This window comes from Megasphaera coli (assembly GCF_900095855.1).
Taxonomy (GTDB): Bacteria; Bacillota; Negativicutes; order Veillonellales; family Megasphaeraceae; genus Megasphaera; species Megasphaera massiliensis_A.
On record NZ_FMIY01000002.1, the window covers coordinates 576,715 to 692,057 of the forward strand.

Consider the following 115,343-nt stretch of genomic DNA (forward strand, 5'->3'; position numbering starts at 1 on the left):
GCACGGGTTATCGGCAAGGCCGGCCGCATCGAAATTTTCCGTAAGCGCGCTGATTCGCCGGGCTACCGTATTGGCCTTGGCGTTGTCGGCCAAGTCGTTTATGTAATTGACGATTGTCTCCGGCGCGGCAGGGAAATATGATACCTCGTGCTGCGTACACCAGTCACAAAAATCCTTCCAATCCGACGCATAGGCGGCGACCGTATTATCCGCATGAGCCACATAAATACTTTGGCGCGCCTTGTCCGTAAGGTTCTTGTTGTTTTCGACGGCCGCCGTTCGGCCGATATAAAAATCCTTTAAACTATCGTAATTCATAGAAAACTCCTATATAGCAAGCAACTGTAACATTCTAAAAACACGGATTTTATCACATTGACCGGTCTCTCGCCGTATATTAAAGTAGATTTAAGAAATAAAAAAGTGTCTCTAGGAGGTATTATGAAGTCATGAATATTCGAAAAATTACGAACGGCTTGCGCATAATTAACCTGATCCTCAGTGTGGTTGCATTATTCGTGACGGTCAAAGCACTGAAAGAAACCAAGTACGATTACGATGATGAGTATGAAGAAGATGAAGAGAATGAAGCATCGTAATTCGGCTTGGAATCGAGCCAAGGATTTTTCCTAAACTTTCATCATTAACTTCCGATAACGTTAAATTATCGGAAGTTATAGGCCGTACACATCATAGCACACCTTCAGAGTGTTTGTAAAGCGCTAATCTTCACCAATTATGAACGAATTAAAGTATCTCTCATAACTGCACGAAACATGCTGAAACCCTACAAAAGTTTTATATTTTTTTGGAAAATCGCGCGTCATGAATTATATATTATTTTTCCTATATCCACCTTTATGGTCCCATATATAGCTTGTCTTCTATATTTGGGCGCAAATACGATATGGTATTTGCATCTCCATTTACTGTGTGATAAGCTTTGTACGTCATTCATTGACAGTGAACCTCCTATCCGTTATGTGATGTGGTTGCCAGACCATCATCATTCTAACACAGGAGGTTCCTTCTTTTTCTATAAGTATTTTTTGCTCCCCCAGTAAACTGGGGGTTTAGTCATGCCTGTTCGGCGCCAATAAAAAAACTGGCTGATAGTCGTATCAGTCAGTTTTTTTATTATAGGGCTTGAATCTCCTGATTAGACATAACTACAAATCGATATCGTGGATTGGGCGATCGTTGTCAGTCGAATCATCAAAGCTCTCTACATGACGGCCATCTGCAAGCTTAATTGTATACTGGCACGATTCGTCATCATGTCTTTGCCAGACGTTCGCTTTGAACCCCGCCTGGCAGCTCAACTGTCCAATTCCAGTAGTTTCGCCCCCAATCGCCGAGGTGCCAATCTGTAGATTGATGCATGAGCCGGTTAAACCACGAAAAACCGGCATAATAGTTTATTTTCAGTGCTTTCATTTTTGTTTTCTCTTTTTTTATTTATTTTGACTTCGGGCCGAATACACGATCCATCCCTGCGGCAGTTACCAGCCAGATCCGCCCTGCTCGCCGCGCCTCATCAGCCGTAAACCGCGGCGCGAAATTTTTACCGCCCGTACAAGCACGCTGCACATTGCGCGGTAACGTGTCCCAGATGACCGCCGCTTCGGCAGCGGTCATGACCTCATGTAATGCGTTGTTGTGTACCACGTCTACAGCTCCTTTACATAAATCCGATCTCTTGCAGAGTTCTCCCTGATCGAAAAACTTTTTCAAGAGAGTACAGTCCCATTTTTCTTTTAAAAGTTGCGTCCTGAAACAAATGTATTCCCCGCCGGGCAGTAATCTATTTGCGGTCTGAATTTTCCTTCAATCAATGCCGATACGTCAACGACATACCCGTATTGCCGGCGGTAAGGCAAATATCGAATATTTAAACTCTTGTAACTCCGAATCAAATCTGTGCGAAGAGTTTATTTTTTGTCCGTTCCGCTTCGGATTTTATTTTTTCAATGTCCAAGGTGACAAATTCCTTGTTGTGCAGCAGGAGCTTTCCGTCTACAAAAACTGTATCCACGTCAAAGCTGTTTGCCGAGTAAGCCATTAAGGAAAGCGCGTCGTTTTTCGGATACCAATGAAGTCCCGAGCGGTCAATGCAGGTAATATCGGCTTTATAGCCTATTTCCAGCTTGCCTGCATCCGTATACCCCAAAGCCCTGGCACCGCATTCCGTCAGCATGTTGACGGCCGTTTCCGCCGGGATGGCCGTCGGTTCCAACGTATTTGCCTTGTGTACAAGTGCAGCTAAGCGCATTTCTTCAAAAATATCGAGATTATTATTGCTCGACGCTCCGTCTGTTCCCAAGGAAACGACAATGCCCTTTTCCAGCATCTTTTGTATAGGTGCAAAGCCGCTGGCCAGCTTCAGGTTGCTGCCCGGATTGTGGGCGACGCGCACCTTTTTCTTTGCCATTATCTCCATATCCGCCTCATCAATCCAGACACAGTGTGCCGCCAGGCAGCCGCCGTCAAAGACGCCGATGTCGTCGGCCCAGGCAATGGGTGACTTGCCGCATTGAGAGCGAATATTTTCCACTTCACCCTCGGTCTCGCTGAGATGCATATGTATTTCCGCCCCTACAGAGCGGGCCGTTTCCACGACTTTGCGCAGATACGGCTCCGGGCACGTATAAGGCGCATGGGGGCCGAACATGACTGTAATGCGGCCGTCACAGCTGCCATGCCAGTTGTTATAAAATTCCCTGTTTTCCTGAAGCGCTTCCTCCGCATTGGGCGTTATCCCCGTAAGGCCGCGGCACAGGCAGGCGCGGATACCGGCATCGCAGACCGCCTCGGCAACATGATCCATGAGGAAATACATATCCGCAAAGCTCGTCGTGCCGCAGCGCAGCATTTCGGCAATACCGAGCATGGTCTGAGCGTAGACAATATCACCGTCCAGCTTTGCCTCGGCAGGCCAAATCTTTTTCTCAAGCCAGTCCATGAGCTGCATGTCATCGGCATAGCTGCGAAAAACCGTCATCGCAATATGGTTGTGCGTATTGACAAAACCCGGCGTCGCGAGCATGCCCTTGCCGTCAATGCAGGTATCATATACGGATGTATCCGTTACTTCTACGGGAAAGCCCGTAATCCGGTCGTTCGTAATTTCAATATTTCGGGCTTCTTCTACAATATGATTGCGATAGACGGCAACATTTTTAAGTAAGGTTTTCATAAAACGTTTTACTCCTCTAGTCCAAGTTCAAATACTTGCGCTGCTCTTCCGTCAACGTATCGATGGCATATCCCATAGAGTGAAGCTTAATTGCAGCTACATTCGTATCTACTTCATGAGGCAAAACGTATACGCGATTTTCCAAGTTTTTCGCATTGTTTAAGATATACTTGGCGGCCAACGCCTGTACAGCAAAGGATAAATCCATGATTTCAGCGGGATGACCGTCACCGGCGGCGAGATTCACGAGTCGGCCTTCGGCAAGAAGGTTAATCATGCGACCGTCAGGAAGCTCGTATCCTTCTATATTGTGACGCACTTCGCTGTGGCGTACTGCCAGCGCTTCCAGTTCGGGCTTATTGATTTCCACGTCGAAATGACCGGCATTGGCAAGGAGAACACCGTCTTTCATTTTCTCCATGTGCCGGCCGCGAATAACATCTTTATTGCCTGTCAACGTGACGAAAATATCACCCGTTTCAGCCGCTTTTTCCATGGGCATGACTTCAAAACCGTCGAATACGGCTTCAATCGCCTTAATCGGATCGACCTCCGTAACGATAACATGGGCACCCAATCCTTTGGCACGCATGGCACAACCGCGACCGCACCAGCCGTAGCCGACGATAACAACGCGCTTGCCGACAACGGTCAAATTGGTCGTACGCATGATGCCGTCCCATGTGGACTGCCCCGTTCCGTAACGGTTGTCGAAAAGGTATTTACAATAGGCATCGTTTGCAGCGATCATGGGAAATTTCAGTTTCTTTTCTTTTTCCAGTCCGCGCAGCCTGTTCACGCCCGTCGTCGTCTCTTCCGTACCGCCGAGGAGCCGCTCCGTCGCGTCGCTGCGGGTCGTATGCAGGAGATGTACCAAATCGCCGCCGTCGTCAATGATAATATGCGGTTTGTGGTCGAGGGCTTTATTCAGATATGCGAAATATTCTTCTTCCGTGCAGCCGTGCTTTGCGTATACGATAAGACCGTCTTCCGCCAAGGCGGCTGCCACGTCATCCTGTGTCGATAAGGGATTGCTGCCCGTGACAATAACTTCCGCGCCGGCCTTATGCAAAACCGTCGCCAAATAAGCCGTTTTCGCTTCCAAATGGACGCTGACAACAACGGTCTTTCCCGTAAAGGTCTGCTGTTTTTTTAAAGTGTCGCCGATGTTGTTCAACGTCGGCATATACCGATCAACCCAAGCTATTTTTTTATGCCCGCTCGGCGCAAGGCTTATGTCGCAGATAATAGAATTCATAGCCAGTATCCTCTCTTATACGGTAAAAAATTTTGCCACGCTCTCCGGTGCAGGCGCTTCGATGACGCCCCGCTCCGTAATGATGGCCCTTATGTTTTCATGCGGCGTCACGTCAAAAGCCGGATTAAAGACGGCAATGTCCTTTAACGCAACGGGTACGCCCTGTATTTGTCGTACTTCATCATGATTTCTCTCTTCAATGGGAATTTCTTCACCCCTTTGCATGGATACATCAAAGGTCGATGTCGGCGCGGCGACATAAAAGGGCACGCCCAATTCCTTGGCCGCTATGGATAGGCCGTACGTACCGATTTTATTGGCCGTATCACCGTTTGCCGCAATACGATCGGCACCGACGATGACGGCGTCGACTTTTTTCGTCTTCATAACCCAGGCAGCCATATTGTCCGTTATGAGCGTAACGGGAATACCGTCGGCATAAAGCTCCGTCGCCGTCAGGCGGGCTCCCTGCAAAAGAGGGCGCGTCTCATCGGCATAGACCCGTTCAAGGCAGTTCTGTTCATGCAAAGCACGAACGACGCCCAAGGCCGTACCGATTTCGGCGGTCGCCAAGGCACCGGCATTGCAATGTGTAAGGAGTGTAAGCCTTTTTCGGCCCGCCTCTTCAAGCAGGGCTTCTGCACCGAACTTGGATATACGCCCGTTAATTGCTATATCATCTTTATGAATACGAACGGCTTCCCGCTCCAATGCGGTCGTAATCTGAGCCGGCGTCCGCCCCGCGGCACTTTCCGCCTCGACTGCTTTCATCATGCGCCGCAAGGCCCAATGCAGGTTGACTGCCGTAGGACGCACGGCAGCAAGGGAAGCGGCAATTTCTTCCAATTCCGCAATAAACGCAGTCGTCTTTTCACTGCCGCCGGCTTGGATCTCCGCCGCCGCTAAAACGACGGCATAAGCCGCAGCAATGCCTATAGCCGGTGCACCCCGCACGGCGAGAACGGAAATGGCCTCGCGTACTTCGCGCCATGACGTACAGCGGCGATATACTTCTTCCGACGGCAATTTTGTTTGATCCAATACTATAAGTGTTTTATTTTCCCAACGCAATGTTTTCATTTATGCCTTAAATCCGCCGTATTCCGCTAAGCCGTGGCGGCATTCGCAATCGTCGTCGCCGTATAATTCAATGGCATGCATCAAGAGGCTCTGAATACGCCGGGAATTTTCTTCCATACGCTCGTTTACTTCCGCATGTGTTTGCGGCTGATCGGCTATACCGGCAGCATAATTGGTAATCATGGAAACCGTGGCATAGCAAATTTCCGCCTCTTTTGCCAGGCATACTTCGGGAACTGTCGTCATACCGACAACGTCACCGCCCAGTTGACGGAACATCCGGATTTCCGCAGGCGTTTCAAAGCGAGGTCCCGACGTGCATACATAGGTACCGCCGTTGTGTACGGGATAGCCGAGGTCTTCGCCGGCTTTGACCAGGGCAGCGCGCACCTTCGGGCAATACGGCGTCGTCATGTCCACGTGGACGACGCCGTTGGCACCGCCGTCAAAGAAAGATTCATGGCGCGAGTTCGTAAAATCAATAAACTGGTCGGGCAGGACGAAATCGCCCGGCTTGCGTTCCCTCGTCATAGTCCCGACTGCAGTCGTCGCAAAAACAGCTGTTACGCCGAGACGTTTCAGGCCCAGAATATTTGCTCTGTAATTGATCAGGTGCGGCGGAATGGAATGCATCTTTCCATGGCGCGGCAGAAAGATGATTTCTTTACCGCCATACGTGCCGCGTAAATAATGAATCATGCCGTAAAACGTGGGCAAGCGGTCTTGCCGCACATTTTGGAGCAGCTTCGTATCGCATACTCCCGTACCTCCGATAATAGCAATCAAACTCATACGAATCACTCCTTACCCTGTAATTATTACTTATTTTCCGCCTTATTTTTACGGGCATAAAGCGCTGCCAATTCATCGTGGCTGATAACGTATTTTGCGCCGCAATACCGACAGGTCATTTCTACCTGCGGATCTTGCAGGAGCTCTTTTTTGTCTTCGTTCCGTAAAGAAAGAAGGACGTTCTCAATGCGCTCCAACGAACAGGTACAGCGCCAATAGAGGGGTTGCCTGAATAATTCTTTATAGTGCAGACCGTCCATAATCGTTTCGACCATCCCCTCTCCATTCGGATGGCTGCGTACATATGATGTAAATATGCCGATTTTGCGGATATTCTCCTCCACTTTCGCCAAGTCATCATTATTTGCGCCCGGCAAGGCCTGTACGAGAAATCCGCCGGAAACGGCAATCGAATAATCCCGCTCGACCAGTACGCCCAGATTTATGGTGGAACGTATCTGTTCGGATGTATAGAGGTAATATGCCAAATCTTCCGCGATTTCTCCCGACACTAACGGCGATTGGCTCGTATAGGTCGTCTTTTCCGGCGTAAATCGCGTTACCGCCACTTCACCGTCCGTGCCGACCGCTTTTCCGACATCAAGCTTCCCGTTCGCCTTAAGCGGCAAGTCAAGCTGCGGATTATCTACATAACCGCGCACCCTATTGGAATTGAAGGCGTCCGCATGAATGACACCGAGCGGTCCTTTGCCGTCAATGCGCAAGGTCACGCCCTCCCGATTTTTATAATCTCCCGCCAGAAGGAGCGCTCCCGTCATGGTTCGGCCCAAGGCGGCACAGGCTACCGGCGAGAGGCCGTGCTGCCGGCGCGCCGTTTCCGTAATATTCTTGGTCAGCGCCATGGCAACGCGTACGTTCTCCTCGCTCGTATAGTGGACAATATAATCTTTGCACTTCATTACTAAGTTTTCCTTTGCATGTATTCCGATAAAATTGACTAGCGCAGATTCAGGAGTTTCGTTTTTACAATCCGTTTGACCGATGCGTCCAGTCTTTCCCTGCCGATTCTTCCTTGGCGAAGTGCCTGCAGAATGCCGTTATATACTTTTTGCTCATGATCGTACTCATGACAGACCATAATGATATCCGCACCGGCGAGAATGGAACGGACGCCGAGTTCTTCAAACGAATACAGCTCCGTGACGGCGCCCATTTCCATGTCATCCGTAATGATAAGCCCCTTATACTGCAGTTCCTTACGCAACAGGTTCGTCATTACGGCGTATGAAAGACTGGCCGGGCGGTCACCGTCCAGGCCGGCATAGGTCAAGTGCGAGACAAGTACCATATAACGGTTCATATCATGAGAAGCAAACATTCTTGAAAACGGCTGAACGTCCCGCCGCAAAAGTTCCATCCGCGGCGCGGAAATAACGGATCCGGCCCGATGTGAATCGACAACGGCCTGACCGATGCCGGGAAAATGCTTCAGCACATATACGATATGTGCCCTTTCATAGCCGTAACCTGCATTGCTGACAAAATCGAATACCCGGTCGGGCGAGTCGCCGAAAGAACGCGAATCACTGCCGCTCACATCGGCAACGGGGGCAAAATTAAGGTTTATACCTATGTCCTTTAACTGCATCCCCATAGAAAAAGCATAATCTTTGGCCTCTTCTGCGTTGCCGGACAGCCCCGTTTCCCGCTGTGACGGCGGAACCGACAAGTCCGAACGCATGCGGGCTATATCACCGCCTTCCTCGTCGACGCCGATAAACAACGGCACCTTTTGCCCGGCTTCTTTTTGCAAATCGGACGTTAAAGTTCGGACTTGGTCGCGGTTGTGCATGTTTCGGTCAAAAAGGATGATATTGCCTATATTATACTCATGCAGCATACAGACCGTATCAGCGGACACGTCCGTACCTTGAATGCCGATCATGAGAAGTTGTCCCACTTTTTCAGCATCCGTCATGGATGCAACAATGCGTTCCGCTTCCTCGTCTACGGAAAAGACGCCTGTTTCTTCGCTTCCCGAATGTATGGGAAAGTCCTTTCCCCGTACGGTGTCGGTACTGCAACCGCTGCCAATCAGAAGCGCAGTCAGGCTCATAAGCAGGAGCAGGAGTCCGAAAAGTCTCGCTCCATTGCGGTCGGTCATTTATATGCTTTTCAACAAGTTCGCCATTTCAATGGCCGAACTGGCTACATCGAAACCCTTGTTGCCCGCTTTCGTGCCGGCCCGTTCAACGGCCTGTTCAATGTTTTCCGTCGTAACGACACCGAAGAGTACGGGAACACCGGTGTGCAGCGATATTTGCGCAATTCCCTTTGCAACTTCGTTGCAGACCAGATCATAATGGCTCGTAGCACCGCGAATAACGGCCCCCAGGCAAATAACGGCGTCGTATTTCCCGGAAGCGGCCAGCTTTTGTGCGGCCAAGGGGATTTCAAAAGCACCCGGGACCCATGCGGTCGTAATATCATCGTCATCAACGCCGTGGCGATGCAAGGCGTCATAAGCGCCGCCTAAAAGACGGCTGCCGATAAACTCGTTGAATCTGGCTACGACAATACCTATTTTAAGACCTGAACCGAGCAATTGTCCTTCTTTAATATGTGCCATAATATATCACTCCTCTTTAATATATCAAAATCCGTTTTCCAACAAGGTACTTAGGGTCAGCGTGTTTTTTTTACCGCCATAGGGTTCCGTAAAGCGCCGCACATACTTGCCGATAATATCCGTTTCCAAGTTGACGCAGGCGCCGACCGGCCTGTTCGGCAAGGTCGTGTTTCCCATCGTATGGGGAATGACGGATACGGAAAACTCCGTCCCGCCCACTTCGGCTACAGTCAGACTGATGCCGTCAATGGCAATAGAGCCTTTTTCTACAATATACGGAATCAGTTCCGGCGGCGTTTTTATATAAATAAATTGCGCAATGCCGTCTCGGACGATACGCGATACCGTTCCTGTTCCGTCTATGTGGCCGCTCACAATGTGACCGCCCATACGGCCGCCCATTTGCACGGCCCGTTCCAAATTGACTGCGGAGCCGCTGCGAATATCTTTTAAGGAAGAACGGCGCATAGTTTCATGCATGACGTCTGCAGAAAAGAAAGATTCGGACATATCCGTAACCGTAAGGCAGACGCCGTTAACGGCAATACTGTCGCCGATGTTCGTTCCGCCCAATACTTTATCGGCAAGAACGGTCAGTCTGATGGAATCCGGGCGTCTGTTCATAGTGCCGACGGTACCCAATTCCTCAATGATTCCAGTGAACATAGGCGCCCTCCCGGTTCTTATTATACGCTTCAATAAAGATATTGTTATCGTGAATTTCCGCCGTATCGTATATGAGTTCCATGCTTTCCGAGAGCTCGTCGGCACCGAGTCCGCCGACGGACGGTTTCGCATCGGCACCGCCAATAACCTTATCGCCGATAAAAGCGTATATCTTATCAACCAGGTTATCGTCAAAAAAAGCTCCTTGAACCGTACTGCCGCCTTCTATGAGTATGCTGTGAATGCCCATGTCGTACAACATGGTGAGCATCACCTGCAAATCCACTCTGTCCGTCTTGTCGAGCGGGGTGAGAAGCACCGTCACGCCGGCCTCTTCCAATGCTTGCCGTTTAGGGGCCGGGCAGTGCGCCGTTGTAACGACGATTGTCTTAGCCTGCTTATCCGTCACGAGAAGGGAGTTTAATTCCGTACGGCCCGCCGAATCGAGGATGACACGTGCCGGCTGACGCGGCGCCGTATGCCCTTCCCGTGTCGTACGGCTCGTCAAAAGCGGATTGTCCGCTTCGACCGTCTTGATGCCGACGAGAATGGCATCGTAAAGAGAGCGTAAATAATACCCCCGCTTACGTGCCCACGCATTGGTGATCCACTTGGATTTTCCCGTCCTTGTAGCCGTCGAACCGTCCAGACTCTGCGCCAGTTTAACGGCAATAAAAGGCTTTTGCGTAAGCATATTCTTAATAAACACTTCGTTTACCTTGATTGCCTCTTTCGATAAAAGCCCGACGATGACGGGAATTCCGGCATTGCGCAAAATAGCTGCTCCCTTACCGGCTACGAGCGGGTTCGGATCCAACATGGCACAGACTACCTTGGCTACGCCCGCTTTCACCAGCGCCCGCGCACACGGCGGAGTTCTGCCGTAGTGAGCGCACGGTTCCAACGTGACATATACCGTAGCGCCCTTTGCCCGGGCTCCCGCTTCCTTTAAGGCCCATACCTCCGCATGAGGCGTGCCTGCCCGGTGATGGTAGCCCTTGCCGACGATTTCCCCGTCTTTTACGATAACACAGCCGACCGACGGGTTCGGCGACGTATACCCCATGCCTATTCGCGCCAAGGCAAGCGCTTCTTCCATGAACGCAGCTTCTTCCACTACTTTCACCTCTTTTTAACGATATAAAAAGGCTATTGGCAAAAACCAATAGCCTCATATGAGCATAACAAATAAACTGTCTTTTTCATCCAGACTGTCACTGTCGGTACCGGAATCGCACCGGTTCTGCCGTAAAGCTCGCGGACTGTCACCGCCGGTCAGGAGTTGAAAGCCGTGCTTTCTCACCTTGCCTCAAAGACTATGGACAGTATGCATTTTTCTATTGCAAATTATATCATACATGTACGGTCAAAACAAGAAAAGACGGCCTTTATTAAAATTACGGCTGCCGCCGTAATGACGCAATGGCAGCCGCTCTGTCTGCTTTTCCGAAAACGGCGCTGCCCGCTACAACCCACGTAGCGCCCGCTTCAACAACACTGTGCACGATTTCCGCATTAATACCGCCGTCCACCTCGATGACGGCCCGTGTATTGCCGGCAGTCTTTAAGAGTTCTGCGGCAACTTTTATCTTATCGACCGAATAGGGAATGAATTTTTGTCCGCCGAAGCCCGGATTAACGCTCATAATGAGTACCATATCGACGAGAGAAGCGACACATGCCAAGGTCTCGACAGGTGTGGACGGATTAAGGGCCACACCGCACTTCATTCGATTTTCTTTAATCTGATGCAGGACGCGGTCCAAATGAGGACATACTTCCTGATGAACCGTTACGTACTGCACGCCTGCTGCGGCAAGGCTTTCAATATAGTTTTCCGGATGTTCCACCATAAGGTGAGTGTCAAAAAGGAGGTTCGTCCAATTGCGCAACGCCGCAATGACAGGTACGCCGAAGGTAAGGTTCGGGACAAAATGGCCGTCCATCAAATCGAGATGAACGAAGTCGGCCCCTCCCTTTTCAATGTCTTTCAATTCGTCGGCAAGACGGGAAAAGTCCGCTGATAACAGTGACGGTCCGATTTGAATCATAGTTTTATTTCCTTTCCTGAATAGAATCCGTTACTTTGCAATATGTTTCATATCGCTCCGGTAAAATTTTTCCCGCCGTTAACGCCTCTTTTACGGAACAGTCCGGTTCAAAACGATGAACACATGACGAAAAGCGGCAGCGGCCGGCATGGGTCGCCAAATCCGGCATCAAAGGCAGGATTTCATGTGCTTTTAAATGCGAGAAATCGAGGGCGCTGAATCCGGGCGTATCGACGACATAGGTTTTTTCGTCAAGCTTCATAATTTCAGAGTGACGCGTCGTGTGGCGGCCTCTGCCGATTTTATCACTCACGGCGCCGACAGTCAGTTTTTTGCCGACAATGCGTGTCAGCAGACTTGATTTCCCGACGCCGGACGGACCGCCGAAAGCGGTCACCTTACCGCTTAACCGTTCGCGCACGGCAGCCAGACCTTTGCCGGTCATAGCGGAAACAAGAAAGACTTCATAGCCGCAGCACCTGTAAAAGGCGGCGTATTCTGCCGCTGTTTCCCGATCCAAATCACACTTGTTAAAGCAAAGAGACGGATGAATACCGCCATACTCGCAGGTCATGAGCATTTGATCAATGAGAAAGCGATTGGGATTCGGCGCAGCCGCGGCCATGACGATGAACATACCGTCTATGTTGGCTACAGCCGGCCGAATGAGTTTGTTCATACGGGGCAGGACTTTTTCCACGACGCCTTTCCCCGGATCGGTTGCCGTAAATTCCAACAAATCGCCGACGAGGACTTTCTCTTTCAATTTGCCGCGGCGGCGGCATTCAATACAGTCACCGCTGCCCGTATCGACATAGTAATAACCGTTGTAGTTTTTTATGACGCGGCCTTTGGGCATAGGTTATAATTCCTCTTCCTGTACGAGCGCATTGTTAATATATACTTTTACCTTCGTCTTGCCCGTTCCGGTGACACTCTTGGAAACATTGTCACCGCCGGACTGCATTTTGTCATAGACGGTCCTTGAACCGTTATCGTCTTCGACGACAATCTGGACGTGCTGGCCCGAAGCACCGCTGGGAACACTGATATTGACTGTTCCCGAATGAGTCGTTCCGCTTTTCGGCGTATCTGCCGACGCATATTCAATCGTCAGATCAACCGTATTGCCGCTGCCCGGCGTCTGGGCCGTTACCTTTGCCTGATTATTGGACTTATTGGCGTCAATGCCGCTGATAGTCCCTATCGTATAACCGGCATTTTGCAAGGTTGTAATAGCCGTATCCAAGGTCATGCCGATCGTACTGGGCGCGTCTTTTGCCTTTTTACCGTCATTCTTGCAGACGACGACATCTATTTTGGCGCCTTTGGCGGCTTTTTCCGGTGAAGACGGCGTTTGACCGATAATCTTGCCCTCCGCATATTCATCGCTGGGTGCATACGTTACACTGCCGACGGATAAGTGAATTTCTCTGAGCATCTTATCCGCTTCCGATACGGAAAGGCCGCGCAAATCGGGAATCAACACTTCCGTCCCCTCATTCCCCTTGCTGACAGTGAGATAAATGGTACGGTTCGCTTTAACGACGGAGCCGCCGCTCGGCGTCTGCGCAATAACTTCACCGATAGGCACGTCGGCACTTTCCACTTCTTTGACGGATACGGAAAGATTCTTTTTAGTCAATATGGATCTGGCGATTTCCACCTGCTTTCCCGTTACGTCGGGAACGGTAATATTTTCGGTGCTCCAGAAATTGCCGAATGAAAAAAATGCCCAAAGAAAGGCGGCAATGAATATACCTGCCATACTGAAGACGATGGTCTTTTTCGAGTGATTGCTGATGGAATCAATTATGCGAACGAAAATATTTTTCTTCTTTTCTTCTTCGTGCTTGCGCCGCGGCACGGCTTGAAGCTGCTGCGTATTGAAGTTGTTTTTTATAATGGGCATAGCCCCTTTATTACTGTTGACAAAGCCTTGGGACAGGCGCAATTCGGACATCATCTCCACGATTGTCTGAAAGCGGTCGTCCGGATTTTTGGCCAGCGCCTTCAGGATGCAGCGCTCTACCAAATGGGGAATACGGCGGTTATACTTTGTCGGCAAAACCACGTCATCCTGCACATGTTGTAAGGCGATGCCGATGGGGGTCTCTCCTTCAAAAGGCACGACACCGGTCATCATTTCATACATGACGACGCCTAAAGAGTAAATATCCGTTCGCTCATCTACGGGAGCCCCGGCTGCCTGCTCGGGAGAAAAATAATGAACCGAGCCGACGACGGAATCGTCATTCAAATTGGCCGTATTGGAATTTACGGCTCTGGCAATACCGAAATCCGCAACTTTCACGCGTCCCGTTTCCGTGACCAGGATGTTATGAGGCTTAATATCGCAGTGAACAATGCCGTTAGCATGGGCATGCTGCAAGGCGTCGCCGATGTCGAAAGTAATTTGAATGGCCGTATTAATGGGCAAATGGCCGTGTTTATCAATATAGTCCTTCAATGTTTCGCCGCGCACGAATTCCATGACCAAATAATGCACATTCCGGTCATAACCGACGTCGTACATATTAACAATATTCGGATGCGACAGCTTTGCCGCCGCCTGCGCTTCCTGATGAAAACGCATAACAAAATCCCGATCCTCACTGTACTTGCTGTGCAGTATCTTTACGGCAACAATACGATCAAGCAGAATGTCCTGAGCTTTATATACACTTGCCATCCCGCCGGAGCCGACTTTTTCCAGTATTTTATATCTGTTATCCAATATATGACCGATCATATCAGAATCTCCATCACTTTCATACTAATCTCAAGTATCCGCCGAATTCGGTTAAACCGTTTTTAAAATAACCGTTCCGTTGTCCGGCGCACCTTCTTCATAAATAAGAGCAAACAAATCCTTTACAATTTGCCGCTCCGACCGGGCCGTATCCGCCAGGAAGCCGGCTATCCTCTTTTCATCGAGGCAGCCGGTCAAGCCGTCCGAACAAAGGAGAATGCGATCGCCCGGTGCAACCGGGAAATCTCCTCCGTCAACAGGCAGCTCTCGCTCCACACCGACGGCTCGTGTCAATACATGCCTTTGCGGATGCGTTTCCGCCTCGGCCGCCGTAATGCGGTGTTTGGCCAGTAAATCATGAATAACCGTATGATCCGTTGATATTTGCCGTAATGCACCGCCTTTGGGCAATATATAGATGCGGCTGTCACCGACATGGGCCCAATAAGCCGTACGATCCGCGACGGCAACGACGGAAAGTGTCGTTCCCATGCCCTGCAGAGACGGATCTATGGCGATTTTACTGAGGATACAGTCATTTGCGTAAAGAGCGGCCCTTTTCAATTGTTCTGCAGAACCGTGAGTATAATTGGCAAAATAGAACGCCACTGAATTTACGGCTGTACGGCTGGCTATTTCGCCGCCTATATAACCGCCCATCCCGTCAGCGACGGCCATAATATCACCGTTTTCACTGATATAAAAGGAATCTTCATTAATGCTTCGGACCAAACCGATTCGCGATTCCCCGTAAATACCCAAAGTTTCACATCCTCCCTGTATCCGTAGTGATACGTGACCGGATCTGTATTACTGCTTCTGCATGCGTTTTATGCGAAGCTGGCCGCATGCAGCCTGTATATTGCCGCCCATTTCCCGACGTAATGTAATATTGATGCCGTGTTCTTTCAAATATCCTGTAAAACGACGTATTTCCTTTTGCGAAGGACGGCATAAGCCTACATCATAATTATCGTTAACAGGTATGGCGTTGACCAGTATATTTCTCCCGCCTAAAAGGTGCCGTAATTCGTCGGCACAGGCAAGCGTACAATTCAAATCTTTAATTAAAATATATTCAAAGGTCACTTTTCTGCCTGTCCGGTCAAAATACCGATCACAGGCGGTCAAGATATTTTTCAATGTGTATGTATCGGCGACAGGCATAATGGAGCGCCGCAGATTGTCGTTCGGCGCATGCAGGGAAACGGCAAGATTGAGTGGCAGTCCTTCCGTTGCCAAGCGCTCCATAGCCGGCACAATACCGGAGGTGGACAGTGTCATATTGCGATAGCCGAGATAAAAAGTATCTTTTTCATGGATGAGTCGTAAAAAAGAGAGGACATTATCGTAATTCAACAAGGGCTCCCCCGTCCCCATAAGAACAACGGAATGAAGGCCGGCCGTAACATATTTACGAAAAGCCAAAAGCTGCAATACCATTTCGCCGACTGTCAAATTGCGAATAAAACCGTTTTTCGCGGAGGCGCAGAAAGCACAATTTACGGCACAGCCGACTTGTGACGAAAGACAGACGGAGTTGCCGTAAGCGTGTTTCATAAGTACCGTTTCCACGGTCTGCCCGTCATAAAATTCCAGCAGCAGCTTCACCGTGTTGTCGTCCGGCGCTTTTTGTATATCTGCAAGCACGGGAAAGCAAATGGGCAGCTCCCCGGCAAGGGTTTCTCTGTCTCCCTGCGGCAGAAGGGTCATTTCATGCCAGGAAAAAACGTTCTGTTTGTATATGTAGTGCAAAATTTGGTCGGCTCTGAATTTTTTTATCCCTCGTTCGACAAGGAATGCCTGCAGGTCCGCCCTGTTCATAGCAAAAATATCGTTCATCCTATTCCTTTTTCTTAAGCTTGGCAATGAAAAAGCCGTCCAATCCGTCCCTCTGCGGCAAAATTCGCAAGTACGGTTCATCATGAGAAAAACCGAGTTCCGTACCGACGGGAATTACTTCAAATTCTTTATGGCGTTGCAGGAAATCGCCGACGACGGCACCGTTTTCTTCTTCATTTATAGTACACGTACTGTATACCAGCGTACCGCCGAGCTTTACACATTGCGCGGCACTTTCCAGAATACGCCTCTGTAAGGCCGGCAAGGGCTTTATATCTTCCGGCCGTTTCCGCCAGCGCAAATCCGGCTTATGACGTAAAATGCCGAGTCCCGAACAGGGCGCATCAACAAGCACGCAGTCCGCCTTATCAGTGTAAAGGGACCCTATTTTTTCCGCATCCTGCAGAACGACTTTTATATTCTTCAACCCCAGGCGAACCGCATTTTCTTCAATCAATTTCAATTTATGAGCGTATATGTCAAAGGCATATACGCGGCAGGTTTCCCCGCCGAGTGCGGCCAAATGAGTAGCTTTACCGCCCGGCGCGGCGCAGAGATCAAAAATAATGTTCCCCGGCTGCGGCCCCACAATATGGGCTGCCAATTGGGACGGCTCGTCCTGAATGAGTTCTAAGCCTTCAGCAACAATGCGCAGCTTATGAATCCCCGGATTGGTATCCAGGTAAATACCTTCCGGCGCGTGCTCCGCCGCGCGGCAGATAAAACCGTGCGCACGCAACCGTTCCATCAGGCCGGCCCGCGATATACGATTCGTATTGGCGCGAATGCACAGGGGCGGAACCGTATCAAAGTAGCGGCATAAAGCTGCCGTTTCCTCTTCGCCGAAATCTTTCAGCCACTTTCTGATCAACCAGGCCTGTTGATGGTATGTAAGCGATAAGTGCATTACCAAGTCGTCTTCCGGCCCGGGAACGACCAACTCATCCCGGCGTCGCAGACTGCCGCGCAATAAGGCATTGACAAAGCGTGACATCCCCGTATTGCCGAACCGTTTCGCAGCCGTAACCGCTTCATTGCAGGCTGCCGACGGCGGCACCCGATCCATAAAAAAAAGCTGATATAAACCGATTCGCAAAACAGCCAGACACACGGGATCGAGTTTTTCCGCCCTACGCGTGCCGAGGCGGTTGACGATCCAGTCTAAATAATTCAAAGAGCGCAGAGTACCGTATACGAGTTCCGTATAAAAGCGGCGCTCGCGATCGTCGAATTTTTGTTTTTTTATTGTCTGCGATACGGCAATATTGCTGTATGCGCCGTCCTTACAAACGGCCAAGAGCGTATGAAATGCGGCAGTGCGCGCGTCCATATATATTCTCCAGTCATATGCTTATGAATTTGTCAGCATCATATCCGTGTCGATATGACGGCTCCGCAAAAATTGTGCCGTCGTCATGCGTTTACGGCTTTCAGGCTGTACTTCTTTAACAGCGAGAGCATCTTTACCGGTCTGGACGATGAAGGTATTCTTCGTTACACCAATAACCGTTCCCGGTGCCGCATCATTTCCCCCCGCTATGTCGGCGGCCCAAATTTTTAAGCGCTTACCGTCCATAAATGTATACGCACCGGGCTGCGGATCCAGGGCACGCAGCCTGCGCTCGATGACGACGGCTTCATCAGTCCAGTCGATCAGAGCCAGCGATTTGTCAATTTTTGCCGTATACGTCGCGAGTTCAGGGTTTTGAGGAGATGCCTTCTTTTCATATGCAGCCAAATCCCGCAACACCGTGCAGAGTGTCTCCTTTCCTAAAACGGCCAACTTTTCAAAGAGCGTTGCCGCCGTTTCTGCCGGAGCAACGGGTATCATTGCCTGTGTCAATATATCGCCCGTGTCCATACCTTCATCAAGACGCATGACGGAAACACCCGTTACGGTGTCTCCCGCGAGGAGCGCATATTGTATGGGCGCGGCACCGCGATATTTAGGCAATAACGACGCATGCACATTAAGACAGCCGTGCGGTGCCGCCGTCAAAAGGGCAGGCGGCAATATTTTTCCGTACGCAATGACGACGATTACCTCCGGCCGAAGGCGGCGAAAGCCGTCGATTACGGCCTCATCCCGCAGCGTCAACGGCTGGAAAACGGGCAGGCCCAACTCGACGGCCTTCGTCTTGACGGGCGAAAAAGAAAAGGATTTGCCTCGGCCGCGCTGTTTATCCGGTTGTGTTACGACACCTGCGATTTCATGCCCCGCTTCCGCTAAGGAGGCTAAAGAAGGGACGGAAAAATCGGGTGTACCCATAAATAAAATTCTCATTATGCTTCGTCCACTTTGCGTAAATTCACGGCTTTTTCCGTAAATAAATGACCTGCCAGGTGATCCATTTCATGCTGAAAAATACGCGCTAAAAATCCTTCCGGCTCATAGATTACCGCTTTGCCGTAGCGATTTTTCGCGCGCACTTTAATCTTCGTATAGCGCCGCACATCTCCGTATATGCCCGGGACGCTTAAGCATCCTTCCGGTCCGTATTCCATTTCTTCCGAAGTCTCAAGAAGTTCCGGATTAATCAGCTCAATTAAGCCGCTGCCGTCATCAAGGACGATTAATTGAAGGGATTCGTTTATTTGCGGCGCCGCCAAGCCTACGCCTTCGGCGGCATACATGGTCGTCGCCATATCGTCAAGAAGCCGTTTAATACGTTTCGTTATGGTTTTTACAGGCTCTGCAGCCGTAGCCAGTACGGGCGCACCGGCTTTAACAATGCGTAAAGACGCCATTTATACTTTCTCCCATATATTTTTTCTCAATGTATCCCTATTATATCCCATTTCCTACAGTAATACCATAGCACATGTAGACCCGGCTCAAAAGGCCGGGTCTACGTCAATGAGAATACCTCTTTGCCAAAAGGCGGCTTCTCTCCGTATATACAGTTTTACGGCGCTAAGATCCGTATGGCGCAGTAAAAGGGCGATTCTGTAACGGTTGCGAATTTTTTTGATCATGTCCACATAAGGACCGACTATTTCTAAAGCTTCGTCACCGCAGCTGTCTTTATGTCGGCACAGTAAATCATACAAATGATTCCCCTTCTGCCAAAGCGTCTGTTCAACTTCGTCCGTAATCATGATTTTCATGAGTTTTTTAAAGGGCGGATACGCAAGCTCACGGCGAAATTTGATTTCTTCTTCATAAAAAGCCGCGTAGTCCTGGGCTTTGCTGTAAGCTATAACATAGTGGTCCGGCGCGTAGGTCTGCATGACGACACGGCCCGGAACGTCGCCGCGCCCGGCCCGTCCGGCAGCCTGCGTGAGAAGCTGAAAGGTTCGTTCTCCGGCCATGTACGACGGCAGATTCAGGAGACTGTCCGCCGCCAATATACCTACGGCTGCCACACCGGGAAAGTCGTGACCCTTGGCGACCATCTGCGTCCCCAGGAGGATGTCGAATTCATGCCGGCGAAAAGCTTCGATAATCACGTCGGCGCTGTTTTTACGCTTCGTCGTATCCTGGTCGAGACGGACGATGCGGGCCGCCGGAAAGAGCTCTTTCAGCTTAGCTTCCACCTTTTCCGTGCCGGCACCGAAAAATTTGATATATTTGCTGCCGCAATTCGGACAAAGCGCAGGAACCTCTTTTACGGCATCACAATAATGGCAGCGCAGACCGTCAGCCGCTTTATGATATACCATGGGCACATCGCACGTATCGCATTTGACGACATAACCGCACTTGCGGCACATGACGAAAGTCGAAAAGCCCCGCCTGTTCAAGAGAACAATAGCCTGCTTTCCGGCGCGCAGCGTTTCCGCCAGAAGATCCGCCAATTTATCGGAAAGAACCCCGTAATTTCCCAGTGCCAACTCTTCCCGCATATCGGCAATAGCGATTTGCGGCAGCGGCCTGTTGCGGACGCGGCGGCTCAGCTCAATAAGTCCGTACGTACCGTCGAGAGCCCGTTTATAATCGGAAACGGACGGCGTTGCGCTGCCGAGTACGACGGGACAACCGTAATAAGCCGCACGGCGGCGCGCCACGTTGACGGCATGATAGCGCGGTGCTTCTTCCTGTTTATAAGAGCCGTCATGTTCTTCATCGACGATGACCAGTCCCAAATCTGCAAAAGCCGTAAACACGGCCGACCTTGCTCCGATACAAATATGACTTTCTCCCTTTGCCATGCGGCGACAGTTATTACGCCGTTCTCCTTTGGAGAGGCGGCTGTGCATGACGACGATGTCATCTCCGAAACGGGCCGTAAAGCGGCGCACAATCTGTCCGGTCAGGCCGATTTCCGGTACGAGGATGAGCACCTGCTTACCTGCGGCAATGACGTCTTTTGCAAGGCGTAAGTACACTTCCGTCTTACCGCTGCCCGTGACGCCGCGGAGGAGCCATGTCTTTTTCTGATCTCCCTCTTGTATGCGCCTGACGGCTCTTTCCTGTTCCGGCATGAGCTGCCACGCCGTATCTTTCCCTTTGGCGACATCTACATAGGTCGTCTCCTTCTCCCGCTCGGCCCATTTGGCAAATCCGGCGTTAACCAGCTTTTTTGCCGTATCGCGACTGAAACCTTCCGCCATGAGCTCACGCAAAGGAACTTCTCCTTTTTCCGCAAGCAGAACCAGCAGGGCTGCCTGTTTTCGTTTTCTCATCAATACGCCGTCCCTGTCGCCATGCTCAAATACCAGCCATTTTTCCGTTTTGGCGGCTACGGCGTTACGCAGGTTTTCATACCGCACGAGGACGCCCTGCGCGAGAAGCCCTTCGACAAGAACCGGCGTAAAACGCTTGTACACATTCTTTTCCAAAGCATCATCGTGACTGCGCACGTATGAAAGTATCTCTTCTTCCTCAGCCGTTCCCGCATAGTCGGGCTTACCGAGTCCAAGTGTATATTCCCGTGCCAACCCCTGTTTATCAATAAGAAAAAGACGCAGGGCGTCGGCAAAATTGCAAAGGTAGTATTTACTTATCCAAAGAGCCGTATCGAGAATTTCATCCTGCGCGCCTGTCTGCGGCGAGAGGACAGTCAGGACAGGCTTCAGCGTATATGCCGTCTCTTCTCCCGCCTCGGGGCCTACGGCAATAACGATACCTTCTTCATACCGCTTGCCGAAAGGCACGAGGACACGGCTTCCCGCCTTAACCTGCGCTTCAATTTCGGGCGGCACGATATAGGTAAAGGCCTTTTGCAGTCGTTTGGCCGTAATATTGATAATAATCTGAGCAATCATGGCAACTCCCGAAAAGAGGGGAGACACAATGGCCTCCCCTCTTATGTGGACAATACTTATACTCTCGCTTCTTTGCGAAGGATTTCAGCTTTATCCGTCTTTTCCCACGGCAAGTCGAGATCGTTGCGGCCGAAATGACCGTAAGCGGCAACTTGTTTGTAAAGCGGTTTCTGTAAGTCGAGCATACTGATAATACCGGCCGGACGCAAGTCAAAGTGTTTGCGAATGAGGTCAACCATAGTCCGGTGATCGCATTTGCCCGTGCCGAAGGTTTCGACGTGAATCGAAACGGGATGGGCTACGCCGATGGCGTAAGCCAGCTGCAGTTCACATTTGTCCGCAAGGCCTGCGGCAACGATGTTCTTTGCCACATAACGCGCTGCATATGCTGCCGAACGGTCCACCTTCGTAGGATCCTTACCGGAAAAAGCGCCGCCGCCGTGACGAGCCATGCCGCCGTATGTATCGACGATGATCTTACGGCCCGTAAGGCCTGCGTCCCCTTGAGGCCCGCCGATAACGAAACGTCCGGTCGGGTTGATAAAAAGTTTTGTCTTTTCATCGAAGAGCTGATCCGATAATTCCGCCTTAATAACGTATTCGAGGATGTCCTTTTCAATCTGTTCGCGCGTTACTTCCGGACCGTGCTGCGTGGAAATAACAATGGTATCGATATGAACGGGCTTGCCGTTTTCATCGTATTCTACGGTAACCTGCGTCTTGCCGTCCGGGCGGAGATAGGTCAAAACACCGTCTTTACGAATTTTTGCCAGGCGGCGTGCCAAACGATGTGCCAAGGAAATAGGCAGGGGCATGTATTCTTCCGTTTCGTTCGTCGCATAACCGAACATAAGTCCCTGATCACCGGCGCCGATAGCATCAAAAGCGTCCGTATTGCCTGACTTGGCTTCCTGTGCCTTGTCGACACCCATGGCGATATCCGAAGACTGTTCGTCCAAGGACACGAGAATGCCGCACGTATCGCAGTCGAAGCCGTATTTTGCCCGCGTATAACCGATGTTGCGAACCGTTTCACGAATGATGTGCGGAATGTCGACATAGCACTTTGTGGAGATTTCGCCTACTACATGAACGAGCCCCGTCGTAACGAGCGTTTCGCAAGCTACGCGAGCGTCTTTGTCGTTTGCCAGAATGGCATCCAAAATGCTGTCCGAAATTTGGTCGGCCATTTTATCGGGATGACCTTCCGTTACGGATTCGGACGTAAAAAATTCATGATTTTCTGCCATATTATAAGCTCCTTCCGATTATTCCCAAAAAAAGCCCCTCTACAAAAGAGGGGCAAAATTACCCATCTTCCAGTCATTCCGACTGTTGGACTTAGCACCTTTACTGTGAGCAGGTTGCTGCGGCGTCATCGGGCCAATCCCTCTGCCGACTCTTGATGGAACGGTATGTTGTTTTGACTGATACTTATTATAAGGCACATAGGCCCGTATTGCAAGCAGTAAATTTTACGATCCTGTTTTCGCCCATAGTGAGCCGCTTACCTCACGACGGCAAATTATTTTTGACTCGTTTTTTCTTTATAAATCCGGGCGACACGAGCAATTATTTCCTTTGCCAATTCATCCTTGGTCATTATCTCCAGCGGCTCCGTCGTGCCGTCAGGATACAGGAAGGTCGCAATATTGGTCGAACCTTTAAAACCGGCCCCCTGTGCCGTCACATCATTGGCGATGAGCATATCCAGATTTTTTTTCTTCAATTTTGCCTGCCCGTAGGCCGTCACATTCTCCGTTTCCGCCGCAAAACCGACGAGAACCTGCCCGGCCTTACGCCGGCCCAGTTCATAAAGAATATCCGGGTTCTTGACCATATGCAAGGTCAAGTCGCCGCCCGTCTTTTTAATTTTCTGCGTCGCCTTGTGTTCGGGCCTGTAATCGGCAACGGCCGCCGCCTTTATGACGATATGGCAATCATCATAAAGACTATCGACGGCTTCTTTCATTTCACCAGTCGTCGTCACATCAACACGCGTTACGGCACAAGGCGTAGGCAAATCGGTTGGCGCCGCTACGAGCGTAACGTTCGCACCTGCCGCGGCGGCGGATTTTGCGATGGCAAAACCCATGCGCCCGCTCGAATGATTGCCGATGTAGCGCACGGGATCAAGCGCTTCCCGCGTGCCGCCGGCCGTAACAATAACCTTCAGGTTTTTTAAGAGCTCGGTCCGGCCCGTTACGTGCTCAATATATTCGACAATGCGCTCCGGTTCGGGCAGCCTGCCCGTTCCGCACGTACCGCAGGCCAACATTCCCGCATCGGGATCCATAATCAGGTAGCCGTGAGCCCGCAATTTGGCGAGGTTTTCCTGTACAATCGGATTGTCGAACATATTCGTATTCATAGCCGGTGCAAGCAAAACGGGCGCCGTCGTCGCCATAACGGCCGTCGTTGCCAAATCATCGGCAATACCGCCGGCTATTTTTCCGATAATATTGGCCGTAGCCGGAGCGACGACAAAGATGTCGGCCCATTGTGCCAGGGCGATGTGTTCCACGCGAAACTCGGACACGTCATCGAACATGGACAGCGCCACGGGATTTCCCGATATTTCCCGCAATGTCAAGGGCGTAATGAACTCCGCCGCATGAGCCGTCATGATACACTTCACTTCCGCTCCGGCCTTGCGCAGGCGGCCGGCTATAACGGCCGCTTTATAAGCGGCTATGCCGCCGCTTACGACGAGGACGACCTTTTTATGTGTGAGCGACATAGAAGACACCCTTTCCCTATTTAATGCCTGCCTGCGGCGTTTCGTACGTAATCTTTCCTTCATCAATTTCATCCATGGCGATGGAAACGACTTTATTCGTGTTCGTGCTGACAAAAGGTGCATCACCGTCCGTAAGTTCGCGCGCACGCTTTGCCGCCAACGTTACGAGAGTATACTTGCTGTCCACCTTCTGCATTAATGATTCCAATGTCGGTTTAATTAACATAATCCTTCATCTCTCCCGTTTATTTGATTTCGTACATCTTCTTAATAGACGCAATCAGGTTTTCATTACGCCAGGACTTGCATTCTTCCGCAGAAATGACGGCAACGGCTTTATTTATAGCCGCGTCCAAATCATCATTGACAATGACATAATCATACCTGGAAATCCATTCGAGCTCGGCACTCGCCTTGGCAAGGCGCCCGGCAATAACCTCTTCCGTATCGGTGTGCCGCTTATGGAGGCGCTTGGACAGGACGTCCAAGCTGGGAGGCACAATGAAGATAAACACGCCTTCGGCATATTTTTCCCTAACCTGCATGGCCCCTTGAATATCAATTTCCAACATGACGTGATTGCCCGCTTCCAGGCGGTCGAAAACGTATTTTTTCGGTGTACCGTAGTAGTGGCCGTATACGTCGGCATATTCCAAAAAAGCGTCTTCTCTGATGAGTTCTTTAAACTGTGCATTGTCGGCAAAAAAATAGTTGATGCCGTCCCGCTCTCCTTCCCGAGGCGGTCGCGTCGTCATGGAGACGGAATAACGGATTTGAGGAAACTTGTGCCGCAGGGCGCCGCAAATGGTGCCCTTGCCGGCACCTGACGGGCCGGACACGACAAGCAGGAGACCTTTATCCTTCATCATGGTCTTCCCCTTCCGCCGCGTCGGCAACCTCTCCGCCTGTTCCCGACATGCGGTGCGACACCGTTTCCGGGTGCAGGGCGGATAAGACGATTTGCCCGTGATCCATGACGAGGACGGAGCGCGTCTTGCGCCCGAAGGTTGCATCGACGAGGACGTTGCGTTCCCGCGCGTCCTGAATCATACGCTTTACCGGCGCCGATTCGGGACTGATGAGGGCGACCACCTTGTGGGCCATTACTATATTACCGAAGCCGATATTTAAAAGATTAGCATTCATCGTATCACCGTTATTCAATATTTTGGATTTGCTCACGTATCTTTTCAAGCTCGTTTTTGATGAGCAGAACCGTTTCCGTAACTTCCAAATCCTGCGTTTTCGAGCCGATTGTATTCGTCTCCCTGTTCATTTCCTGAACCAGAAAATCCAGTGAGCGTCCTATATCGCCGTTGCCGTTCAGCAGCTTTTTTAATTGTAGCACATGGCTGCGAAAGCGGACAACTTCTTCCGTAAAATCGGACTTGTCCGCAAAGACGGCAACTTCCTGAAGAATGCGGGCTTCGTCGATTTGCAGCTTCATCGGCTCAAGAAGCTTGATTACGCGCCGTCTCAGCCGTTCTTCATAAGCTGTCAAGATACGCTCCCTGCGGGACGCAATACATTCGATATGCTCTTCCATCGTATCGGCCCGCTTAAAAAGATCCGTGTGAATTGTCTCGCCTTCGCGGTCGCGCATAATCGTAACGGCATCGAGAGCCATGGTCACGCTCTTTTCAAAGACGGGCCAACATTCTTCTTCGTCAATAAGGGGCGGTTCCTGCGTAAACCAGTCGGTCGTCAAGGTCATGATTTCACTCAGCGTCGCCTCCTTTTCGCCGAAAAAACGGGCCTTTGCCGTATCCAGTGCAGTTTTACACGCTTCGAGGGCTTCGTAATCGATGCAAAACGATTGAGGCTGCAAGCCTTGTTCCGCCGCGGTCACGTATATATCGACTTTGCCGCGATGAATCACTTTTTTTACGGCCTGCCGCAGCTTATCTTCCAGCACCATGTAGGCGTGAGGCATACGGACGTTCAATTCAAGAAAACGCTGATTTACGGACTTTATTTCCACACAAACGGACAGTTTACCGTCACTGTAAGTACCGCTGCCGAATCCGGTCATACTGCGCACATAAAAACCTCCTTTAACCTGCTTGACTGTTATTGTTTAATCCTAATACGTACGGCCTGCCCTGTCAACAAAAGGATTGCACCCGGATGCATCCGGCTCCGTTCCCGCCGGTGTATGCGTATTGAACGGCTTTTTCCGAAAATGAATCGGACAATCCGCCGAAATATGAATATTGTACACCGACAGGATGACTATTACTCGTAAATCGCCTATAATAACAGATGTAATATAAAGGAGTATTTTCTATGAATCTTGACGGCATTACACTACACGTCCTGACGGCGGAACTGGCCGATTCTTTACGGGGCGGCCAAATATCCAAAATTTATCAGCTTCACGACAGAGGCCTGTATTTCCGGATCTTCAACGAAGAGGGGCCGTGCCACCTTATCATCACCTTGGACGGCTCGCCGCGCCTCTATTTGGCGGACAATCAGCCTGCCACACCGAACGTGCCGACAGCTTTGGCTATGTTCCTGCGCAAATATTATGAAAACGGACGCATTGCCTCCGTTTCACAACTCCATTTGGATCGTATCGTCGAAATCGGCGTAGACATCCTCGATATATCGGGAAAATTGGCAACCCGTAAGATACACGTCGAACTCATGGGCAAATACAGCAATGTCATCTTTACGGAGCATAACGTCATTTTGGAGGCCCTTATCAAAACGGGCAAGGGAAAGACCGCGCTGCGTACAATTGCGCCGAAGGAACCTTATGAATTTCCGCCGAACTTCATGCGCATGGATCCCTTCGACTTCTCCGTCCGAGAGCTTCTCGCCATGACGGCGAACGACACGGATGAAGAATTGGGCAAGTGGATGCTGCAGTACTTCAACGGTATGAGTACGCTCGTATTAAATGAGCTTGCCCTGCGGACGGGAACCGATCTGCACGCGCGCCTTGATGCGCTCACGGCGAAAGAAAAGGAAAACTGGTTTCATGCCGTCGTCACCTTGGGCAAGAAGCTGCAGCATGTTCGCGGGGCTTACGTCTATAGAAAAGACAATAAAGAAAGCATTTTTCCTCTCAAGCTTACAAGCCTCGCCGCCGGCCACACCGTCCGGTATTACAGCCGCATCCGGGACTATTTGAAAGAATTTCAGGATAATCAGGGCAGCTTGAACGGTGAGCAGGAAGCCCTGAGACGCAAGATCTCGAAGCTGACGGAACGGCAAGTCCGTAAAATGAAACGCATAAACGGCGAGCTTAAAGAAACGGACAAGATGGACACGTATAAGCTATACGGCGATTTGCTCATGATTCACGCCTATAAACAGGCGAATCACCAAAAATCCGTTACGGTGACCAACCTCCTCTCGGAAGCACAGGAAGATATAAAAATCACCTTGGATCCGGCTTTGTCCATTACGGATAACGCCAACAAGTACTACAAAAAATACACAAAACTGCGCAACAGAAAGCAAAAGTCCGCCGAACTGCAGGAAGAAAATCAAAAAGAGCTGGACTATCTCGAATCACTCGAATATGCCCTGCAAACATCGGTCACCAAGGACGAGCTCGCCGATATTAAGGCGGAAATGCACGCGATGGGCCTTTTGCAGCTAAGCGGCAAAGAAAAGTTGAAAAAAGAATCTGCCCAACAGATTCTGACCCTTCACGCAGACGGCATGGATATATGGATCGGCCGCAATAACAGGCAAAACGACTTTCTTACCTTAAAAAAGGCCCATCCTTACGATCTGTGGTTTCATGCAAAAAATCAGCCCGGCTCCCATGTCATCCTGGTCTGCCATAACGGCACGCCGACGGACGAGCAAATCGCGGCGGCGGCCGAATCGGCGGCCTACTTCAGCAGGAGCCGCCACAGTTCCAAGGTGGAAGTTGACTGTACGCTCGTACGAAATGTAAAAAAACCGGCCCGCGCCGTACCGGGGTATGTCATCTTTGATAATCAGACAACCTATATAGTAGAACCGAAAGACCGTCGACAGGACACATAAAAAATCTCGCCCTCTGCAGAGAGCGAGATTTTTTATGTGTTTTAGCTTTGAAGGCGTGTAATTTTTCCTTCATTGCGAATCTTCTTATGACCGCCAATGCTTTCGATAATAATGAAAAGCATGGGGATGATGAAAACTCCGAATATCGTCGCAACGGACGTGCCGAAAACAGCGGTTATGCCCATGGTAACGCGAGAAGCCGCACCGGCACCGCTTGCAATCGCCAAGGGGATACACCCCATAACAAAGGCGAGGGATGTCATGACAATCGGGCGAAGTCTGATCTTGGCCGCTTCAATCGCCGCCGAGACGACATCCATGCCGCGCTCATCGACACGCACTTTGGCGTATTCAATAATCAGAATGGCGTTCTTTGCGGCCAGGCCGATTACGGCAAGGATACCGATTTGGAAATAAATATTATTGGTCTGATTCAGCAGATATATGAAGAGAGACGCTCCGAAAAGCCCGGTAGGCACGCTGAAGAGCACTGCAAAAGGCACCTTCCAGCTTTCGTAAAGAGCCGCCAGTACGAGGAATACGAAGAGCAGAGCCAGGCCGAATACATACATGGTCTTACTGCCCGCTTCCACTTCTTCACGGCTCATGCCGGACCATTCATACGTATACCCTTCCGTCAGGACGGAATCCGCCGTTTCCTGCAGCGCCGTCAAGGCGGCACCGGAGCTTGATCCCGTTGCCGGGCTGCCCATAACCTTGATGGCCGGATAGTCGTTGAAACGCGTAACCATCGGTGCCGTGCCGGTCATGACGGGATGCACGAAGTTGTCCACCGAAATGAGCTCATTATTGCTGTTGCGCACATAAATGTGACGATTGTCCTGAATCTTTGTTCTGAATTCGGGTGCCGCCTGGATGACGACCTTAAAGTTTCTGCCGAAGGTCGTAAAGTCATTGACCTGATAAGACCCGTAATAGGTCTGCAAGACGGAATACAGGTCCGTCATTGCCACATGTTCGCGCGCCACCTTGTCTCTGTCGATTTCCAATTGATAACTGGGGGTATCGTTGGAGAAGGAAGTATAAATCGAGCCGATTTCCGGCCGTTTCCGCGCTTCGCCGATAAATTTCTGTGTAATTTCCGCCAGTTCAGCCGTCGTATGGCTGCCGCGGTTTTCGATTTCAATGGTGAAACCGGAACTCGTTCCCATACCGTCAATAGGGGGCGGATTAATAGCGACAGCCGTCGCCTGCGGAATAGCGTTGCCGAAGCCCATGGTCTTGCCGATAAGCATATCGACGGACAGGTCTTTCGTCTTCCGTTCCGACCAGTCATCCATAGTGACGAAGATGACGCCGGTATTGGATTTTTGTCCGTTCGCCAAAATACCGAAACCGATAATTTCCATAGCGTCCTTTACACCCGGCTGTTGCTGCAGCCAGTCGCCTATTTTACGAACCGTCTTTTCCGTTTCGTTTTGCGACGTCCCTTCCGGCAGGGTTACGTCAACCATGGCAAAGCCGTTATCCTCGGACGGAACGAAGCCCGTAGGAATCCTCGAAAAGATAAGTCCCGTCAAGGCACTGATAACGACCAGGAAGACGACACACGCCTTGAGATGGAGCTGCAAATGGGCCAAACGCTTGCCGTACCAGTTGATGAATTTATCAAAGGCCGTGTTAAACTTTTCGAAAAATGCATATATACCTTTTGCATGATCCGTCGGCTTGTGAACCTTAAGCATAGACGCGCACAAAGCCGGCGTCAGCGTCAGGGCGACAAAGGCCGAAATAGCGACGGAAATAGCGACGGTCAGGGCAAACTGCCTGTAGAGAATACCGCTCATGCCGCTCAAAAAGGAGACGGGTACGAAAACGGATGCCAAAACGCAGGCAACGCCGATAACCGGGTTCTGTACGTTCTCCATGGCGATGATCGTCGCCTCTTTGGGCTTTTTGTTATTATATTTAATTTCGTACTCGACCGCTTCGATAACGACGATAGCATCGTCGACAAGAAGGCCGATAGCCAATACCATGGCAAAAAGGGTCAGCGTATTGATGGAAAAGTCCATAAGCTGGAAGCACGCAAAAGTCCCCAAGAGAGAGACGGGCACAGCAATAAGCGGAATCAAAGTGGATCTGCCGCTCTGAAGGAAGAGATAGACTATGAGCGCTACCAAAAGGAGTGCTTCAATAAAGGTTTGTATAACTTCCTTAATAGATTCGCGCACAAACTGGGTACTGTCGTAAATAACCTTATAGTCCATGTCGCTCGGGAAACTCTGTTTTGCATTTTTCAACGCGGTTCTTACGCCGCTGACGGTTTGCATCGCATTGGCGCCGGCAGAAAGGCTGACCATGAAAGACGCGCTCTGCTGCCCTTTATAGAGACCGAAGACATCGTAACTCTTCGACCCCAGTTCAATTTTGGAAATATCCTTAATACGGACCATACTGCCGTCCGTATTGGTACGGACAATGATATTGCCGAACTCATCGGCAGTTTTTAAACGGCCGTCCGCACGCAGTGTATACTGATACGCCTGATCCGTAAGGGCCGGTTGTGCACCGATAGTACCGACGGCGGCCTGCGAGTTCTGCGTCTGAATGGCTTTGATCACATCGGTCGGAGCAACTTGAAGAACGCTCATTTTAAGCGGATCGAGCCAAATACGCATAGCATAATCGGCACCGAATTCCTGTACTGCACCGACACCGCTGACGGACTTTAAGGAATCCATAAAATATTGGGTCGCATAATTTTTCATGAACGTACCGTCATACGTTCCGTTCGGAGAAACAAGCGAAAATACCATGGCCATGGAGCTGGACGATTTCTGCACGGTTACACCCGTACTGGTAACTTCCGTCGGCAAGGTGGCCGAAACCTGACTGACGCGGTTTTGCGTATTTACCGTATCCATGTCTTCATCACTGCCGCTCTTATATTGAACGGTCAGGGAGTACATGCCGCTGTCACTGCTCGTACTTTCCATATAGTCGAAATTATCGACACCCATCATCTGCCGTTCGATAACACTGGCAACGGTTGTGCCGACAACTTCCGCATTGGCGCCCGTATAATTGGCGGAAACGCGGACCTGCGGCGGCGTGACCTTCGGATACTTGGCAACAGGCAAGGTCACGATCGACAAAATGCCGGCAATGGAAATAACCAGTGATATGACGATGGCAAAGATAGGCCTGTTAATAAAAAACTTGGATATCACTTTTTGTCCCCCTATTTTGCCTGACCGTCGGCGTCAGAAGGATTTAAAATGTCGTTTTTCGTAAGCAGGTGCTGCGTAAGCTTTGCACCGTTCGCCTTCTGATAACCGTCGACAATAATAATATCACCATCTTGCAGGCCATCTGTAATTAACCAGAATTTACCGATTTGTTGACCTACTTTTACTTCTTTCTGTTTTGCATTTCCGTCTTCATCAATAACGGAGACGAAGTATTTACCGAGCGTCTGCTGTACGGCCCGCTGCGGTACGGTAACGGCTTTCCGCTTAACCTGTGCGTCCGATAAGACCGTTGCATACATTCCCGGCAGAAGCAGATTCTCAGGATTATCGAATACGGCTTTAACGATAATGGAACCGGAGCTGCCGTCCATGCCGTGATTTACTTGAGCCACATGGCCTTCATACGCGTATTCCGTACCGTCGCTGAGGCGCAGCTTCAAATGATCCCCCCAAGCCGTAGGGCTGCCGTTTCCTGCCTTGACCATTTCCAAGTATTCCGCTTCGCTGATGGAGAATTCGACGAATACGGGATTCGTCGAAGAAATCGTAACCAGCGCCGTACTGCCGGCCGTCGCAAAAGTGCCGACAGGCACGTCATCCACATTTAAGGTTCCGCTGAAAGGGGCGTAAACAATCGTATCGTCCATATTATCCTGTGCCGCCGCAACCTGCGCCGAATTGGCTTCCAGAGCGGCACTTTGCTGTGCCGTTGCCGCCTCCTGATCGGTTACGGTCTGCATGGAAATAGCGTCCTGATCGGCCAAGGTACGATAACGGCGCAAATTGAGTTCCTGATTGGCAAGATTAGCCGCCGCCTGCGCTTCATTGGCTTTGGCGGCATTCAAAGCCGCCTGATAGGAACGGCTGTCCAACCGGAACAGGGCCTGCCCGGCTGCAACGGGTTGACCGCCTTGCACATATTTTTCAAGTACGCGTCCCGAAATTTTCGGCATGACCGGCACCTTGTCGGTAGCCGAAACGACGCCGCTGTATTCCGCGGGAACTATTGTATCTTCCGCCGTAACGCGATACGTATTAACTGATACGGGTTGCTTTTCACCGCCCTGCTGTCCGCCGCAGCCGGTGATGAACACTGCCGCGGCCACGATAGCCGCGCCGACTGTCAAAAATTTATGTTTACCCCACATAATCTTCAAATCCTCCTCTTAGGTCTTCTTAATACCGTATAAGATAATACGCATACATTCTTCCATATATTCCGGATAGGCAACATCATATTCTTCACCTATCTCATTCAAGTGCTTGAGCAGGCTTTCACCGGCACCCATGAGCATGTGCAGCAGGGCGCGGTCGAAAAAGTCCTTATACCCCTGTGATTTTTTCACATCCTGCAAAAATCGCAGCAGCAGATCCCAATCCCGTTTGCTGCGCGCTTCCAGCTCCGCTCCTATTTCGGGCATTTTGTGCAGGATGGATTCATAACGGCGCAAGGTCAGAATGGCCAGCGCCTCGGAACGAACCTTGAAATAGGCAAGCAATTTTTCTTCAACCGACAGATTTTTATCGGCAATAAGCGCCTCATGCTGCTCGTACAGGTCGTCCATAACGGAAAAAATAGCAGCCTTTACGATTTCCTGCTTCGATGAGAAATGCTCATATAAAGTCCGCTTGCTGATATGCAAAGTTCGGGCCAGATCATCCATATGAAAATCGGGACCTCGCGATTTCAATTCTTTCAGGGCAACGTGCAGCACGTCGGCGCGAATGTTTTTTTCCATACTCTCCTCAGTTGTCGGGGTATATATAAAACTTGTTTTGAAAACTCAGTACCACGTAACAGTTTAATATATAGGACTGTTATAAGTCAAGCACGAACCTTGAGTTTTCTCTACAATTCGAGTGTTTTTTTTAATTTTTCCGCCGGCAGGACCTTGTAAATAAATGCACCCAAGACTGCGCCGACAATGGTGTTCGGCAAGAAGGCAAAGACGAAGAAAAAGAGCGTCGCCGTTTTTGAGCCGAGTATGAATGCCGCAAGAGGATAGGAAACAACACCGCCTATAAATCCCGTACCGACGATTTCCCCGGCGACGGCAGCCCATACCTTGCCGCTCCGCTCATAAAGAAGGCCTGACAGGACGGCACCGAACATACTGCCCGGATAGGCCAGTATGGTGCCCATGCCCATGGCAATGCGCAAAGAGGAAATACAAAAAGCGCCGGCAGTCCCGTAACGCCAGCCTAAGAACAGAGCTGCGAGAACATTAAGGGCATGCTGGAACGGAAAGGTCTTCGCCGCTCCCAAAGGAATGGAAAAGGGAGCCAATAAAATACCGACGGCAATAAATAAAGCCGTTAAAGCAAGTTTTTTCAGTGCTTTGGAATCATTCATCTTCTGCCACGACCTTTCCGCTTGAAACCAAGGTTTCCCTGTTTAATGTATATATTTCGTCCATCAAGAGAGCGTGCAGTGTTCCCGGCCCCGCGCCGGGCCGTCCGGCCACGGCCCTCTCACCGGCAATTCCCATGGAAAGGACGCCTGCCAGCGCTGCCGTAAAGGGATCGGTTACTGCAGCGTACGTGCCGATCAGGGCTGTCGTCATGCACCCTGTTCCCGTTACATGGGGTAAAAGAGGATTACCGTTTTTGCAGTAAAGTGTTCGCTTGCCGTCGGAGACGATATCGACGGCACCCGTTACGGCAATGACCGCTCCCGAGGTTGTGCCGAGTTTCCGTATGTCCGCACTGTCGGCCGCTTCTTTATCATCACTGTCGACGCCCGGATTTACGCCGCTCTTACCGCCTGCGGCAAGAGCTTGTATTTCGCTCGCGTTACCGCGAATGACCGCAACGGGATAGTTCTTTATGATGCCGTCTGCCGCCCCCGTCCGCCAAGCCGTACCGCCCGCGCCGACCGGGTCGAGGACGATAGGAGTGCCGTATCGTGCGGCCGCAGCGGCGGCAACATGCATGGCTTCAAGGGCGTGTTCCTGCAAAGTGCCCAAGTTAAGGACGAGAGCATCTGCAGCCGCCGCCATTTCGGCCACTTCCCGGATGCTGCTGGTCATTGTCGGCCTGCCGCCGACGGCCAGAGTAATATTGGCACAATCATTGACGGTTACCACATTAGTCAATTCATGAATAAGCGGTCTGCGGCTCCGTACTTCTTCCAGGGCCGTACCTGCAGCCTCTAAGATGAAACCTGCCATCCTACTCACCTGCAGGCAGTTTTACTTTTAAAACAGCCTTGCGCACCGCTCCGCTTCCGCCTGTAGGCGCACAAAGACAGCGGTGTCCGTCGGAAGGGAAAAAAACGACGAAAGTACGCTTTCGGCGCATGACGATTTTCCGATCTTTTTCAACAGGCGGATTATAGAAGTAAGCATCCTTCGCGCCGTTATCTTCCGTCATCTCACCCAAGTCGCACAATGGCTGCCAGCCGATGATTTCTTCTCCTTCCAGAAGAATCTGCACGTCCGCATATAAGCGGTGGCATTCTGTTTGCCGCCGCATTGCCGGCAGCGTTACGGCTTCATCAATATTCAGGTAATTGCCGTTGCCTAGGTCGTACCGGTCCGGCGGCAGCGCATCCAGCCGGGCCGAAGCCAGTTTTTGCAGCCACGGCTTAATATAATCGGGTAAATTATGTTTTTCCCGTTCCCACTGCTTTAAATCACCGATGTACATATTGGCCTCCTTACGTATCTTCTTTCCTTTCTCCGCTGCCGTCCTCTCCGTTCGCCGCCGTACCGGCTTTGTCGAAAAGGGCATCCGCAAACTGAGCCGCGTCAAAGGGACGCAAATCATCTGCACCTTCACCGACGCCGACCCAACGGACAGGCACGCCGAGAACGCGCTTGACGGAAAGGACAATGCCTCCTTTGGCCGTGCCGTCGAGTTTGGTCAAAACAACGCCCGTAAGAGGTACGACTTCACCGAACAGTTTAGCTTGATTGACGGCATTCTGGCCGGTCGTCGCATCGAGAACGAGGAGAGTTTCATGCGGCGCCCCTTCAATATTTTTTCCGGCAATACGCGCCATTTTACGCAGTTCTTCCATGAGATTGCTCTTCGTGTGCAGCCTCCCTGCCGTATCGACGAGGAGGACGTCCATATGCCGGGCCTTGGCCGAAGTAGTCGCGTCAAAGACGACCGCCGCCGCGTCCGCCCCTTCTCTGTGCTTGACGATGGGCACGCCTGCGCGTTCGGCCCAAACAGTCAGCTGGTCCGATGCTGCCGCGCGGAACGTATCGCCGGCCGCAATCATAACGGATTTACCGTGATCCGTATAATACTTGGCCAGTTTACCGATGGTCGTCGTCTTGCCGACACCGTTTACACCGACAATGAAGATAACTTCCGTACCTTCCCGTTCGGGCGCTTCTACATCGTTTTCTTTCAATATTTGAATGATAACTTTTTCCAAATAAGGAATGACATCTCTGCCGTCCTTGATTTCTCGCGATTTTACGCCCGTCCTGATTTGTGAAAGCAAATATTCCGTCATTTCCATGCCCATGTCGCCGGTCAACATAACCGCTTCCAGATCTTCGTACATTTCTTCGTCAATGCGGGCATAACTGCGGACGACGTCTTCGATATTCTTAAACAAAGAGCCCTTCGTTTTTTCAAGACTCTTTTTTAATTTAGAAAAAAATCCCATCCTTACGCCTCCTCAATGAGTGAATCGACCTGCACCGTCAGCAGGCGGGATACACCTTTTTCTTCCATCGTCACTCCTTGCAGTGTGTTGGCCGCTTCCATGGACTTGCGGCGGTGCGTAATGACGATGAACTGCGTGTCGCCGCTGTAGTTCTTCAGATACTTTGCCATCCGGTCCACGTTTGCCTCGTCAAGGGCCGCATCCACTTCGTCGACGAGACAGAACGGGGCCGGGTGATAGGCGAGAAAAGCCAGAAGCAGGGCTATAACGGTAAGAGCCCGTTCGCCACCGGAAAAAAGCGTCAGTGGCTGCTGCTTTTTCCCGGGCGGGCGGATGAGAAAATCCACGCCGCTGTCGAGAACGCGCTCCGTATCGGTAAGCAGAAGCTTGGCCGTGCCGCCGCCGAAGAGGCGGCCGAAGACTTGCTGAAAATGAACGCCTATATCCCGAAAAGCACTGTTGAACTGCCTTTCCATAGCCCTGTCTATTTCTTTAATGACGCCTTCCAACTTGCTGCGCGATGCCAAGAGGTCGTCGCTTTGTTTTCTGTAAAGGGCCGTCTTTTCTTCTATTTCCGCGTATTCCGCTTCAGCGTTGGGATTTACCGTGCCCAGCCCGGCAATTTCCACTCTCAGAGAAGCAACCTTTTCCTGCAGCTCCTTGAGAGAACCGCCGCGGCGCCGCTCCATGGCTTCTTTTCGCGTCAAGCCTTGGGCCGCCAGCTTTTCTTCGCTTCGTGCGATTTCACCGCGATATTTTTCGATTTGAACATCCGCCGCGGTCATGCGCTTCTGTCGGCCTTCCGCATCTTCGCGCCGGCGACGCAGTTCGTCCTCCAGTTCCCGGTGGGCTTTAAAATTTTTCTCACGCGAGCGGTAGAACGCTTCTTTTTTCTCTTCTTTATGACGTGCTTCCGCTTCTTTGCGGCTCAGGGTCTCACCTGTCGTTACGATGAGTGCTTCCGTTTCGGCAAGCTTATGCCGTGCTTCCGTCAGACGGCCTTTCAAGTTTTCCCCTTCACGTTTTTGTTCATTCAGCCATTCAATTTGCTGCTCCAATTGCGCCGTAAAATGGCGTTCTTCTTCTTCAATCTTCGTCAGAGCGATTTTGCGTTCCGTAAGGGCCGTGTCGTATTGCTCCGCTTCGGCTCGGCTGCGGGCGAGCTCTGCCTCAAGCTCTGTAAGCCCGCTGTCGTCTTCGCCCTTCTGCAAGCCTGCCAGAACATTCCTCTTTTCCGCAAGGACGCAGGTCATCTCTTCCTGCAGCTTGTGTAATTCGTCCGATTCCCGCTTCAGTGCCGCCAAGGAATTTTCCGCCTCTTTCAGGTCCTCTTCGTCTCTTGCACATTTCCATTCGCAGCGGTGCAGCTTTTCGGCGCACTCCGCCGCCGCATGCTGCCGCTTCTTTAAAGAAGCGGCGGCAGCCACCTCATCCTGCTGCAGGCGATTCAGCGCGGCGCCGAGATTTTCCCGTTTCTTTTCTGCAGCCGCCGCTTCACTCCGCAACGCTGCCGAAAGCGTCCTTCTGCCGATGAGAGATGATTCCTTTTGCTGCACGCTGCCGCCCGTAAGAGAGCCGCCGGCGTTAAAAACGGTCCCGTCAAGGCAGACGATACGCAGGCGATTGCCGAATTTACGAGCTGCAGCGGAAGCCGCCCCTGCAGTAGAAGCGACCAGTGTCTTTTCGAGAAGCGACGAAAAAATAACTTCATACGTCTCGTCATAAGTAATGAGGTCCTTCGCCGTACCTATAATTCCGTCTTCGCGAAGCGCTTCTTCTTCGTCCTTGCCGCGGCGGCGAGACCTCACTGTGTCGAGGGGCAAAAAAGTCACTCTCCCGGCATTCTTTCGTCTTAAATAGGCGATGGCCTCTTTAGCGGCACCTTCCGTGCGCAAGACGATATACCGCGATGCCGCACCTAAGGCGACGTCAACAGCCGTCGCATATTCAGCCGGCACGCCGCAAATATCACCGACGAGTCCGCAAATATCATTATGCCAACTTTCTTCAGCTTTTAAGACGGTCTTTACGGCTTTGCCGAGACCTTCGTATTCACCGATCAGGCCTTCAAGAACGCGCAGACGCTGCTGTAAGCCTGCCAAATACGCGTCCGTCTTGCGGCGCTGTTCTTCATACTCGGCCAAGGCGGCCCGTGCCGTTTTCAGTCGGTATTGCTCCTCTTCGCAGGTCTTTATATGAGCCGCCTTTTCACCGCGCAGCACCGACAGGGACATCGTCTCCGCCGTAAGACTTTGTCGCAGAGCGCGCACTTTTTCGGTCGCGGCTTCTATAGCTGCGATACTTGAGTTACGACGTTTGTCATTTTCTTCAAGGCGCTGCTTCAGGACCTCAATATCCCGTGTCAAAACATAGACACGCTCCTTGCGCAGATCTGCCGCCTGCGTTCGCTCGTACAGCCTTGTCTTCAGGGCTGCAGTTTTTTCCCGAACTTCACGGCGTACGCGCTCTGCAAGAGCCAGGCTGTCGTGAACCGTCTCTTTTTCTTTGCGGCATGCGGCAAGGCGTCGCTCCAGGTCAGCTGTTTTGGCGGTTACGGCTTCCCGTTTTTGTACCGCCTTCGGCTCCTCTGCCGCCAAGACGTTCAAAGTTTGCTTTAATTCTTCACGACGCAGCTCAATGGCTTCAAGGCGCGTTTTCATGCTTTCCGCTTCGGACCGGATCGCACCGGCCGTTTCGTTGAGGAGTCTTCCGGCCGCCCCCTCCTTTTCCATAAAAGATAGGATTTCCAGCCGTTTCTTATCAATTTTTCCTATGGCTTCATTGATTTCCGCCAGTTCCCGTCTTGCCTGCTGTGCCGTATTTTCCGCCTTGACGAGGAGCCGTTCAAAGTTGCGCAGCTCCTGCAGGGCCAGCGTTCCTTCATATGATTGACGCTCCCTGTCGAGGCCGCGAAAGGTGCGCAGCTTTTCGGCCTGTTCTGCCGCCGGCTGCAGCCGTTCTTCCAAGAGGTTCGTCAAATCGCGGATGCGGGCCAGATTATTTTCCGTTTCCTTCAGTTTCTTCAAGCCCTCTTCCTTGCGGCTCTTGAAACGGCTGATACCGGCCACTTCTTCAAAAATAATACGGCGTTCTTCGGGTTTACTGTTTAAAATACGGTCCACCCTGTTTTGCCCGATAAGAGCCATGGAGTCGCGGCCGATGCCCGTATCGGCAAAGAGCGTGTGAATATCCTTTAAGCGGCACGGCCGCTTGTTAATGTAAAACTCACTGTCGCCGGAACGAAAATAGCGGCGCGTCACGACGACTTCCGTATAGTCCGTATCCAGCGTCCTGTCACTGTTATCAAAATAAAGTGACACCTCCGCCGCACCCTGCGGCCGGCGCGTATCCGTACCGGAAAAAATGATGTCTTCCGCTCGCTGCCCGCGCAGATGGCGCACATTCTGCTCGCCCAGAACCCAGCGGACGGCATCGGATATGTTGCTCTTGCCGCTGCCGTTGGGACCGACAATTGCCGTAATGCCCTTGTCAAAGAGAAGAATCGTTTTATCGGCGAAAGACTTGAAGCCTCTCAATTCCATTTTTAGAAGCTGCACTGCACTGACCTCATATTACTATACGGAAATAAACTCATAATATTGCTTTATTATATCACGTTATGCCCGCCGAAAAAACGCCTGCAGTGACGGCGCTTCCATACGCTCTGCCTTTGTGTGAGAAAAATTCCTCCGCAAGTCTTGACTTGTCCCGTCTTGTATGATTATATTTAGTTTGGTATATAACAGGATTGTGCGAAAGGAGGGGGTATCATATGCTGCAGGTCTACAAACACATTAACGGGCACCTGGAAGACGACCTGTCCTTGGCCACTGCCGAGAAAGGCTCGTGGATCAACATCGTGAACCCCGACTTTGACGATCTGCAAATCGTTTCCATGGTGACGGAAATCCCGACGGACGTCCTTAAGACCGCCCTGGACACGGAAGAACGTTCTCACGTCGAGCTGGAAGATGATTATATTTTCGTAGTTATCAACATCCCGATCATTCTGGAAACGGACAGCTACGACACCTTGCCTCTCGGTATCTTCATTACGCCCGACTTCATTGTCACCGTCTGCATTCAGGAATCCGATGTCATGAAGGCGTTTACACAAAACAAGTATCCGCTCTTTTATACTTTCAAAAAAACGCGCTTCCTCTTTCAGATTCTCTATCGCACGGCAACCCTCTTTCTGCGGTACTTACAGCAAATCAACCATCGCAGCGACGACATTGAAAATATTCTGCGCCATTCCATGCGAAACAGGGAATTTTTCATGCTCCTCGAATTACAGAAATCCTTAACCTTTTTCGCTTCCGCTCTCAAGGGCAACGGCGCAGTCATGGAAAAGCTGCTTCGCCTGCGGCGCAATCAGTCACTTCATCACCTGCTCAAGCTCTATGAAGAAGACGAAGATCTCTTGGAAGACGTTATCATCGAAAACAAGCAGGCTATCGAAATGGTGGAAATGTACTCGAACATTCTCATGAATATGTCCGATACGTTCGCCTCCATCATTTCCAACAACCTGAATATTGTCATGAAGTTCCTCGCCTCCATTACGATCATCCTTTCCGTGCCGACGACCATCTTCAGTCTTTGGGGCGTAAACGTGCCTCTTCCCTTTGCGGAAAGCGAGTGGGGATTCTTCCTCGTCATCACGATTGCAATGATCGGTTCAGGCATTACGGTCGCCCTCTTGTGGCTGAAGAAATTATTCTGATCCCTTGTACAGCAAAAACCGCTCCCGCAGGAGCGGCTTTTTTTATCTTTCAAAGTGTACCATTGACTTGATCGGTTCAAAGCTCTTTCGGTGAATGGGACAGGGACCATAAGCCACAATGGCATCGCGATGGGCCTGCGTCAAATAGCCTTTATGTTCGCCAAAACCGTATTGCGGGTATTGTCCGTCGTATTCTTCCATAATTCTGTCGCGCGTGACCTTGGCAATAATCGATGCCGCCGCAACGGAAAGGCTCTTCCCGTCACCGCCTACGAGAGAAAGGTGCCGCATGGGTAAATCACGGAGAGGCATGGCGTCGACAATAACCGCATCGGGACGAACGGAAAGAGCTTCGACAGCCTCATACATAGCCGCCATGGTGGCATGATAAATATCAAGATTATCAATCTCCCGTTCCGACTTGGATACGCACGCAAGCGCGACGGCCTGCTCTGCAATAATATTGTAGAGCACTTCACGCTTATGAGGCGGCACCTTCTTGCTGTCGTTAATACCGGCATACATCCAGCCTGCAGGCAAAATGACGGCCGCCACCGTGACGGGTCCCGCCGCCGGGCCCCGTCCCGCTTCGTCGATACCCGCAATATAACGGGCTCCTTCTTTATAAAGTGCCTCTTCGTACTGCAGCATGACACGCAGGCGTTCTTCTTCGGCGCGGCGGCGAGCTTCCTTTTTCGCTTCCGCCGCGGCAAGACTGCGCACGGATTTACGGCTGTCCGCCGCCATAGCTGCAAGAAGGGGCATCATATGCGCCCCTTCTTGTGTAAGAAGTATCTTTATCTCCGCCAACGTAAGCTGCGCAATATCAGTCATCATCAGCTCCTGTATTCTCTTCGTCGGTCATGAAATCTTCGGGCCAATCCAAAGTAACGGCACCGATACGGCCTTCGCGGTAATCCTTTAAAATAAGTTTGTACGTCTTCTCGAAATCAAGCTTACCGCCCGCCACGACAGCCCCCCGCTTTTGACCGATAGCACGAATCGTATCCTGCGGCGTATCCCCCAGGTTTGTCAGATTGAATCTCTTTTTCAGGGCTTCACCGTAACGCCGCGACAATTCGTCTACCAGGGCGGTCACAATTTCTTCCATATCGAACACCGTGTCGGAAATGGCGCCCGTTGCGGCTAAACGCGAAGCGCTGAGCTGGTTTTCCAGCTTAGGCCAGAGGACACCCGGCGTATCGAGTAAATCGAGATTATCCGCCAAGTGAACCCACTGCTTTCCCTTGGTCTCGCCGGGCTTGTCCGCAGTCTTTGCCGCATTGCGGCCGGCCAGGCGGTTGATGAGCGTTGACTTGCCCACATTGGGAATGCCGAGGATAATCGTGCGCACGGAACGGTTCCCGAGCCCCCTCGCACGCCACCGCTCCAGCTTGGGCGCCGCCATCCCGCGTACGAGGGCGACAAGGTTCTTTACGCCCCTGCCGTCCTTGCTGCTGATAGCGATGACCGCCCTGCCGCACTCCCTGTAATAAGACTTCCATATGTCAAGAAGCTTCGGATCCGCCAGATCCGCCTTGTTGAGGACGACGACGGACGGCTTATCACCTAAGAGCGCGGCAATCATAGGATTGGCGCTGCTCACGGGAATGCGTGCATCTACGAGTTCAATGGCCACGTCGATGACTTTTAAATTTTCTTCAATGAGGCGTCCGGCTTTTGCCATATGGCCGGGAAACCAGTTGATGAGCATTGTTTATCCTTTGCGTTCTGCCGTTAATTCGAGAATTTCCGCAATAAATTCATCCACGTTCCTGGCTCCCATATCGCCTTGTGTGCGATGCCGTACGGAGACGGTGCCGCTCTGTGCCTCTTTATCGCCGATAACGGCCATGTAGGGAACCTTTTCCATTTGGGCCTTGCGAATTTTATAACCGATTTTTTCGTTGCTCTCATCCAGCTCGACGCGCACGCCGGCAGCTTTGAATTTCTTGCGCAGGGCAACGGCATAGTCCATGCGCTTTTCCGAAATAGGCAGGAGCTTGACCTGAACCGGAGCAAGCCATACGGGGAAAGCGCCGGCATAGTTTTCGATCAAAATACCGATGAACCGTTCGATACTGCCGAAGCAGGCGCGGTGAACCATAACGGGGCGATGCTTCTGGCCGTCTTCGCCGATGTAGGTCATATCGAAGCGTTCGGGCATGAGCATATCGAGCTGAATGGTGCCGCACTGCCAGGTACGGCCGATGGAATCTTTTACATGGAAATCGAGTTTCGGACCGTAAAAAGCGCCGTCTCCTTCATTGATCTGATAGGGCACGCCCTTTTCTTCAATAGCTTCCTGCAAGGTCTTCGTCGCCAGCTCCCAAATTTCGTCGCTGCCCATGGAATTTTCGGGCCGTGTAGAAAGTTCGACGTGATATTCCAGCCCGAAAGCACTGTACGCCTTGTGAAATAAATCAAGAACGCCCGTAATTTCTTCCTTCATCTGTTCGGGCAGCATGAAGATATGCGCATCGTCCTGTGTGAAGCTGCGGACTCGGAAGAGGCCGTGCAGGGCGCCGTGCAATTCATGACGGTGTACGAGGCCGAGTTCCGCCACGCGCATGGGGAAATCACGATAGCTGTGAACATTGCTCTTGTAGACGAGAATGCCGCCCGGGCAGTTCATGGGCTTAACGGCATACGGTTCATCGTCGATAGTCGTAAAGTACATGTTGTCGCGGTAGTGCTCCCAATGACCGGACTGTTCCCACAACCTGCGGTTCAGGATGATAGGCGTGCTGATCTGATCGTAGTCGGCTTCGTCATGCAGCCCGTTCCAGAATTTGAGCAGCGTCTGGCGCAAGACCATGCCCTTCGCATGGAAGAAAGGAAACCCCGGACCTTCTTCGTGAAAACTGAACAAATCCATTTCTTTTCCCAGCTTGCGGTGATCACGTTTTTCCGCTTCTTCCCGCATGCGGATGTATTCGTCCAGCTGGGACTGCTTTTCAAAAGCCGTCCCGTAAATGCGCTGCAGCATTTTGTTCTTTTCGTTACCGCGCCAATATGCGCCGGCAACGGAGAGAAGTTTAAAGGCCTTCACCTGACCTGTCGACATGACGTGCGGGCCGGCGCAGAGGTCATAAAACTCGCCCTGTCTGTAGAGGGAGATTTTTGTATGTGCCGGAAGCTCGTTGATTAATTCGACTTTATAAATTTCATCATCCTTGCCGAAGAGCTCCAACGCATCTTCGCGCGTAATTTCTTCATACGTTACGGGCAGGTTTTCTTTGACGATCTTGTGCATTTCCTTTTCTATAGCCGCAAAATCATCTTTCGTAAAACGATATTCCGTATCAAAGTCGTAGTAAAAACCGGTCTCAATGGCCGGACCGATGGCGACCTTGACATTCTTAAAGAGGCGTCGTACGGCCTGTGCCATAATGTGAGAAGCCGTATGGCGCAGCGTATCCTTCCCTTCCTGCGAATCAAAGGTCAAAAATTCCACGTGCGATCCGTCGATGAGAGGCATGCGCAGATCCGTCACTTCATTGTTTACTTTAGCGACGAGAACTTTCCTGGCCAGGCTGTTGCTGATTTGTGCAACTGCTTCTCCTAAAGTGCAGTTGTCGGCAAATTGTTTTTTACTGCCGTCTTTCAATACTATTTCTACCATACTGAACATCTCCTTTAAAATAAAAAATGACCTTTCATCCACAAGGGACGAGAGGTCATTATTCACGCGGTTCCACCCTAATTGCCGAGATTATTTCGGCATCTCTGACGCTATAACGGCGCGACCGTATCTGTTTCAACAGTAAGCTCCGAGACGGTAATGAAAACGGCATTTATGAAGCACTCGCAGCAAATGTGCTCTTCTCTGAATAAATGTAATCAAATTCATCATGTTCTCATCAAAGCGGTTATATACTTGATGTATGTTGTCATTATACGACCGTCGCTTATACCTGTCAAGCATAAAAAGCGGGCAAGTTCGAGCCGCCCCTTAAAAGAGCCGTTATTCAGCGTATGCCGTCACTTCCACTTCAACGAGAGCGCCCTTCGGCAATTCCGCGACGGCTACACAGGACCGTGCAGGCAGCGTATTGGTGAAGTATTTTCCGTATACGGCATTTACGGCGCCGAAGAAGTTCATATTCGTAATGTATACGGTTGTCTTAACGACATTATCGTACGACATGCCGGCAGCTTCGAGCAAGGCGCCGACATTCTTCATGCACTGTTCAGCCTGTGCCGTTACACCGCCGCCTGCGAGCCTGCCGCTTTCCGGGTCAAGCGCAATCTGTCCGGAAGCAAAAAGAACGTTTCCCGCTTTAATTGCCTGCGAATACGGGCCTACCGCACCCGGTGCCTTATCCGTTTTGATTACCTGTACTGCCATGTAAACCACTCTCCTTTTAAAAATACCGTATTCTCTGAGTGAGAGAAATAAACGTCTTTATATTATTCGGCGCTTTCCCCTTCTTTTCCTGCAATGGGATTTCCTTCACGGTCATACTTTTGGCGATGTAAACCGCAAATAAAATAAACGACCGTAATGAAAGCCATGTACACCCACGACGAGATGAGGGACATGCGCGTATCCGGATTGAACCACATGCCTATGGTCACCAGGCCGAGGAAGACGATACAAAACCAGTTGGCATAGGGAAAAAGGGGCGACTTGAAGGTATGCTTCGCCATGACCTCTTCTCCCCAGCGCTTGCGGAAATTCTTCTGCGAGTACGCCAGAACGAACCAGGCAATCATGCCCGGGAAGACGGACGCGCTGTAAAGGTAGAGGAAGAGCTTTGAATGAGGAATCATGTAGTTTAAAATGACGCCGATAATAAGAAAGCTGATTGTAACGCCGATACCGATACGCGGCACGCCCGACCTGGAAAGGCGTTTGAAGATTGCCGGCGCCTGACCTCTTTGAGCGAGCGTATAGAGCATGCGGCCCGAGCTGTACAAACCGCTGTTGCAGCCCGACAGGGCCGCCGTGAGAACGACAAAGTTTATAATACCCGCCGCCGTCGTAATGCCGACTTTCGTAAAGGTTGCCACAAAAGGGCTCGCTACGAAGCTGACCTGATTCCACGGGTAAATACAGAGGATAATAAAGATAGAGCCGATATAAAAGATGAGAATGCGCCAAACAATATTTTTCGTTGCCTTGCGGAGCGTTTCCTTCGGTTCCTGCGCCTCACCTGCCGTAATTCCGACGAGCTCCACACCCTGAAAAGCTGCCGCGACGACACACATGGCGGCGAGCATACCGCCGAAGCCGTTGGGCATGAAACCGCCGTGTACCCAAAGATTCTCAATGCCTACGGGAATTCCGCCGTTGCCGAAGCCGAAGATGATAACGCCGGCTCCGACGAGAAGCATGGCAACGATAGTCATGACTTTGATCAGGGCGAACCAGAATTCAAACTCACCGTAGTATTTAACGGCCGTCAGGTTGGCCGCCGCCACGATGACCATACCGCCGAAAGCGGCGACCCACTGCGGCAAGAGGGGAAACCAATATTTTACATAAATACCGACGGCCGTAATTTCGGAAAGGCCGATGACGACCCACATAAACCAATAACTCCACGCTGTTAAGTACCCTACATACGGGCTGATATACTTATGCCCATATGTAGCAAAAGATCCCGTAATCGGCTCCTGGTAAAGCATTTCCCCCATAATACGCATAATAAAAAACATGACGACGCCCGTTAATGCGTAGCAAAGCAGGACCGACGGACCGGCCATCATAATCGTGTCTGCAGAACCCATGAACAGACCGACGCCGATAGTACCGCCGAGGGCAATCATTTCTACATGTCGCGGCCGTAAGCCGCGTTTCATCTCTTCAGAATTCACGTTTGTTTCTTCTCCTTTATGGGTGTTTATTTAACGAGTACATGATACTGCCGTTCTTTCAACGTTTCCGTCAACTGTTCCACATGTTTTTCGTTGGCCGTTTCCAATTCCAGCGAAACTGCCGTATGACCGATACCCACACTGTGTTGACTTCGTTCGTGCGTAACCGACAAGACGTTGGCACCCGAGTCGGCAATAATGGACAGGAATTTGACGAGCTCGCCCGGCTGATCCGGCAGGACGGTACTCAAATAAACTTTCCGCCATGATTTGGTCAGACCGCGGTTAATAATACGCGTCATATTGTTGACGTCAATGTTGCCGCCGCTGACAAGGGAGACTACCTTCTTGTTGTGTACGCCCGATACTTTTTCGCTCATCAAGGCGGCTACGGAAACGGCGCCCGCCCCTTCGGCAACGGTCTTGACCCGTTCAATGAGCCATAAAATGGCCTCCGCTATTTCGCCTTCATCTACAGTGACGATATCGTCTACATAACGGCTGCAAATATCAAAGGTCAGTTTGCCGGGCGTCTTCACGGCAATACCGTCGGCAAGAGTCGCCTTGCCGTTATACGTCTGAATGGCACCGCCTGCGACGGATTCCTTCATAGACGGCATGTTGGCCGTTTGGACACCGATAATCTTGATTTTCGGATTAATACTTTTAGCCGCTACGGCAATACCCGAAATGAGACCGCCGCCGCCGACGGGAACGACAACGGCCTCCGTTTCGGGGAGCTGTTCCAACACTTCCAAGGCAATCGTTCCCTGACCGGCAATGACATAAGGATCGTCAAACGGATGGACGAACGTATAACCGTGCTCGTCGGCCAATTCCTTCGCCTTCGCCGCGGCTTCGTCAAAGAATTCTCCGTGCAGGACGACATCCGCACCGTAGCCTCGCGTCGCCGCAATCTTCATGAGCGGTGCGTGCCTGGGCATGCAAATCGTCGCCTTGCAGCCGTAACTGCCTGCAGCCAAGGCAACACCCTGCGCATGGTTACCGGCCGAAGCGGCAATGACGCCCTTTTCCCGCTCGTCTTCCGTCAGGGCGGCTACCTTATTGTAGGCACCGCGCAGCTTGAAAGACCCCGTACGCTGCAGATTTTCCAGCTTCAAGTAGACGGAACACCCGGCCACCTTGCTCACCGAATTGGAGTAAGACAGCCCCGTTTGTTGCGCTACCCCTTGCAAGCGTTCCCGTGCGGTTTTAATCATTTGTAAATTTACATGATCTTCTTTCATTTTGTCACCTCTTCTAAATTTACAAACAAAGATTTTACTTATACCTTTACTATACGAGATTGGCTTGTCCATTGTCAATGGATTTTTCTTATATTGCCAATATAGCAACCTCTTTTTAAGAATGGGCTTATGCCATGCCGATTCAGTAATTGTGTCATTTATCTGCAGTTGTCTTTATTTTTATCTGTCTTCTCTAATAGTACTTTTATTCTCTTCAAAAGATACTTCAACGAAAACAAAAAATCCCGCAACAGTATGTTTCCACACTGTTGCGGGATAAGGCGTGTAATCTCTTAGAGACCTTTTGCCTTCTTAACAGCTTCAATCAACTTGGGCACGACCTCAAACGCATCGCCTACAATACCGTAGTCGCATACTTGGAAGATAGGTGCGTCTTCGTCTTTATTGATAGCAATAATGCAATCGGAACCGGTCATACCGGCCAAGTGCTGAATGGCACCGGAAATACCGACGGCAATATAAAGCTTCGGCCCTACAGTTTTACCTGTCTGACCGACCTGGTGGAGAGCGTCGATCCAGCCTGCGTCAACGGCAGCACGGGACGCGCCGACGGCACCGCCCAGGAGATCCGCCAATTCTTTCAGCATGCCTGCAAAGGGGCCGCCGTCGTTCATACCGCGACCGCCGGCAACGATAACGTCGGCTTCTTCAATCTTAACACCGCCGCCGCCGAGCTTGATCATTTCAACGAAACGTGTTAAGAAATCTTTTTCCGTCAATTCGACATGCATATCGACGACTTCACCCTTGGCATTCGGATCCGCTTCGGGTTTCTTGAATACGTTCGGGCGAACCGTGCCCATTTGCGGACGGTTGTTGCGGCATACGATTTCAGCCATAATGTTGCCGCCCAAAGCGGGACGGGTCCACACGATAGTCTTGCCGTCATCATCGACAAAGAGGTTCGTGCAGTCAGCCGTAAGGCCGGTCTGCAATGCGTTGGCAACGCGCGGGCCGAGGTCACGGCCGATATTGGTTGCGCCTACGAGATATACATTCGGTTTTACTTCATTGAAGAAGTGAACCAACGCATGCGTAAACGCCGTTGTATTGTAATGCTCGAACTTCGGATCGTCATAAACATAAACTTTGTGCGCACCGTGAGCGATGAGTTCTTGCGCCAAAGGTTTAACATTGTGACCGATAAGTACGGCACCGATTTCATCACCGATCCCGTCAGCCAGTTGTTTGCCCTGACCCAACAGTTCTAAAGTTACGTTACGTAATTTGCCTTCAAATTCTTCAGCGATTACATATACGCCTTTGTATTCTGCTAAATCCATTTTCACGTTCCTCCTTAGTTATATAATTTTCTGCGCAGTTAAATTTTCCATCAAGGCAGCAACTGCCGCACTCGGATCTTCTTCTTTAATGATGAGACCCTGAGTTCTCTGAGGCGGAGTGAAAATTTTACGAACAACCGTCGGTGAACCTTTCAAGCCGATCTTTGTTTCGTCAACCTTAATATCTTCCGCAGACAGATGCGGGATTTCACGACGTTTAGCTTTCATCGTACCGCGAATGGTCGGAAAGCGCGGTTCGTTCAATTCTTTAACAGCCGTAATCAAAACGGGGAAATCCGCTTCCGTTACGATATAACCTTCTTCGTTCTGCTGTTTTACACGAACGGCGGAACCGTTAACCGTGATTTCAGCGGCATAGGTAATCTGCGGAATGCCGAGAGCCGTCGCAATTTGCGGGCCGACCTGAGCCGTATCGCCGTCAATAGCCTGTTTGCCGCAAAGAATGATATCAAACTGTTCAACACCCTGTAATTCGGCAACTTTTTTAACAGCCTGTGCCAAAGCGTACCCCGTAGCAAGTGTATCGGAGCCGCCGAGTTTTCTGTCCGTAAGGAGATATGCATCGTCAGCACCCATAGCTAAGCCTTCACGTAAAACTTCTTCTGCCTGATTCGGACCCATCGAAAGCAGTGTAACACGCACTCCTTCCTGGCTGTCCTTCAACTGAAGTGCCGCTTCGAGCGCATTTTGGTCAAACGGATTAAATATATTGGGAACGCCGGCGCGAATAACCGTATGCTTTTCGGGATCGATCTTGACTTCCGCCGTGTCCGGAACCTGTTTGACACACACTAATATTTCCATATTATGTCTACCTCCTAATAAAGTATTATTATATCACACGGGCCCGGCACAAAAGGCCGGACCCGTGTCATAAACAAATTTACCGTAAGACTGCGCCGGATACAACCATGCGCTGTACTTCGTTAGTACCTTCGTAAATCTGAGTGATCTTGGCGTCGCGCATATGACGGGCAACCGGATATTCTTCGCTGTATCCGTAGCCGCCGAAAATTTGGACCGCTTCCGTAGTAACTTCCATAGCGATATCGGACGCGAACATCTTAGCCATAGCGGCATCGACAGAATAGGGCTTGCCTTCCTGTTTCTTCATGGCAGCTTTGTACACAAGGTGACGAGCCGCTTCGATCTTCGTTGCCATGTCGGCAAGTTTGAAGGAAATCGTCTGGAATTTGCAAATCGGCCGGCCGAACTGAGCACGCTGCTTCGAATACTCGACGGCATCCGCCAATGCAGCTTCGGCAATACCGAGGGCCTGTGCGGCAACGCCGATACGACCGCCGTCCAGCGTCATCATTGCAATCTTAAAGCCTTTACCTTCCTGACCGAGGAGATTTTCTGCCGGAACTTTAACGTTCTGGAATACCAATTCCATCGTTTGGGAAGTATTGATACCCATTTTATCTTCTTTTTTACCGAAAGTAAAGCCTTCCATTCCTTTTTCAAGGATGAATGCGCTGATACCTTTCGTTCCCTGCGATTTATCAGTCATGGCAAAGACAATGTAAACATCGGCGGCACCGCCGTTGGTGATAAAAATCTTGGAGCCGTTCAATACATAATGGTCGCCTTCTTTAGCTGCAACAGTCTGCTGTCCTGCAGCATCCGTGCCGGCATTGGGCTCGGTCAAGGCGAACGCGCCCAACATCGTGCCTTCGCAAAGGGGTTTTAAATATTTTTCCTTCTGAGCATCCGTGCCGAATTCATAAATCGGGTTGGCACAGAGAGAAACATCGGCAGACAGCGTAATGGATACGCCGGCATCGTATTTAGCCAATTCTTCGACCGTCATGATGTAGCTCAATATGTCGGCACCGGCACCGCCGTATGCTTCGGGGAAATAGGTTCCTGCCAAACCCATTTCAAGCATTTCCTTAACAATCGCTTCATCATACTCATGCTTGTGATCGCGTTCCGACACGGTCGGCAACAACCGTTTTTCACCAAAATCCTTCGCTAATTTTACAAACATTTGTTGATCTTCAGTCATGTTAAAATCCATCTCTGCCACGCTCCTTTAGTTTGTGTAAAAATGTACATATAAGTAATGCTTATTCACACCGCCTACATTTCATTTTTCGCAACCTCTTCTCCGTGGATTTCGGAGTCGTAACCATAAAACATAGACTAAATGTGTAGAGAATAGACAGCCCTATTCCTCTTGTTTCGATTGTATATCTTTTCACATTTTAAATCAATACCAAAGTTATAATTCTCCTTATAAATACATTGCTTTTTTATTATTGCTTTTTAAATAGTTATTACTTTTTGTAATTTTGTTTCTTCCCTTTCACCTCCATTCGTTCCCTTTGTCACGTAGTTTTTCAACCTGCCTTCCTTGCTTGTGGGCCATTTTCATTTATGCTAAAATAAATTGTTATTTGCGCATATAAAATAAGTATCTATATTATATATAAGAATCCTGCGAAACGAGGTATTATGGCTAATAAGTTTGTTTCCGGCACGCTTATCCTCACCTTGTCCGGCTTTGTCGTCAAGGCCATTGGCAGCGTCAACTGGATTATTTTATCGAGAATATTGGGAGGTGAAGGCATCGGCATCTATCAAATGGCCTTTCCCATTTATCTCTTGGCACTGGAAATTTCCAGTGCCGGCTTGCCCATTGCTATTTCCATCATTACGGCGGAAAAGGCGGCACGCGAAGACTACGGCAATTGCCAACGCGTCTTTCACGTCTCTCTGACACTTTTAATGACGACAGCCGTCATTCTCAGCATTATCGTCTACTTCGCCTCGTCTTTTCTCATTGAATATCACGTCATTCGCGACGGACGCGCCTATTATTCCCTCATCGCCCTCGTGCCGGCAATCTTTTTTACAACGGTTATTGCCGGTTACCGCGGCTACTTGCAAGGATGGCAGCAAATGACGCCGACGGCCCTCTCTCAAATCGTTGAACAGCTCGTACGCGTTGTGACGATGCTCGCCTTCGCCTACATCCTCTTGCCGTACGGACTTGATTACGCCGCCGGCGGAGCCAGTCTCGGCGCCGGCCTGGGCGGTATATCGGCCCTGCTCGTCCTTCTCTGTTTCTACTATAAATTGAAGCGGACTATTCCGTCAGCGACGGCGGGTTTTCCGAAAGAACCGGTAACGACGATTCTAAAGCGGTTGGTGGTCCTCGCCGTTCCCATTTCCATGGCGAGCATCATGCTGCCCGTCGTATCCAACCTGGATCTCATAATCGTCCCGTACCGGCTGGAAGTGGCAGGTTTTGCAACACACAAGGCAACGGAACTCTTCGGTTATTTGACAGGCATGTCCGTCCCTCTCATCAACTTGGCGACTATCCTCACTGCGGCCATGGCCATGAGCCTCGTACCGGCTGTCAGTCACAGCTTTACGCTGGGAGATAAAAACGGGATTTACGAACAGACTGCCGGTGCCGCCCGCATAACGCTTCTCGTAACGATCCCTTTCAGCGTTATGCTCTACGTTCTGGCCGGGCCCGTCGTCTCCTTTATTTACAACGCCCCGGCGGCGACGGAAGCGACTGCCGCCATTGCACCGGCCATTTGCTTCCTCGGCATGCACCAAATTACGACGGCCATTCTCCAGGGTCTGAAAAAGCCGAAAATACCGGTTATCAACATGTTTATTGCCTGCATTGTAAAAGTTATATGCAACTGGTTCCTCGTTGCCGTTCCCTCCTTCGGCATTACGGGCGCCGCTTATGCGACGGTTGCCGACATCGGTGTGGCCGCCGGACTGAACCTCATTTTCATTTATAAGTACACCGGCTATATACTGGATCTGCGTGTCGTCGTGCGCAACACGATTATTGCCGCCGTCATGGGCGTGTCCATGTACTTTATACACGCCTCTCTTGCAGCCGTCCCGACAAGCCTCTTTATCGGACTCCTCGTAACAACGGCCGCCGGCTCCGCCGTTTACCTTGTCCTCATGTCTCTTTCAGGCGGCCTGACGCGACGAGATGCGCAGAAGCTGCCTTTCTTCGGAAAGTATTTTTATTAAACCCGAAAGACGCCGAAATCTCACTTTTTTCGCGAGTTTTCGACGTCTTTTAATGTGCCCGGTTACGGTTCGGGAATACAATTTGCAATAGGCTTGGTGAATTCCATGTGTTCAAAAAATTTATGGGTCTTCCATAAAAAAGCGCTGAAGGCGCTGAAAGTCAGGCGGAACCGAAAGTGTTCAAAGCTGATGGGACCTTCAAACATGGCTATACGGTCGAGATCGTACGGATTATCCCACGGAAAGTCGCGTCCCGCGTCAATTGTAAAACCGTACTTGTATCCGGCATTTTGTGTTTCTTCCAGAACCGTATCCGTAAACTTTCCTTCCGGAAAAGCAATGAAGTCACACGGCCTGTTAAGGTGCCATTCGACGGCCTTCTTCGAACCGACGAGCTCATGGCGCATGTCGGCACGGTTAAAACTGTCCAAGGGGCGATGGCTGAGCGTATGGCTGCCGAATTCCATGCCGGCATTGCTCATTTCCTTCACCTGGTCCCAGTTTAAATACCCCGGCCGACCGACGAAATCCGTAATCAGAAAAATCGTACCGACCATATTATATTTCTTTAATATAGGATAAGCATATTCATAATTGTCGACATAGCCGTCATCAAAGGTGATGAGTATGGGCCGGTCCGGTAAGTTTGACGTGTTACCTTCCATATACTGTTCAAATTGCTCCAATGTAATGGAGTGGTAGCCGTTTTCACTGAGATAGCGAATTTGTTCTTCAAAATTCTCCGGCTTCATGGTCAGAACCGTATGAAACTTATTATTAACCTGATGATAATTTAAAACAGGCATGCCTGTAAGGTGATAATTGGTAGACGCAAAATACCAATAAATTAAGGCTCCCGACAACAAAACGATGAATGCCAGGACTATCCCCAGAATCCATGTGCAAATCTTTTTCATGAACACGACTTCCTCTCGGAGAAATTACGTATGTAGCATATCATATTCGCCGAAAGGCCGCAACAACGCCACTTCACTGACGTTTTGTCATTTTTCCGTCACGTCAAATCCGTTTTCTTCAAGCTTTCTGCCGGTAACTAAATTCGTCTTCACTCATGCAAAAACGGCCGAACTCATCTGTATTGACTATTCATGCAAACGCAGCTGCTCTTTTTAAACCCAAAGAGCAGCTGTCGACATTTTTCAGTTCAGAACTTTCTCGGGCATTCCGTTCCCATTACTCATGGATTCGCCATTCATTAAGCCATTTGGCGGTCTTTGCGGTATGATGGTCGACAATGTCGCTATGCCCCGAATCAAGACCGGAAATTTCGGCCATTTCGGCATCGGTTAAGGAAAAATCCCAAATATCAATATTCGCTTTCATCCGTTCTTTTTTAACGGATTTCGGGATAACGACGACACCGCGCTGTACATTCCAGCGCAAGACGACCTGTGCCACGGACTTCCCGTGTTTCTCCGCAATGGCAAGCAGCTCGGTATTGGTAAATATATTGTGACCGCCCCGTGCAAGAGGTCCCCACGCCTGTGGTACAACGCCCAATTCCTTCATTACTTTAATCGCTTCTTCCTGCGCGAAGAAGGGATGAATTTCCACTTGGTTGACCATGGGCGCAATTTTTGCATTGATGCAGAGATCGGTGAGCCGATCGGGATAGAAATTGGAAACACCGATGGCGCGTATTTTCCCTGCTTCATACAATTCCTCCATGGCACGCCATGCACCGTAGTAATCATTAAAAGGTTGATGAATCAGGTAGAGATCCAAATAGTCAAGCCCCAGTTTTTTCAGCGATGTCTCAAAGGCCTTCTTAGCACCTTCATAGCCGGCATCCTGTACCCAAAGCTTCGTTGTAATAAAAAGTTCGTCACGGGAAATCCCGCATTTTCGAATAGCCGCGCCGACGGCTTCTTCATTAAAATATGCCGCCGCCGTATCAATCAACCTGTACCCCGAAGCAACAGCATCCAGCACGACTTGCTCACACTGAGCCAAGTCTTCCACTGTAAAAACTCCGAAACCTTCCATAGGCATTTGAACACCGTTCTTTAATGTTACATTTTCCATCGTACAGTCCTCCTGTTCTTGTCGTCGCATTTAATAAACACTGCTACTCATTATGATATCCGGTAAAGATTGATTTCAACTATGCGGCCGTTCGCTCAGCTTTCCATAGAAATAAGAAAAACTGTAAAAATAACCTTCCTTTATGCCGTAAATCCGTCCAGCCAATTGAGCGGCTCCGATGCTGCGACACTGCCGCCGTGAACGGGAAATCCTTTGTCTATACGCGCCTTCGCAGCGAAGCGGGCAATATCCTTTTCACTCATACCCATGCCGCTTCCTTTTATGTGCCTCCTTTTTTCTTTCTGTACATATCATACAGCAGAGGCCGTTGACTGAGAATCTCCAAAATGTTACATTGGTTTTAACTTTAAGTTCATATCGGAGGTTTAAAATGATCAGCACACAGCTCTCCATATTCATCACAACGGCAGACTGCGGCAGCTTCAGCAAGGCGGCCGAACGGCTGTTTATTTCGCCTACGGCCGTAATGAAACAGATTAACACACTGGAAGCCCGGCTTTCCCTTCCCCTTTTTAAACGCAGTGCCCACGGTGTCCGCCTCACACCGGCAGGCGAGGTAATCTATAAAGACGCGCGCTTTCTCACGGATTATGCTGCTCAATCTGTCGAAAAGGCCCGTCATTCCATGACGACGAACACACAGGTGTTTCGTGTAGGAACATCTATACTCAACCCGGCAAAGCCCTTCATGGATTTATGGTATCAGGCAAGTTCAATCTTCCCGAATTACGCACTTAATCTCGTCCCCTTCGAAGATAATCACGACGGAATTCTTGCGGAAATTACACAACTCGGGGAAAAATTCGACTTTCTCGTCGCCGCCTGCGAATCCGATATGTGGCTGGAAAAATGTAATATGCTGCCACTGGGTCATTTTGAGGTTATGTGTGCCGTATCACGTACGCACCGTCTCGCCCGCAAGGAGCGGCTGATGCCGTCCGACCTCCGCGGGGAAACACTGCTCATGGTTGCCAAAGGTGATTCCAAGACAAACGACGCCGTACGGCGCACCTTGGAAAAGCATAAGGTACATATAGAAGATACGGCATATTTTTATGATATCTCCGTCTTTAACAAATGTGCAAAATCGGAAAAGGTACTGCTTACGCTTTCCTGCTGGAAAGACGTGCATCCCGCCCTTATCACAATTCCTGTAGAGTGGGATTATGCCGTTCCATACGGTCTCCTTTATTCCCTTCATCCGCCGGCACATATTGAAAAATTTATTGAAACCCTGAGTCGGCCAAAATAGCATAATTATATATGCAGTCTTTCCGGTTATAACGGAGTTGATACCGAAACGCCTCCGTAAGGAATAATTCCGCCGGAGATTTCGTGTTCATTGCCGAAACAAACATGCAAAAAAGCTGCCTTCCGGCAGCTTTTTCCCATAATCCGAAAACTACGGTGATACTCACGTAATTCGTATTTTATGAATGCATAATACCGGCCCTGCGCAGAGCCGTAATGACGGGCGTAATCAAAAGCCCCGAAACGACAGCTTCAGGAAGGCCGTTCGTTATTGTAACGGCAACCATAATATTGATGACGTTGCCGAAGGGAATCCCCTTGGCTGCAGCATACGTATTGCCGATGAGTAAGGTATACGCGCCAAGGAAGAGGAACGTATGTAAAATCGTCGCTCCTACGGCAGTTCCCATGGAACGAATCCAAAGAGAACATCCCCGCTTCTTGAGAAACAGGTACAGTTCGTAAGCCGCAAGGCCCAGAAGAATGCGCGGTATAATGCACACGAAAGCATCATAGATAATGCTCGTCTGTACGGCAAAAAGCATAAGTGCGCTCGGAGCCCGTAACGACTGGACAAAGGAAAAGACGCCGAACATAAAGCCCACCGTCATACCGACCCGTCTGCCGCCCGTAATTGCCGCAATAATCGTCGGTATGTGCAGAATAGTCGCATCGACGACAAGCAGCGGGATAAAGCCGTATCCCGTAGCACCTAAAAAGACCGTAATAGCCGACAAGAGTCCGGCAATCGTCAATTGCCGGACATTCATAAAATTGCGCCGCAAGGGCATTTGGCTTACTTTTTCCATAATAATTCCTCCGTTCTCGTTCCCATTCAGAGATACAAGGCGTATTTAACATATGCAGGAAATCTGCCTGTCCGGTGCACTTCCGCAGAGATAATGCCCATATTGAACAGTAACTTTCCTCTATGTCTTGTTCAGTATATCACAATCTTTTTTGTTTGCCAATACATTAATTTGAAATAAATAGACACAAAAGACCTGCAACACGCACAGGTGTTACAGGTCTTTTCTCTGTATTCTTATGCTTCTACGGGATATACGCTTACCTTCCGTTTGTAACGGCCGGCACATTCGTACGCAACCTTTCCCGCCGCCTTGGCAAACAATGTGTCATCTTTACCGATACCTACATTGGTGCCGGGATGAAAATGCGTACCGCGCTGACGAACGAGAATATTGCCTGCCTTGCAGATAACGCCGTCATGGCATTTAACGCCAAGGCGTTTGGATTCGCTGTCACGACCGTTACGCGTACTGCCCATCCCTTTTTTATGAGCGAAGAGCTGTAAATCGAAATTGAACATTTTCTTCACCTCCCGATCTTATGAATAAAGCACGACATACTCAGGATATTGCCGCGCAATACGTTCCATTCCCAATATCATGGTTTCCAACAGAACACGCGCTTCGGCTGCATCTTCCTGCGTGTATGCGGAAAGAAACCCTTCTTTCTGTTCATACACGACATTGTCTTCACCGACATACTGCAGCATGCCGAGTAAAGTTGTCTGTGCCAAAGCGGATACGGCGGCACAAATGATGTCATTTCCCGATTCACTCCAACCGGCATGACCGGAAACGGTAAATCCGCAAAGACTTTTATTTGCACGCCTTTTCATATTAATTCGTATCATCAGCCTTCAATCTTTTCGATAACAACTTTTGTGAACGGCTGACGATGGCCTTGACGGCGACGGTAGTTGGATTTCGATTTGTATTTGAAGACGAGAATCTTCTTTTCCTTGCCTTGCGCGATTACTTTACCCGTAACCTTTGCACCTGCAACAACGGGAGTACCGATTTTTAAATCGCCTTCTCCGCCTACTGCCAATACTTCATCAAATATGACGGCAGAATCAACATCGTTTTCCAGTTTTTCGACAAAAATGCTGTCGCCTTCCTGAACGCGATACTGTTTTCCGCCCGTTTTAATAATAGCGTACATGGTGACACCTCCTCATCACTGGACTCGCTGAATACGGCGCCCTGCGGGCTTACGGCCTCTTCATGCGGCTTTTGCACAGCCACGTATGTATGCTATGACTTTTATATTCTATATGACAATACACGCCTTGTCAAATTTTTCTTCCCAAGGAAGTGCAATAAAAGCACCGCTTGCCCGGCTACGGCATATACTAACTGAAATAACGGCTCAAGCCGTCGACAATGCTTTCGGCGAAATTCTGCTGCTGTGCGTCCGTATTAAGTGTCCTTTCTTCCTGCGGATTGGAAATAAAGCCCAATTCAAGAAGAGTTGCCGGCATAACCGTGTGCAGAAGAACGTAGAAGTTGGCCGCATGAACACCGCGATCACCGAAGTTCGTAGCCTTCATGTTTTCCCTGTGCAAGGCCGTAGCAAGCTGCAGTCCTTCTTTCGAACCCGTACCGTAGTAGGCCGTTACACCGCCCGGTTCAGCCTGATCGCTTGCGTCGATGTGAATGGAGATGAAGACGTCGGCAGCAGCAATATTGGCCACGTTGCACCGTGCCTGCAATTCTTCAACGGCACCTGCATGAGGGCCGTATACGTCCACATCGGCCGTACGCGTCATGACAACCGTCGCGCCCTGAGCCGATAAGAGAGCCTGCGCTTTCTTGGCAATAGCGAAAGTAATATTCTTTTCCTGAGAATATGAACCGACAGCGCCGGAATCCGTGCCGCCATGCCCCGGGTCGAGGCAAATTACCTTCCCTTTCAGACCTTTCGCAGTAGACCGCTTGTACGCCGGAATCGAGGTAACGGGCTTATTGGCCGGCTTCGAGGCCTTGTCATTGCCATAAGTCCCCATATTCAAGTGTTTCCATTTGTGCCACTGCCTGACCTTGCCCGACTTATCGTTAATATCGATGACGACGCGGCTCGCCGCACTTCCCGTCGGTCCGAGGGTAAAAACCTTGATATCGTCGGTTGTCACCTTGTAAGGCAAGCGAAAATTGATATCCGTATTATTCAAGCGCTTGGCAAGCGTAATCTTGGAGACAATATTTTCATCAGCCTTATAATCGGTTTGTAAATCGGCCGCTACTTTCGTTCCGGGTAAGGTTACGGTTACATATTGACCGCTCTTGTCAACAAAAAGCTTCGGCGTTACTTTATTATTTACGTCCAGTACAGTGCGTACGAATGGTATATTCGCATCATTGCGTGTCGCAACACGCACAGCGCTGATTTCCGTCGCCTCTGCCGCCGCAACCTGATAAAGCGGCAATATGCACAGAATCACCAGAAAAGGGAATAACAACAATTTTTTCATGCTTTCACGCTCCTTCTCAGCAATGCTTTATTATAGCACGTTGCCAAAACATGCGTAAAACACGGAAAGCACCGTCCTTTATCAATTTCAGCACATGTTCATAACAGGTTGCGGTTCTCAACTGCAGCCCGAAATCCGGTCTTTTCCAACTGTGCCCATATCTGCGGTACCGCATCGGCAACCTCTACGGGCGTATATCCGTACGGGCCTATCCGCCGGCTGCAATAATCACCGGCCGCCCCGTGCACATAGACGGCGGCACAGGCGGCCGTACAAAGATTATCCATGCCGTCATGGCAAATCATGGCAGCTGCAAGACCGCTCAAAATATCGCCCATGCCGCCGGCGGCCATACCGGCATTTCCCGTCGGGTTCAGACATATCTTCCCCGTTTCTGCAGAGACAACGAGCGTCGGCGCCCCCTTGAGGATGAGGTTGACGCCGTATAAAGCGACGAAGTTTTTTGCCGCACTTATTAAGTCGCTTCTGATATCCGCAACGGAAAGACCGCCGAGACGGGAAAATTCCGCCAAATGTGGCGTAATGATCGTTCGACTGCCGTAAGTATGAAAGAAATCCATATGGCCGCAAAGCGCGTTTAGGCCGTCCGCGTCGATAACGAGGGGGCACTTCGTGCCGGCCGCTACGGTATAAATAAATTCGGTTAAGCCCGGCCCCTTGCCCATACCCGGTCCCATGACGATAACCGACCAGTTTTTACTCGCCTCAATGATTTCGGCCGCATTTTCCGCCGTAAACGACGCCGTCTCTGCAGGACCGACGGCGTGAACCATGATTTCCGGCTGTCTGCCTATACAGTAAGGCGCTGTTCCGGCCGGCACGCAGAGGAAGACCTTGCCTGCGCCGCCGCGTACGGAACCGTGCGCCGTCATGAGAGCCGCTCCGGCCATATCGCTGCAGCCCGTGACGACACCGACCGTTCCGTGCGTTCCTTTATGACTGTCCGCACGGCGAGGCGGTACATGAGCAGCTATATATTCTTTATCTAAAAGGCGGACGTCGCCTTCTTCCGTCTTTTGCAAAAGCCTTACGGGCAGCCCGATGGCATCGAGTTCCGCATGACCGGTATATGCTTTCCCGGGATAGAGGAATTGACCGCATTTATAGGCGCCGAAGGTGACCGTCAAATCCGCCCGTACAGCCGTACCTTCTACGGCTCCCGTATCACTGTTTACACCGGTAGGCATATCGACGGCTATAACCGTTCTCCCGCCGTGACCGGAGCGGCCGTTGACGGCAGCGACAACACCTGCGAAGGGCTCACGCAATTTTCCTGAAAAGCCCGTCCCCGTGAGGGCATCTATGACGACATGAGCCGCCTCCAGCTCACGTAGAAACCGTTTTTCTTCACTGCCGTCACGGTAAAGTCTGAAGTCGCACGTACGGTCTTCATGCAGTCTGCACAGAGTCTGTAAATGGGCACCGCTTTCCGGGCTGTAGCCGTCCGCAGCAAAGGCATACACCGTTACCGAGCCGCCTGCCGCCGCAATATGCCGGGCCGCTGCAAATCCGTCGCCGCCGTTATTTCCCCTGCCGCAGAGGATCAGTACTTTTTTATTGCTCCAGCCGCCGACAAATAGGCCGCCCCGGTCCGCAACGGCGCGGCCGGCGTTTTCCATTAACACGGCAGGAGCAATTTTATACTTACCGTCCATGGCCGTCCTGTCGATCTGCTTCATTTGCGCAGCTTTCTTCAGCACATTCATCTTCTTCTCCTATTCTTCCCAAAGGACCTGAGCGACGGCATAATCGCCGTCATGGGAAAGCGAAAGGACAGGGCTATGCGGCGAGATTTGCCGCGCCGTGTCCGCATACGTACCGTAAAGCTTCAGATACGGTGCGCCGAAATCATTATGACACACTTCAACGTCGCGCCACAAACCTTCGCGAAAGCCCGTACCCAGGGCTTTGTAAAAAGCCTCCTTGGCCGCATAATGACCGGCAAAGGCTGCCGGAGCCCCCTTGCCCTTACTGCGGCAGTAGGCGATTTCGCCGGGCGAAAAAAGGCGTTCTTTTTTGAAAAAGGGCTTCTTCATCACTGCCTCTATACGACTGATTTGAACCAAATCAATACCCAAACGCATGATCTCCTCCATATAAAAACAACCTGCAACAAAGTTACAGGTTATTTTTCATATTTACCATTTTTGCATACGAATACATACGGACAGCCCTTCCAAAAGAACTCGAAAGGTTTGAAAGGATACGGTCATATCCGAATACACGCCCTCCGCCGGCTTATACGACAGCGTCACGGTGCTTTTCTGATAATCATATATAAAACCGTGTAAATTACTTTCATAAGTATATTTTTTTACGGGTACTTCAAAGCGAGGCGGTTTTTCTTCATCCAAGCCGTGCAGTAATTTTGTAATGAGCACGTCCTTCGGCAGCCCGCTTTGCAGCATTTCTTCCGTAAAATTATCGAGTACAGACATGACGGCTCCTAGTCCTGATCAAAGAAGTGCGCATGAATGGCGCGTACGGCCGTATCGACATGTTCTTCGCCGATAAGGCAGGTAATACTGATTTCGGACGTCGAAATAATTTCGATATTTATGCCGTTGTCTCCCATAAGGCCGAACATGCTGGCCGCAATTCCGGGGTGACCTGCCATGCCGGCACCGACGACAGAAACCTTACCCATCTTTTCATCAATGAGTATATCTTCAATATCCATATCGCGGCGAATATCGCCGAGAACGTCGCATACGAGGGCCGAGTCGTCACGGCTGACCGTAAAGGTAATGTCCGTTACGCCTTCGTTGGCAACGCGCACGCTCTGCACGATCATGTCGACATCAATATTTCGGTCCGCCAATTCCGCGAAAATACGATATGCGTGGCCCGGTTTGTTGGGTACACCCAAGACCGTGACCTTGGCGACATTTTTATCTTCCGCTACGCCGCGAATCAAGTACTGCTTTACTTCCATGGAATAATCCTCCTGTATCATCGTCCCTTCCGTTTCGGCAAAGGTGGAGCGTACGTGAATGGGTACATTAAAGCGGCTGCCCATTTCTACGGCCCGCGGCTGCATAACGCCCGCACCGAGTTTGGCCATTTCCAACATTTCACCGTACGTAATTTCTTCCATCTTTTTCGCGTCCGGAACAACACGAGGATCGGACGTGTAAATACCGTCCACATCCGTATATATTTCACACGCGTCCGCATGAATGGCGCCGGCAACGGCAACGGCTGTCGTATCGGAGCCGCCGCGGCCGAGCGTCGTTATATCGCCGCCGTCGGTCATGCCCTGGAAACCGGCAACAATGACAATATTTCCTTCATCAAGAGCATTAATGACGCGCTGTGCATTAATTTCCAAAATGCGGCCTTTATTGAAGGCATCGCTCGTAACTATTCCGGCCTGCGCACCCGTAAAGGAAACGGATTTGCGGCCGGCTTCTTTAAAAGCCATAGCCATAAGGGCAATGGAGATTTGTTCGCCCGTTGAAAGGAGCATATCCATTTCGCGGCCATACGGCTTGGACGTAATTTGACCTGCCAAAGAAACGAGTTCGTCAGTCGTATCGCCCATAGCGGAGACGACTAAGACGATTTTATCTTCCTCTTTCATGTCCTTTAGGACGCGCCGCACAATGGCACGCATTTTATCCGGAGTGGCAACGGAGCTGCCGCCAAACTTCTTAACGATTAATGCCAATGTAATTCCCTCGCTTTTAGAATTATCTGTGTGAAGATAATTTGCTTCTATATGGACCGTACATAGGAAAATAATAGCATGCCGGGCGGCAAAAGTAAAGAAAACGAGCCTGTCAAACGGCTGACTCATGCTGTTTTCCCTATTCCCAAGTTCGCAATAACCATTAACTATACAAAAAAGGAATGATCGCATAAAACCTTATTTTATCTTTGCAATCACGCCGGTTTGCGGTATTAAGTTATTTATTTCACTAGCTTTCTGCGGTATAATAAATATACAGACCGTAATGACGGCTTACGACAGACAAAGGAGGCAAATACCATGAGAAGCGTACCGAAAGAAGTATACGCCTTGTACGATAAGTTATTCCGTTTAAGAGAAGAAGTGATGACTGACGGCGAACGACTCTTTGCAGAATGGCTGCCGTATATTGAACGGCGCCCCTTCCGCTTCAGTGCCCTCAACTTGGCATATTATCTCTCCGTCCGCTGCCATGACCTGCGCCCTCTTCAGGAGGAGCTGGTTCCCCTCGGCCTCTCCTCTCTCGGCCGCAGCGAAGCCCGGACAATGGCCAATCTCGATGCCGTCATGGCCACGCTTGGCCGCCTGTGCGGCAAAGAAGACAATCTTATCGACTATCCCTCGTCCAAGTGGTTTTTTCACGGTGACAGACTTTTGGCGCATAATACGGGCCTTATTTTCGGCAGCCATGCCGAACATCACACGCACATCATGGTAACCTTGCCTACTGAAGCGGCAACGGACTATAAACTGGTCCGTAACCTTCTCCTTGCCGGTACCGATACGGTACGCATCAACTGCGCTCACGACGATCAAACCGTTTGGAAGGCTATGCTGGCAAATCTGGAAAAGGCGAAAAAAGAAACACAAAGAGACTGTCGCATCTATATGGATTTGGCCGGGCCGAAAATTCGCATCTCTCAAATCCTTTTTACAGGTGATGCGGATAAACTTTATAACGGTGATACCTTCTTCCTGGCCAGGGGAAATATCTCCGATTATCCTGCCGACGCGGCGGGAAAGATCATTCTTACCTGCAGCATTCCGATTGTCTTCTCCGCCTTAAAAGAGGGAGATCCCGTTCTTATCGACGACGGCAAGCTGACCGCCCGGGTCAGCTTGATCACGGAGCACGGTGCATATCTCACCGTGGCGGCAACAAAAGAAAAAGGCTTCCGCATTAAAAGTAAAAAGAGTCTCAATTTCCCGGACACCTCCTTGGATATTACACCGCTTACGAAAAAAGACCTTGCCGATTTGGATTTTATGATTCAATATGCCGACAGCATCGGTTATTCCTTTGTCCGCAATGCCGACGATATCAGGCTTCTCCAGAAGGAGCTGAAAAAACGGCTCGGCAAAAAAGCTTCGTCTCTTGCAATCATTGCCAAGATTGAAACGAAGGACAGTGTCAAAAACCTGCCTGAGATCATTATGCAAGCCGCTTCCAAGCAGCCTTTCGGCGTTATGATCGCCCGCGGAGATCTGGCTGTGGAAGCAGGGTATCATCGCCTGTCCGAACTTCAGGAAGAAATTCTTTGGATTTGCGAAGCTGCTCACGTTCCCGTGATTTGGGCAACACAGGTTCTGGAAACGATGGTCAAAACGGGAATGCCTACACGAGCGGAAATTACTGACGCCTCCATGAGTGAGCGGGCCGAATGCGTCATGCTCAACAAAGGACCGTACATCGTAAAAGCGGTCTCCGTGCTCGTTGACATTTTATGGCGCATGAAACAGCATCAATACAAAAAAGCGGCCCAACTGCGGGCCTTAAACATCGCCATCATCACGGTAAAAAAGGAATCGTCCGAATAAAGACAAAGAAAAAACGGTAGGAGAAACTTTCTCTTACCGTTTTTTTTCAATGTGACGAGTAATCAATAAGCCGAGTTTTGTTCTGCCTGTGCAGCGGTAATCATCTATCTGGGCAGGCCGTTGCCGGCCTGCTCGAGCGACACAACCCGGAAGATCAGCGGGCCGCTTCATCCCTTCCCTATTCGGTCTTGCTCCGGATGGGGTTTACCTAGCCGATAAGTTACCTTACCGCTGGTGCGCTCTTACCGCACCGTTCCACCCTTACCACTTGCGTGGTGGTACACATTTCTGTGGCACTGTCCCTAAAGTCGCCTTCGCCGGACGTTATCCGGCATCCTGCCCTGCGGAGCTCGGACTTTCCTCCAATACTGTCGTATCAGCGATTACCTTTCATACTCGTCACCCGCTATGATACGCTGCCGTTTACGTACCGTCAAGAGTGAAACCGAAACACGGCCTCCGGCCTATTCCTTTAGGGCCCGGCGCAGAGCCGCCACGGCAGCGGCTATATCAGTCTGCGAAACAACGGCGCTGATCATGGCGAAGGAACGAAAGCCTTCTCTGTAAAGGGCACCGATATTGCCGAGTCCGATGCCGCCTATAGTGACGACAGGCAATGGAAAATCGAGGGCAAAGCGCTTCGCATCTTCGCTCACCACTTCATGGGCATCCTTTTTCGATTCCGTCGGAAAGAGAGGGCCGAAACCGACATAATCGGCATCATCCGCCAGAGCCGCCTTCATTTCGTCAATCGTGTTAACCGAAATTCCTATAAAGATATCTTCCCCTGCAAGAGTACGCGCAATAGAAACAGGCGCATCGTCCTGCCCTACGTGAATGCCGTCGGCACCGCAGGCCAACGCAATATCGACGGAGTCGTTCATAATAAAAGTGGCGCCATGAGCCCTGCACATGGCGGCAATATCTTTCGCTTCCGCATATTTCTCGCGCCATGTCTTATGTTTTTCCCTATACTGAATGATCCGCACTCCTGCAGCCAACAGCAGTTTAGCCACGTCCCGGTTTTTTCGCCCCTGCGACAGTTCTTCACCCATTACGGCATATATGGGATCCGTCCGTAATTGTTGTATATGTTCCGCTTTCGTCATGGTATGCCTCTCTAAAAATAACCGATAAAATCTCTGCTCGTCGGGTCGACGGCAAAAACCGTCTGCCAATTGCGTTCCGCTCCGGCAGCGGAGAGAATACGCTGCAGCTCAAAGACAACGGGAAATTCCGTGCCGTAATGACCGCCGTCGACAAGGAGAATCCCCTGTTTTACGGCTTCTTGGGCATCATGGTACTTTACATCGCCGGTCAGATATAAGTCGGCACCCGCTTCTACGGCGGCAGGCAGGAAGCCCGCGCCCGACCCGCCGCAAAGGGCAACGGTACGAATATCTTTATCACATGCGCCGCTATAGGGGAGGACGGAGCGATTTAATTTTGTCTTAATAAAGCTCAGGATCTCCGCCGCTTCAAGGGTTTCCGCAAAAATACCGACACGGCCCATTGCCGCCTCCCCCTCTCCCATGGGCCGGACATCGTTGAGCTCAAGCAAAGACGCAAGTACGTCGTTTACGCCGCCGGCGGCGCTGTCCAAATTAGTATGGGCACAATAAACACCGATGTCGTTTTCCAAAAGTGTGCGGAACATGCGTCCGTCATACGTGTCGGTCCGCAAAGCCCTGAGCCCCGAAAAGATAACCGGGTGATGACTGATAATGGCATCAAAGCCCTTCTCCGCCGCATAGACCGTATTTTCTTCCGTCACGTCGAGGGTCAGTAAGACAGACCTCACTTCTTTTTCCGGCTCACCTACGAGGAGCCCCGGATTGTCCCATGCTTCCTTTAAATTTAAAGGCGCCAGACGCTCCATTTCCGCAATTATTTCTTTGAAAGGCACTGCCATTTTCGTCCCTCCCATTCTTCAATTTCAGCTGCCAACATTTCCGTGCGCTCCGACCGGCCGGTCCTGCTCTTTAACAGGCCGTCGCGCAGCCGTTTTTTCTTGCGTATAATCTCTTCAATCAAGTCTCGTAAAAAGGGCGGCTTTTCTTCCCAATTGCGCGGGCCCGTTTCATACTGCCATTCGGGCACGGCCCTTTCTTCACCGCGCACGGCCTTGATTATCTCATAGAGCTTATGCCCTTCTTTGACGATTCGTTCCGCTTCGATGCGATACCCCGCCGAAACAACATACTTACGTACCTCGGCAGCTTCACTCATGGGCTGCAGGACGAGAAATTCCAAGCTCTCCCGCACATCCGGCGACGCCGCCAGTATGTCCGTCATAAGCGCTCCGCCCATGCCGCAAATAACGGCGCCGTCCGCTTCGCCCGGCCTGATCCCTTTTAATCCGTCTGCAAGACGGCAGTCTATTTTCCCCGCAAACTCGGACTGTACGGCATGTCGTTTTGCCGACTCGAGGGGTCCCACGGCCACGTCCGTCGCAATGACGGCCGGACAGGTGCCGGCTTCACAGAGCCATACGGGCAAATAAGCATGATCCGTGCCCACATCGGCAATGACTGCGCCTTGCGGCACAAGAGCGGCAACGGCGGCAAGGCGTTTACTGAGTTTCATCGGTATCTCCTTTTTACTGTCGCGAAGCCGGCAGTTATAAAAAAAGCTATTCCGCAAGGTTGCGAAATAGCATGGTCTGCAATGTGGTGGGCCTACTTGGGTTCGAACCAAGGACCAACCGGTTATGAGCCGGTGGCTCTACCGCTGAGCTATAGGCCCGGAAAGCAAGGGCTGGCAACCTTGCCTGCTTATTATACGATAAAAGGCGAAGAACCGTCAAGATAGGGCCGGCTGCCGCGGCAGCCGGCCCTATCACGGATTTTGCTTATTTCTAAGGCTTTAATTTTTTTAATTCTTCCGTCAAAGCGGGCAATGCTTTAAAGAGATCGCCTACAATACCGTAGTGGGCAAATTCAAAAATAGGCGCTTCCGGATCTTTGTTGACCGCAATTATCATGGGCGCTTCCTGGAGCCCCAGCTTATGCTGAATAGCGCCGGAAATGCCGAGGGCAATATAAATTTTGGGTGCGATTTTCTTGCCTGTAATGCCGATTTGCTGATCGTGCGTTGCCCAACCGTTGTCGACAAGGGGCTTCGATACGCCGAGAGCGGCACCGATCGATGCGGCAAAGGCGGCTACTTTAGCCAAGCCTTCTTCATCGCCTACGCCGCGGCCTGCACCGACGACGATATCCGCCGTTTCCAGCGTGAGTTCCTGCCGTTCCGCCGGTACCGGTTCGAAGGAAATTACCTTCTGCTTCGCTACGACTCCCTTCAGGTCCACCGTTTCATGAACGATTTCACCGCTGCGGCTGCCGTTGAAAGTATTGCCGCGGAAAATCTTATCACTGATCGTCGCGAGCTGCGGCCTTGTCGTAGTCAGAATCTTGACATAGACCTTACCCGTAAAGGCCGGGCGAATCCAGGTGAGCGAATCGTCCTCTCCTTCGTAAGAGCAGTTGATGCAGTCCGCCACCAGGCCCAAGTCCATTGCCGCCGAAAGACGTCCGCCCAAATCGCGGCCGTTATAGGAAGCACCGATGAGAAACACATTGGGCTCATACTTCTTAATAACTTCTTCCGCCGCCTGTGTATAAAGCGTCGAATCGTAAGCTGCAAGCTCCGTATTATCAAGGACAAGGGCAATATCGGCGCCGTAACCGATCGCGTCTTTGGCGGCAGCCTCGCCGCCGGACGGCAAAAAGGCCACCAAGGCTTTTTGCTTGCTGTCGGCAAGTTCTCTCCCTTTACCGAGCAATTCCTGACTGAGCTGACCGACTTTTCCTTCCGTTGCTTCCGTATATACCCATACACCTTGTTTCATATCCATTTGCCAGCCCTCCTTAAAGTACTTTGTCGGCAACGAGTTTGCCGATTAATTCATGTACAGCCGCCTCTTCGTCGGCACCTTCCACCATGACGCCGACGGCGTGTTTTTCCGGCGCGAATACGCCTGATACGGCAGTTGCCGAACCGGCTTTACCTACTGCCGAGGCTTCAAGCCCCAAGTCTTCCAACCGCCACGTATCGAAGACCGCCTTCTTCGCGTTCATTTTACCGCGAATCGTAGCGGATCGGGGCGCGTTGGCTTTTTCCGTTACGGAGCATACTGCAGGCAGCTTCGCTTCCAACGTCTCGACACCGCCGTTGTGACGTACGATTTTTACCGTATCGCCGTCGACGGAAACCTGATCCGCATAAGTCAGCAGGCTCATGCCCAAACGCTGCGCAACAGCCGGCGGAATCTGTCCCGTGTCGCCGTCCGTCGACTGTCTGCCCGTAAATACGAGGTCGACATCACCGATTTTTTCAACGGCTTCAGCCAATATCTTACCTGTTGCCAACGTATCGGAACCTGCCATTCGTTCGTCCGAAACAAGCACGCCTCCGTCGGCCCCCATGGCAACGCCGTCGCGCATGGCATCGGCAGCCGTAGCCATACCCATGGACACAAGTGTCACCGTGCCGCCTGCAGCATCTTTTACGGCCAGAGCCGCTTCTATGGCATGCATATCGACGGGATTCAACATAGACGGAGCGCCGATACGGACGAGATTGTTCGTCTTCGGATCGAGCTCAATATCGGAAACGGACGGTACTTGCTTGACTAATACTACTATCTTCATCTTCCATTCCTCCTCTTGTTGTGACTTTCAACCTTTATAATGACAGTATATATTATTTTTCTTTTTATATCAACTAATAATAATTACTTTTTATTAATTATACTCATTTAGAATATTTACCTATAAAAGATGAGCGAAAGGCATATATGCGAAACGGGACGTATTGCAACAGCTCGTCCCGTATTCCTTATAATATTTTTGATAAAAATTCTTTCGTTCTTTCTTCCTGCGGATTCATAAAAAGATCTTCCGGCTTGCCTTCTTCCAGAACAACACCTTCGTCAATAAAAAGGATCCGGTCGGCCACTTCGCGGGCAAAACCCATTTCATGCGTGACGATGGCCATGGACATACCTTCTTCGGCGAGCTCTTTTATGACATCCAAAACTTCCCGCACCATTTCCGGATCCAAGGCGGACGTCGGTTCGTCAAAGAGCATAAACTTCGGCTTCATGGCCAGGGCTCTGGCAATGGCCACACGCTGCTGCTGGCCGCCGGACAAAGTGCCGGGATAGGCATCCTTCTTATCAACCAGTCCGACTTTTGCGAGAAGCTGCACCGCCGTTTCGACGGCTTCCTCTTTTCCTGTATGACGTCCCTTCATGGGAGCGAGAATAATATTTTCCAGAACCGTCATGTGCGGAAAGAGATTGAAGCGCTGAAATACCATGCCCACTTCCATGCGCACTTCATTTATTTTTTTCGCCGAATCCATGCTGATACCGTCGACTATAATTTCGCCGGACGTCGGTTCTTCCAAGTAATTAATACAACGCAGAATCGTACTCTTGCCGGAACCGGACGGACCGATAATGACGACTACTTCTTTATCGTGAATGGTCAGATTGACGCCTTTTAAGATCTCATGCTTACCGAATGATTTTTTTAAGTCCTTAATTTCTATCATCTACTGCAAACCTCCGTTCCAAGTATGTGACCAGCCGGGCGATGCCGAGCGTCATAATCAGGTAAATTACGGCGACGGACACCCAGATTTCCAAGGCGCCGTACGTCTTGGAGATGATCAACTGGCCGCGGCGCGTAAGCTCTTCGAAACCGATAACCGATACCTGTGACGTTTCTTTGGTCATGGAAATAAACTCGTTTCCCAGAGGCGGAATGACGTGCTTAAAGGCTTGCGGCAAAATGATGTACAGCATGGTCTGCATCCACGACAGACCGAGAGAACGGCCCGCTTCCATTTGTCCTTTGTCGACGGACTGGATGCCGGCGCGGAAAATTTCCGACACATAAGCGCCGCTGTTGATGGAACACGCCGAAACGGCAGCCACAAAGGGATTGATCTGCTGGCCGATGATGCGCGGTAAGGCGAAATAAATGAGAAATATTTGCACCAGTATGGGCGTACCGCGAATAATATTCACATAGCAAACGCAAACGGCGTTCAGTATTTTATTGCCCGACAGGCGGCAGACGCTGACAATGAGGCCCAAAATAAAGCCGAGTCCTACGGACATGGCCGTAATTTTAATGGTCACGCCTGCACCCATTAACAGTAACGGCAAAGAATTTACGATTAAATCAACATTCATTCTCTCCCCACTCCTCTATTTTCCCAGCTGATGTATAAGTTTATATATGTTTGTATCGAATTTAAGGCGAACCGTATGCGCCTCTTCGTACGGTACGGCGGCAATTTTTTGCCCGACAGAGCCGATAATACAGTTATACTGCCCCGCAATAAGGGTATCTACGGCCTTTTGCGCAAAAAGTCCCGCCATAATCGAGTCGTACGCCGTCGGCGAACCGCCGCGCTGAATATAGCCGAGAACGGTCAAATTCGCTTCCAGGTACGTGTGTTCCCGTATGTAATCGACGACGGTGCCGCTGTTTGCCGCTCCTTCGGCAACAATAATAATACTGCTGCGTTTCTTCATACCGTGCGATGCCAGGAGATCGCCGCAGAGGGCCGCCAAATCGACGGGCTTTTCCGGCGTCAATACCGCTTCGGCACCGACTGCCAGACCCGAATAGAGGGCGATGAATCCCGCATGGCGCCCCATGACCTCTACGACGGCCACGCGGTCATGAGAAACGGCAGTGTCGCGAATTTTGTTGACCGACACGAGAACCGTATTGACGGCCGTATCCAGTCCGACGGTGTATTCCGTACCGATCATGTCGCCGTCAATGGTACCGGGAATAACAACTGTCGGCATACCGAAAGAGCTGAGGGCCTGCGCCCCCTTCATGGAGCCGTCACCGCCAATGACGACGAGGGCGTCTATCTGTCGTCGCCGCAAAAATTTTGCAGCCCGTTCCTGCACGTTGCGGTCAAAAAACTCCTTACAGCGGGCCGTACGCAAAAATGTGCCGCCCCGCTGAATCGTCTCACCGACGGCACGCCTGTCGAGGGGACGCATTTCTTCCTCTATGAGGCCGGCATAGCCGTGGGCAATGCCTTCCACGGCGATCCCCTTGCAGTCGGCATAGCGCGTAACACCGCGAATAGCCGCATTCATGCCCGGCGCGTCACCGCCGCTTGTCAGTACCGCTATTTTTTGTATCATTTCGCTTCTCTTCACCCCCTGTGCCGCGTTTGACAAAATATATGTTTGCATTCTTAATATGTTCAACGATCATGTCCACAATTTGTGACGCACCGCCGCGCGTCGTGTCAACAGTAAAATCACAGTACGGATATACGGCCTTCCACTGTTCCATCATGGTGTGCACGAAGTTCTGTAAATCATCGTAGTCCACAGTGGGCCGTTTCCCGATGTGGCGTCCGACGCGCTCCGTTACGCGATACGGCTCGGACACAAGTGCGACGATAATGCCGTGACGATGAAGAATGCGGTAGGTCTCAATATTCATGGGAAAATTCCCGCCTACGGAAATAACGGCCTCGTGATAACGGCTCACTTGATGCAGAATGGCAATTTCTTTTTCGCGAAAGGCCTTTACTCCGAAAGACCCGTAGTATTCGGCAATGGACATGGCCGTATCCCGCTCCAGACGACGATCCGTATCGACGAATTGCCAGTTCATACGCTGTGCCAATTTACGGCCGATATGACTCTTACCGCTTCCCATCATACCGACGAGAACGATATTTCGCTTTACCATTGCTTCCCCCCTTATGCCGAATTTGAAAATCTATACGTGTTGTGGGCTATATTATAACAGAAAAAATCAGCAAATAACAGTATAAACATAAAAAAAATAGCTCATTTTATGCATTATTTATGATAAATCTGCATAATATGAGCATTTTGGCAGTATATATGAAGTTTTATTTTCTCTCGTCGTTGCCGTAAGGAACAATGAGAAAGGTTAATTGCAAAGCTTCACCGGTCCGTTTGATTTCTTTCAGCTCCGTTCGCACGGGCGGAAAGGCTTCGTCAAGGACATCGAAAAAACGGATGATATCACTGTACGAACCTTCAGCCGTACCTTCGTATCCGCCTTCTTTCGCTCCGCTTTGCCGTAAAGACAAAAGCTGTACCTTACAAACTGCAGCCCGCTCTTCCAAGAGGCCGGGAAAGTCCGTTTTTTCACCTATGGCAAAGGGCCGGCTTTCGCCGCCGTCACGGTCGTCCGTGTCATACGCCGCCAAGAGACGATTGGTTTCACGCCAATTGCGGCAAAGATCGTAGAGAGCCGCATCACGACAGAATAAAAAGAAGAGGACACAGCTTGTAAGACCTATAATGAAAGGCATGTATTTTTCTTTTATGTCATTGATGCATATCACCGTTTATCTCCACCGTCAACTCAAAGCGGGCCGCCTTTTCTTTTCCCTCGACGCGACGCACGTCGACACGTGCCTTATCCATTGCCTTCGTCAGCCTCCCCTGCCAGACGGCAATATCTTCTTTTCTTTCCGTCTTTGCCGTGACGGTAAAAACGTTGCGCGTACAGGACAAGGATTCAACTTCTACGCCGGCCGGCTTAGTCCCGCTGAGAGCTACGAGCAGGGACGTAATATGCGTTCGCCCGTCAAGGCGCCTCTTCAGTTCCTTGGCGGCCCGTTCGGCCTCCCGCCCTTTCCCGTTGGCCGCAGCCACACGTTCCGCCACGGCCCGGCCGTCTGTGCAATAAGCGGTGTATTCACGTTGCAGAACGCGTTCCGTAACCTGCCCTGCTATAGCCGTTAATACGCAGGCGCTGATGAGGATGATTTCCACGGCGGGAGCATATTTCTTCAGCGTTCTTTTACCAATTTCTTCAGTCTCTTCTTTTTCAAGTAAATTGAAGCGCATATGCCGTGCGTACAACCCGGTCACGAGCAGAGCCGCCGTACCGGAACAACCGGCATAAACGGCCTTTTGCAGCCACTTCGAATCGCCATGAACCTGCAGCGAGTCTGCCGCATCGGCGTCATCACCGTTTTTTTTCTCTTCGCAGACATAAGCCTCGACGGAACGAGGTTTTAAGACGACAGTATGGCGAAAGGCGCCGTCATCAATGAACACGGTACCTTCATAAGCGGAGCAAAAATCCCGTACCGCCGCCGGCAAAACGTCTACCGCCAAAAGAGTCACTCCCTTTTTGACACAACAAGCGTGCAAAGCCGCTATGAAGTCCTGCGGATAGGCGGCGGCAAGCCATTCGTACTCGTTACTGCCCGCATCTTTTTTCACGCACCGTACATCAAAGAGATAGCCGTCACCGCTGTCCAACATAATGCCGCTCCAGGCGACGGACTGCTTCGCTTCTTTGCGGCTTCTTGTCGGCAGAGAGACCGTGCGCATGACAAGACGCTCATCACCGATGATTATATAAATACCGTAGTCCGCAAGACCGTAAACGTCAATACAATCGGCCAAGGCAAGGAGCATTCGCCCGTCGCCGGCCCTACGCTGTGCCGGCGTATAATCGTACTGCAGGTATTGGCACATATTCGTACGATAAAAGCGCGTCTTTTCTTCCTTTAATATATATAAACCATTTTTCCCCGGCCAGATGACGGCCTTGCGCCTGCAAAAACTGTTCATCATATTACAAATTCCGTCAATATCGAACCCAATCAATGAGAAGGTCGCCGTTTTCGGCGCGTTTATCCGGCACTACCCGTATAGAGCAAGTCTTGGCGACGGCCCCGTCGGCCGTCACGCCGTAACCGCTAAGCATAATACCTTCGTAAAAGGATGAAATTCGAATGCCCAAGACATCCCCGGGCTCGGTCAATCCATATGAATCCGGCAGAGCCGCAGCAGTAAATTTTCCGTCGGCCTTACATTTTTCATAGCCTATGGCCAAAGCGCTTTCCGCCAAATACGCAGCTTGTGCCGCACGGTAATAATCCTTTGCCGCCTTGATCTCAAAGAAGGTGAACCGCGCCGTCATAACGGCTGCCGCCAGAAGCCCCGTGCCCATGGCAAGGACTGCATACGTCAAAAATCCGTTCTCACGTCTCTCCATGGTCATTCCTCCAAATCCTTGCCAGCGGCAAGGCGCGCACGGCACAGATCTGCTCGTCGCCGGTGCGCCTGTTTACAAGGACGAACCGCATGCAAATCGTATCGCCGTCCTCCGAAAAGTAAGGCTCCTTGCCGTAGTGTGCAATATAAACATTCGTATATCCTTCGCCGTTGTCGTTGCCCGTAAGGGGCTGGCGATTGCCATGGTCAAGCCGCCTGTACAGATGCCGTCCGCTGATGAAATACCCCGACTCTTCGCCGGCGGCATTTTTAAACAGGATCTGTGACGGCGTAACGCGGCAGTCCGCAGCATAACGCAAATCCGCATAGACGATTTCTTCACAGGCCATGGTCTGACGAAGCAGATTATGCCGTGCTCCCGCTCTTACATAAAGTCTCGTTCCCTGTGCAACGATACTGAAGAAGAGGACAATCATAACAAGAGCCGCTGTCGTATACATAAGTATCTCCGTCAATAAAAAACCGTTCTTATTTCGTTCTCTCCAGGAGGGCAAATCTGTATACTTCCCCATATTCGTCCCTAACCGTTACGATTCGTTTTCTGAAAGGACCTGTCCGCTCCGTTTCAGCCGCAACCGTAAGACCGTATTTTTTCTGAAGCATGTTGTCATGTTGCGGGGACAACCCGGCACTGCGCTCCATGACATCCTTTCCGACTGTTGTCGCCGCCCGTATGGCCTCGGCCCGTTTCATGCTGTACATTGCCTGACGAAAGCAGGTAAAGGCTGCGCCGAAAAGAATAAGACCCACGGCCGCCGCTATGAGCACTTCGCAGAGCATGAAGCCCTTTTCCCTATTCCAGACGCACGCGTCCGGTCTGGGCGGCAATAATGATCTCACGTCTGTATGACTTGTCTTTCGTCTGCACAATAATGCGCATTTCCTTGTCTTCCGGCCTACCTTGGGCATCAAAAGACATAGAGCCGCCCACGGCGACGATATTCGGGCCGAATTTTCTTCTTTTAACCCTCGTAAAGACGTTACGCGCAATTGTATATTCCCTTTCCCGCACATGCAATCGCCATTTTTCTCTGCTTGCGCTGCCGTTGGCAACGGCACGAATGCGCATATTCTCCAAATCCGTGACAAGCTCCTGCACCGCCGTGTCAACAGCATACCGTTCATGGCGACGCTGCAGAGCCGTCGGCACGGCCGCCGTCAGTACAAGCATAAAAATAAAGACGCATACGAGCAGCTCCGTCAGCATATAACCGCCGGTCAGAGACTTACGGGCAGTACGCACTGCACCCACTCCTTGTAGAAAATAAGCGATACCCACCATCCGGCCAATAAGAAAGGCGCAAAAGGTACGTATCCGCTCCCCCGTACAAACCGCTGCGGCACGGCAATGACAAGGGCTGACGCGAAGGCGAAAAGAACCATACCGTAAGCACCTATGCCGGTGCATCCGATACTGAGGACGACCCCCAGCTTTACGTCACCGCTGCCCATACCGCCGCGCGAGAAGACATATATAAGGATAAAGAAGAGGGACACGCCGGCGGAGACGGCAAGATCCGGCTCTACGAGGTGCATACCGAGGGCAAAGGCCTGCACTGCGGCCAAGCAGAGAACGCCGACGTCAGGCACCCAATACCAACGTAAATCCGTATAGGCTATGACAAGTGTAAGCGTGGCGACAGCCGCCAAATATATTGCACCGCCGACGCCGGCAAATTGTCCCATTTCGTACCTCCTTAGGATCCGCCGTTTTTAATGTCTTCCATTTGTGACGTGTACGTCTTGCCGTCAAAGGTACCGGACACGACACCGTCGGCGCTTATCGTATAATTCGTATTGTCCGGCAGCTTCGGTTCAAACTGCAAGTACGCCTTGCCCTCACTGTCCTTCTCAGCCAGTGCGGCCACGCTGTCCGGATACTTGCCTTTATCAATTTCATAGAGAGCCGCCGCATTGTCGATGGTACGAATATCCGCACTGATTTTAGCGAGCTTTGCCGTCTTGCCGGCGGACATGAACTTCGGTACGGCAACGGTGGCGAGAATTAAGATAATACTGACGACAACCAACATTTCAAGCAGAGAAAAACCGTTGCGCACAGGTTTTTTCCAAGTTTTTTTCAAGCGAATCATAAATACTCTCCTTTCCCGGCTATTCACCGACGGCCGTAACCATGTCCAAAAGGGGCAATAAGAGCCCAAGCACAAGGGCACCCGTCACGAGGCCGACGAAAACCAGTATAAGCGGCTCCGTCACCTTCCGTATAAGTGACATCAGTTGCTGCAGCCGCCAACCGTAGTAAGTGGAAATTGTCCGGAGAACCTTGTCATAGTCTCCCGTCGTTTCGCCGACTTTCAGCATTGTTTCTACGTAAGATGTCCCGAATCTTCCCGTTTTAACGGCATCACTGAAAGACATGCCGTTCTCCAGACAACGAGCCATACGATGCACGTGGCCGCGAAAGGTCAAAAGCGGAATAACGGCAGCGGCATCCTGAATGGCGTCTAAAATCGGGATGCCCCCGGCCATTTGCACGGATAAAATCAAGCTGAACCGCTGCCAAGACCAAAGCAGACAGACGTGCCGTATCCACGCGGCTCTGAAAAGTAAGTTTTCTCCTATTTCCCTATACCGCCTCCTTCGTAATGCCGAATATATTGAAATACCTGCGGCGACGAGGGCGCTGAAGACGAAGGCGCCGTAATCGCGCAGGAAATTTCCCGTTGCAAGTAAAATGCGCGTACCTTTCGGCAAGGGCGTTCCCATTTCGGAAAAAAGTTCCGCAAAGACCGGGAGTATGAAAAAAACGGCGCCGAAGAAAAGAAGTGTAATACAGATAAACAGAAAAGCAGGATAAATAAAAATGCCGCGAATCCGCGCCTGCTGTTCCTGCGACGCCTTATAATATTCACCGAGAAGACACAGCATTTCTTCTACATGTCCGGACCGCTCCCCGGCGCGTATAATATTACACGCCAGCGGCGGAAAGAGGCCCGTCTCTTCCATGGAAGCCGCTGCGCTCTTACCGCTTTCCATGGCGGCAATACAGTTTTTGAGACGCATGGCGTCCTTTTTGTCGCGCACATCCGATAAAAGAAGCTTCCATGCTTCGACAAAAGAAATGCCCGTCGCCGCAAGCAGGGCTGTCTGATTGAAGAAAAAGGACAACCGTTCGGCGGTCATGCTTTTCTCTTTTTCCCGGCTGCCGAAAAGTCCGTATTTCTCCTGCACGGACAGAACCCGCTTTTTTTCCCGCTTCAATTTTTCCCGTACCGCCGAAGCGGACGGCGCAAAGAGAATATACTCCCGCTCCCTGCCGTCGACATCTGTCATATGGACGGAAAATCGTCTCATTCCCGTACACCGTCTTTCCTGAGAGCCTGTTCCATCGTGCGCATGCCCTCGGCACCGCCCGTCTGCATGAGTGTTTGCAGTTGGTGTTCCTTGCCGCTGCGGATGAGCTGGGCCACGGCAGGCGTACGTGTAAGGATTTCTCTATAAATATGCGTCGTACCGTTCACAAAGCGGCGCTGTTGCGCCAGGACCGCCTGCAAGGATAGAGAGAGGCGGTAACGCAGAAAGTTTTCCTGACCGCTTTCGGCCATGCCGATAATACGCGTAATTGTCTGAGCCGCCGACTGCGTGTGCAAAGACGAAAAGACGAGGTGCCCCGTCTCGGCTGCAGTCAAGGCCGCTTCCATCGTGGCGGCATCACGCATTTCACCGACCAGAATGACGTCCGGGTCCTGACGCAGAGCCTCTTTAACAGCTGCCGCAAAGGATGTGAAGTGGCGTTTCCACTCACGCTGTGCAATGAGGGCTTTCTCACCGGACACGACATACTCCACGGGGTCTTCGAGCGTAATGATGTGACAGGCTCTGTGCGTATTCAAATAGGTCAGCATACGCCAGAGCGTCGTCGTCTTGCCGCTGCCCGTTGCACCGACGGCGAGAACGAGGCCGGCCCTCAGACGGCTGAGCCTTGTCAAAATATCCATGTCCTCGTCGTCAGGCAGACTGCCGAGCGGATACAGGAGGCGCAGAACGCCGTGAATTCCGGCAAGCTCCGTCGACCAGTGGGCGCGGCAACGCAGACCGTCGGTCGTGACGAAGGAAAAGGACAGGCATTCGCCGTTCCGCAATCCTTCGTGCCGCGACGCAAGCCAGGAAAGCATATCTTCTTTTTCGATCGGGTCCGCCGCAACGGGGACGAGGTCATCGTTGCAGCGCGCCAAAGGCTGCCGTCCTTCCTGAAGGTGTAAGTCTCCGGCCCTCATTTCCGCTGCAGTCCTCAATAAAGCGTCAATATCCATAACCCTTACTCCGTGTAAACGCGATGAATTTCCGCTTCCGTCGTCACGGCCTCATTCAGGGCCTGACGGACGGCGTCATCAAAAAATAAGGCATCCTCCCCAGCGGTATGTTTCATTTCTTCGGCACCGCCCATATTGCGGATAACCTTACGCAAGACCTTTCCGACGGGAACAACTTCGGCCAGGCAGATGCGCCCTCTGTAACCGCTGCCGTGACAGGCATCACAGCCCTTGCCGGCGCAGCCCGTACAAAGCCTGCGCACAAGGCGCTGTGCCGTCACGCCGATTAACGCGTCGGCTACAAGATAGGCCTCCACACCCATATCGACGAGGCGGCCCGGCACGTCCAGAGCCGACGAAGTATGGAGCGTGCTGAAGACGAGGTGCCCCGTGAGGGCGGCACGCACTGCGATGGCCGCCGTCTCGGCATCACGAATCTCACCGACGACGAGAATATCCGGATCCTGCCGCAGAAGGGCGCGCAGGCCGTTATGAAACTCGACGCCTCCTTTCGGATTAATCTGGCTTTGACAAAATCCGTCACACTTATACTCCACCGGGTCCTCCAGAGTGGCAATGCTGACGTTATCCACCGCAATCTCCCGCAAAGCCGCGTACAAGGTCGTCGTCTTGCCGCTCCCCGTCGGACCGCAGACGAGAAACAGGCCGTTTTTGCCGCCGATGATACGGCGTATGAGACGGATCGCCTTTTCCTGTAAGCCCAGTCCGTCCAAACGCAAATCCGGCGTGTTTTCACCAAGCATGCGGATGACCGCTTTCTCGCCGCGTACAGTGGGCATCGTGCTGAGACGCAGGTCGATATTTCGTCCGTCTTGCCGCCAAAGCATGCGCCCGTCCTGAGGCTGCCGCTTGTTGGCAATGTCAAGGGCCGCCATGATTTTGAGACGAATGAGGACGGCTTCAGCCTTTTCCTTCGGGAGCGTCCCGACGACATGGAGAACACCGTCTATGCGGCAGCGCGCACGCAGGACATCATCCAAGGGCTCAATGTGAATATCGCTGGCCTTATGATGCAGGCTGTAGCTCAAAAGTAAGTCAACCAATTCCTGGGCCGTTCCCGTCGCCCGCTCTCTATCGTGCCAGACAAAGGACTGCATCACATCACCGCCTTTTGTCTTCATCATACGGCAGAAATATGAAAAAAGAAGGGTTTTCAGCTCTTTCTAACGAAGAGTAAAACAGAATTAATCTTTTTTTAAGCCCTGCCGCCATGTGGTATAATGAAGCAGTCAAGCATTTTCAGAAAGATCGTGAAAATCATGAAAAATCCTTTTGCAAAAAAAAATAAACGCGCCCGTACATGGGCGCAGCGAACAGGTATATTCTTTTGTACTGCCGCCGCCGTCCTCCTTCTCTTGGCGGTCTCCGCATCTCACGGTGCGGCATACATGTTTAACCGCATCGCCGCAAATCAGGACGTCGTCAAAGGAAGTCTGACCGTCAACACTATCGCCGCAGATCTGCAGGGCCGCATTACCTTTACGGATCTTGTCTGGGACGATGCGTCAGGCAACCGCATTCTTTACGTACCAAGCGGCAGCCTCCGTGTCAACCCGTGGGATTTTATTCTGCACCGCCGCATAAAGACGACGACCCTCCGTGAAGTTACACTCAACGATTCAACCGTCACGGCCTACTTCGACAAGGATATGCAGGCCGACCTTATCGGCCAGGACGAGGCGGAACGACTGTCAAAGGGACAAAAGCGCAGCCTTGACGAAAAGGTACGCAACCTGAACGTAAGCGGCAAAAAATTCAACGTTCGCCTGTGCCTGAACAACTGCCGCTTCGAAGCATACCATCAAAATAATCACTACATTATGTCATCCGTCGATGCGGCGATTGCCTTGAAGTCGAACGAATACATGAATATCGACTTCTCTTCCGGCCCCTTTGCGGGAACCTCCGTCGGCGACGGTATTACCGTATCCGGGACGATCGACCTCAAGCCGGAATTGCCCGAAATGGATTTAGCCGTCAATATCCTCAAGGTCGATCCGTCCTCTCTCGGCTTCGGCCAATCCATTCACGATCCGCTCACCTTAAAGACCTACGCTGCGGGGCCGGTTACACGGCCGACGGCGCAGGGCAAACTTTCTATGGAAAAACTCTCTCTGCCGGCCTTGGACTTTACGGATGTGACCGGCGACGTTACCTACAGCAACGGACTCTTCACCTTTACGAACGTTCGGGCGGATGTATATAACGGCAAGCTCACGGCGCACGGCGACTACGATATAAACACCAGAGCCTATCATATTTACGGCACCGGTACGGATCTGGACAGCCGCATTGCCTTAAAGCGTATAGAATTTTCCTGTCTCGTTGCCTTGGATATCAATATGGAATGCGACGGCGACCCGAAAAATGTACTCACGTACGGCTCTTTCCGCTCCGGCAAAGGCTCGTACTTCCCGCTCCGTTTTAACTTCATCAGGGGCAATTTCAGCAACAGACGCAATGTGCTGGAATTTTACGACGTCGCCATTGACACGAAATTCGGCCTCTTTACGACGGACGCCCTGCGCATTGAAAGAGGGCAGGTTATTTTGGGCGATATTAACGTCGTTTTCCCAGGCTCGACGAATGCTTTCAATATTTTTTCTCCCAACCCGTCGGACAACAGATGGTCCGAAACAAAGGAGAATATGGCGCAAATCAAAAAAAATATGGCTTCCCTTAACGAGGCATCCGGACACATGCGGGAATCTGCACCGGCCATGAAGGAAAGTATAGCCGCCATTAAGGAAAATGCAAGGCGCATTAAAGAGAGTGCGGGCCGCACTAAAGGAGCTATAATTAGACCTTAAACTTTGCATGCAAAAACGAAAAGGCAGTCTGAAAAAACAAGCTGTCTTTTTTCGTTTGGAAAGGATTAAATATGAAATCCGCATTTCGACTACACCGGAGCATCGTCAGGTGTTTGTAAGCTTGGCCTTGACGGCTGCAAGCAAAGCATGCTAGACTAGTAAGGTATGATACGGAGCGGTATCGAAGTGGTCATAACGGGGCTGACTCGAAATCAGTTAGGCCGCAAGGTCTCGTGGGTTCGAATCCCACCCGCTCCGCCATTTTTATTTTCTCACAAAACTATGATACCACGGCAAAAACGGCAGCAATGACAATGTCATTACTGCCGTTTTTTTGCTTTACAGACATACAAAGAGCCGCTCCGAAGAGCGGCCTCTTTGCCATATCCCGCGTCGGGATTAGAATACGAATACGAACTGTGCACGTGTGAGTTCTTCCGGATCCTTCGTGTCGTCTTTTGCTTTGGACGAGAAAGACTGGAATACCTGGAACTGCGCGTTCTTAGCGAAGGTGTAGTCGGCACCGACACCCCACGTTTCAATTCCGTTCGTTTTGCCGAGAAGGGCATCCGTTCTCCAGTTGCCAGTAGAACCGTAGATACCGTTCTTTTCAGCATTCAAGTAGTCGACCCAGAGATCCCAAGACTTGGGTTGCGTAAATTTAGCCTTGCCGTACTGCAGTTTAGCGAGGAATACGTCGGCATCGGATGTGGATCCCATGTTGTTTACTTTTTCATATTCACCGAAGACGTTCCACTTCTTGCCGAAGTTAATGCTTGCATAGGCACCCCAGAGGTCGTCGGGACGGTCATTGTTCACTGCCGGAGCCGTATGGAAGCTGTTGTAGTATGCACCCAGAGCGGAACCTGCCGCGGAGCCGCCGCCGAAGAAGCCTTCCAATTCACCGTAACCGGTCTTGACATTGTTCAAGTTGCCTTCTTTGAACTTACCGTAGCCGGCTGTAGCGGCAAACTTGTCGTTAGCGTATTTGAGCTGAGCGCCGTCGAAGTTATCGCCGAACTGAATGCCGGAAGCGTTGCCCAGTTCATAGTCGTAACGGCCGACCATGACATCCCAGTTCTTGTCGCCGCCGAGCTTATAATCCACATACGCGCGGTCAACGAAGAATTTGTCTTTGTCGCTGTCAGATGCGGCATCCTCGTTGGCAAAATTGGTGTTGAAATTTACGCCCAATACGGCCGTTGCGCGGTCGTTAATTCTCGCGTTAGCGCGGAGACGCGTACGGAACTGCCAGGAACCGTCATTTTTGTTGGACGTGTCGTTCTGGTTCATGTAACGGAGACGAGCGTCGCCCGTCAGTTTTACGTTACCTACGCGTTCTTCCAGGTTGGATACGCGAACGCCGAGGTTGTTGAGTTCATCGGAAAATTCGTCGGCCAACTTGTTGATGAGAGCGCGCTGTTCCGCATTGGCACGGTCTTCGTGAGCCATAGCCTTGGCTACGATTTCAGCCGCTTCATAGCGGGTGATGTTGCGGTCACCTTCAAAATGAACGCCGTCAACGCCCTGGATGATGCCGGAATTTGCCAATTCCACTACGGAATTGTACGCCCAGCTGTCGGCCGGTACGTCGACAAACGGGTTGGCAGCAAATGCCGTAGCACCTACAGCCATGGATGCAACTAATGTTGCGAGTACTTTCTTTTTCATTGTAAATACCCCTTTTCAAAAATATATTTTCTTGTGCCGGTACAGGTCGGAAAATATATGCACTGCCGTCAGGGGTCACAGGCGAGTTGTCCATGTTTCCTCTCTCTTACTGCCTGACTGCGTATGCCCTATTTTCCTTTACATCCGTTGCCTGCATACGAGTACACCAACGGATTTGTTAAAAGTATACAACCTATTCGGAAAACTTGTCAAGCTCTTAAAGTTTTCTCTTTTGTCCGCCTTTTATGGCAGCTCCGTAGCGGTTATTCCGTCATTTTTCAGCTCCGTGCCGTAACGGAGCTGTTACGGGAATGCAAAAAAGACCGCTCAAAAGAACGGTCTTTCCTGCAACATTTCTCTTATTCAGCTTAGAATACGAATACGAATTGCGCACGCGTGAGTTCATCGCGGTCTTCGCTCGTGCTCTTAACTTTATTATTGAAGGTCTGGAATACCTGGAACTGCGCGTTCTTGGCAAACGTATAGTCTGCACCGACGCCCCAGCTCTTCGTATCGTTAACGTTGTTTCTCCAGCTTCCCGTTGCATCATCATCTGCCGCGTTAGCGTCAACATTAATGTAGTCAACCCAGAGATCCCAAGTTTTAGGCTGAGAAAACATTGCCTTGCCGTACTGCAATTTGCCGCCATAGCCGTTGGCATGTCCGGAATCGCCTTTTACGCGATATCCTTCAAAATTGAAGTTCCACTTCTTCGCGAAGTTGATGCTCGTGTATGCGCCCCAAAGACTATCCAAATCAGCAACATTGCTGAAGTCATTGTAGTACACACCTATAGCGGAACCTGCCGCGGAGCCGCCGCCGAAGAAGCCTTCCAATTCGCCGTAACCGGTCTTGACGTTGTTCAAGCCACCTTCTTTGAACTTACCATAGCCGGCTGTAGCGGCAAATTTGTCGTTAGCGTATTTGAGCTGAGCACCGTCAAAGGTTTCACCGTACGGAAGAGCCATGTTGTTGCCCAATTCATAGTCGTAACGACCGACCATGATATCCCAGTTCTTGTCACCGCCGAGTTTATAATCTACATATGCGCGGTCGACATAGAATTTGTCTTTGTCTTCAGATGCGGCGTTCGTGTTGGAGAATTTGGTGTTGAAGTTTACACCCAATACGGCCGTTGCGCGGTCGTTAATCATGGCATTGGCACGAAGACGTGTACGGAACTGCCAGGAGTTGTCGTTTTTCTGTCCGGCATCTTTTTGATGCATGTAACGGATACGAGCGTCGCCCGTCAGTTTTACGTTGCCGACACGTTCTTCCAGGTTGGATACGCGAACGCCGAGGTTGTTGAGTTCATCGGAAAATTCGTCGGCCAACTTGTTGATGAGAGCACGCTGTTCCGCATTGGCACGGTCTTCGTGAGCCATAGCCTTGGCCACGATTTCAGCCGCTTCATAACGGGTGATGTTGCGGTCACCCTGGAAGTGAACGCCGTCAACGCCCTGAATGATGCCGGAATTTGCCAATTCCACTACGGAATTGTACGCCCAGCTGTCGGCCGGTACGTCGACAAACGGGTTGGCTGCAAATGCCGTAGCGCCTACAGCCATGGTTGCGACTAAAGTTGCGAGTACTTTCTTTTTCATTGTAAATACCCCTTTTCAAAAATATATTTTCTTGTACCGGTACAGGTCGGAAAATATATGCACTGCCGTCAGGGGTCACAGGCGAGTTGTCCATGTTTCCTCTCTCTTACTGCCTGACTGCGTATGCCCTATTTTCCTTTATATCTGTTGCCTGCACACGAGTACACCAACGGATTTGTTAAAAGTATACAACCTATTCGGAAAACTTGTCAAGCAATAATACAAAAAGCGACGGGATAAAAAATTCCCATCGCTCTTGTATTCATTCTTTTTAGAAGAAGAAGTCCAGTTCCGCACTGGTGTATTCTTTTTGTTTGACATTCGAATTGTCGGCATTTTTCGTGCCGAAAGTCTGGCCTACTGCAAGGACGACATTTTTAGCCAGTGCATAGTCGAAGCCTACGCCCCAGCCTTTAACACCGTGTTCATAACCGAGGTAGCCGTTGTCGCGCCAGTTGGCCGTATTGCCGTAGAATGCACCTTTGTCAGCCTTTACGTAGTCGACCCATACATCCCAGCTGCCCTTTTCTTCGGGATCTGCAGCGCCATACTGAAGTTTAGCGCCCCAGAGGTTGCCGTCCGGATTTGTGGCCGTTTCTTTGTCCTTTGTAACGCGTTGGTAGTCGCCGGTGAGATTCCACTTCTTGCCGAAGTTGAAGGACAGGTAACCGCCGAAGAGATGGTCAAGGTTCTTCGCTTTCGCTTCGCCGTCTACAAAGTTGTTGTAGTAAACGCCTGCACCGACCTTATCCCACATGCCGTCCAGGCTTACATACGCCGTTTTAACGTTGAGGAGGTCACCCCAAGTATTTACATATCCGTCATTACCCGGAGTCGTTTCTTCGTTGTCGCCTTCTTTAAATTTACCGTAACCGGCAGTCAAAGCAACGTGGTCCGTAAAATATTTCATCTGTGCGCCGTCAAAGGTATCGCCATATTGGAGTCCCAAGCCGTTGCCGATTTGGTAATCATAGCGGCCGACGAGGAAATTGAAGTGGCTGCCCGCGCTGTAGTCAACGTTTGCATGGTCCACATAGAGCTTGTGGTCTTCGCCGCTCGAAGCGGAATTGGAGTCGGCAAAGCTCATATCGTCCGTGCTGATACCGAAGTTGACCTTCGTACGGTCGTTAACGGTTGCCGTAGCAAGGAGGTGAACTGCATATTCCCAGGAAGCATCGTTTTCAATGTTCCCCTTCTGATGCTGATAATGGATATTTGCGTCACCTGTAAGTTTTACATTACCTACGCGGTTTTCCAAATTGGCAACGCGAACGCCGAGGTTGTTGAGTTCATCGGAAAATTCGTCGGCCAATTTGTTGATGAGAGCGCGCTGTTCCGCATTGGCACGGTCTTCGTGAGCCATAGCCTTGGCTACGATTTCAGCCGCTTCATAACGGGTAATGTTGCGTTCGCCTTCAAAGTGAACGCCGTCAACGCCCTGGATGATGCCGGAATTTGCCAATTCCACTACGGAATTGTACGCCCAGCTGTCGGCCGGTACGTCGACAAACGGGTTGGCCGCAAATGCCGTAGCGCCTACAGCCATGGTTGCGACTAAAGTTGCGAGTACTTTCTTTTTCATTTAAATTACCTCTTTTCGTGTGTATACTTTTTCCTGCTTCGTAACGTAACGACAGTATACATGCGAATCGGCCTTCCGGGCGAGTTGACCATGTTTCCTCTCTTCCGGCTCGATTACTTTTTACACTGCCGCGGCAATACCGCCTGCATGAGCACCGATATTGCGCCTACATTTTAACGTAATTAATAAAACCTGTCAACGACAATTTTGATAAGGAATCCCATTTACTGATGGCTGTCCAAATACACTGTTTCGCAATTTTTCAGATATATTTTATTAATAAAGTTAATTATTTTATTTATACTTATTTTGCAATTATGCTTATTCCAAACGCATAAAGAGGACTGTCCGTCATGGACAGTCCTCTGCGCATTACATAGTTTGTATCAAGTCGATGAAGTGTTTCGTAATCTGAGCGGTCATGCCCCAAATACGGTGATTGCCGTAGCGATAGATGTAAACGAAACAGGTCTTGCGCGGCCGCCATTCCATGGGATTGCCCGGAAAGGGGACGTCTGCCGGGAAGTGAGCGCCCGGCCGGGTAGCCAAGTCCATTTCCGCCTGCTGCGGCGGATTTTCCGCGAGCCACTTAAGGGGTACCGTAAAAAGATACTCCACTTCGGACGTACGGCACAAGTGCGGCACCACGTCAAGTCGGGCCGCAAAAGGATAGAGCGTAAAGCCCGTAATGGATTCGACGTAATCCAAGGCCCCGAGAATCTGTATGTGTTCTTTTTTGAGGTAGAGCTCTTCCATGGCTTCCCTGACGGCCGCCGCCTGTGGCGACATGTCGCCGGCTTCTATTTTTCCGCCGGGGAAGGAAATGTCGCAGGGCTGCCACTTGAGCTCGGCACTGCGCACTTCATAGAGAAGGTGCAATTCTCCATCCGCCTTGACAATGGGCACAAGGACGGCACACCGTATGTTGTGAAAACCCGGCAAGTGATGCACGTCCCGAGCAGGCCAGGGCGATAAGAGAGTATGTTCGTCCATAACTGATCCTTTACCCTACTTCACGACGAGGTTGATGATCTTGCCGGGAACGACGATGAACTTGATAACGTTCTTTCCTTCAAGGAGTCCGGCAATGCGCGGCAAAGCAAGTGTTCGGGCCTTAATTTCGTCAGTCGTCGCCGAGATACTCACGGTCAGGTGTTCCCGCACTTTGCCGTTAATCTGAACAGGCAGTTCAACGGTGTCGACAGCGAGAGCGGATGTATCCGTTTGGGGCCACCCCTGTTCGTGCACACTGCCGTCCATACCGACGGCATGCCATAATTCTTCCGCAATATGCGGCGTAAAGGGTGCCAGGAGACGGAGGAGGTTCTTATTCGCTTCTGCCGCTACACCGGCACGAGGAGTTTTATTTTCATCGCCAAGGTAGGCATACATGGCGTTGACAAATTCCATGATTGCGCTGACTGCCGTATTGAGGGCGTAGTCGCCGTCCGCACCGGTTACGTCGGTTGTAATTTTCTTGACGGACGTATATTCGACGAAGCGTAATTTTTTGTCGGCTGCCGAGTACCTGCCGTCCGCTTTTTCACCCGTTGCGGCAATATCCGCAAATTGCCGGACAATACGCCAAACGCGGTTCAGAAAGCGGTATGCCCCTTCGACGCCCCTGTCGGACCATTCCAGATCCCGTTCGGGCGGCGCCGCAAAGAGGATAAAGAGACGGGCCGTATCGGCACCGTAGCGTTCAATAATTTCTTCCGGCGAGACGACGTTACCCTTGGACTTGGACATCTTGCTGCCGTCCTTTAAAACCATACCCTGCGTCAAAAGGCGTTCGAAGGGCTCGGAAGCTTCAACGAGACCGGCGTCACGGAAAACCTTCATAAAAAAGCGCGAATAGAGGAGATGTAAGATGGCGTGCTCAATACCGCCGATATATTGATCCACGTTCATCCAGCGGTTTGCCTTCTTCGGCTCCCACGGCACCCTTGTATTGCGCGCATCCGTATAGCGCAGATAATACCATGACGAGCAGACGAAGGTATCCATCGTGTCCGTTTCTCTATGTGCCGGACCGCCGCATTTCGGACATGTGCAACGAATGAAATGCTCACTCGTCGCCAGTGGCGAGACGGCACCTGCCGTAAATTTCACGTCCGCCGGCAGCTCTACTGGCAAATCTTCTTCCGGCACAAGCTGTTCGCCGCACTTGTCGCAATAAATAACGGGAATGGGCGCCCCCCAATAGCGCTGCCGTGAAATAAGCCAGTCGCGGAGGCGGAAATTAATCATCCCCTTACCGAACTTGTGCTCTTCAAGCCACTTCGTAATGGCTTTCTTCGCTTCCTCCACCGTAAGGCCGTCGAACTCACCGGAGTTCATGAGGCGGCCGTCGCCGATATATGCCTCCGAACCGGAAGCGCTGTAATCATATTGTCCTGTCGGATCTTCAATGACGTAATGAATAGGAATATCGTACTTCTTACAGAACTCGTAGTCCCGCTGGTCGTGGCCGGCAACGCCCATGACGGCGCCCGTGCCGTAGTCTGCAAGGACGTAATTGGCAATCCAGACGGGAACCTTTTCGCCGTTTACGGGATTTACGGCGTAAGCTCCCGTAAACATGCCGACCTTTTCCGCTTCCGTCGACGTCCGTTCCATGTCGCTCTGATTCTTAACGCGTTCAATAAAGGCGCGCAATTCCGCTTCGTTCGGCTTGCCCGCAATAAGGCGTTCGACAAAACGGTGTTCCGGCGCAAGCACGACAAAGGTCGTGCCGCAAATCGTATCGACACGGGTCGAGAACATTTCCAGCTTTTCACCGATTTCCGGCAAGTCAAAAGCAAAATTCGTCCCTTCGCTGCGGCCGATCCAGTTCTTTTGCATCGTCTTGACCCGTTCGGGCCAGCCCGGCAGCAATGCCAAATCGTCCAGAAGCTGCTCGGCGTAGTCCGTGATCTTGAAGAACCACTGCTTCAAATCCTTCTTCGTCACCTCATTGTCACAACGCCAGCACTTGCCGTCGATGACCTGTTCGTTCGCAAGCACGGTGTTGCAGGTTCGGCACCAGTTTACCTTCGCTTCCTTGCGGTACGCGAGGCCGCGCTTATAGAGGAGCTCAAAAATCCATTGCGTCCAGCGGTAATATTCACGATGGCACGTAGCCACTTCCCGGTCCCAGTCATATGACAGGCCCAGCTCCCGCTGCTGCCGCTCCATATTCTTAATATTATCGTACGTCCAGTCGGCAGGCGGAATATTCCGTTTAATGGCCGCGTTTTCCGCAGGCATGCCGAAGGCATCGAACCCCATGGGATGAAGAACATTATACCCATTCATGCGGCGATATCGGGCAATGACGTCGCCAATCGTATAATTGCGTACATGCCCCATGTGCAGATTGCCCGACGGATAAGGAAACATTTCCAGTACATAATACGGCGGCCTGCCGTTATCGTCAGGAGTTTTGTCGACCTGCGACTCCGCCCAGCGGCGTTGCCATTTCTTTTCAATTTCCTGCGGAATATATTTTTCCATGAGAGAGCCTCCTACCATACGCTGCAGGGCAGCAATAAATTATTTTTATTATAGATTTCCTGTGCAGGCAAGTCAATCAGAGGAACGCAAAACAACACATCCCGGTATACAGTCACCGGAACAGTTCCGACAGTATGAGACGGGGTTTCTCATGGAGCCGACTTACAAACGGCACGTTTGTCGGAGGTGAAGGAGAGGCCCCGTCTCATACACCCAAGCCGGCAGAAATCTTTATTTACTGCCGTCAGATTATTGGACTCTGCGGCTACCATAATCATGGCCACCAAGTAATTGGTCATGCAAAAAGACCCGGCATAAAAGTACTGCCGGGCCGGCTGCCAAATACCTTACTTCAGCATACATCCAATCAAACAAATCCTTGAAAACCGGAACATAAGTACATACTAGCCGACAGCAGCAACTTGAAGCTTCAAGTCAAGAGCTTGCATAAGCTTAATAAGAGTATCAAGCTTAGGCGTTGTCTTAAGAGTTTCAATGCGAGCAACTGATGACTGCGGAATACCGCAGCGTTCCGCAAGAGCGCGCTGACTGATACCAAGCTCCTGCCGTCTTTTGATAATAGAAGAAACAATGGTTGTTACCTCTTCAATTCTTTCCATATTGCAACGTTCTTCAAAACTGACAGCTTTTACATGTGCCTTATACTCTCCCCAAGTTCTCATAATCGGACCTCCTTCCGCCTAATATAATCATCCCGTTCCGCCTTTGCAAGAGATATTTCCCTTTTCGGCGTCTTCTGTGACTTTTTGCGAAAATGATGAAGCAGTACATACCGGTGTCTATCATAATAAAAATAAAAAATTCTGTTATTTCCGGGTCTCAATTCCCAAATATCTTCTTCTATGTGTTTTGTAATATTTGTTGGCAGACTTGTACCATTTCGGGAAAGCAGATCAATGTAAAAAATAGCCTGATTATATTGAATCCGCGCATCTTTATTAGATATACCCTTAATACGCAAAGATTCCAAAAAATCCCATACGTCAGATTCGCCATTCTGCTTTTCATAAAATTCAATCTCGTACATAATCGCCTTTCTATAATTCTATTATTACGATAGCATAAACGCCATCATTAATCAATGTATATTTCTTAAACAATATCTCTATCCAGGCCGGCAAGCCATCTCCGTCAAAATCCTCATCCCGGCATACCGTCATCGGAACAGTCCCATACACCCAAACCGGCAGGGATCAGATTTGCCTATTTTTTAACAGACTCAAAAGCCGCAAAATCCTGCCAAAATCCCTCTCCTTCAAATCCTTTTCGCCAAAAAGCCACACTCTTCAAATGATACAGATCGGCAACGGCGAGCTTTTCACGCAGCGTCTCTTCATCTTCAAACCATATCTTCACGGTTCCCGTCTTCAAAGGCAGGTGAAGATAAGACAAGTGCAGCTTCTCGTCCCAACGAATAAATTCCTTATACTGCTCCCGAATGGCGGCGCTGTCTTTGAGCGTCAGCGTGCGGGCCTTCCACTTACCGCCGACGGCGGCGGTCATGTCGGGCACTTTCTTTCCCGCTGCATCCGTCTTCATGATGACAGGCGGCCAGTCGGCCGGATTTTCGGGCAATTCCGTCCCGTCCCGGGAACAGTACCAAATACGCATATACAGCGGCATGCCGAGGATGAGTTTTTCCTTGCCGATGAGGGGCAGCGAAAGCTGCACGGCCCGCAGGACCCACGGATACGACGCTGTCGGACCGCCGACAGACGACATGCGCCCCACTTCATCATAAGCCATGAGCATAACATAATCCAAATGCTTGGCCAGGGATCGGCGATCATAGACCTTGGACCAGTTTTCACTGTCCGAGACAGGCGTCACATCCATGGAGAGGCACAGCTTATTTTCACGCGCCGCCGTGCCGAAACGCTCGACAAACCTCGTCAGCCTGTCCCTGTCGGTGTAATCGATATTCTCGAAGTCGAGATTATATCCTTCAAGGCCGTAACGACGAGCGTAGTCGATGAGCGTCTTAACGGCCATATCCTGCGCCTTTTCGTCGGACAAAAAGGTATGCGTCGCCTCAGGGTCGAAGTTATTGTCCACCAGGGGCCATACAACATATCCTGACGCCTTATAAGCGTCCACATATTCCTTAAAATCCGCCTTGTGCAGAGTCACGCCCTCTTTGGAGACGCGAAAGGCCGTCGGCGAAATGACGACCCGCTCAGCCGCAGGCTTTACGGGCGGCACTTCCGTCTTCATGAGCGGATCCCAGATGAGGATCGTCTCCAAGTGTCTCTTCTCCGGCACGGATTCTTCCAGGTGCCATTTACGGTGAATGTTCTTCTCCGCCTCGGGCAGATCTTCTTTTTTTTCATGCTGCGCCGCTGCAGCGCCGGCCGTGAACATGCAGACACTCAGTGCGGCAAGGGCTATAATTTTTACAACCTTCATGGTGAACTCCTGTTCATTCCGTACTTCCCTAATGTATAATAGAGATTGAGCATTACAGCTTGCATTATATCATGTAAAGGAGTATTTTCACATGCACCAGTACCTTTTCCGTATAGGCTCTTTCCCGGTTCGCGCCTACGGACTGCTCTTTATGCTCGGCATCATTTCCTCAGGTCTTGCGGCTTACTATATCATGAAAAAGGACGGGCGCCGCTGGCACGAGCACATCTTCGACTTTACGCTCTACTGCGGCCTGGCGGGTATTGTCGGCGGCAGACTTTGGGACGTTTTTTTCTTCGATTGGGCATACTATCACGACCACCTTTCCGAAATCCCCTATATCTGGCAGGGGGGTATGGCCATTCAGGGCGGTCTTCTCTTCGGTGCCGTTGCCGGCGTCATTTACACGAAGGTTCATCATATAGATACTTGGGCCTTCGGAGACCTCCTGGCACCGGCCATTATTCTCGGCCAATCCGTCGGCAGAATGGCCAATCTCATGAACGGCGACGCATTCGGCCGCCCGACGGGAGAAAACTTCGGCATCGTCTACCCGGACACGACCTTAGCCTACCGAACCTACGGCGACCAGCCCCTTTGGCCGGCAGAAGTATGGGAAGGGCAAATCGATATTCTCCTCTTTGTCTTCCTTCTCTTTTACAGTGTCCTGCCCCACAAAAAGGGACAGGTTTTCTGCGTCTATGTCATGCTCTATGCAATAGAGCGCTTCTTTCTCGAATTCCTGCGCGGCGACTACATAAGCCTCCTTGCCGGCTTCAAATCGGCCCAGTGGACGAGTATCATCGCCTTTACCGCCGCCTTCGTCATCTTTCTGTTCCTGCAATTTAAAGGAACGACGGACGAAAAGGCGCTCCAATAATATACACACATGCACAAAAGGCGCTTTGCCGTATACGGCAAAGCGCCTCTCTTTATACCCTTTTACGGGAGCTTATTTATTCTCTTTTTCCAACGCTTCCTTCAATGTATGCCAGGCAAGAACGGCACACTTAACGCGGGCCGGCATGTTGGAAATATTCTTTAACGCAATAGCGTCTTCCAATTCTTCCAGCTCATCTTCGTCCGTCACGTCCCTCTTGATCATATCAAGAAAGAGGCCGGTCAACCGCATCGCTTCAGCAACGGTCTTGCCCTTGATGACATCGATCATCATATCGGCCGATGCCTGGCTGATAGCACAGCCGTGGCCCGTATAGGCCGCGTCTTTGACGATACCGTCTTCAAGCTTCACTTGAAGAGTAATATCATCGCCGCAGCTCGGATTGTGGCCGTGCTCGGATAAGGTGAAGTCGGACAGTTCCTTTTTATTTTCCTGATTCTGATTGTGTTCCAAAATAATATCGGAATATAATTGATCCATTTCCATTCCCATGTGCCGCACCTCAGTCCTTAAATCCCATTTGTTTGCGCACAAGGGGAAGTTTCTCGAGGAAGTAGTCCACTTCTTCGACAGTATTATAAATATAGAAGCTTACGCGGTTGGACGCTTCCGCCTGAATGTAGGCACCGTAGGGCTGTGCACAATGGTGGCCCGAACGGATGGCAATGCCGAAGCTGTCGAGGATGGTAGCCGCGTCGTGCGGGTGGACGCCGTCAATGGTAAAGGCAATGACGCCCGTCTTTTCGCCCGCATCGGTGGAGCCGATAATATGGATGTACGGCAGCTTCTTCATGCCTTCGAGACAGCGGACGGTCAATTCATGCTCATGTTTGTCGATTTCATCAAAGCCGATGCCGTTCAGGTAGTCGATGGCCGCATGGAGCATAACGGCGCCTTCCACATTTTCCGTACCCGCTTCAAACTTGAAGGGCAGGACGTTGAAGGTCGTCGTCTGTTCCTGCACGTATTCAATCATGTCGCCGCCTAAAAGGAAGGGCTCCATGTCGTTTAAAATATCCCGCTTGCCGTAGAGAACACCTGTCCCGGCGGAAGCGCACATTTTATGGCCCGAGAAGACGAGAAAATCGCAGTCCCAGTCCCGGACGTCGCATTTCATGTGCGGCACGGCCTGAGCGGCGTCGACGATGGCGACGGCACCGACGGCGTGAGCCCGGGCGACGAGCTTCTTAACGGGACGCTTCATGCCGAGAACGTTGCTGACGGCGGCAAAGGAGACGATTTTCGTTCGTTCGTCGATTTTCGCCAGGTCGTCTTCCGTAAAATGGCCTTCATTATCGAGGTACATATAGACCAGTTCCGCACCCGTAACGCGACAGACGCGCTGCCATGTAACGAGGTTCGCATGGTGCTCCGAAATGGGAATGACGATTTTATCGCCCTTCTTGAGGTTCGTTTCCGCATAGCTGCGGGCAATGAGGTTCAGCCCTTCCGTGGCGTTGCGCACGAAAATGACTTCTTCATTGTATTTTGCATTAATCAGCTTGCGCACGGCTTCGCGCGCGTCGTCGTAAAGCTTCGATGCTTCGACGCTGAGAATATGGGCGCCTCTGTGAGGATTGCCGTTATGATGTTCCAACAGGTCGACGACCGCGTCGATTACCTGTTTCGGCTTCTGCGTCGTCGCCGCGTTGTCAAAATAGACGATTTGATGTCCATTATGGACTTTCTTTAAAATAGGAAAATCTTCGCGAATATCTTTCATGGCAATCACCTTTCTATTCCTGTGTTCGCATTTTTTGACGCGCCGCAGCGAGGACACGCTCAATGAGCGCCTCATCGCCGAGGCCGTCGATGACGGGGCGTATATTCGATTCGACGATAATCAGCTGGGCGCCCTTTTCACTGAAGCCGCGACTCATGAGGTAATAGAGTTTATCCTTGTCAATCTGGCCGGCGCTGCTGGCGTGATCGCCTTCGAGGTCATCTTCCTTGCAAAGAAGCAGCGGCAGCGACACGGAGTGTACATGAGGGCTCAAAAGCAGGCATTCGTCCGTTTCCGAACCGACGGCCTTGCGGCAGCCCCGCAAGAAGTCGAGAGTGCCGCGGAAATTTTTCTTCGACCGGTCACAGAGAGCGCCTGTCGTCAAAATATCGGCGTGAGATTTCTCCCCTTTTTGCAGAACCCAATAAGAAAAGTCAAGGACCTGATCCTCGCTGCCTACATACATGGCATGGCTTTTGAACTTGCTTTCCGCCTCATCCAAATCCGTGCGGTAATAAAGAACGGCTTCTTTCGCACCCATTTCGGCACTTACATAGTTCACTTCGCTGTCTTTAGCCGAGCGCACATAGCGGTGCTCAATATGGCGGACTGCCGGACCGTTGAACTGAACTTTCTTGACGGTGACCTTCGCTCTTGCGGCGGCTTCAATGTATTCGGCAATGTTCACGTAGCCGTCGGGAGCATCTCCTTCAAAGAGGATGTATACCTCCACCTCGCTGTCTTCAGCCGCTTCTATTTTGAGCTGGCCCATAAGAGCGGGCATGTCTTTACTTATTTCATAGGTCAGACGAACCGTACCCTTACCGTTCTCGGGCACCGTAATGACACAGCCGTTCATACTGTGATTCAGCGCTTCGCGCAGCGCCTCCCGGCCGGCACCGGTGAAATCGCCCAAATCGTCCAGGCCGTTGCCCCGATAAAAGGAGACCTTTACGTCGCCTTCATGTGTTTCCTTTATGTCAACTGACGGAAGATACGGCACGTCGTACCCGTCCAGTTCCAAATGATTGACCTTCATCCAACGAAAGGTGGGACGAGGAAGTTCGTTGTAATTTACCTTACGCATCGTGCCACTCCTTATTTCAGGGAACCTTTCAGTTCCAAATTAATCAAATTATTCATTTCTACGGCATATTCCAAGGGCAGGGCCTTGGAGACCGGTTCGACAAAGCCGCGTACCAGCATGGCTCTCGCTTCGTCCTCACTGAGGCCGCGGCTCATGAGATAATAAACGGCTTCGTCCGAAATACGGCCGATTTTCGCTTCGTGCCCCAAGTCAATGTTGTCGTTGCGCACGTCGATGACGGGAATTGTATCGGACTGGGAAATTTCATCCAACATGAGCGATTCGCAGCTGACGTTGGATTTGGCGCCTTCCGCCTTTTCACCGATGACGACGGCACCGCGGTAGATACAGACACCGCCGCCCTTGGAAAGAGATTTGGAATCGATATTGCTCGTCGTATTCGGCGCATTGTGGACAACCTTGGAGCCGGTGTCGAGAAACTGACCTGCCCCGGCAAAGGTAACGCCCGTAAATTCGCAGTGTGCCCCTTCCCCCTGGAGGATAGTCATGGGATAGAGGCAGGACGTATGTGAGCCGAAGGAACCCGTGACCCAGTTCATAGTCCCGTTTTTGCCGACAATGGAGCGTTTTGTGTTCATGTTATACATATTCTTCGACCAGTTCTCAATGGTCGAATACGTCAAGGTCGCGTCGTCGCCGATGAAGAGTTCTACAGCGCCGGCATGCAGGTTGGCCACGTTGTATTTCGGTGCCGAACAGCCTTCGATAAAGTGCACCTTCGCACCCTTTTCAACAATGATCAGCGTGTGCTCGAACTGGCCCGCACCGGGAGCATTGAGGCGAAAATAGCTTTGCAGCGGAATTTCCACATTTACACCTTCAGGCACGTAAACGAAAGATCCGCCCGACCAGACGGCGCCGTGCAGGGCTGCGAATTTGTGGTCCGTCGGCGGAATAAGCTTCATAAAATGCTTGCGCACAATGTCTTCGTATTCCCTCAAAGCCGCATCAAAGTCCGTATATATGACGCCCTGCCTGACCAGCTCTTCTTGAATGCTGTGGTAGACCACTTCCGAGTCGTACTGGGCACCGACGCCGGCAAGGGACGTCTTTTCCGCTTCGGGAATGCCCAGGCGGTCGAAGGTATCGCGAATATCTTCGGGCACGTCTTCCCATCTGGCTTTCATATCCGAGTTGGGGCGCACATAGGTAACGATATTGTCCATTTCGAGTTCGCTGATGTCCGGCCCCCATTCGGGATAGTCAATTTTATAGAAAAGTTCCAGCGACTGAAGGCGCTTTTGCAGCATCCAGTCTGGCTCGTCTTTTTGGGCCGATATTTCCCGCACGATTTTTTCGGTCAAACCGGCCTGCGTTTTATAGGAATAGTTGAAGTCTTTTTTAAAGTTATACACATTGCCGAAGTCGGAAAAAGCCTCTACTTTTTCCCGTGCCTTCGCAAATCGCTTTTCTTCCGCCATCGCCTACGCCCCCCGGTTCACTTGCGCTCTGAAGCCGTCGTACCCGTTCGCTTCAATAGCCGCGATGAGAGACGCATCACCGGTCTTGACGATCTTGCCGTCAATGAGAATGTGGACGAAGTCGGGATGCAGTCGCTGCAGGATTTCGCTGTGATGCGTGATGACCATAACGGCGTTGTCGGCGTTATGATACTTCGACACGGTTTCCGATACGATGCGAACGGCGTCCACGTCGAGACCCGAATCAATTTCGTCCAGCATAGTCAGCTTCGGTTCAAGCATGCACATCTGGAGAATTTCGGATTTTTTTCGTTCACCGCCGGAAAAACCGTCGTTTACATAACGGTCCGCATAATCCCGGTCCATAGCAAGCTGATCCATTTGGGCCCGCAGCTTTTTGCGGAAAGGCATAATGCGCTGTGCTTCACCGGCAACAGTACTCTTGGCGTTGCGAATAAAATTCTCTATGCTGATGCCCTGGACGGCAATGGGATTTTGAAAAGCCATGAAAATACCGAGCTTCGCCCGTTCATTAACAGGCATATCCGTAATATCCGTACCTTCAAAATAAATTTTGCCGCTCGTCACCTTGTAAGCAGGGTTGCCCATGACGGCATGGAAAAGTGTCGATTTTCCGGCACCGTTGGAACCCATAATGACATGCGTTTCGCCTTTATTGATAACCAAATCGAGTCCCTTAAGAATTTCCTTGCCTTCAACGGCAACCTTGAGGTTCTCTACTCGTAATAATTCACTCATTGCTGTATCACTCCCGTAGAAACTTTGAAATCATACTTTTTTGCTACACATAAGATTACTCTATCAAAAATATAAAGTCAACCTTTTTAGTGTATTTTAAGAATACTACTCATTTGTATCGTCTTTTTTCGCGTATTTCGCCCGTAAATCGCGCCGTTTATTGCTGTGCAGCCAGACCTGCATGACCGCCGTGAAGACGGCAGCCCCAAAGAGACCGATAAGAAAGGGCGTCGGGCCGTCTATCCAGATGGCATAGACGAGGTAAAAAAAGACGACAACCCAAAGAAAGAAGCGCACCTTACGCATGGGCCGCCGCCCTTTCGCCCGCTTCGGCCCGCTTCACGGCAAGGACCGCCTGAATATACATGGCGCATTCAATGCGCTTCTTTTGGATACGGCAACCCAGGTCGTAGGGCTTATCGATGTTGCCGCCGTATTTAATGTTGTTGGCATGACAGCCTCCGCTGCAGAAGAACTTTGCCCAACAGCCGCAGCATTCGGGCTTGTTGAGGACGTGCATGTCCCGGAAGAGGCGCGGCAGAACCGTATCGGTAATACCGTCTTTCACATTGCCGATGCAGTACTCTTCCTGTCCGACAAACTGATGGCACGGGTAAATTTCACCGTTCGGCACGACGCACATATACTCGTGGCCGGCACCGCAGCCGCGCAAGCGCTTGGCAATACAGGGCCCTCTATATAAATCCATAATGAAATGATAGTAAATAATCGGATTGCCGGCAAGATACCGTTCCAAATAAATATCCGTCAGGTTGTCATATTCTTTGTAAATACGCTGTAAATCGTGCTCGTCAATGGCATAGGACAAGTCGTCGCCGACGACGGGCTCCATGGAAAGTCCCTGAAACCCGAGATCCGCCATATGAGCCACGTCGGCCGCAAAGTCCAGATTATACTTCGTATACGTACCGCGCACATAGTATTCTTCACCGTTGCGCCGCTCTACGGCACGGCGCAGATTCTTTACGATTTTGTCGTACGTCCCCCTGCCGCCGGCATCGGGCCGCATGCGATCGTGCACATCGCGGCGCCCGTCAAGGCTGAGGATGAGACCGATGTGATTATCCGTCAAATACTTTATCTTCTCGTCGTTCAAAAGCATGCCGTTCGTCGTGAGGGAAAGCTTAAAAACCTTGTCATGAAGCTTTTCCTGAGCACGAATATACGAAACGGTCTTTTTTACGACATCAAAATTCATGAGCGGTTCACCGCCGAAGAAATCCACCTCGCAGTGCTTACGCTTGCCGGCAGAACTCCTGATGAGCAAATCAATGGCCGCCCTGGCGACATCAAAGCTCATGAGTTCGCGCTTGTTCGTGTCGTAGTCTCCTTGAGAGGCAAAACAATATCTGCAGCGCAGATTGCAATCGTGAGCAATGTTGAGACAGAGCGATTTCACGACGGGACGTTCGTCAGCGACGACTTGGAAGGACTCGCACATAGGCGCAAAGAGGAGTTCCCGTTCAATGAGTCCGTCCAATTCGTCCATGGCTTCGGTCAATTCCCGGCGGCCGTACTGTCCGGCAAGAACAGCGTACACGTCGTCTCTGTTGTCGCCTTTATATGTGTCGAGGACGTCGTACGTAACGGCGTCAATGACGTTAATAATACCGCTGTTCACATCCAACAGCATGCGGACTCCGTTTTGAATATACTTATGAATCATAGGTTTGATTTTCTTTGCCATGTTTCCCCCATGCAAAAAGAATACCCTTTACCGAAAGTGGTAAAGGGTGTCCCCTCGCAACAACTTATTTTGTGCAAACCTGATTGCCTACCGTACAAGAAGTCTTGCAGGCGGATTGACAGGACGTCTGGCATTCGCTGCAGCCCGCATGCTGAACCGTCTTTTGGATAGATTCGGTGTTGATCGTAATAATGTGCTTAGCCATTTCGGTTCACCTCGCTGTTCAATATCAAAGGTATTATAGCACAGAAAAAAGGATTCTACAATCATTACAAAAGCCGCAAGCCTTTAAACTGAAAATCCCTGCTCATGGAGATGACAACAGCGTAATCGTCGAAGATTTCATTCGTAGCGAAAAAAACGTCGAAATCGCCGTCATACGTAATATGGACGGAACTGATGCGTTCAAGGTAGGCGCGAATCTGCTCGGGCGTCACTTCCGGATCGCCGTCATTGCGCCAGCGCTCGTTTTTAAACTTCGCAATGAGGGGAGAGTGTGTCAAGACACGCATACGGTGAGCTAAAACCCAATCCCAAACCTTTTCGCCGTAGGCCTGCGCTTCTTCGTCCCGCCCTTCGGGCAATCCTTCGAGGACGACGAGGACAGGCTTGCCTTCCACTATAATCTCATCAATATAGTTGCCTTTGACATAGCGTAAATTCATGATTATAAACCTCCGCCGAAGAATTTTTTATTTCTCTCTTCCGCCTTAGCCATCTTTATCTTACTCTATGAACTTTTCCTTTGTCAATGAGAGTATTTCTTATTACTCATTATCAAATAGCAATTACCGCATCAAAACGGTTCCCATCAATTATTTATTTCCCACCGTACTGCTCGGACAGAGATCATTTTGAAAACATTCGGCACACAAAGGCTTACGGGCCTTGCAAATACGCCGTCCGTGCCAAATAAGCCAATGATGAGCGCGGCTCCACCATTTCACGGGAATGGCCGCCTGAAGTCCTTTTTCCACTGCTTCCGGCGTCGTCCCTACAGCCAGCTGCAAGCGATTGGAGACTCGAAAGACGTGTGTGTCCACGGCAATGGCCGGCGTATCAAAAAGAACGCTGACCAGAACGTTTGCCGTCTTACGGCCTACGCCGGGAAGCTTGACAAGTTCATCAAAGGTCCGCGGCACTTCACCCTTATAATTTTCACATAAGACGGCACACGTGGCCATAAGGTTTTTCGCCTTGCCGTGATAAAGACCGCATGTGCGAATTTTCTCTTCCAGTCCCTGCAGGCCCAAGCGCAACATCTTTTCGGGACTGTTATATTCCGGAAAAAGGCCGGCCGTGACGATGTTGACCCGTTCGTCCGTGCACTGCGCCGACAAGACGACGGCCACGAGAAGCTCGAAATCGGACGCATAATGAAGAGCCGGCTTCAGAATACCGTATGTATCCTGAAAACGCTGCAGTATTGCCGCCTTTTTTTTCTTTGTCATGACCATCTTATTCTCCCTCTTTTTCCGGCAGCAGTTCATTGAGGCTGCCCGTTTCATAACCGCCCAGGTCGAGGGCGACGAAGGCAAAGCCGCAATCCCGAACGGCCTTCACAATTTCTTCCCGATGGGCAAGAACGGCGGCGAACTCTTCTACGGCCACTTCAATACGGGCCGTGTCGCCGTGCCAACGGACACGCAGTGAGCCTTTAACATAGGGTGCCAATACCCGTTCGGCCCTGTCTATCTGTGCGAGCCGTTCCGGCAAGAGGGCCATGCCGTAAGGAATGCGGCTGGCCAGGCAGGCGGCACTCTGTTTATTCCACGTGGGCAAGCCGAAGTGGGCTGACAGAGCGCGAATATCCGCCTTACGAAGCCCCGCCTCGATCATGGGACTGCGCACGGCAGCAGACAATTCCGCCAAAGCGCGCATACCCGGCCGGTAGTCGTCGAAGTCGTCCAAATTACCTCCGTCCGCAACCCAAGCACAGCCATGTTCTTTCGCATACGCAACGAGCTCCAGAAAACGGATTTTTTTGCAAATATAGCACCTGTCGGGCCCGTTTTTCACAAATTCCCCGTCATCAAATTCGGACGACGGCACGGCGACGTGATGAATACCGATGCGCGCCGACAAATCATCAGCCGCCCGCTCTTCTCCGGCCGGCAGTGTCGGCGACACGGCCGTCACGGCAAGGGCCTTATTCCCCAAAACCGCCCGGGCCGCAAAAGCGAGGAAAGTACTGTCCACGCCGCCGGAAAAAGCGACGGCGACGGACTCCATTTCTTTTAAAATATCACAAAGTTTATCGTATTTTTGCCGTAATTCCGCCGTCAACATAAAGTCAGCTTCTTTCTTACTGTCTGTTTTTATAGATCGACTCAATGAGCCGTTCTTCGTAGTCCGCCCGCTCTTCGTAATCCTTGACGGCAGCCAGCATGGCGTAAACATAAGCCGCATCCGTTACAGACCGGAGATTCACGCGAACGCTGTAAAAAGCGGAACGCATAGCGGCACGGGCATTCATAGCGGCAATAACACCGTCCGTAATGGCCCAGACATTGCCGTCGGACACGACGGCGCGGGCCATGGCAAAGAGGGGGAAGACAGACTTACCCAGTTCGAGGGGCACTTCGGCGGCGCGGCGAAAGGCGGTCTGCACGGTCTCCTGCCGGTCCGTTTTTTCCTTAGGCAGGCGCAGGGCCGTCATGAGGTCCGAAAAGGCCTCGGCGTCGGCGTCAACGGCATCCAGATAAATCCGCCGCAGTTCCGGGATCTGCGCTTTAATCGTCGCCATTTGAGGCCGCACGTCTTCATAGCCCTTTTTGTCGATCGTCAGGTTGACGACCATCTCGATGAGTGCCGCAGCGGACGCCGCCGTCATGGCGGCAATGCTGCCGCCGCCGGGAGCCGGCGCCGCCGAAGCGGCCGCTTCGAGGAACTCGCCGAGAGGCAATTCTTCCCATGACGCCATATTAGAAGAGTCCCGTAATTGTTCCGTTTTCATCTATATCCATCCTGTTCGCAGCCGGTACTTTCGGTAAGCCCGGCATGGTCATAATATTTCCCGTTTCACAGACGATAAAGCCCGCACCCGTGCAAACGCGCACATCCCTGACAGTTATCGTAAATCCCTGCGGTGCACCGGGAAGGTCCGCATTGTCCGACAGAGAATACTGCGTTTTGGCGACGCAGACGGGCATTTTATCAAGGCCCAAAGCTTCCAGTTCCCGGACCTGCTTTGCCGCCTTGGGCTCAAAGATGAGCTCCTTGCCGCCGTAAATTTCCGTGACGATTTTCTTGAGCTTTGCCGCAATAGATTCATCCAATTCGTATAAAGGTTTATACGGTGTCTTTTCACCGCTCATAAGGCGTAAAGCGAGGTTTGCCATTTCCGTACCGCCGGCGCCGCCTTCGGCCCAGCAGTCGTTTAAAGCCACGTCGACGCCGTAACCTTCACACAGCTCGCGAAGGCAGGCAAGTTCACTGTCCGTATCCGTAAGGAAGCGGTTTATAGCTACGAAGACGGGCACGTCGAACTTGCGCATGTTCTCAACGTGCTTCGCCAGGTTGGCAAAGCCCGCCTTGAGGGCATCTATATTTTCCGTCTGTAAATCCGCCTTCTTTACGCCGCCGTGCATCTTGAGGGCACGAACGGTGGCGACAATGACGACGACGTCCGGTTTGAGACCGGCAAAACGGCACTTAATATTCATGAATTTTTCAGCGCCCAGGTCGGCACCGAAGCCCGCTTCCGTGACGGCAATATCGCCAAGCTTGAGAGCCAATTTTGTGGCGATGACGGAATTACAGCCGTGAGCTATATTGGCAAAGGGGCCGCCGTGAACAAGGGCCGCCGTATTTTCCGTCGTCTGCACCAAATTCGGCTTAACGGCATCTTTCATGAGAACGGCCATGGCTCCGGCAACGCCGAGCCGTCCCGCCGTGACGGGCTTTCCGTCCAGGTCGTAAGCCACCGTAACGGCGGCCATACGGCGCTTTAAGTCGGGCAAATCGCCGGCAAGGCAGAGAATGGCCATGATTTCCGAGGCGACGGTGATCATGAAGTGATCTTCCCGCGGAAAGCCGCAAACCTTGCCGCCCAGACCGACGGTCACGTTGCGCAGGGCCCGGTCGTTCATATCCATGACGCGCTTCCAAATGACGCGGCGCACGTCTATGCGCAGGGTATTCCCCTGGTGCACATGGTTGTCCACAGCCGCAGCAAGGAGATTGTTTGCCGCCGTAACGGCATGCATGTCGCCTGTGAAATGAAGGTTAATATCTTCCATAGGCAGCACCTGTGAGTAACCGCCGCCGGCGGCACCGCCTTTAATACCGAATACGGGGCCCAGGGAGGGCTCGCGCATAGCGACGATCGCTTTATGCCCCATGCGGTTGAAGGCCTGGGCAAGACCGATGGTGGTCATGGACTTCCCTTCACCTGCAGGCGTCGGATTGACGGCCGTAACGAGAATCAGTTTGCCGTCTGCACGGCTCTGCACCCTTTTTATGGCCTCGAAGGATATTTTCGCCTTGTACTTACCGTATACTTCGAGGTCGTCTTCCGTAAGACCTATTTGCGCCGCAATGTCCGTAATCTTCTTCAGCCGTGTACGCTGCGCAATTTCGATGTCGCTTAATACATGAGTCATAAGGCATCTTCTCTCCCATTCAGTACGAGGACGGGAAGGCATAAAAAACACCGACCCTATCCGGAATCGTTGCCCAGACGGTCGGCGCCAAAACTGATTATGCTCCCCCGTGGTTCTTCCACTTCCGTCAGTTACATAACCTGCATTGTATTATACCGTTCCCCCGTCGGCCTTGTCAATCAGCGGAGACTTCCGGACCATCGGCTCTACATATAAACGGAGAAAAGCCGTGCGGCCTTTCCCCGTTTTCCGCTTTCTATAAATTTGTCCTTTATATAACCGCCTATTTACGCACTTCGCCTTTGAGAGCTTCCAATTCCTGCCGGAGCTGATTGATAAGAGCATCCTGTGCGTCGTCACGCGCCTTGAGCGCGTTGTTTTCAGCAGTCAGGTCCTGTACCTGTGCCATGAGGCGCGAACGGGCAGTACCGCCGTTTGCACCGGAGCCGAGTTTGAGGGAAATGCCGGCATTTACCATACCGCTGCCGTTGCCCATGGAGGCGCCCAAGCTGATCATGGTCACTTCGTTGGGGCGGTAGAAAGCACCGAGTGCTACGGCGTTGGCATCGCGGTAATTGCCCATACCTGCGGCAAAATCCCACTTGTAAGCCGGATCGTAGTCGAGGGGATGGAGGGCGGCCAAGGCGGCCGCACCGGCACCGACTTTGTTGATCTTGTTGTCCAATTGATTGACACGGCCCGTTACGCCGTCAATACGCGTATTCAAACTGCCGATCTGCGCATCAACGCTGCTTGCGTGAGTATTCAAGGCGGCAACACGTGTATCAAGTGTTCCTACACGGCCGTCAAGAACGCCGACTGTTCCTCCCAAAGCATCTACCTTATTATCTACCGCAGTTACTCTATTATCTACTATATTCACTTTATTATCCACTGCCGTTACCTTGCCGTCCAATGCAGTTACCTTACCGGCCACTCCGTCCACTTTACTGCCTACCGTTTTCAGCTGTTTTTCCGTTGCCGCACGGCCGGTCATCCCGAAGTCGGCCGAATCAACGTCAATATCTTTCAGGCCCGTAATGGTGGCTCCGCCTGCTTTACCGTCAATGACAACGTCGCCGGCAGTGATTTTGTTGCCGTGAATGGTCGTTTCCGTTGCGGCCTCTACGCCGTGAGCACCGCTGCGAAATACGGTTGCGTCCTTTTGTACTTTTACATAGTTGAATTCAGCTCCCGAATTTCCGCTGTCGACAGACATTTTCACGCCGTTTGTTTTGTCGACTGAAACGGCCGTATCACCGACATTACCAGTCAAGCCGCTTTTATCGAATTTCAAGCTGCTGTTCGTATCGGGATTTACTTTTAGAATTTCCGTCTGTACTGTGCCGCCGTCGATCTCAGTATAATGTTCGGTAGCGTATTGGGCATTGCTGACACGAATACCGCCGTCCGTAACGGTAGTCGTTTTGCCGCTATCTCTACCTATTCCGTCTGTTCCGCTTACAACCAAACCGTTCTTGTCAAAGTCCATATTCCGTGATGGCTGAAACGTACCGCCTTGCCCTGTAACGGAAAGACCGTTGCCGGTTACATCGGCAGCTCCTACAGTCGATACGGCACTGAACCCGGCCGTACAAGCGCAGACCGTCAAGGCTGCAAGCACTATTTTCGAATATTTCTTCACTTGTTATTCCTCCTAATTAATAATGATTAATACGCAACGCTATTACTATAATATAAGTTCTTATTTGTGTCAATATTGAAATATTTAATATTTTTAAAATATTTTTTCCTGTGACGGCGTTGTTCCGTCAAGAGAGATACACAAAGCCGTTTCTATTGCCGTTTACCCTTGTTTTAACAATAAAAAAAGGCGGAGCCGAATGTCTCTTTTCGGTCACACCTTTTTGGGAAGTTATAAAAAAGCCGTTATTTTTTTACCAATTCTTCTTCTACTTGTATATGCAGTTCATGCAACTGTTTGAGCGCAACCGGTGACGGCGCTTCGCTCATGGGGTCGATGGCGTTTTGCGTCTTCGGGAAGGCGATGACGTCGCGAATGGACTTGCGCTTGAGCATAAGCATGATCATACGGTCCAAACCGAATGCCAGTCCGCCGTGAGGCGGTGCGCCGTATTCAAAGGCTCTGAGCAGAAAGCCGAATTTCTGTTCCGCTTCTTCCGCCGTAAGGCCGATGGCCTTAAAGACGCGCTGTTGAATGTCAGGACGGTAAATTCGCAGAGAACCGCCGCCCAGTTCGACGCCGTTCAGAACGAGGTCATAGGCTTTTGCATAAACGCTGCCCGGATCCGATTCGAGCTTATCCAAGTCTTCGTCGCACAGGGCCGTAAAGGGATGATGCATAGCCGTAAAGCGCTTTTCTTCTTCACTGTATTCAAACATGGGAAAATCGACGACCCACGTAAACGCGAATGCGTCGGCATCAATAATGTTCGTGCGGCGGGCCATTTCCTTGCGCAGCTCGCCGAGAGAGGCAGCCACTACGGCCGGTTTGTCGGCGATCATGAGAACCAGGTCGCCCGTTTCGCTGCCGCACTCTTTGCCGACAGCCTCAAGCGTTTCTTCACCGAGGAATTTCTTTACCTGTGATTTCAGGCCGTCCGGCGTGAAGCAAATCCAGGCCAGCCCCTTTGCACCGTACGCAGAAACATATTCGACGAGATCATCCAACTCGCGGCGGGGAATGTGGGAGTAACCTTTGACGTTAATGGCCTTAACCTGTCCGCCCGCTTCGACAACGCTGCGGAAAACCTTAAATTCCGTGTCTTTCACAAGGTCCGTAATATCATGAAACTTCATGTCAAAACGTAAGTCCGGTTTATCGGAGCCGTAGTTTTCCATGGCATAATCCCAAGTCATGCGCCGGATGGGGCCGCCAATATCATAGCCGAGAGCTTCTTTAAACACGTAGCCGATCATTTCTTCCGTCAAGGTCAGAATGTCCTCCTGATCCATAAAGGACATTTCCATATCGAGCTGTGTAAATTCGGGCTGCCTGTCGGCACGTAAGTCTTCGTCGCGGAAACAGCGGGCAATCTGGTAATACCGGTCCATGCCGGAGATCATGAGCAGCTGTTTAAAAATCTGCGGCGATTGAGGCAAAGCGTAAAACTTGCCTTCGTTGACGCGGCTCGGCACGAGGTAGTCGCGCGCTCCTTCGGGCGTACTCTTGCAGAGCTCGGGCGTTTCAATGTCGATGAAGCCGCGGCTGTTCAAAAATTCGCGCATGGCATGTTTTACCTTGTGCCGCATAATGAGGTTGTTCTGCATTTCCGGGCGGCGCAAGTCGAGATACCTGTACTTGAGACGAATTTTTTCATCTACGTCTATATTATCTTCAATGTAGAAGGGCGGTGTCTTGGATGTATTCAAAATACGCAGTTCTTCACAACGGATTTCGATTTTACCGGTCTTCATCTTTTCGTTGATCGTCGCTTCATCGCGCAGACGGACGATGCCGCGCACGGCGAGGACGTATTCATTGCGCACTTCCTCGGCCTTCTTAAAGGCCGTTTCCGCGTAGTCCGGCGAAGCCACGACCTGAACAATGCCCGTACGGTCACGCAAGTCGATAAAAATAAGACCGCCGTGGTCGCGGCGCCGTTCCACCCAGCCGCACAAGACGACTTCCTTATCCGTATCGCCCTCCGTCACTGCGGCGCAGTATTGAGAACGGCCTAACCCTGTCATTGTATCCATTCCGATCATCCCTTCTTATGGCTTTCTATATATGAGACCAGAGCGGCAAACGGCACCGCTTCCTGTTCTTTCGTTTCCATATTGCGCACCTGAGCACACTGCGCCGCCAGTTCTTCGTCACCGATGATGACGGCAAAGACGGCAGCCAGCTTGTCGGCAGCCTTCATCTGCCCTTTCATGCTCCGGCCCATCATGTCGATTTCCGCGTATATACCCTTACCGCGCAGTGACTGCTGCAGCGTAAAGGCTTTCTCTTTGGCCGCGTCGCCCAAAGCGACAATAAAGACGGGACGTTCTTTCAGTACAGGCGGTAAAAGGCCCTGTTCCCGCAAAGTCAAAAGGAGTCGCTCCATGCCGACGGCAAAACCGATACCGGGCGTCGACGGCCCGCCCACTTCTTCAATAAGGCCGTCATAGCGTCCGCCGCCGCAGATCGTGCTCTGAGCACCCAAAGGGGCGTACATGATTTCAAAGGCCGTCTTCGTATAGTAGTCGAGGCCGCGCACGAGGCGCGGATCGAGCTCAAACTCAATACCTGCGGCAGTCAAATAGGACTGCACCTTGTGGAAATGGTCTTTACATTCCTCGCAGAGGCAGTCCGTAATGAGCGGTACCCCGGCAGTTATCATGCGCTCACCGTCTTCTTTGCAGTCGAGGACGCGAAGCGGATTTTTGTCGAGACGCGCACGGCAGTCTTCACAAAGGGAATCGTGCTTATCCGCAAAGAAGTCGAGCAGCTTTTGCCGATATACGGGGCGGCACGCGGGACAGCCGACGGAGTTTAAGTGCAGAACCAAATCGGTCAGTCCGAGCTCCCGGAAGAGCTGAAAAGCCATGGCAATGATTTCCGCATCTACTGCCGGATCCCGGGATCCGATTTCTTCGACACCGAACTGATTGAATTGACGGTACCGTCCGGCTTGAGGCCGGTCGTGACGGAACATGGGACCCATATAGTAAAATTTGTGCACCTTCCGCTCCGCATAGAGTTTGTGCTCCAAAAAAGCGCGCACGACGGAAGCCGTATTTTCCGGGCGCAGTGTCATACTGCGCCCGCCTCTGTCCGCAAATGTATACATTTCTTTCGAGACGACGTCCGTCGTCTCGCCGATGCCGCGCCGAAACAGTTCCGTACTCTCAAATATAGGCGTACGCACTTCACCGAAACCGTAGAGAACACAAATTTCTCTGATTTTTTTCTCCAGATTTTGCCAATCTCCCGATCGGTCCGGCAGAATGTCCTGCGTTCCCCGCGGTGCCGTAATTGACATTATTCATCCACTCCTTCGTATATAGAAGCGCATAAGCTGCGGCGCCGCACCAATCGTTCGGGCAGGGCCGCCACGTATTGCCCTATATCTTTAGGCATATATAGCTTCTTCATTTCTCTTCCTGCGACGATAAATTTCGTCGCGCTTCCCGGACCGATACCGAGGACGGTCTGCCGTTCTTCCATCATCTCTATGTTGTAGGCACAAATCTCCCCCGGTAAAGCGTAGCCTATATTAGCAAAGGATGCCGCCATATAGGTCTGTCTGTAAAGATAATAAGGGACATATTCTTTTTCAGCCAAGCGGCGCCGCACCTCGTTCAGCATGGCTTCTACAAGATGTGCCGCCGGTATTTCGTCGCGCAAAGAATGGCGAAATAAAGGAGCACCCTTTTTTAAGGCTAACGTATGAATTGTAACATTTTCGGGGCGCAGTTGGCAAACGACATCCATATTTTCTGCCATGTCCGCTTCCGTCTGTCCGGGCAACCCGGCAATAAAATCCATATTGATAACGTCATAGTCCAAGGCACGGCAAGTATCGAACATGGCGTAAATGTCTTTTACACCGTGGCGACGCGAGAGTTTTTCCAAGATATGCCGCTGCATGGTCTGCGGGTTAATGCTGACGCGAGTGACACCGGCCTGCCGCAGCAGGGTGAGCTTTTCGGCCGTCGCCGTGTCGGGCCTGCCCGCTTCAACGGTCCATTCGGCGCCGCCTGCCGCAAAAGGCCTGACGGCATCTATTATCCGTGCAAGCAGGGCCGCAGGCAGAGCCGTCGGCGTGCCGCCGCCGACATAAACGGACGTTATCCGCAAGCCCATGTCCCGGCAAAGAACATAGGCATCGCGCGCGTCGGCAACAACGGCACGGACAAAATCCTGCAAATTCCCTTTCCCTTCATTGCCGATGAGGCGGGACGGAAAGGAACAGTACAGGCAATGACTGGCACAGTAAGGAATGCCCACGTAAAGAGCCGCATCTCTGCCCTGCCCTATTACATACGGACGCTGCCGGGCGGCGACGTCCGCAAGGAGATTCGCCAAGTCCTCCGCCACACCGTAGCGGTCATGCAAGTAACCGGGTGTCGCTTCAGGCCTCAGCCCGTTATCCCAAAGGCGGTGAACGAGCTTTGTCGGCCGCACTCCCGTGAGAACACCCCATTGAGACGGCACGCTATTAAAGGCCTTGCCGTACATGACGAGGAGCAACTCCTTGAGCCGGCCCTTATGGGCAAACCGCTCCGGACCGAAGGACCGCTCCGCCCCGTCATCTCGCATGAAGCGGCACATAAGAGCCGGGCCGTCCGCATTTATACGGACACAGACGTCTGCCGCCTCGGCATCTGCGGCGCGGCTATAGCCCAGGCAGGCCAGTGTCTGACCGATAAAGGCACGGTACCCGTCCGGACCGGCGTAAGTGTAGACGCGCCGTCTATCAGGCACGGGCAGTATCTTGCGGCAGTCCGCCGTCAAGACCGGCAGCCTTGCGCTTCGCTTCGCATGCTTCACAGTAGCCGTACACTTTCAGCTGATGGTCTACCGTGTGAAAATGGAGGCGTTTTTCCAAAATCGTTTCCAACGTTTCCAGGAGGTCGTCCTTGCATTCCCATACTTTACCGCAGTCGAGGCAAATCAGGTGATGATGAAAGTGTCCATCTTCTTCGCAATCGTTCAATTCATAACGGCTGCAGCCGTCGTCAAAATCGAGCTTCTTCAAGAGATTCATTTGCGTGAACAAGTCAAGCGTTCTGTATACGGTGGCCAGACCGATATCGGGAGCGGCGACTTTGACGAGCTCGAATACGTCTTCGGCGCTTAAATGACGAGCCGTACTTTCTACAAAAGCACGGAGCACGACCTGACGCTGTGACGTCATTTTGTACTTCTTGTCTTTAATTTTTTCTTTCATGCGCTTCATCATCAGTTCCAATACATCTTCTTTAGTCTTTTCCATTTTCTTTTAACATCCTTTCTCTATAGGCGCTGAAAAACCATAAATGCCTACATGTAACTTGAAGGACCGCAACTAAAGGTACGGTCAATATCATACCGGCCACACCGAGTAAGGTACCGCCGATTAATAACGCAATTACAATGACGACAGGGTGAATACTGATAACCTTTCCCATGACCTGCGGCATAATAAAGTGACCGTCCAGCTGCTGTATGACCACATAGAAAACGAGGACTTTCAAGGCCAGGGCGGTACTCACCGCAGCACCCAGAAGAATAGCCGGCACGGCGCCGACAATGGGGCCGATGATAGGAATCCATTCGGTCACGGCCGCGATTAAGGCGATGACCAGGGGGTAGGGTACGTTCATGAGCCACATGCCGAGGAAGGTCAGCGTCGCAATGATGCAGCTCATGAGGAGCTGGCCGCGGATGTAGCGGCTCAGGACACGGTGCACTTCCCTAAAATATGTATATAAGTGATTGCGATAATTTTCGGGATATAAGTCGATGAAGGACGTGAGCATCTTAGAGCCGTCCTTCATAAAATAGAAGGTTATGAAGGGAACGACGAAAAACTCGACGACCGTACCGGCAATGGCAAAGACCGACTTGACGAGGTTCGTCACGCCGTCAATACCGTAGTTGCTGATTTTGACAAAAGTCTCGTTAATAATCGCCTTGACCTGATCGGGTATGTAAAAAGGCGTCCGGTCACTTTCGAGAAGGATGACGAGGTCGTACGTCCGCTCGACGATGGTACCGAAGTTATTGGCCAATAAATTCAGCTGGCCGATAAGGGGTTTAACGATGCTGTTCGTCATAATGACGAGGATGCCGATGAGGACGACAAAGGACAAAAGAATGGATATGTCCTTGGGCACGTGCCGGTGCAGGCAAGACTCCAAGCCCCTTTGTATACCGTCCCGCAAGGGTGCCAGAATAAAGGTGATGATCAGGGAAATGATAACGGGCCAGTAAACCGCCTGAACGGCAAAAAAGAGGCATACTGCCAAAGCCGAAAGGACGACACGCAACCAAAATTCTATTTTCTTATTGGTCGCCACAGTTACCACCCTCCATCAAGAAACGGGTTGTTCATCCGTTCTTTACCGATTTGCGTTGCCGGCCCGTGACCGGGCAGGACGCTCGTGTCGTCCGGCAAAGGCAGGAGCTTCGCCTTAATGCTGTTAATGAGCGTCTGCATATTGCCGCCGTAAAAATCCGTCCTGCCGACGGAGTACTGAAAGAGCGTATCTCCCGAAAAAACAAGGCCTTCGCCGTAAAGAGACACGCCGCCCGGAGTGTGTCCCGGCGTTTCGAGAACCGTAAAGGTCAGCGTGCCGAGGGTAATTTTATCGCCTTCGGCAACAATATGCTCCGGTGAATCGCAAATGATTTCCTTACCTAAAAAAGCGGATAAATTATAGTGCGAATTGGAGATAAAGTCCACGTCGCCCTTGCCGATGTAGACGGGCACTTTTTTATAATTCCGCACTTCCTGCAAGGCGCCGATGTGGTCCGCATGGCCATGTGTCAAGAAAACAAAGCGCAGTGTAACTCCCAGGTCGGTGATCGTCTTGTCGATTTGCTTATAATCCCATGCCGGGTCGATAACCATGGCATCCATGGTGGCGTCATCGTAGACAATGTAGCAGTTTGTCATTAAATCGCCCAAAACGAGGGTTTTATATTGCACAGCCATCAGGTAACCTCCTAAAATACTTTCTTACTGTCCAATAAAATAGTAACAGGGCCGTGGTTGTCCAAGGAGACGACCATTTCCGTGCGAAATACGCCCGTACCGACGGAGATGCCCTGAGCCCTGACAGCGGCAACGAAGTCGTCGTAGAGGCGCACCGCCATTTCCGGCGGTGCCGCCCCCGTAAAGCCCGGCCGTCTGCCCCGGCGGGCATCGCCGTAGAGGGTGAACTGGGAAACGACGAGCATATCGCCGCCCATGTCGAGCAGGGAGCGATTCATCTTGCCCACATCGTCTTCAAAGATGCGCAAGTTCATGATTTTGTCAGCCATATAAACGACGTCGTCTTTCGTGTCATCCGAGCCGACACCGAGAAGAACCGTCAGGCCGTGACCGGCACGGCCGCATTCATGCCCTTCGGACGTAACTGCCGAACGCAAAGTCCGTTGTATAACTGCCCGCATTATGTCTGTCCTCCCGTGTATCGCTGCACCTTATAAACGTCTTTTAGGCGGCGTAATTTCGTAGCAATAAATTCAAATTGAGCCAGATCTTTTATGTTGATACCCATGTGAATAGTGGCGTTCTTGTTTTCATTAATCTTTGCGTTAACGGACAGAATGGAAATTTTCATTTCCGCCAGGACTGCCATGATTTCCGCCATAATGCCCGTCCGATCATAGGCGACGATTTCCATATTCACTTCAAAAGCATCATTGCTCACATAATCCCATTCGACGTCAATGAGGCGTTCCATATCTTCACCGTCAAGCTTGATATTGGGGCAATCGGCACGATGAACGGAAACACCGCGGCCACGCGTAATAAAGCCTACAATGGGATCACCCGGAACGGGACTGCAGCATTTGGCGAGGCGCACGAGAATTCCCGGCTCGCCTTTGACGAGAATGCCCGAGTTGTTGCGGCTCGTGCCGCTTTTGCGGGCGCGCAGTTTTTCAACAAATTTCAGCTCGTTTGCAGGCTCGTCTTTGTGTTCTTGACGGCGCTGCAGTTCGAGGAGCTTAATGAGGACCGTGTTGACGGCAAAGCCGCCGTACCCGACAGCGGCGAGGAGATCGTCTTCGGAACCGGCGTTCATCTGCTTGGCCACCTTGGCGATACGTCCGGAGCGGCTCACTTCCTTCCAATCGTGACCGAGTCGCTTGCATTCCCGCTCAAGTGCTTCCAATCCTTTTTCGATATTCTCGCTTCTATTTTCTTTTTTGAACCAACTGCGGATCTTCGAGCGGCTCTCGGAACTGCCTACAATTTTCAGCC

Annotated in this window: 113 protein-coding genes, 2 tRNA genes, 1 other RNA gene, 1 pseudogene and 3 riboswitches (2 of these 120 only partly in view); of the genes and pseudogenes, 9 read left to right on the forward strand and 108 right to left on the reverse strand. The window is 51.2% G+C overall.

Translation table 11 applies throughout. The annotated features are described in order from the left end of the window. Nucleotides 1-318, reverse strand: the start of a protein-coding gene (locus BQ2674_RS03140) for a site-specific integrase (protein ID WP_075572405.1). The gene continues 678 nt to the left of window position 1, outside the view; only the first 318 of its 996 coding nucleotides appear in the window; its start codon is at nt 316-318; its stop codon lies beyond the left edge, outside the window. Between the two features lie 131 nt (nt 319-449). On the opposite strand from BQ2674_RS03140, the gene BQ2674_RS08390 reads away from it, so the two are divergent. Further along, nucleotides 450-599 carry a hypothetical protein gene (locus tag BQ2674_RS08390; protein ID WP_159427196.1) on the forward strand — a complete coding sequence of 50 codons (150 nt, stop codon included), beginning with the start codon at nt 450-452 and terminating at the stop codon, nt 597-599. A 236-nt stretch (nt 600-835) separates the two neighbouring features. On the opposite strand, the pseudogene BQ2674_RS03145 reads toward BQ2674_RS08390, so the two are convergent. From BQ2674_RS03145 to BQ2674_RS03270, 26 genes and pseudogenes are all read right to left on the reverse strand, one after another. After that, nucleotides 836-958, reverse strand: a pseudogene (locus tag BQ2674_RS03145) (transposase); the annotation flags it as partial. 500 nt (nt 959-1,458) lie between these two features. After that, entirely contained in the window at nt 1,459-1,668 is a 210-nt protein-coding gene (locus tag BQ2674_RS03150) for a helix-turn-helix domain-containing protein (protein WP_083222296.1), read from the reverse strand. A gap of 244 nt (nt 1,669-1,912) precedes the next feature. Next, on the reverse strand, nt 1,913-3,196 hold the full coding sequence (locus BQ2674_RS03155; RefSeq protein WP_075572406.1) for an amidohydrolase: 1,284 nt from the start codon (nt 3,194-3,196) through the stop codon (nt 1,913-1,915). Nucleotides 3,197-3,212: 16 nt separating this feature from the next. Continuing rightward, complete coding sequence (locus BQ2674_RS03160; RefSeq protein WP_075572407.1) at nt 3,213-4,454, reverse strand: adenosylhomocysteinase; 1,242 nt, start codon at nt 4,452-4,454, stop codon at nt 3,213-3,215. A 15-nt stretch (nt 4,455-4,469) separates the two neighbouring features. Further along, nucleotides 4,470-5,534 (reverse strand): S-methyl-5-thioribose-1-phosphate isomerase, encoded by a 1,065-nt coding sequence (gene mtnA / locus BQ2674_RS03165; protein ID WP_075572408.1) that lies wholly within the window; start codon nt 5,532-5,534, stop codon nt 4,470-4,472. Beyond that, nucleotides 5,535-6,326, reverse strand: coding sequence for an S-methyl-5'-thioadenosine phosphorylase (gene mtnP, locus BQ2674_RS03170; RefSeq protein WP_075572409.1), 792 nt, complete (start codon nt 6,324-6,326; stop codon nt 5,535-5,537). Between the two features lie 26 nt (nt 6,327-6,352). Then, nucleotides 6,353-7,246, reverse strand: a complete 894-nt coding sequence (gene hslO / locus BQ2674_RS03175) for an Hsp33 family molecular chaperone HslO (protein ID WP_075572410.1) — start codon at nt 7,244-7,246, stop codon at nt 6,353-6,355. A gap of 38 nt (nt 7,247-7,284) precedes the next feature. Then, nucleotides 7,285-8,451, reverse strand: a complete 1,167-nt coding sequence (locus BQ2674_RS03180; protein ID WP_075572411.1) for a glycoside hydrolase family 3 protein — start codon at nt 8,449-8,451, stop codon at nt 7,285-7,287. Continuing rightward, the gene (ribH, locus tag BQ2674_RS03185; protein WP_075572412.1) at nt 8,452-8,916 is read right to left on the reverse strand and encodes a 6,7-dimethyl-8-ribityllumazine synthase; all 465 of its coding nucleotides are present in this window, start codon (nt 8,914-8,916) and stop codon (nt 8,452-8,454) included. Between the two features lie 24 nt (nt 8,917-8,940). After that, nucleotides 8,941-9,582, reverse strand: a complete 642-nt coding sequence (locus BQ2674_RS03190; RefSeq protein WP_075572413.1) for a riboflavin synthase — start codon at nt 9,580-9,582, stop codon at nt 8,941-8,943. Continuing rightward, entirely contained in the window at nt 9,563-10,699 is a 1,137-nt protein-coding gene (ribD, locus tag BQ2674_RS03195; protein ID WP_075572414.1) for a bifunctional diaminohydroxyphosphoribosylaminopyrimidine deaminase/5-amino-6-(5-phosphoribosylamino)uracil reductase RibD, read from the reverse strand. The genes BQ2674_RS03190 and ribD overlap by 20 nt, the downstream gene beginning before the upstream one ends. A gap of 74 nt (nt 10,700-10,773) precedes the next feature. Then, nucleotides 10,774-10,903: riboswitch (FMN riboswitch) on the reverse strand. A 76-nt stretch (nt 10,904-10,979) separates the two neighbouring features. Further along, complete coding sequence (gene rpe / locus BQ2674_RS03200) at nt 10,980-11,633, reverse strand: ribulose-phosphate 3-epimerase (protein WP_075572415.1); 654 nt, start codon at nt 11,631-11,633, stop codon at nt 10,980-10,982. Between the two features lie 4 nt (nt 11,634-11,637). Then, nucleotides 11,638-12,492 (reverse strand): ribosome small subunit-dependent GTPase A, encoded by an 855-nt coding sequence (rsgA, locus tag BQ2674_RS03205; protein WP_075572416.1) that lies wholly within the window; start codon nt 12,490-12,492, stop codon nt 11,638-11,640. 3 nt (nt 12,493-12,495) lie between these two features. Next, entirely contained in the window at nt 12,496-14,385 is a 1,890-nt protein-coding gene (gene pknB, locus BQ2674_RS03210; protein WP_075572417.1) for a Stk1 family PASTA domain-containing Ser/Thr kinase, read from the reverse strand. Nucleotides 14,386-14,436: 51 nt separating this feature from the next. Continuing rightward, a complete protein-coding gene (locus BQ2674_RS03215) occupies nt 14,437-15,147 on the reverse strand; it encodes a protein phosphatase 2C domain-containing protein (protein ID WP_075572418.1) in 711 nt (236 codons plus the stop codon). Between the two features lie 48 nt (nt 15,148-15,195). Then, on the reverse strand, nt 15,196-16,227 hold the full coding sequence (gene rlmN, locus BQ2674_RS03220) for a 23S rRNA (adenine(2503)-C(2))-methyltransferase RlmN (protein WP_075572419.1): 1,032 nt from the start codon (nt 16,225-16,227) through the stop codon (nt 15,196-15,198). 1 nt (nt 16,228) lies between these two features. Beyond that, nucleotides 16,229-17,557 carry a 16S rRNA (cytosine(967)-C(5))-methyltransferase RsmB gene (gene rsmB / locus BQ2674_RS03225; protein ID WP_075572420.1) on the reverse strand — a complete coding sequence of 443 codons (1,329 nt, stop codon included), beginning with the start codon at nt 17,555-17,557 and terminating at the stop codon, nt 16,229-16,231. A 21-nt stretch (nt 17,558-17,578) separates the two neighbouring features. Beyond that, the gene (gene fmt, locus BQ2674_RS03230; RefSeq protein ID WP_075572421.1) at nt 17,579-18,511 is read right to left on the reverse strand and encodes a methionyl-tRNA formyltransferase; all 933 of its coding nucleotides are present in this window, start codon (nt 18,509-18,511) and stop codon (nt 17,579-17,581) included. Next, entirely contained in the window at nt 18,511-18,975 is a 465-nt protein-coding gene (gene def, locus BQ2674_RS03235) for a peptide deformylase (RefSeq protein WP_075572422.1), read from the reverse strand. The genes fmt and def overlap by 1 nt, the downstream gene beginning before the upstream one ends. A gap of 87 nt (nt 18,976-19,062) precedes the next feature. Further along, the gene (gene priA, locus BQ2674_RS03240; protein ID WP_235828799.1) at nt 19,063-21,462 is read right to left on the reverse strand and encodes a primosomal protein N'; all 2,400 of its coding nucleotides are present in this window, start codon (nt 21,460-21,462) and stop codon (nt 19,063-19,065) included. Between the two features lie 29 nt (nt 21,463-21,491). Then, entirely contained in the window at nt 21,492-22,685 is a 1,194-nt protein-coding gene (metK, locus tag BQ2674_RS03245; protein ID WP_075572424.1) for a methionine adenosyltransferase, read from the reverse strand. Nucleotides 22,686-22,744: 59 nt separating this feature from the next. Beyond that, nucleotides 22,745-22,847: riboswitch (SAM riboswitch) on the reverse strand. Nucleotides 22,848-22,960: 113 nt separating this feature from the next. Continuing rightward, complete coding sequence (gene coaBC / locus BQ2674_RS03250; protein ID WP_075572425.1) at nt 22,961-24,175, reverse strand: bifunctional phosphopantothenoylcysteine decarboxylase/phosphopantothenate--cysteine ligase CoaBC; 1,215 nt, start codon at nt 24,173-24,175, stop codon at nt 22,961-22,963. Nucleotides 24,176-24,191: 16 nt separating this feature from the next. Further along, nucleotides 24,192-24,401 (reverse strand): DNA-directed RNA polymerase subunit omega, encoded by a 210-nt coding sequence (gene rpoZ / locus BQ2674_RS03255; RefSeq protein WP_075572426.1) that lies wholly within the window; start codon nt 24,399-24,401, stop codon nt 24,192-24,194. A gap of 19 nt (nt 24,402-24,420) precedes the next feature. Continuing rightward, nucleotides 24,421-25,041, reverse strand: a complete 621-nt coding sequence (gene gmk / locus BQ2674_RS03260) for a guanylate kinase (RefSeq protein ID WP_075572427.1) — start codon at nt 25,039-25,041, stop codon at nt 24,421-24,423. Continuing rightward, nucleotides 25,031-25,321 (reverse strand): extracellular matrix/biofilm regulator RemA, encoded by a 291-nt coding sequence (gene remA, locus BQ2674_RS03265; protein WP_075573338.1) that lies wholly within the window; start codon nt 25,319-25,321, stop codon nt 25,031-25,033. The genes gmk and remA overlap by 11 nt, the downstream gene beginning before the upstream one ends. Nucleotides 25,322-25,331: 10 nt before the next feature. Continuing rightward, entirely contained in the window at nt 25,332-26,207 is an 876-nt protein-coding gene (locus BQ2674_RS03270; protein WP_187364827.1) for a YicC/YloC family endoribonuclease, read from the reverse strand. A gap of 254 nt (nt 26,208-26,461) precedes the next feature. On the opposite strand from BQ2674_RS03270, the gene BQ2674_RS03275 reads away from it, so the two are divergent. Further along, entirely contained in the window at nt 26,462-28,183 is a 1,722-nt protein-coding gene (locus tag BQ2674_RS03275; protein ID WP_075572429.1) for an Rqc2 family fibronectin-binding protein, read from the forward strand. A 41-nt stretch (nt 28,184-28,224) separates the two neighbouring features. On the opposite strand, the gene BQ2674_RS03280 is transcribed toward BQ2674_RS03275, so the two are convergent. The 8 genes from BQ2674_RS03280 to smc all read right to left on the reverse strand — a co-directional run bounded on the left by BQ2674_RS03280 (nt 28,225) and on the right by smc (nt 39,564). Beyond that, nucleotides 28,225-31,377, reverse strand: a complete 3,153-nt coding sequence (locus BQ2674_RS03280) for an efflux RND transporter permease subunit (RefSeq protein WP_075572430.1) — start codon at nt 31,375-31,377, stop codon at nt 28,225-28,227. Between the two features lie 11 nt (nt 31,378-31,388). After that, entirely contained in the window at nt 31,389-32,546 is a 1,158-nt protein-coding gene (locus BQ2674_RS03285) for an efflux RND transporter periplasmic adaptor subunit (protein WP_075572431.1), read from the reverse strand. A gap of 18 nt (nt 32,547-32,564) precedes the next feature. After that, nucleotides 32,565-33,137: a TetR/AcrR family transcriptional regulator gene (locus BQ2674_RS03290; RefSeq protein ID WP_075572432.1), complete on the reverse strand. Its 573-nt coding sequence runs from the start codon at nt 33,135-33,137 to the stop codon at nt 32,565-32,567. 110 nt (nt 33,138-33,247) lie between these two features. Beyond that, complete coding sequence (thiW, locus tag BQ2674_RS03295) at nt 33,248-33,751, reverse strand: energy coupling factor transporter S component ThiW (RefSeq protein ID WP_075572433.1); 504 nt, start codon at nt 33,749-33,751, stop codon at nt 33,248-33,250. Then, nucleotides 33,744-34,568, reverse strand: a complete 825-nt coding sequence (thiM, locus tag BQ2674_RS03300) for a hydroxyethylthiazole kinase (RefSeq protein ID WP_075572434.1) — start codon at nt 34,566-34,568, stop codon at nt 33,744-33,746. Before thiM ends, thiW begins: the two co-directional genes overlap by 8 nt. A gap of 1 nt (nt 34,569) precedes the next feature. Then, nucleotides 34,570-35,046, reverse strand: coding sequence for a YhcH/YjgK/YiaL family protein (locus tag BQ2674_RS03305; protein WP_075572435.1), 477 nt, complete (start codon nt 35,044-35,046; stop codon nt 34,570-34,572). A gap of 10 nt (nt 35,047-35,056) precedes the next feature. Beyond that, nucleotides 35,057-36,022, reverse strand: a complete 966-nt coding sequence (gene ftsY / locus BQ2674_RS03310) for a signal recognition particle-docking protein FtsY (protein ID WP_075572436.1) — start codon at nt 36,020-36,022, stop codon at nt 35,057-35,059. Between the two features lie 2 nt (nt 36,023-36,024). Next, the gene (gene smc, locus BQ2674_RS03315) at nt 36,025-39,564 is read right to left on the reverse strand and encodes a chromosome segregation protein SMC (RefSeq protein WP_235828800.1); all 3,540 of its coding nucleotides are present in this window, start codon (nt 39,562-39,564) and stop codon (nt 36,025-36,027) included. A gap of 230 nt (nt 39,565-39,794) precedes the next feature. Between smc and BQ2674_RS03320 the strand changes: the two genes are divergently transcribed. Beyond that, nucleotides 39,795-40,748, forward strand: a complete 954-nt coding sequence (locus BQ2674_RS03320; RefSeq protein WP_075572438.1) for a magnesium transporter CorA family protein — start codon at nt 39,795-39,797, stop codon at nt 40,746-40,748. Between the two features lie 42 nt (nt 40,749-40,790). Here the strand turns inward: BQ2674_RS03320 and BQ2674_RS03325 are convergent, their stop codons facing one another. The 9 genes from BQ2674_RS03325 to BQ2674_RS03365 form a co-directional block, all read right to left on the reverse strand. Beyond that, nucleotides 40,791-41,582, reverse strand: coding sequence for a ribonuclease HII (locus tag BQ2674_RS03325; RefSeq protein WP_075572439.1), 792 nt, complete (start codon nt 41,580-41,582; stop codon nt 40,791-40,793). Then, nucleotides 41,575-42,462 (reverse strand): ribosome biogenesis GTPase YlqF, encoded by an 888-nt coding sequence (gene ylqF, locus BQ2674_RS03330; RefSeq protein ID WP_075572440.1) that lies wholly within the window; start codon nt 42,460-42,462, stop codon nt 41,575-41,577. The genes BQ2674_RS03325 and ylqF overlap by 8 nt, the downstream gene beginning before the upstream one ends. 3 nt (nt 42,463-42,465) lie before the next feature. Beyond that, nucleotides 42,466-44,373, reverse strand: coding sequence for a threonine--tRNA ligase (thrS, locus tag BQ2674_RS03335; protein WP_075572441.1), 1,908 nt, complete (start codon nt 44,371-44,373; stop codon nt 42,466-42,468). A 342-nt stretch (nt 44,374-44,715) separates the two neighbouring features. Then, nucleotides 44,716-45,099, reverse strand: a complete 384-nt coding sequence (locus BQ2674_RS03340; RefSeq protein ID WP_075572442.1) for a RidA family protein — start codon at nt 45,097-45,099, stop codon at nt 44,716-44,718. A 62-nt stretch (nt 45,100-45,161) separates the two neighbouring features. Beyond that, the gene (locus BQ2674_RS03345; protein ID WP_075573339.1) at nt 45,162-46,556 is read right to left on the reverse strand and encodes an amino acid permease; all 1,395 of its coding nucleotides are present in this window, start codon (nt 46,554-46,556) and stop codon (nt 45,162-45,164) included. Nucleotides 46,557-46,597: 41 nt separating this feature from the next. Next, a complete protein-coding gene (gene ilvA / locus BQ2674_RS03350; protein WP_075572443.1) occupies nt 46,598-47,818 on the reverse strand; it encodes a threonine ammonia-lyase in 1,221 nt (406 codons plus the stop codon). A gap of 293 nt (nt 47,819-48,111) precedes the next feature. After that, entirely contained in the window at nt 48,112-49,122 is a 1,011-nt protein-coding gene (locus BQ2674_RS03355; RefSeq protein WP_075572444.1) for an electron transfer flavoprotein subunit alpha/FixB family protein, read from the reverse strand. Nucleotides 49,123-49,140: 18 nt separating this feature from the next. Then, entirely contained in the window at nt 49,141-49,947 is an 807-nt protein-coding gene (locus BQ2674_RS03360; RefSeq protein ID WP_075572445.1) for an electron transfer flavoprotein subunit beta/FixA family protein, read from the reverse strand. A 79-nt stretch (nt 49,948-50,026) separates the two neighbouring features. Then, nucleotides 50,027-51,166, reverse strand: a complete 1,140-nt coding sequence (locus BQ2674_RS03365) for an acyl-CoA dehydrogenase (protein WP_075572446.1) — start codon at nt 51,164-51,166, stop codon at nt 50,027-50,029. A 437-nt stretch (nt 51,167-51,603) separates the two neighbouring features. Here BQ2674_RS03365 and BQ2674_RS03370 point away from each other — a divergent pair, with 437 nt between their 5' ends. Continuing rightward, nucleotides 51,604-53,160 carry a putative polysaccharide biosynthesis protein gene (locus BQ2674_RS03370; protein ID WP_075572447.1) on the forward strand — a complete coding sequence of 519 codons (1,557 nt, stop codon included), beginning with the start codon at nt 51,604-51,606 and terminating at the stop codon, nt 53,158-53,160. A gap of 62 nt (nt 53,161-53,222) precedes the next feature. On the opposite strand, the gene BQ2674_RS03375 is transcribed toward BQ2674_RS03370, so the two are convergent. The 3 genes from BQ2674_RS03375 to BQ2674_RS08645 form a co-directional block, all read right to left on the reverse strand. Further along, nucleotides 53,223-54,077 (reverse strand): polysaccharide deacetylase family protein, encoded by an 855-nt coding sequence (locus BQ2674_RS03375; protein ID WP_075572448.1) that lies wholly within the window; start codon nt 54,075-54,077, stop codon nt 53,223-53,225. A 277-nt stretch (nt 54,078-54,354) separates the two neighbouring features. After that, on the reverse strand, nt 54,355-55,206 hold the full coding sequence (locus BQ2674_RS03380; RefSeq protein WP_075572449.1) for an aldo/keto reductase: 852 nt from the start codon (nt 55,204-55,206) through the stop codon (nt 54,355-54,357). A gap of 140 nt (nt 55,207-55,346) precedes the next feature. Continuing rightward, a complete protein-coding gene (locus BQ2674_RS08645) occupies nt 55,347-55,469 on the reverse strand; it encodes a hypothetical protein (RefSeq protein WP_268872864.1) in 123 nt (40 codons plus the stop codon). A gap of 128 nt (nt 55,470-55,597) precedes the next feature. On the opposite strand from BQ2674_RS08645, the gene BQ2674_RS03385 reads away from it, so the two are divergent. Continuing rightward, nucleotides 55,598-56,479: a LysR family transcriptional regulator gene (locus BQ2674_RS03385; RefSeq protein WP_075572450.1), complete on the forward strand. Its 882-nt coding sequence runs from the start codon at nt 55,598-55,600 to the stop codon at nt 56,477-56,479. 178 nt (nt 56,480-56,657) lie between these two features. Here BQ2674_RS03385 and BQ2674_RS03390 read toward each other — a convergent pair whose 3' ends face one another. The 9 genes from BQ2674_RS03390 to BQ2674_RS03430 all read right to left on the reverse strand — a co-directional run bounded on the left by BQ2674_RS03390 (nt 56,658) and on the right by BQ2674_RS03430 (nt 63,449). Further along, nucleotides 56,658-57,287 carry an ECF transporter S component gene (locus tag BQ2674_RS03390; RefSeq protein WP_075572451.1) on the reverse strand — a complete coding sequence of 210 codons (630 nt, stop codon included), beginning with the start codon at nt 57,285-57,287 and terminating at the stop codon, nt 56,658-56,660. Between the two features lie 236 nt (nt 57,288-57,523). Continuing rightward, nucleotides 57,524-57,808, reverse strand: coding sequence for a 50S ribosomal protein L27 (rpmA, locus tag BQ2674_RS03395; protein WP_075572452.1), 285 nt, complete (start codon nt 57,806-57,808; stop codon nt 57,524-57,526). Nucleotides 57,809-57,826: 18 nt separating this feature from the next. After that, the gene (locus BQ2674_RS03400; protein WP_235828801.1) at nt 57,827-58,123 is read right to left on the reverse strand and encodes a ribosomal-processing cysteine protease Prp; all 297 of its coding nucleotides are present in this window, start codon (nt 58,121-58,123) and stop codon (nt 57,827-57,829) included. 14 nt (nt 58,124-58,137) lie between these two features. Next, nucleotides 58,138-58,449, reverse strand: a complete 312-nt coding sequence (gene rplU / locus BQ2674_RS03405) for a 50S ribosomal protein L21 (RefSeq protein ID WP_075572454.1) — start codon at nt 58,447-58,449, stop codon at nt 58,138-58,140. Between the two features lie 190 nt (nt 58,450-58,639). Then, nucleotides 58,640-59,758, reverse strand: a complete 1,119-nt coding sequence (locus BQ2674_RS03410; RefSeq protein ID WP_075572455.1) for an N-acetylmuramoyl-L-alanine amidase family protein — start codon at nt 59,756-59,758, stop codon at nt 58,640-58,642. A gap of 98 nt (nt 59,759-59,856) precedes the next feature. After that, nucleotides 59,857-61,485, reverse strand: coding sequence for a bifunctional ADP-dependent NAD(P)H-hydrate dehydratase/NAD(P)H-hydrate epimerase (locus tag BQ2674_RS03415; protein ID WP_075572456.1), 1,629 nt, complete (start codon nt 61,483-61,485; stop codon nt 59,857-59,859). Nucleotides 61,486-61,494: 9 nt separating this feature from the next. Continuing rightward, nucleotides 61,495-61,875, reverse strand: coding sequence for a holo-ACP synthase (acpS, locus tag BQ2674_RS03420; RefSeq protein ID WP_235828802.1), 381 nt, complete (start codon nt 61,873-61,875; stop codon nt 61,495-61,497). 42 nt (nt 61,876-61,917) lie between these two features. Beyond that, nucleotides 61,918-62,217: a hypothetical protein gene (locus BQ2674_RS03425; RefSeq protein ID WP_075572458.1), complete on the reverse strand. Its 300-nt coding sequence runs from the start codon at nt 62,215-62,217 to the stop codon at nt 61,918-61,920. A gap of 8 nt (nt 62,218-62,225) precedes the next feature. Beyond that, nucleotides 62,226-63,449 carry an aspartate kinase gene (locus BQ2674_RS03430; protein WP_075573340.1) on the reverse strand — a complete coding sequence of 408 codons (1,224 nt, stop codon included), beginning with the start codon at nt 63,447-63,449 and terminating at the stop codon, nt 62,226-62,228. A 321-nt stretch (nt 63,450-63,770) separates the two neighbouring features. Here BQ2674_RS03430 and BQ2674_RS03435 point away from each other — a divergent pair, with 321 nt between their 5' ends. Continuing rightward, on the forward strand, nt 63,771-65,288 hold the full coding sequence (locus BQ2674_RS03435) for a pyruvate kinase (RefSeq protein ID WP_075572459.1): 1,518 nt from the start codon (nt 63,771-63,773) through the stop codon (nt 65,286-65,288). Between the two features lie 51 nt (nt 65,289-65,339). On the opposite strand, the gene rnpB is transcribed toward BQ2674_RS03435, so the two are convergent. The 22 genes from rnpB to BQ2674_RS03545 all read right to left on the reverse strand — a co-directional run bounded on the left by rnpB (nt 65,340) and on the right by BQ2674_RS03545 (nt 80,767). Beyond that, nucleotides 65,340-65,687, reverse strand: an RNA gene (gene rnpB, locus BQ2674_RS03440) — RNase P RNA component class A. Between the two features lie 65 nt (nt 65,688-65,752). Beyond that, nucleotides 65,753-66,397: a thiamine phosphate synthase gene (gene thiE, locus BQ2674_RS03445; protein WP_075572460.1), complete on the reverse strand. Its 645-nt coding sequence runs from the start codon at nt 66,395-66,397 to the stop codon at nt 65,753-65,755. An 11-nt stretch (nt 66,398-66,408) separates the two neighbouring features. Next, complete coding sequence (locus BQ2674_RS03450) at nt 66,409-67,200, reverse strand: Nif3-like dinuclear metal center hexameric protein (RefSeq protein WP_075572461.1); 792 nt, start codon at nt 67,198-67,200, stop codon at nt 66,409-66,411. Beyond that, nucleotides 67,176-67,874 carry a tRNA (adenine(22)-N(1))-methyltransferase gene (locus BQ2674_RS03455; RefSeq protein WP_075572462.1) on the reverse strand — a complete coding sequence of 233 codons (699 nt, stop codon included), beginning with the start codon at nt 67,872-67,874 and terminating at the stop codon, nt 67,176-67,178. The genes BQ2674_RS03450 and BQ2674_RS03455 overlap by 25 nt, the downstream gene beginning before the upstream one ends. A gap of 84 nt (nt 67,875-67,958) precedes the next feature. Next, nucleotides 67,959-68,033 (reverse strand) — tRNA-Ile (locus BQ2674_RS03460). Nucleotides 68,034-68,145: 112 nt separating this feature from the next. Continuing rightward, nucleotides 68,146-69,144, reverse strand: coding sequence for an electron transfer flavoprotein subunit alpha/FixB family protein (locus BQ2674_RS03465; protein WP_075572463.1), 999 nt, complete (start codon nt 69,142-69,144; stop codon nt 68,146-68,148). Nucleotides 69,145-69,157: 13 nt separating this feature from the next. After that, nucleotides 69,158-69,940 carry an electron transfer flavoprotein subunit beta/FixA family protein gene (locus tag BQ2674_RS03470; protein WP_075572464.1) on the reverse strand — a complete coding sequence of 261 codons (783 nt, stop codon included), beginning with the start codon at nt 69,938-69,940 and terminating at the stop codon, nt 69,158-69,160. 187 nt (nt 69,941-70,127) lie between these two features. Further along, on the reverse strand, nt 70,128-70,847 hold the full coding sequence (locus BQ2674_RS03475) for an amino acid ABC transporter ATP-binding protein (protein ID WP_075572465.1): 720 nt from the start codon (nt 70,845-70,847) through the stop codon (nt 70,128-70,130). Beyond that, nucleotides 70,834-71,493 (reverse strand): amino acid ABC transporter permease, encoded by a 660-nt coding sequence (locus BQ2674_RS03480; protein ID WP_075572466.1) that lies wholly within the window; start codon nt 71,491-71,493, stop codon nt 70,834-70,836. Before BQ2674_RS03480 ends, BQ2674_RS03475 begins: the two co-directional genes overlap by 14 nt. 15 nt (nt 71,494-71,508) lie before the next feature. Next, nucleotides 71,509-72,471, reverse strand: a complete 963-nt coding sequence (locus BQ2674_RS03485; protein WP_075572467.1) for an ATP-dependent 6-phosphofructokinase — start codon at nt 72,469-72,471, stop codon at nt 71,509-71,511. Then, complete coding sequence (locus BQ2674_RS03490) at nt 72,434-73,030, reverse strand: shikimate kinase (RefSeq protein ID WP_075572468.1); 597 nt, start codon at nt 73,028-73,030, stop codon at nt 72,434-72,436. Before BQ2674_RS03490 ends, BQ2674_RS03485 begins: the two co-directional genes overlap by 38 nt. Nucleotides 73,031-73,196: 166 nt before the next feature. Then, entirely contained in the window at nt 73,197-73,658 is a 462-nt protein-coding gene (locus BQ2674_RS03495; protein ID WP_075572469.1) for a hypothetical protein, read from the reverse strand. Continuing rightward, nucleotides 73,642-74,904 (reverse strand): hypothetical protein, encoded by a 1,263-nt coding sequence (locus tag BQ2674_RS03500; protein WP_075572470.1) that lies wholly within the window; start codon nt 74,902-74,904, stop codon nt 73,642-73,644. Before BQ2674_RS03500 ends, BQ2674_RS03495 begins: the two co-directional genes overlap by 17 nt. A 13-nt stretch (nt 74,905-74,917) precedes the next feature. Beyond that, on the reverse strand, nt 74,918-75,328 hold the full coding sequence (locus tag BQ2674_RS03505; RefSeq protein ID WP_075572471.1) for a hypothetical protein: 411 nt from the start codon (nt 75,326-75,328) through the stop codon (nt 74,918-74,920). Further along, nucleotides 75,315-75,788 carry a hypothetical protein gene (locus BQ2674_RS03510; RefSeq protein WP_075572472.1) on the reverse strand — a complete coding sequence of 158 codons (474 nt, stop codon included), beginning with the start codon at nt 75,786-75,788 and terminating at the stop codon, nt 75,315-75,317. Before BQ2674_RS03510 ends, BQ2674_RS03505 begins: the two co-directional genes overlap by 14 nt. Nucleotides 75,789-75,816: 28 nt before the next feature. After that, nucleotides 75,817-76,128: a hypothetical protein gene (locus BQ2674_RS03515; protein ID WP_075572473.1), complete on the reverse strand. Its 312-nt coding sequence runs from the start codon at nt 76,126-76,128 to the stop codon at nt 75,817-75,819. Between the two features lie 13 nt (nt 76,129-76,141). Then, nucleotides 76,142-76,591 carry a pilus assembly FimT family protein gene (locus BQ2674_RS03520; RefSeq protein ID WP_235828803.1) on the reverse strand — a complete coding sequence of 150 codons (450 nt, stop codon included), beginning with the start codon at nt 76,589-76,591 and terminating at the stop codon, nt 76,142-76,144. After that, nucleotides 76,567-77,034: a prepilin peptidase gene (locus tag BQ2674_RS03525; RefSeq protein ID WP_075572474.1), complete on the reverse strand. Its 468-nt coding sequence runs from the start codon at nt 77,032-77,034 to the stop codon at nt 76,567-76,569. Before BQ2674_RS03525 ends, BQ2674_RS03520 begins: the two co-directional genes overlap by 25 nt. An 11-nt stretch (nt 77,035-77,045) precedes the next feature. Beyond that, entirely contained in the window at nt 77,046-77,441 is a 396-nt protein-coding gene (locus BQ2674_RS03530; RefSeq protein WP_075572475.1) for a competence type IV pilus major pilin ComGC, read from the reverse strand. Between the two features lie 19 nt (nt 77,442-77,460). Beyond that, nucleotides 77,461-78,663, reverse strand: a complete 1,203-nt coding sequence (locus BQ2674_RS03535) for a type II secretion system F family protein (RefSeq protein ID WP_083222297.1) — start codon at nt 78,661-78,663, stop codon at nt 77,461-77,463. Continuing rightward, nucleotides 78,660-79,622, reverse strand: a complete 963-nt coding sequence (locus BQ2674_RS03540) for a type IV pilus twitching motility protein PilT (protein WP_075572476.1) — start codon at nt 79,620-79,622, stop codon at nt 78,660-78,662. Before BQ2674_RS03540 ends, BQ2674_RS03535 begins: the two co-directional genes overlap by 4 nt. A 5-nt stretch (nt 79,623-79,627) precedes the next feature. Then, on the reverse strand, nt 79,628-80,767 hold the full coding sequence (locus BQ2674_RS03545; protein WP_235828804.1) for a GspE/PulE family protein: 1,140 nt from the start codon (nt 80,765-80,767) through the stop codon (nt 79,628-79,630). A gap of 135 nt (nt 80,768-80,902) precedes the next feature. Here BQ2674_RS03545 and BQ2674_RS03550 point away from each other — a divergent pair, with 135 nt between their 5' ends. Continuing rightward, nucleotides 80,903-82,453: an AsmA family protein gene (locus tag BQ2674_RS03550; RefSeq protein WP_075573343.1), complete on the forward strand. Its 1,551-nt coding sequence runs from the start codon at nt 80,903-80,905 to the stop codon at nt 82,451-82,453. Nucleotides 82,454-82,625: 172 nt separating this feature from the next. Further along, nucleotides 82,626-82,714, forward strand: a tRNA-Ser gene (locus BQ2674_RS03555). 138 nt (nt 82,715-82,852) lie between these two features. Here the strand turns inward: BQ2674_RS03555 and BQ2674_RS03560 are convergent. From BQ2674_RS03560 to BQ2674_RS03595, 8 genes are all read right to left on the reverse strand, one after another. Then, the gene (locus tag BQ2674_RS03560) at nt 82,853-84,124 is read right to left on the reverse strand and encodes an S-layer homology domain-containing protein (RefSeq protein ID WP_075572478.1); all 1,272 of its coding nucleotides are present in this window, start codon (nt 84,122-84,124) and stop codon (nt 82,853-82,855) included. A 368-nt stretch (nt 84,125-84,492) separates the two neighbouring features. Further along, nucleotides 84,493-85,728, reverse strand: coding sequence for an S-layer homology domain-containing protein (locus tag BQ2674_RS03565; RefSeq protein ID WP_075572479.1), 1,236 nt, complete (start codon nt 85,726-85,728; stop codon nt 84,493-84,495). A 271-nt stretch (nt 85,729-85,999) separates the two neighbouring features. After that, nucleotides 86,000-87,310 carry an S-layer homology domain-containing protein gene (locus tag BQ2674_RS03570; protein WP_075572480.1) on the reverse strand — a complete coding sequence of 437 codons (1,311 nt, stop codon included), beginning with the start codon at nt 87,308-87,310 and terminating at the stop codon, nt 86,000-86,002. A gap of 372 nt (nt 87,311-87,682) precedes the next feature. Continuing rightward, entirely contained in the window at nt 87,683-88,303 is a 621-nt protein-coding gene (locus BQ2674_RS03575; RefSeq protein ID WP_075572481.1) for an NUDIX hydrolase, read from the reverse strand. Between the two features lie 15 nt (nt 88,304-88,318). Next, nucleotides 88,319-90,805 (reverse strand): leucine--tRNA ligase, encoded by a 2,487-nt coding sequence (gene leuS / locus BQ2674_RS03580; RefSeq protein ID WP_075572482.1) that lies wholly within the window; start codon nt 90,803-90,805, stop codon nt 88,319-88,321. A 404-nt stretch (nt 90,806-91,209) separates the two neighbouring features. Next, the gene (locus BQ2674_RS03585; RefSeq protein WP_075572483.1) at nt 91,210-91,488 is read right to left on the reverse strand and encodes a helix-turn-helix domain-containing protein; all 279 of its coding nucleotides are present in this window, start codon (nt 91,486-91,488) and stop codon (nt 91,210-91,212) included. After that, nucleotides 91,485-91,853, reverse strand: coding sequence for a type II toxin-antitoxin system RelE/ParE family toxin (locus BQ2674_RS03590; protein ID WP_075572484.1), 369 nt, complete (start codon nt 91,851-91,853; stop codon nt 91,485-91,487). Before BQ2674_RS03590 ends, BQ2674_RS03585 begins: the two co-directional genes overlap by 4 nt. A 176-nt stretch (nt 91,854-92,029) precedes the next feature. Then, entirely contained in the window at nt 92,030-93,232 is a 1,203-nt protein-coding gene (locus BQ2674_RS03595; RefSeq protein ID WP_075572485.1) for a glycosyl hydrolase family 18 protein, read from the reverse strand. Between the two features lie 91 nt (nt 93,233-93,323). Here BQ2674_RS03595 and lgt point away from each other — a divergent pair, with 91 nt between their 5' ends. Then, nucleotides 93,324-94,112, forward strand: coding sequence for a prolipoprotein diacylglyceryl transferase (lgt, locus tag BQ2674_RS03600; protein ID WP_075572486.1), 789 nt, complete (start codon nt 93,324-93,326; stop codon nt 94,110-94,112). Nucleotides 94,113-94,184: 72 nt separating this feature from the next. Here lgt and sufU read toward each other — a convergent pair whose 3' ends face one another. From sufU to BQ2674_RS03710, 22 genes are all read right to left on the reverse strand, one after another. Beyond that, nucleotides 94,185-94,619, reverse strand: a complete 435-nt coding sequence (gene sufU, locus BQ2674_RS03605) for a Fe-S cluster assembly sulfur transfer protein SufU (RefSeq protein ID WP_075573344.1) — start codon at nt 94,617-94,619, stop codon at nt 94,185-94,187. A 16-nt stretch (nt 94,620-94,635) separates the two neighbouring features. Beyond that, entirely contained in the window at nt 94,636-95,856 is a 1,221-nt protein-coding gene (locus BQ2674_RS03610; RefSeq protein WP_075573345.1) for a SufS family cysteine desulfurase, read from the reverse strand. Nucleotides 95,857-95,869: 13 nt separating this feature from the next. Next, nucleotides 95,870-96,943, reverse strand: a complete 1,074-nt coding sequence (locus BQ2674_RS03615; protein WP_075572487.1) for a SufB/SufD family protein — start codon at nt 96,941-96,943, stop codon at nt 95,870-95,872. Nucleotides 96,944-96,954: 11 nt separating this feature from the next. Beyond that, nucleotides 96,955-98,385, reverse strand: a complete 1,431-nt coding sequence (sufB, locus tag BQ2674_RS03620; protein ID WP_075572488.1) for a Fe-S cluster assembly protein SufB — start codon at nt 98,383-98,385, stop codon at nt 96,955-96,957. Nucleotides 98,386-98,388: 3 nt separating this feature from the next. Beyond that, entirely contained in the window at nt 98,389-99,144 is a 756-nt protein-coding gene (gene sufC / locus BQ2674_RS03625) for a Fe-S cluster assembly ATPase SufC (RefSeq protein WP_075572489.1), read from the reverse strand. Nucleotides 99,145-99,249: 105 nt separating this feature from the next. Then, a complete protein-coding gene (locus BQ2674_RS03630) occupies nt 99,250-99,450 on the reverse strand; it encodes a hypothetical protein (RefSeq protein ID WP_075572490.1) in 201 nt (66 codons plus the stop codon). Next, on the reverse strand, nt 99,443-100,852 hold the full coding sequence (gene scfB / locus BQ2674_RS03635) for a thioether cross-link-forming SCIFF peptide maturase (RefSeq protein ID WP_075572491.1): 1,410 nt from the start codon (nt 100,850-100,852) through the stop codon (nt 99,443-99,445). The genes BQ2674_RS03630 and scfB overlap by 8 nt, the downstream gene beginning before the upstream one ends. Before the next feature lie 64 nt (nt 100,853-100,916). Next, a complete protein-coding gene (scfA, locus tag BQ2674_RS03640) occupies nt 100,917-101,057 on the reverse strand; it encodes a six-cysteine ranthipeptide SCIFF (RefSeq protein ID WP_075572492.1) in 141 nt (46 codons plus the stop codon). A gap of 64 nt (nt 101,058-101,121) precedes the next feature. Next, nucleotides 101,122-101,517, reverse strand: a complete 396-nt coding sequence (locus BQ2674_RS03645; RefSeq protein ID WP_075572493.1) for a hypothetical protein — start codon at nt 101,515-101,517, stop codon at nt 101,122-101,124. A gap of 150 nt (nt 101,518-101,667) precedes the next feature. Then, nucleotides 101,668-102,309 (reverse strand): endonuclease III, encoded by a 642-nt coding sequence (nth, locus tag BQ2674_RS03650; protein ID WP_075572494.1) that lies wholly within the window; start codon nt 102,307-102,309, stop codon nt 101,668-101,670. A 1-nt stretch (nt 102,310) separates the two neighbouring features. Then, a complete protein-coding gene (larE, locus tag BQ2674_RS03655) occupies nt 102,311-103,141 on the reverse strand; it encodes an ATP-dependent sacrificial sulfur transferase LarE (protein WP_075572495.1) in 831 nt (276 codons plus the stop codon). Between the two features lie 16 nt (nt 103,142-103,157). Beyond that, nucleotides 103,158-103,775 (reverse strand): cyclodeaminase/cyclohydrolase family protein, encoded by a 618-nt coding sequence (locus BQ2674_RS03660; protein WP_075573346.1) that lies wholly within the window; start codon nt 103,773-103,775, stop codon nt 103,158-103,160. Between the two features lies 1 nt (nt 103,776). Next, entirely contained in the window at nt 103,777-105,456 is a 1,680-nt protein-coding gene (locus tag BQ2674_RS03665) for a formate--tetrahydrofolate ligase (RefSeq protein WP_075572496.1), read from the reverse strand. Nucleotides 105,457-105,520: 64 nt separating this feature from the next. Continuing rightward, a riboswitch (ZMP/ZTP riboswitch) is annotated at nt 105,521-105,601 on the reverse strand. 138 nt (nt 105,602-105,739) lie between these two features. Next, a complete protein-coding gene (locus tag BQ2674_RS08480) occupies nt 105,740-107,101 on the reverse strand; it encodes a YadA-like family protein (RefSeq protein WP_235828805.1) in 1,362 nt (453 codons plus the stop codon). A 245-nt stretch (nt 107,102-107,346) separates the two neighbouring features. After that, nucleotides 107,347-109,137 (reverse strand): aspartate--tRNA ligase, encoded by a 1,791-nt coding sequence (gene aspS / locus BQ2674_RS03675; protein ID WP_075573348.1) that lies wholly within the window; start codon nt 109,135-109,137, stop codon nt 107,347-107,349. A gap of 5 nt (nt 109,138-109,142) precedes the next feature. Next, nucleotides 109,143-110,408: a histidine--tRNA ligase gene (gene hisS / locus BQ2674_RS03680; protein WP_075572497.1), complete on the reverse strand. Its 1,266-nt coding sequence runs from the start codon at nt 110,406-110,408 to the stop codon at nt 109,143-109,145. Continuing rightward, a complete protein-coding gene (gene hemZ, locus BQ2674_RS03685; protein ID WP_235828806.1) occupies nt 110,408-111,919 on the reverse strand; it encodes a coproporphyrinogen dehydrogenase HemZ in 1,512 nt (503 codons plus the stop codon). The genes hisS and hemZ overlap by 1 nt, the downstream gene beginning before the upstream one ends. Beyond that, a complete protein-coding gene (locus tag BQ2674_RS03690) occupies nt 111,846-112,364 on the reverse strand; it encodes a Fur family transcriptional regulator (protein ID WP_075572498.1) in 519 nt (172 codons plus the stop codon). The genes hemZ and BQ2674_RS03690 overlap by 74 nt, the downstream gene beginning before the upstream one ends. Beyond that, nucleotides 112,351-113,430, reverse strand: a complete 1,080-nt coding sequence (locus tag BQ2674_RS03695) for an AI-2E family transporter (protein WP_075572499.1) — start codon at nt 113,428-113,430, stop codon at nt 112,351-112,353. The genes BQ2674_RS03690 and BQ2674_RS03695 overlap by 14 nt, the downstream gene beginning before the upstream one ends. Nucleotides 113,431-113,432: 2 nt before the next feature. Continuing rightward, nucleotides 113,433-114,068 (reverse strand): MBL fold metallo-hydrolase, encoded by a 636-nt coding sequence (locus BQ2674_RS03700; protein WP_075572500.1) that lies wholly within the window; start codon nt 114,066-114,068, stop codon nt 113,433-113,435. A gap of 11 nt (nt 114,069-114,079) precedes the next feature. Then, nucleotides 114,080-114,529, reverse strand: a complete 450-nt coding sequence (dtd, locus tag BQ2674_RS03705; protein ID WP_075572501.1) for a D-aminoacyl-tRNA deacylase — start codon at nt 114,527-114,529, stop codon at nt 114,080-114,082. After that, nucleotides 114,529-115,343, reverse strand: partial view of a RelA/SpoT family protein gene (locus BQ2674_RS03710; protein WP_075572502.1) — the final stretch only. Its footprint extends 1,387 nt past the window's final position; the window shows 815 of its 2,202 coding nt (coding positions 1,388-2,202); its start codon lies beyond the right edge, outside the window; the stop codon is at nt 114,529-114,531. Before BQ2674_RS03710 ends, dtd begins: the two co-directional genes overlap by 1 nt.

Coding starts and splice junctions, on each gene's coding strand:
- BQ2674_RS03565 (WP_075572479.1), bottom strand. CDS start 85,728: ATGAAAAAGAAAGTACTCGCAACTTTAGTCGCAACCATGGCTGTAGGC.
- BQ2674_RS08645 (WP_268872864.1), bottom strand. CDS start 55,469: ATGAGTGAAAAGGATATTGCCCGCTTCGCTGCGAAGGCGCGTATAGAC.
- BQ2674_RS03160 (WP_075572407.1), bottom strand. CDS start 4,454: ATGAATTCTATTATCTGCGACATAAGCCTTGCGCCGAGCGGGCATAAA.
- BQ2674_RS03490 (WP_075572468.1), bottom strand. CDS start 73,030: ATGGTAAAGCGAAATATCGTTCTCGTCGGTATGATGGGAAGCGGTAAG.
- BQ2674_RS03615 (WP_075572487.1), bottom strand. CDS start 96,943: ATGCGTAAGGTAAATTACAACGAACTTCCTCGTCCCACCTTTCGTTGG.
- BQ2674_RS03415 (WP_075572456.1), bottom strand. CDS start 61,485: ATGAATGTGCTGAAGAAAGCTGCGCAAATGAAGCAGATCGACAGGACG.
- BQ2674_RS03365 (WP_075572446.1), bottom strand. CDS start 51,166: ATGGATTTTAACATGACTGAAGATCAACAAATGTTTGTAAAATTAGCG.
- rpe (WP_075572415.1), bottom strand. CDS start 11,633: ATGATTCAAATCGGACCGTCACTGTTATCAGCGGACTTTTCCCGTCTT.
- sufU (WP_075573344.1), bottom strand. CDS start 94,619: ATGGAAATGGATCAATTATATTCCGATATTATTTTGGAACACAATCAG.
- BQ2674_RS03290 (WP_075572432.1), bottom strand. CDS start 33,137: ATGGAAAAAAACATTCGCGCCGACGTGCTGCACGTTGCCCTGAAAGAA.
- BQ2674_RS03455 (WP_075572462.1), bottom strand. CDS start 67,874: ATGAAACTCAGTAAACGCCTTGCCGCCGTTGCCGCTCTTGTGCCGCAA.
- BQ2674_RS03285 (WP_075572431.1), bottom strand. CDS start 32,546: ATGTGGGGTAAACATAAATTTTTGACAGTCGGCGCGGCTATCGTGGCC.
- BQ2674_RS03385 (WP_075572450.1), top strand. CDS start 55,598: ATGATCAGCACACAGCTCTCCATATTCATCACAACGGCAGACTGCGGC.
- BQ2674_RS03645 (WP_075572493.1), bottom strand. CDS start 101,517: ATGAATTTACGCTATGTCAAAGGCAACTATATTGATGAGATTATAGTG.
- sufC (WP_075572489.1), bottom strand. CDS start 99,144: ATGAGTGAATTATTACGAGTAGAGAACCTCAAGGTTGCCGTTGAAGGC.
- BQ2674_RS03515 (WP_075572473.1), bottom strand. CDS start 76,128: ATGCTCTGCGAAGTGCTCATAGCGGCGGCCGTGGGTCTTATTCTTTTC.
- thiM (WP_075572434.1), bottom strand. CDS start 34,568: ATGGCAGGTTTCATCTTAGAGGCTGCAGGTACGGCCCTGGAAGAAGTA.
- scfB (WP_075572491.1), bottom strand. CDS start 100,852: ATGGCAAAGAAAATCAAACCTATGATTCATAAGTATATTCAAAACGGA.
- BQ2674_RS08390 (WP_159427196.1), top strand. CDS start 450: ATGAATATTCGAAAAATTACGAACGGCTTGCGCATAATTAACCTGATC.
- BQ2674_RS03610 (WP_075573345.1), bottom strand. CDS start 95,856: ATGAAAGATATTCGCGAAGATTTTCCTATTTTAAAGAAAGTCCATAAT.
- BQ2674_RS03470 (WP_075572464.1), bottom strand. CDS start 69,940: ATGAAGATAGTAGTATTAGTCAAGCAAGTACCGTCCGTTTCCGATATT.
- thiE (WP_075572460.1), bottom strand. CDS start 66,397: ATGACGAAAGCGGAACATATACAACAATTACGGACGGATCCCATATAT.
- BQ2674_RS03500 (WP_075572470.1), bottom strand. CDS start 74,904: ATGATGAACAGTTTTTGCAGGCGCAAGGCCGTCATCTGGCCGGGGAAA.
- BQ2674_RS03700 (WP_075572500.1), bottom strand. CDS start 114,068: ATGGCTGTGCAATATAAAACCCTCGTTTTGGGCGATTTAATGACAAAC.
- BQ2674_RS03590 (WP_075572484.1), bottom strand. CDS start 91,853: ATGTACGAGATTGAATTTTATGAAAAGCAGAATGGCGAATCTGACGTA.
- remA (WP_075573338.1), bottom strand. CDS start 25,321: ATGAATGCTAATCTTTTAAATATCGGCTTCGGTAATATAGTAATGGCC.
- BQ2674_RS03550 (WP_075573343.1), top strand. CDS start 80,903: ATGAAAAATCCTTTTGCAAAAAAAAATAAACGCGCCCGTACATGGGCG.
- metK (WP_075572424.1), bottom strand. CDS start 22,685: ATGGCAGAAAATCATGAATTTTTTACGTCCGAATCCGTAACGGAAGGT.
- rpmA (WP_075572452.1), bottom strand. CDS start 57,808: ATGTTCAATTTCGATTTACAGCTCTTCGCTCATAAAAAAGGGATGGGC.
- BQ2674_RS03485 (WP_075572467.1), bottom strand. CDS start 72,471: ATGATACAAAAAATAGCGGTACTGACAAGCGGCGGTGACGCGCCGGGC.
- BQ2674_RS03570 (WP_075572480.1), bottom strand. CDS start 87,310: ATGAAAAAGAAAGTACTCGCAACTTTAGTCGCAACCATGGCTGTAGGC.
- BQ2674_RS03340 (WP_075572442.1), bottom strand. CDS start 45,099: ATGGCAGTACAGGTAATCAAAACGGATAAGGCACCGGGTGCGGTAGGC.
- BQ2674_RS03450 (WP_075572461.1), bottom strand. CDS start 67,200: ATGGCAGTGCCTTTCAAAGAAATAATTGCGGAAATGGAGCGTCTGGCG.
- BQ2674_RS03535 (WP_083222297.1), bottom strand. CDS start 78,663: ATGAGACGATTTTCCGTCCATATGACAGATGTCGACGGCAGGGAGCGG.
- BQ2674_RS03595 (WP_075572485.1), bottom strand. CDS start 93,232: ATGAAGGTTGTAAAAATTATAGCCCTTGCCGCACTGAGTGTCTGCATG.
- leuS (WP_075572482.1), bottom strand. CDS start 90,805: ATGGAAAAATATATTCCGCAGGAAATTGAAAAGAAATGGCAACGCCGC.
- rlmN (WP_075572419.1), bottom strand. CDS start 16,227: ATGAACGATATTTTTGCTATGAACAGGGCGGACCTGCAGGCATTCCTT.
- BQ2674_RS03425 (WP_075572458.1), bottom strand. CDS start 62,217: ATGTCTGTACTCGATAATTTTACGGAAGAAATGCTGCAAAGCGGGCTG.
- BQ2674_RS03375 (WP_075572448.1), bottom strand. CDS start 54,077: ATGAAAAAGATTTGCACATGGATTCTGGGGATAGTCCTGGCATTCATC.
- BQ2674_RS03665 (WP_075572496.1), bottom strand. CDS start 105,456: ATGACTCATGTATTAAGCGACATCGAAATTGCGCAGCGTACACGGCTG.
- coaBC (WP_075572425.1), bottom strand. CDS start 24,175: ATGTCGCTCACACATAAAAAGGTCGTCCTCGTCGTAAGCGGCGGCATA.
- mtnP (WP_075572409.1), bottom strand. CDS start 6,326: ATGAGTTTGATTGCTATTATCGGAGGTACGGGAGTATGCGATACGAAG.
- rsmB (WP_075572420.1), bottom strand. CDS start 17,557: ATGGACGCGCGCACTGCCGCATTTCATACGCTCTTGGCCGTTTGTAAG.
- BQ2674_RS03270 (WP_187364827.1), bottom strand. CDS start 26,207: ATGACCGGATTCGGCAGCGGTACTTACAGTGACGGTAAACTGTCCGTT.
- BQ2674_RS03525 (WP_075572474.1), bottom strand. CDS start 77,034: ATGGGACAATTTGCCGGCGTCGGCGGTGCAATATATTTGGCGGCTGTC.
- BQ2674_RS03180 (WP_075572411.1), bottom strand. CDS start 8,451: ATGACCGACCGCAATGGAGCGAGACTTTTCGGACTCCTGCTCCTGCTT.
- ribH (WP_075572412.1), bottom strand. CDS start 8,916: ATGGCACATATTAAAGAAGGACAATTGCTCGGTTCAGGTCTTAAAATA.
- BQ2674_RS03530 (WP_075572475.1), bottom strand. CDS start 77,441: ATGATTCGCTTGAAAAAAACTTGGAAAAAACCTGTGCGCAACGGTTTT.
- gmk (WP_075572427.1), bottom strand. CDS start 25,041: ATGAAGGATAAAGGTCTCCTGCTTGTCGTGTCCGGCCCGTCAGGTGCC.
- BQ2674_RS03355 (WP_075572444.1), bottom strand. CDS start 49,122: ATGGATTTAGCAGAATACAAAGGCGTATATGTAATCGCTGAAGAATTT.
- BQ2674_RS03545 (WP_235828804.1), bottom strand. CDS start 80,767: ATGATGAAGACAAAAGGCGGTGATGTGATGCAGTCCTTTGTCTGGCAC.
- BQ2674_RS03540 (WP_075572476.1), bottom strand. CDS start 79,622: ATGGATATTGACGCTTTATTGAGGACTGCAGCGGAAATGAGGGCCGGA.
- BQ2674_RS03480 (WP_075572466.1), bottom strand. CDS start 71,493: ATGAATGTTGATTTAATCGTAAATTCTTTGCCGTTACTGTTAATGGGT.
- sufB (WP_075572488.1), bottom strand. CDS start 98,385: ATGGCGGAAGAAAAGCGATTTGCGAAGGCACGGGAAAAAGTAGAGGCT.
- larE (WP_075572495.1), bottom strand. CDS start 103,141: ATGTTGACGGCGGAATTACGGCAAAAATACGATAAACTTTGTGATATT.
- scfA (WP_075572492.1), bottom strand. CDS start 101,057: ATGGCTAAGCACATTATTACGATCAACACCGAATCTATCCAAAAGACG.
- rsgA (WP_075572416.1), bottom strand. CDS start 12,492: ATGCCCAAAGGCCGCGTCATAAAAAACTACAACGGTTATTACTATGTC.
- dtd (WP_075572501.1), bottom strand. CDS start 114,529: ATGCGGGCAGTTATACAACGGACTTTGCGTTCGGCAGTTACGTCCGAA.
- hslO (WP_075572410.1), bottom strand. CDS start 7,246: ATGAAGTGCAAAGATTATATTGTCCACTATACGAGCGAGGAGAACGTA.
- BQ2674_RS03575 (WP_075572481.1), bottom strand. CDS start 88,303: ATGGACGAACATACTCTCTTATCGCCCTGGCCTGCTCGGGACGTGCAT.
- fmt (WP_075572421.1), bottom strand. CDS start 18,511: ATGAGAATTTTATTTATGGGTACACCCGATTTTTCCGTCCCTTCTTTA.
- mtnA (WP_075572408.1), bottom strand. CDS start 5,534: ATGAAAACATTGCGTTGGGAAAATAAAACACTTATAGTATTGGATCAA.
- rpoZ (WP_075572426.1), bottom strand. CDS start 24,401: ATGTTAATTAAACCGACATTGGAATCATTAATGCAGAAGGTGGACAGC.
- thrS (WP_075572441.1), bottom strand. CDS start 44,373: ATGGTAGAAATAGTATTGAAAGACGGCAGTAAAAAACAATTTGCCGAC.
- BQ2674_RS03390 (WP_075572451.1), bottom strand. CDS start 57,287: ATGGAAAAAGTAAGCCAAATGCCCTTGCGGCGCAATTTTATGAATGTC.
- BQ2674_RS03320 (WP_075572438.1), top strand. CDS start 39,795: ATGCTGCAGGTCTACAAACACATTAACGGGCACCTGGAAGACGACCTG.
- nth (WP_075572494.1), bottom strand. CDS start 102,309: ATGGTCATGACAAAGAAAAAAAAGGCGGCAATACTGCAGCGTTTTCAG.
- rplU (WP_075572454.1), bottom strand. CDS start 58,449: ATGTACGCTATTATTAAAACGGGCGGAAAACAGTATCGCGTTCAGGAA.
- BQ2674_RS03305 (WP_075572435.1), bottom strand. CDS start 35,046: ATGTACATCGGTGATTTAAAGCAGTGGGAACGGGAAAAACATAATTTA.
- hisS (WP_075572497.1), bottom strand. CDS start 110,408: ATGTCAATTACGGCACCGCGGGGAACGCAGGACATTCTGCCGGACCGA.
- BQ2674_RS03630 (WP_075572490.1), bottom strand. CDS start 99,450: ATGCGTAAGGTGCGCTTCTTTCTTTGGGTTGTCGTCTTTTTTTACCTC.
- BQ2674_RS03505 (WP_075572471.1), bottom strand. CDS start 75,328: ATGGAGAGACGTGAGAACGGATTTTTGACGTATGCAGTCCTTGCCATG.
- BQ2674_RS03370 (WP_075572447.1), top strand. CDS start 51,604: ATGGCTAATAAGTTTGTTTCCGGCACGCTTATCCTCACCTTGTCCGGC.
- BQ2674_RS03465 (WP_075572463.1), bottom strand. CDS start 69,144: ATGGATATGAAACAAGGTGTATGGGTATATACGGAAGCAACGGAAGGA.
- ilvA (WP_075572443.1), bottom strand. CDS start 47,818: ATGAAAGAAGATCATGTAAATTTACAAATGATTAAAACCGCACGGGAA.
- BQ2674_RS03275 (WP_075572429.1), top strand. CDS start 26,462: ATGAATCTTGACGGCATTACACTACACGTCCTGACGGCGGAACTGGCC.
- ftsY (WP_075572436.1), bottom strand. CDS start 36,022: ATGGGATTTTTTTCTAAATTAAAAAAGAGTCTTGAAAAAACGAAGGGC.
- BQ2674_RS03400 (WP_235828801.1), bottom strand. CDS start 58,123: ATGAAAAGGCGTGCAAATAAAAGTCTTTGCGGATTTACCGTTTCCGGT.
- aspS (WP_075573348.1), bottom strand. CDS start 109,137: ATGGATACAATGACAGGGTTAGGCCGTTCTCAATACTGCGCCGCAGTG.
- smc (WP_235828800.1), bottom strand. CDS start 39,564: ATGGAATTGAGAGGCTTCAAGTCTTTCGCCGATAAAACGATTCTTCTC.
- def (WP_075572422.1), bottom strand. CDS start 18,975: ATGGCGTCTTTACGCATTGTTAAAGCCGGTGCGCCCGTACTGGCTACG.
- BQ2674_RS03475 (WP_075572465.1), bottom strand. CDS start 70,847: ATGATAGAAATTAAGGACTTAAAAAAATCATTCGGTAAGCATGAGATC.
- BQ2674_RS03345 (WP_075573339.1), bottom strand. CDS start 46,556: ATGAAACGCGGCTTACGGCCGCGACATGTAGAAATGATTGCCCTCGGC.
- BQ2674_RS03585 (WP_075572483.1), bottom strand. CDS start 91,488: ATGAGAACTTGGGGAGAGTATAAGGCACATGTAAAAGCTGTCAGTTTT.
- BQ2674_RS03560 (WP_075572478.1), bottom strand. CDS start 84,124: ATGAAAAAGAAAGTACTCGCAACATTAGTTGCATCCATGGCTGTAGGT.
- BQ2674_RS03360 (WP_075572445.1), bottom strand. CDS start 49,947: ATGGAAATATTAGTGTGTGTCAAACAGGTTCCGGACACGGCGGAAGTC.
- BQ2674_RS03690 (WP_075572498.1), bottom strand. CDS start 112,364: ATGGAAAAGACTAAAGAAGATGTATTGGAACTGATGATGAAGCGCATG.
- BQ2674_RS03435 (WP_075572459.1), top strand. CDS start 63,771: ATGAGAAGCGTACCGAAAGAAGTATACGCCTTGTACGATAAGTTATTC.
- thiW (WP_075572433.1), bottom strand. CDS start 33,751: ATGAATGATTCCAAAGCACTGAAAAAACTTGCTTTAACGGCTTTATTT.
- BQ2674_RS03325 (WP_075572439.1), bottom strand. CDS start 41,582: ATGACTGATATTGCGCAGCTTACGTTGGCGGAGATAAAGATACTTCTT.
- ylqF (WP_075572440.1), bottom strand. CDS start 42,462: ATGCTCATCAACTGGTTTCCCGGCCATATGGCAAAAGCCGGACGCCTC.
- pknB (WP_075572417.1), bottom strand. CDS start 14,385: ATGATCGGTCATATATTGGATAACAGATATAAAATACTGGAAAAAGTC.
- acpS (WP_235828802.1), bottom strand. CDS start 61,875: ATGGAGGAGATCATGCGTTTGGGTATTGATTTGGTTCAAATCAGTCGT.
- lgt (WP_075572486.1), top strand. CDS start 93,324: ATGCACCAGTACCTTTTCCGTATAGGCTCTTTCCCGGTTCGCGCCTAC.
- BQ2674_RS03190 (WP_075572413.1), bottom strand. CDS start 9,582: ATGTTCACTGGAATCATTGAGGAATTGGGTACCGTCGGCACTATGAAC.
- BQ2674_RS03380 (WP_075572449.1), bottom strand. CDS start 55,206: ATGGAAAATGTAACATTAAAGAACGGTGTTCAAATGCCTATGGAAGGT.
- BQ2674_RS03155 (WP_075572406.1), bottom strand. CDS start 3,196: ATGAAAACCTTACTTAAAAATGTTGCCGTCTATCGCAATCATATTGTA.
- BQ2674_RS03660 (WP_075573346.1), bottom strand. CDS start 103,775: ATGGCGTCATGGGAAGAATTGCCTCTCGGCGAGTTCCTCGAAGCGGCC.
- BQ2674_RS03410 (WP_075572455.1), bottom strand. CDS start 59,758: ATGAAAAAATTGTTGTTATTCCCTTTTCTGGTGATTCTGTGCATATTG.
- BQ2674_RS03510 (WP_075572472.1), bottom strand. CDS start 75,788: ATGTATACGACAGCGGCTCTTGTTATGATTGTCCTCTTCTTCAGTATC.